At 71.1% G+C, this 113885-nt stretch carries 112 protein-coding genes and 1 tRNA gene (1 of these 113 running past the window's edge); 66 read left to right on the top strand and 47 right to left on the bottom strand.

Annotated features, from left to right (window positions below; genetic code table 11):
- Positions 1-90, top strand: partial view of a chymotrypsin family serine protease gene (locus A5643_RS09000; protein WP_066854062.1) — the 3' portion only. It extends 621 nt beyond the left edge of the window; the window shows 90 of its 711 coding nt (coding positions 622-711); the start codon falls outside the window, past its left edge; its stop codon occupies positions 88-90.
- A gap of 14 nt (positions 91-104) precedes the next feature.
- Here A5643_RS09000 and acs read toward each other — a convergent pair whose 3' ends face one another.
- Positions 105-2039 carry an acetate--CoA ligase gene (acs, locus tag A5643_RS08995; protein ID WP_066854061.1) on the bottom strand — a complete coding sequence of 645 codons (1935 nt, stop codon included), beginning with the start codon at positions 2037-2039 and terminating at the stop codon, positions 105-107.
- Positions 2040-2135: 96 nt separating this feature from the next.
- Between acs and A5643_RS08990 the strand changes: the two genes are divergently transcribed.
- On the top strand, positions 2136-2939 hold the full coding sequence (locus A5643_RS08990; RefSeq protein ID WP_197497689.1) for an oxidoreductase: 804 nt from the start codon (positions 2136-2138) through the stop codon (positions 2937-2939).
- Positions 2940-3324: 385 nt separating this feature from the next.
- Here the strand turns inward: A5643_RS08990 and A5643_RS08985 are convergent, their stop codons facing one another.
- Entirely contained in the window at positions 3325-4155 is an 831-nt protein-coding gene (locus A5643_RS08985) for an HAD-IB family hydrolase (RefSeq protein ID WP_066854059.1), read from the bottom strand.
- Between the two features lie 351 nt (positions 4156-4506).
- Here A5643_RS08985 and ssd point away from each other — a divergent pair, with 351 nt between their 5' ends.
- Genes ssd through A5643_RS08950 form a run of 7 tightly spaced genes read left to right on the top strand, consistent with a single transcriptional unit; the run spans position 4507 to position 8973 of the window.
- The gene (gene ssd / locus A5643_RS08980; RefSeq protein WP_066854057.1) at positions 4507-5580 is read left to right on the top strand and encodes a septum site-determining protein Ssd; all 1074 of its coding nucleotides are present in this window, start codon (positions 4507-4509) and stop codon (positions 5578-5580) included.
- Positions 5577-6731, top strand: a complete 1155-nt coding sequence (locus tag A5643_RS08975; protein WP_066854055.1) for a TadA family conjugal transfer-associated ATPase — start codon at positions 5577-5579, stop codon at positions 6729-6731. The genes ssd and A5643_RS08975 overlap by 4 nt, the downstream gene beginning before the upstream one ends.
- Complete coding sequence (locus A5643_RS08970; RefSeq protein WP_066854053.1) at positions 6728-7513, top strand: type II secretion system F family protein; 786 nt, start codon at positions 6728-6730, stop codon at positions 7511-7513. The genes A5643_RS08975 and A5643_RS08970 overlap by 4 nt, the downstream gene beginning before the upstream one ends.
- Positions 7510-8085, top strand: coding sequence for a type II secretion system F family protein (locus A5643_RS08965; RefSeq protein WP_066854051.1), 576 nt, complete (start codon positions 7510-7512; stop codon positions 8083-8085). Before A5643_RS08970 ends, A5643_RS08965 begins: the two co-directional genes overlap by 4 nt.
- A gap of 30 nt (positions 8086-8115) precedes the next feature.
- On the top strand, positions 8116-8313 hold the full coding sequence (locus tag A5643_RS18150; protein WP_066854049.1) for a DUF4244 domain-containing protein: 198 nt from the start codon (positions 8116-8118) through the stop codon (positions 8311-8313).
- Between the two features lie 35 nt (positions 8314-8348).
- Positions 8349-8639 (top strand): TadE family type IV pilus minor pilin, encoded by a 291-nt coding sequence (locus A5643_RS08955; protein ID WP_082948858.1) that lies wholly within the window; start codon positions 8349-8351, stop codon positions 8637-8639.
- Complete coding sequence (locus A5643_RS08950) at positions 8611-8973, top strand: Rv3654c family TadE-like protein (RefSeq protein WP_353612565.1); 363 nt, start codon at positions 8611-8613, stop codon at positions 8971-8973. The genes A5643_RS08955 and A5643_RS08950 overlap by 29 nt, the downstream gene beginning before the upstream one ends.
- Here the strand turns inward: A5643_RS08950 and A5643_RS08945 are convergent.
- Together A5643_RS08945 and A5643_RS08940 are read right to left on the bottom strand one after the other, a co-directional pair.
- Positions 8970-9986 carry a PAS domain-containing protein gene (locus tag A5643_RS08945; protein ID WP_066854047.1) on the bottom strand — a complete coding sequence of 339 codons (1017 nt, stop codon included), beginning with the start codon at positions 9984-9986 and terminating at the stop codon, positions 8970-8972. The genes A5643_RS08950 and A5643_RS08945 overlap by 4 nt on opposite strands.
- Before the next feature lie 56 nt (positions 9987-10042).
- On the bottom strand, positions 10043-12400 hold the full coding sequence (locus A5643_RS08940) for a DEAD/DEAH box helicase (RefSeq protein ID WP_066854045.1): 2358 nt from the start codon (positions 12398-12400) through the stop codon (positions 10043-10045).
- A 305-nt stretch (positions 12401-12705) separates the two neighbouring features.
- On the opposite strand from A5643_RS08940, the gene A5643_RS08935 reads away from it, so the two are divergent.
- From A5643_RS08935 to A5643_RS08920, 4 genes are all read left to right on the top strand, one after another.
- The gene (locus tag A5643_RS08935; RefSeq protein ID WP_003925183.1) at positions 12706-12909 is read left to right on the top strand and encodes a cold-shock protein; all 204 of its coding nucleotides are present in this window, start codon (positions 12706-12708) and stop codon (positions 12907-12909) included.
- A gap of 91 nt (positions 12910-13000) precedes the next feature.
- Complete coding sequence (locus A5643_RS08930; RefSeq protein ID WP_066854043.1) at positions 13001-13579, top strand: hypothetical protein; 579 nt, start codon at positions 13001-13003, stop codon at positions 13577-13579.
- Positions 13580-13719: 140 nt separating this feature from the next.
- The gene (topA, locus tag A5643_RS08925; RefSeq protein WP_066854041.1) at positions 13720-16572 is read left to right on the top strand and encodes a type I DNA topoisomerase; all 2853 of its coding nucleotides are present in this window, start codon (positions 13720-13722) and stop codon (positions 16570-16572) included.
- A 151-nt stretch (positions 16573-16723) separates the two neighbouring features.
- On the top strand, positions 16724-17056 hold the full coding sequence (locus A5643_RS08920; RefSeq protein WP_156628690.1) for a hypothetical protein: 333 nt from the start codon (positions 16724-16726) through the stop codon (positions 17054-17056).
- A 19-nt stretch (positions 17057-17075) separates the two neighbouring features.
- Here the strand turns inward: A5643_RS08920 and A5643_RS08915 are convergent, their stop codons facing one another.
- On the bottom strand, positions 17076-18713 hold the full coding sequence (locus tag A5643_RS08915) for an adenylate/guanylate cyclase domain-containing protein (RefSeq protein ID WP_231995513.1): 1638 nt from the start codon (positions 18711-18713) through the stop codon (positions 17076-17078).
- Positions 18714-18780: 67 nt separating this feature from the next.
- Here A5643_RS08915 and A5643_RS08910 point away from each other — a divergent pair, with 67 nt between their 5' ends.
- Both A5643_RS08910 and A5643_RS08905 read left to right on the top strand, forming a co-directional pair.
- The gene (locus A5643_RS08910) at positions 18781-19986 is read left to right on the top strand and encodes a DNA polymerase III subunit delta' (protein WP_066854035.1); all 1206 of its coding nucleotides are present in this window, start codon (positions 18781-18783) and stop codon (positions 19984-19986) included.
- A gap of 23 nt (positions 19987-20009) precedes the next feature.
- Positions 20010-20085, top strand: a tRNA-Thr gene (locus A5643_RS08905).
- Between the two features lie 163 nt (positions 20086-20248).
- On the opposite strand, the gene A5643_RS08900 is transcribed toward A5643_RS08905, so the two are convergent.
- A complete protein-coding gene (locus A5643_RS08900; RefSeq protein WP_197497688.1) occupies positions 20249-22099 on the bottom strand; it encodes a hypothetical protein in 1851 nt (616 codons plus the stop codon).
- On the opposite strand from A5643_RS08900, the gene A5643_RS08895 reads away from it, so the two are divergent.
- Positions 22065-23006 (top strand): NAD-dependent epimerase/dehydratase family protein, encoded by a 942-nt coding sequence (locus A5643_RS08895; protein ID WP_066854033.1) that lies wholly within the window; start codon positions 22065-22067, stop codon positions 23004-23006. The two genes, A5643_RS08900 and A5643_RS08895, sit on opposite strands and share 35 nt — an antisense overlap.
- 9 nt (positions 23007-23015) lie before the next feature.
- On the opposite strand, the gene A5643_RS08890 is transcribed toward A5643_RS08895, so the two are convergent.
- Positions 23016-24266, bottom strand: a complete 1251-nt coding sequence (locus A5643_RS08890; RefSeq protein ID WP_066854032.1) for a hypothetical protein — start codon at positions 24264-24266, stop codon at positions 23016-23018.
- A 210-nt stretch (positions 24267-24476) separates the two neighbouring features.
- On the opposite strand from A5643_RS08890, the gene A5643_RS08885 reads away from it, so the two are divergent.
- Positions 24477-25454, top strand: a complete 978-nt coding sequence (locus A5643_RS08885; protein ID WP_066854031.1) for a TerC/Alx family metal homeostasis membrane protein — start codon at positions 24477-24479, stop codon at positions 25452-25454.
- Positions 25455-25555: 101 nt separating this feature from the next.
- Here A5643_RS08885 and A5643_RS08880 read toward each other — a convergent pair whose 3' ends face one another.
- A complete protein-coding gene (locus tag A5643_RS08880) occupies positions 25556-26044 on the bottom strand; it encodes an inorganic diphosphatase (RefSeq protein ID WP_066854029.1) in 489 nt (162 codons plus the stop codon).
- Positions 26045-26178: 134 nt separating this feature from the next.
- Between A5643_RS08880 and dacB the strand changes: the two genes are divergently transcribed.
- The 4 genes from dacB to hpt are packed head-to-tail and all read left to right on the top strand — an operon-like array spanning position 26179 to position 30167.
- Positions 26179-27558: a D-alanyl-D-alanine carboxypeptidase/D-alanyl-D-alanine endopeptidase gene (gene dacB / locus A5643_RS08875; protein ID WP_066854027.1), complete on the top strand. Its 1380-nt coding sequence runs from the start codon at positions 26179-26181 to the stop codon at positions 27556-27558.
- Entirely contained in the window at positions 27555-28598 is a 1044-nt protein-coding gene (locus A5643_RS08870) for an Rv3626c family coenzyme F420 biosynthesis-associated protein (RefSeq protein WP_066854276.1), read from the top strand. Before dacB ends, A5643_RS08870 begins: the two co-directional genes overlap by 4 nt.
- Positions 28577-29566: a tRNA lysidine(34) synthetase TilS gene (gene tilS, locus A5643_RS08865; RefSeq protein ID WP_066854025.1), complete on the top strand. Its 990-nt coding sequence runs from the start codon at positions 28577-28579 to the stop codon at positions 29564-29566. Before A5643_RS08870 ends, tilS begins: the two co-directional genes overlap by 22 nt.
- On the top strand, positions 29556-30167 hold the full coding sequence (gene hpt / locus A5643_RS08860) for a hypoxanthine phosphoribosyltransferase (protein WP_066854023.1): 612 nt from the start codon (positions 29556-29558) through the stop codon (positions 30165-30167). The genes tilS and hpt overlap by 11 nt, the downstream gene beginning before the upstream one ends.
- 4 nt (positions 30168-30171) lie before the next feature.
- Here the strand turns inward: hpt and A5643_RS08855 are convergent, their stop codons facing one another.
- Both A5643_RS08855 and A5643_RS08850 read right to left on the bottom strand, forming a co-directional pair.
- On the bottom strand, positions 30172-30906 hold the full coding sequence (locus tag A5643_RS08855; protein WP_066854021.1) for an SIMPL domain-containing protein: 735 nt from the start codon (positions 30904-30906) through the stop codon (positions 30172-30174).
- Positions 30907-30968: 62 nt separating this feature from the next.
- Positions 30969-31931 carry an alpha/beta fold hydrolase gene (locus A5643_RS08850; RefSeq protein ID WP_156628721.1) on the bottom strand — a complete coding sequence of 321 codons (963 nt, stop codon included), beginning with the start codon at positions 31929-31931 and terminating at the stop codon, positions 30969-30971.
- A 133-nt stretch (positions 31932-32064) separates the two neighbouring features.
- Between A5643_RS08850 and ftsH the strand changes: the two genes are divergently transcribed.
- From ftsH to clpC1, 14 genes are all read left to right on the top strand, one after another.
- Complete coding sequence (ftsH, locus tag A5643_RS08845) at positions 32065-34392, top strand: ATP-dependent zinc metalloprotease FtsH (protein ID WP_066854018.1); 2328 nt, start codon at positions 32065-32067, stop codon at positions 34390-34392.
- 14 nt (positions 34393-34406) lie between these two features.
- Entirely contained in the window at positions 34407-35039 is a 633-nt protein-coding gene (folE, locus tag A5643_RS08840) for a GTP cyclohydrolase I FolE (protein ID WP_066854017.1), read from the top strand.
- On the top strand, positions 35036-35872 hold the full coding sequence (folP, locus tag A5643_RS08835; protein WP_082948845.1) for a dihydropteroate synthase: 837 nt from the start codon (positions 35036-35038) through the stop codon (positions 35870-35872). Before folE ends, folP begins: the two co-directional genes overlap by 4 nt.
- Positions 35865-36266, top strand: coding sequence for a dihydroneopterin aldolase (gene folB / locus A5643_RS08830; RefSeq protein ID WP_066854016.1), 402 nt, complete (start codon positions 35865-35867; stop codon positions 36264-36266). The genes folP and folB overlap by 8 nt, the downstream gene beginning before the upstream one ends.
- Positions 36263-36808 (top strand): 2-amino-4-hydroxy-6-hydroxymethyldihydropteridine diphosphokinase, encoded by a 546-nt coding sequence (gene folK, locus A5643_RS08825; RefSeq protein WP_066854014.1) that lies wholly within the window; start codon positions 36263-36265, stop codon positions 36806-36808. The genes folB and folK overlap by 4 nt, the downstream gene beginning before the upstream one ends.
- Entirely contained in the window at positions 36808-37293 is a 486-nt protein-coding gene (locus A5643_RS08820; protein ID WP_066854012.1) for a DUF3180 domain-containing protein, read from the top strand. Before folK ends, A5643_RS08820 begins: the two co-directional genes overlap by 1 nt.
- Before the next feature lie 55 nt (positions 37294-37348).
- Positions 37349-38794, top strand: coding sequence for a DUF6779 domain-containing protein (locus A5643_RS08815; RefSeq protein ID WP_066854010.1), 1446 nt, complete (start codon positions 37349-37351; stop codon positions 38792-38794).
- A gap of 114 nt (positions 38795-38908) precedes the next feature.
- A complete protein-coding gene (locus tag A5643_RS08810) occupies positions 38909-39820 on the top strand; it encodes a Rossmann-like and DUF2520 domain-containing protein (RefSeq protein ID WP_066854008.1) in 912 nt (303 codons plus the stop codon).
- Entirely contained in the window at positions 39817-40707 is an 891-nt protein-coding gene (gene panC / locus A5643_RS08805; protein ID WP_066854007.1) for a pantoate--beta-alanine ligase, read from the top strand. The genes A5643_RS08810 and panC overlap by 4 nt, the downstream gene beginning before the upstream one ends.
- A gap of 33 nt (positions 40708-40740) precedes the next feature.
- A complete protein-coding gene (panD, locus tag A5643_RS08800; RefSeq protein ID WP_066854005.1) occupies positions 40741-41172 on the top strand; it encodes an aspartate 1-decarboxylase in 432 nt (143 codons plus the stop codon).
- Between the two features lie 2 nt (positions 41173-41174).
- The gene (locus A5643_RS08795) at positions 41175-41990 is read left to right on the top strand and encodes a type III pantothenate kinase (RefSeq protein WP_066854003.1); all 816 of its coding nucleotides are present in this window, start codon (positions 41175-41177) and stop codon (positions 41988-41990) included.
- 70 nt (positions 41991-42060) lie between these two features.
- Complete coding sequence (gene lysS / locus A5643_RS08790; protein ID WP_066854001.1) at positions 42061-43560, top strand: lysine--tRNA ligase; 1500 nt, start codon at positions 42061-42063, stop codon at positions 43558-43560.
- A 121-nt stretch (positions 43561-43681) separates the two neighbouring features.
- Positions 43682-44017, top strand: a complete 336-nt coding sequence (gene lsr2 / locus A5643_RS08785) for a histone-like nucleoid-structuring protein Lsr2 (protein WP_066853999.1) — start codon at positions 43682-43684, stop codon at positions 44015-44017.
- A gap of 232 nt (positions 44018-44249) precedes the next feature.
- Positions 44250-46781: an ATP-dependent protease ATP-binding subunit ClpC gene (gene clpC1, locus A5643_RS08780; RefSeq protein WP_066853997.1), complete on the top strand. Its 2532-nt coding sequence runs from the start codon at positions 44250-44252 to the stop codon at positions 46779-46781.
- A 45-nt stretch (positions 46782-46826) separates the two neighbouring features.
- Here the strand turns inward: clpC1 and A5643_RS08775 are convergent, their stop codons facing one another.
- Positions 46827-48194: a serine hydrolase gene (locus A5643_RS08775; protein WP_066853995.1), complete on the bottom strand. Its 1368-nt coding sequence runs from the start codon at positions 48192-48194 to the stop codon at positions 46827-46829.
- A complete protein-coding gene (mhuD, locus tag A5643_RS08770; protein WP_066853993.1) occupies positions 48160-48471 on the bottom strand; it encodes a mycobilin-forming heme oxygenase MhuD in 312 nt (103 codons plus the stop codon). Before mhuD ends, A5643_RS08775 begins: the two co-directional genes overlap by 35 nt.
- A gap of 67 nt (positions 48472-48538) precedes the next feature.
- On the opposite strand from mhuD, the gene A5643_RS08765 reads away from it, so the two are divergent.
- A complete protein-coding gene (locus tag A5643_RS08765; protein WP_066854272.1) occupies positions 48539-49315 on the top strand; it encodes an alpha/beta fold hydrolase in 777 nt (258 codons plus the stop codon).
- A 2-nt stretch (positions 49316-49317) separates the two neighbouring features.
- Here A5643_RS08765 and A5643_RS08760 read toward each other — a convergent pair whose 3' ends face one another.
- Entirely contained in the window at positions 49318-50190 is an 873-nt protein-coding gene (locus tag A5643_RS08760) for an iron-sulfur binding domain-containing protein (protein WP_156628689.1), read from the bottom strand.
- A gap of 37 nt (positions 50191-50227) precedes the next feature.
- Here A5643_RS08760 and A5643_RS08755 point away from each other — a divergent pair, with 37 nt between their 5' ends.
- Positions 50228-50845 (top strand): carbonic anhydrase, encoded by a 618-nt coding sequence (locus A5643_RS08755; RefSeq protein WP_066853989.1) that lies wholly within the window; start codon positions 50228-50230, stop codon positions 50843-50845.
- 105 nt (positions 50846-50950) lie between these two features.
- Positions 50951-51766, top strand: a complete 816-nt coding sequence (locus A5643_RS08750) for a hypothetical protein (RefSeq protein ID WP_231995505.1) — start codon at positions 50951-50953, stop codon at positions 51764-51766.
- 9 nt (positions 51767-51775) lie between these two features.
- On the opposite strand, the gene disA is transcribed toward A5643_RS08750, so the two are convergent.
- The 3 genes from disA to A5643_RS08735 are packed head-to-tail and all read right to left on the bottom strand — an operon-like array spanning position 51776 to position 54824.
- Positions 51776-52858, bottom strand: coding sequence for a DNA integrity scanning diadenylate cyclase DisA (gene disA / locus A5643_RS08745; protein ID WP_066853987.1), 1083 nt, complete (start codon positions 52856-52858; stop codon positions 51776-51778).
- Between the two features lie 2 nt (positions 52859-52860).
- On the bottom strand, positions 52861-54294 hold the full coding sequence (gene radA, locus A5643_RS08740; protein WP_066853985.1) for a DNA repair protein RadA: 1434 nt from the start codon (positions 54292-54294) through the stop codon (positions 52861-52863).
- A gap of 35 nt (positions 54295-54329) precedes the next feature.
- The gene (locus A5643_RS08735; protein ID WP_066854268.1) at positions 54330-54824 is read right to left on the bottom strand and encodes a copper chaperone PCu(A)C domain-containing protein; all 495 of its coding nucleotides are present in this window, start codon (positions 54822-54824) and stop codon (positions 54330-54332) included.
- A gap of 410 nt (positions 54825-55234) precedes the next feature.
- Here A5643_RS08735 and carD point away from each other — a divergent pair, with 410 nt between their 5' ends.
- The 6 genes from carD to A5643_RS08705 are packed head-to-tail and all read left to right on the top strand — an operon-like array spanning position 55235 to position 60257.
- A complete protein-coding gene (gene carD, locus A5643_RS08730; RefSeq protein WP_066853983.1) occupies positions 55235-55723 on the top strand; it encodes an RNA polymerase-binding transcription factor CarD in 489 nt (162 codons plus the stop codon).
- Positions 55724-55730: 7 nt separating this feature from the next.
- Positions 55731-56390, top strand: a complete 660-nt coding sequence (gene ispD / locus A5643_RS08725; protein WP_066853982.1) for a 2-C-methyl-D-erythritol 4-phosphate cytidylyltransferase — start codon at positions 55731-55733, stop codon at positions 56388-56390.
- Positions 56387-56866: a 2-C-methyl-D-erythritol 2,4-cyclodiphosphate synthase gene (ispF, locus tag A5643_RS08720; protein WP_066853980.1), complete on the top strand. Its 480-nt coding sequence runs from the start codon at positions 56387-56389 to the stop codon at positions 56864-56866. Before ispD ends, ispF begins: the two co-directional genes overlap by 4 nt.
- Positions 56867-56896: 30 nt before the next feature.
- Positions 56897-58318, top strand: a complete 1422-nt coding sequence (gene cysS / locus A5643_RS08715) for a cysteine--tRNA ligase (RefSeq protein ID WP_066853978.1) — start codon at positions 56897-56899, stop codon at positions 58316-58318.
- Entirely contained in the window at positions 58318-59253 is a 936-nt protein-coding gene (gene rlmB / locus A5643_RS08710) for a 23S rRNA (guanosine(2251)-2'-O)-methyltransferase RlmB (protein WP_066853976.1), read from the top strand. The genes cysS and rlmB overlap by 1 nt, the downstream gene beginning before the upstream one ends.
- Entirely contained in the window at positions 59253-60257 is a 1005-nt protein-coding gene (locus tag A5643_RS08705) for a glycerophosphodiester phosphodiesterase (RefSeq protein WP_066853974.1), read from the top strand. Before rlmB ends, A5643_RS08705 begins: the two co-directional genes overlap by 1 nt.
- Positions 60258-60278: 21 nt before the next feature.
- Here A5643_RS08705 and A5643_RS08700 read toward each other — a convergent pair whose 3' ends face one another.
- A complete protein-coding gene (locus A5643_RS08700; protein ID WP_066854266.1) occupies positions 60279-61199 on the bottom strand; it encodes an MBL fold metallo-hydrolase in 921 nt (306 codons plus the stop codon).
- Between the two features lie 13 nt (positions 61200-61212).
- Positions 61213-61818, bottom strand: a complete 606-nt coding sequence (gene kstR / locus A5643_RS08695; protein WP_197497687.1) for a cholesterol catabolism transcriptional regulator KstR — start codon at positions 61816-61818, stop codon at positions 61213-61215.
- Between the two features lie 252 nt (positions 61819-62070).
- Between kstR and A5643_RS08690 the strand changes: the two genes are divergently transcribed.
- The gene (locus tag A5643_RS08690; protein WP_066853972.1) at positions 62071-64179 is read left to right on the top strand and encodes an acyl-CoA dehydrogenase family protein; all 2109 of its coding nucleotides are present in this window, start codon (positions 62071-62073) and stop codon (positions 64177-64179) included.
- 38 nt (positions 64180-64217) lie between these two features.
- Here the strand turns inward: A5643_RS08690 and A5643_RS08685 are convergent, their stop codons facing one another.
- Positions 64218-64781 carry a hypothetical protein gene (locus A5643_RS08685; protein ID WP_066853970.1) on the bottom strand — a complete coding sequence of 188 codons (564 nt, stop codon included), beginning with the start codon at positions 64779-64781 and terminating at the stop codon, positions 64218-64220.
- Between the two features lie 59 nt (positions 64782-64840).
- The gene (locus A5643_RS08680; protein WP_156628719.1) at positions 64841-65914 is read right to left on the bottom strand and encodes a ferredoxin--NADP reductase; all 1074 of its coding nucleotides are present in this window, start codon (positions 65912-65914) and stop codon (positions 64841-64843) included.
- Positions 65915-66079: 165 nt separating this feature from the next.
- Here A5643_RS08680 and hsaA point away from each other — a divergent pair, with 165 nt between their 5' ends.
- The 4 genes from hsaA to A5643_RS08660 all read left to right on the top strand — a co-directional run bounded on the left by hsaA (position 66080) and on the right by A5643_RS08660 (position 70063).
- Entirely contained in the window at positions 66080-67270 is a 1191-nt protein-coding gene (hsaA, locus tag A5643_RS08675) for a 3-hydroxy-9,10-secoandrosta-1,3,5(10)-triene-9,17-dione monooxygenase oxygenase subunit (RefSeq protein WP_066853962.1), read from the top strand.
- Between the two features lie 127 nt (positions 67271-67397).
- Positions 67398-68303, top strand: coding sequence for an iron-dependent extradiol dioxygenase HsaC (gene hsaC, locus A5643_RS08670; protein ID WP_066853960.1), 906 nt, complete (start codon positions 67398-67400; stop codon positions 68301-68303).
- Entirely contained in the window at positions 68264-68866 is a 603-nt protein-coding gene (gene hsaB / locus A5643_RS08665; protein ID WP_082948842.1) for a 3-hydroxy-9,10-secoandrosta-1,3,5(10)-triene-9,17-dione monooxygenase reductase subunit, read from the top strand. Before hsaC ends, hsaB begins: the two co-directional genes overlap by 40 nt.
- Positions 68867-68869: 3 nt before the next feature.
- Positions 68870-70063 carry a CynX/NimT family MFS transporter gene (locus A5643_RS08660; RefSeq protein WP_066853956.1) on the top strand — a complete coding sequence of 398 codons (1194 nt, stop codon included), beginning with the start codon at positions 68870-68872 and terminating at the stop codon, positions 70061-70063.
- A gap of 9 nt (positions 70064-70072) precedes the next feature.
- Here A5643_RS08660 and A5643_RS08655 read toward each other — a convergent pair whose 3' ends face one another.
- The 3 genes from A5643_RS08655 to A5643_RS08645 are packed head-to-tail and all read right to left on the bottom strand — an operon-like array spanning position 70073 to position 74779.
- The gene (locus tag A5643_RS08655; protein ID WP_066853954.1) at positions 70073-71503 is read right to left on the bottom strand and encodes a phytoene desaturase family protein; all 1431 of its coding nucleotides are present in this window, start codon (positions 71501-71503) and stop codon (positions 70073-70075) included.
- Positions 71500-73293 (bottom strand): DUF3556 domain-containing protein, encoded by a 1794-nt coding sequence (locus A5643_RS08650; protein WP_066853951.1) that lies wholly within the window; start codon positions 73291-73293, stop codon positions 71500-71502. The genes A5643_RS08655 and A5643_RS08650 overlap by 4 nt, the downstream gene beginning before the upstream one ends.
- Before the next feature lies 1 nt (position 73294).
- Positions 73295-74779 carry a class I adenylate-forming enzyme family protein gene (locus A5643_RS08645; protein WP_066853950.1) on the bottom strand — a complete coding sequence of 495 codons (1485 nt, stop codon included), beginning with the start codon at positions 74777-74779 and terminating at the stop codon, positions 73295-73297.
- A gap of 236 nt (positions 74780-75015) precedes the next feature.
- On the opposite strand from A5643_RS08645, the gene A5643_RS08640 reads away from it, so the two are divergent.
- A complete protein-coding gene (locus A5643_RS08640; RefSeq protein ID WP_082948841.1) occupies positions 75016-76299 on the top strand; it encodes a PucR family transcriptional regulator in 1284 nt (427 codons plus the stop codon).
- A gap of 3 nt (positions 76300-76302) precedes the next feature.
- Here the strand turns inward: A5643_RS08640 and A5643_RS08635 are convergent, their stop codons facing one another.
- Genes A5643_RS08635 through fadD3 form a run of 9 tightly spaced genes read right to left on the bottom strand, consistent with a single transcriptional unit; the run spans position 76303 to position 86035 of the window.
- A complete protein-coding gene (locus A5643_RS08635) occupies positions 76303-77571 on the bottom strand; it encodes a hypothetical protein (protein ID WP_066853949.1) in 1269 nt (422 codons plus the stop codon).
- A 28-nt stretch (positions 77572-77599) separates the two neighbouring features.
- On the bottom strand, positions 77600-77995 hold the full coding sequence (locus A5643_RS08630) for a heme-binding protein (RefSeq protein ID WP_066853948.1): 396 nt from the start codon (positions 77993-77995) through the stop codon (positions 77600-77602).
- 54 nt (positions 77996-78049) lie between these two features.
- A complete protein-coding gene (locus tag A5643_RS08625) occupies positions 78050-79165 on the bottom strand; it encodes a pyridoxal phosphate-dependent aminotransferase (RefSeq protein WP_066854260.1) in 1116 nt (371 codons plus the stop codon).
- Between the two features lie 56 nt (positions 79166-79221).
- Positions 79222-80388, bottom strand: coding sequence for an alpha/beta hydrolase family protein (locus A5643_RS08620; protein ID WP_231995511.1), 1167 nt, complete (start codon positions 80386-80388; stop codon positions 79222-79224).
- Between the two features lie 5 nt (positions 80389-80393).
- A complete protein-coding gene (locus tag A5643_RS08615) occupies positions 80394-81380 on the bottom strand; it encodes a linear amide C-N hydrolase (RefSeq protein WP_066853947.1) in 987 nt (328 codons plus the stop codon).
- Between the two features lie 29 nt (positions 81381-81409).
- Entirely contained in the window at positions 81410-82375 is a 966-nt protein-coding gene (gene ipdE2 / locus A5643_RS08610) for an acyl-CoA dehydrogenase IpdE2 (protein ID WP_066853946.1), read from the bottom strand.
- Positions 82376-82386: 11 nt separating this feature from the next.
- The gene (locus A5643_RS08605) at positions 82387-83352 is read right to left on the bottom strand and encodes an acyl-CoA dehydrogenase family protein (protein WP_066853945.1); all 966 of its coding nucleotides are present in this window, start codon (positions 83350-83352) and stop codon (positions 82387-82389) included.
- Complete coding sequence (locus A5643_RS08600; RefSeq protein WP_066854255.1) at positions 83349-84479, bottom strand: acyl-CoA dehydrogenase family protein; 1131 nt, start codon at positions 84477-84479, stop codon at positions 83349-83351. Before A5643_RS08600 ends, A5643_RS08605 begins: the two co-directional genes overlap by 4 nt.
- On the bottom strand, positions 84479-86035 hold the full coding sequence (gene fadD3 / locus A5643_RS08595) for a 3-((3aS,4S,7aS)-7a-methyl-1,5-dioxo-octahydro-1H-inden-4-yl)propanoate--CoA ligase FadD3 (protein ID WP_066853944.1): 1557 nt from the start codon (positions 86033-86035) through the stop codon (positions 84479-84481). Before fadD3 ends, A5643_RS08600 begins: the two co-directional genes overlap by 1 nt.
- Positions 86036-86151: 116 nt before the next feature.
- Between fadD3 and ipdE1 the strand changes: the two genes are divergently transcribed.
- The 4 genes from ipdE1 to fadA6 are packed head-to-tail and all read left to right on the top strand — an operon-like array spanning position 86152 to position 89871.
- On the top strand, positions 86152-87312 hold the full coding sequence (ipdE1, locus tag A5643_RS08590; RefSeq protein ID WP_066853942.1) for an acyl-CoA dehydrogenase IpdE1: 1161 nt from the start codon (positions 86152-86154) through the stop codon (positions 87310-87312).
- Complete coding sequence (ipdF, locus tag A5643_RS08585) at positions 87309-88109, top strand: (5R,7aS)-5-hydroxy-7a-methyl-1-oxo-2,3,5,6,7,7a-hexahydro-1H-indene-carboxyl-CoA reductase (RefSeq protein WP_066853940.1); 801 nt, start codon at positions 87309-87311, stop codon at positions 88107-88109. Before ipdE1 ends, ipdF begins: the two co-directional genes overlap by 4 nt.
- A 5-nt stretch (positions 88110-88114) precedes the next feature.
- Positions 88115-88696 (top strand): TetR family transcriptional regulator KstR2, encoded by a 582-nt coding sequence (gene kstR2, locus A5643_RS08580; RefSeq protein ID WP_066854253.1) that lies wholly within the window; start codon positions 88115-88117, stop codon positions 88694-88696.
- 2 nt (positions 88697-88698) lie between these two features.
- On the top strand, positions 88699-89871 hold the full coding sequence (gene fadA6, locus A5643_RS08575; RefSeq protein ID WP_066853938.1) for a steroid 3-ketoacyl-CoA thiolase FadA6: 1173 nt from the start codon (positions 88699-88701) through the stop codon (positions 89869-89871).
- A gap of 13 nt (positions 89872-89884) precedes the next feature.
- Here fadA6 and A5643_RS08570 read toward each other — a convergent pair whose 3' ends face one another.
- The 4 genes from A5643_RS08570 to A5643_RS18145 form a co-directional block, all read right to left on the bottom strand.
- Positions 89885-91036, bottom strand: a complete 1152-nt coding sequence (locus tag A5643_RS08570; RefSeq protein ID WP_066853936.1) for an NAD-dependent formate dehydrogenase — start codon at positions 91034-91036, stop codon at positions 89885-89887.
- A gap of 71 nt (positions 91037-91107) precedes the next feature.
- Complete coding sequence (locus tag A5643_RS08565; protein ID WP_066853934.1) at positions 91108-92013, bottom strand: LysR family transcriptional regulator; 906 nt, start codon at positions 92011-92013, stop codon at positions 91108-91110.
- Between the two features lie 44 nt (positions 92014-92057).
- A complete protein-coding gene (locus A5643_RS08560) occupies positions 92058-93758 on the bottom strand; it encodes a GMC oxidoreductase (protein ID WP_066853932.1) in 1701 nt (566 codons plus the stop codon).
- Complete coding sequence (locus tag A5643_RS18145; RefSeq protein WP_156628687.1) at positions 93758-93898, bottom strand: hypothetical protein; 141 nt, start codon at positions 93896-93898, stop codon at positions 93758-93760. Before A5643_RS18145 ends, A5643_RS08560 begins: the two co-directional genes overlap by 1 nt.
- A gap of 241 nt (positions 93899-94139) precedes the next feature.
- On the opposite strand from A5643_RS18145, the gene A5643_RS08555 reads away from it, so the two are divergent.
- Positions 94140-95408 (top strand): PucR family transcriptional regulator, encoded by a 1269-nt coding sequence (locus tag A5643_RS08555; protein ID WP_066853930.1) that lies wholly within the window; start codon positions 94140-94142, stop codon positions 95406-95408.
- A 24-nt stretch (positions 95409-95432) separates the two neighbouring features.
- On the opposite strand, the gene A5643_RS08550 is transcribed toward A5643_RS08555, so the two are convergent.
- From A5643_RS08550 to echA20, 5 genes are all read right to left on the bottom strand, one after another.
- Complete coding sequence (locus A5643_RS08550; protein ID WP_082948840.1) at positions 95433-96032, bottom strand: PepSY domain-containing protein; 600 nt, start codon at positions 96030-96032, stop codon at positions 95433-95435.
- Between the two features lie 62 nt (positions 96033-96094).
- Entirely contained in the window at positions 96095-97162 is a 1068-nt protein-coding gene (gene ipdC / locus A5643_RS08545; RefSeq protein WP_066853928.1) for a (3aS,4S,5R,7aS)-5-hydroxy-7a-methyl-1-oxo-octahydro-1H-indene-4-carboxyl-CoA dehydrogenase, read from the bottom strand.
- Positions 97159-97902: a cholesterol ring-cleaving hydrolase subunit IpdB gene (gene ipdB / locus A5643_RS08540; protein ID WP_197497695.1), complete on the bottom strand. Its 744-nt coding sequence runs from the start codon at positions 97900-97902 to the stop codon at positions 97159-97161. Before ipdB ends, ipdC begins: the two co-directional genes overlap by 4 nt.
- Positions 97903-97904: 2 nt before the next feature.
- On the bottom strand, positions 97905-98777 hold the full coding sequence (gene ipdA / locus A5643_RS08535) for a cholesterol ring-cleaving hydrolase subunit IpdA (RefSeq protein ID WP_066853924.1): 873 nt from the start codon (positions 98775-98777) through the stop codon (positions 97905-97907).
- Entirely contained in the window at positions 98774-99529 is a 756-nt protein-coding gene (gene echA20, locus A5643_RS08530; protein ID WP_066853922.1) for a (7aS)-7a-methyl-1,5-dioxo-2,3,5,6,7,7a-hexahydro-1H-indene-carboxyl-CoA hydrolase, read from the bottom strand. Before echA20 ends, ipdA begins: the two co-directional genes overlap by 4 nt.
- A 67-nt stretch (positions 99530-99596) precedes the next feature.
- Between echA20 and A5643_RS08525 the strand changes: the two genes are divergently transcribed.
- Complete coding sequence (locus A5643_RS08525) at positions 99597-100361, top strand: SDR family oxidoreductase (RefSeq protein WP_066853920.1); 765 nt, start codon at positions 99597-99599, stop codon at positions 100359-100361.
- Positions 100362-100396: 35 nt separating this feature from the next.
- Positions 100397-101305, top strand: coding sequence for an SDR family oxidoreductase (locus A5643_RS08520; RefSeq protein ID WP_066853918.1), 909 nt, complete (start codon positions 100397-100399; stop codon positions 101303-101305).
- Between the two features lie 214 nt (positions 101306-101519).
- Here the strand turns inward: A5643_RS08520 and A5643_RS17720 are convergent, their stop codons facing one another.
- From A5643_RS17720 to A5643_RS08515, 3 genes are read right to left on the bottom strand one after another with little or no spacing between them, the layout of a single operon-like run.
- The gene (locus A5643_RS17720) at positions 101520-102587 is read right to left on the bottom strand and encodes a lactonase family protein (RefSeq protein WP_082948838.1); all 1068 of its coding nucleotides are present in this window, start codon (positions 102585-102587) and stop codon (positions 101520-101522) included.
- The gene (locus A5643_RS18140) at positions 102584-103228 is read right to left on the bottom strand and encodes a hypothetical protein (RefSeq protein WP_156628686.1); all 645 of its coding nucleotides are present in this window, start codon (positions 103226-103228) and stop codon (positions 102584-102586) included. Before A5643_RS18140 ends, A5643_RS17720 begins: the two co-directional genes overlap by 4 nt.
- Before the next feature lie 39 nt (positions 103229-103267).
- Positions 103268-103957 (bottom strand): TetR/AcrR family transcriptional regulator, encoded by a 690-nt coding sequence (locus A5643_RS08515; RefSeq protein WP_066853916.1) that lies wholly within the window; start codon positions 103955-103957, stop codon positions 103268-103270.
- Between the two features lie 141 nt (positions 103958-104098).
- Between A5643_RS08515 and A5643_RS08510 the strand changes: the two genes are divergently transcribed.
- The 3 genes from A5643_RS08510 to A5643_RS08505 all read left to right on the top strand — a co-directional run bounded on the left by A5643_RS08510 (position 104099) and on the right by A5643_RS08505 (position 106800).
- Positions 104099-105433, top strand: coding sequence for a cytochrome P450 (locus tag A5643_RS08510; RefSeq protein ID WP_066853914.1), 1335 nt, complete (start codon positions 104099-104101; stop codon positions 105431-105433).
- A 16-nt stretch (positions 105434-105449) separates the two neighbouring features.
- A complete protein-coding gene (locus tag A5643_RS18135; RefSeq protein ID WP_156628684.1) occupies positions 105450-106019 on the top strand; it encodes a hypothetical protein in 570 nt (189 codons plus the stop codon).
- A 115-nt stretch (positions 106020-106134) separates the two neighbouring features.
- Positions 106135-106800 carry a TetR/AcrR family transcriptional regulator gene (locus A5643_RS08505; protein ID WP_082948837.1) on the top strand — a complete coding sequence of 222 codons (666 nt, stop codon included), beginning with the start codon at positions 106135-106137 and terminating at the stop codon, positions 106798-106800.
- Between the two features lie 29 nt (positions 106801-106829).
- Here A5643_RS08505 and A5643_RS08500 read toward each other — a convergent pair whose 3' ends face one another.
- The 3 genes from A5643_RS08500 to A5643_RS08490 all read right to left on the bottom strand — a co-directional run bounded on the left by A5643_RS08500 (position 106830) and on the right by A5643_RS08490 (position 108491).
- The gene (locus A5643_RS08500; protein ID WP_082948836.1) at positions 106830-107105 is read right to left on the bottom strand and encodes a cytochrome C oxidase subunit IV family protein; all 276 of its coding nucleotides are present in this window, start codon (positions 107103-107105) and stop codon (positions 106830-106832) included.
- Positions 107106-107112: 7 nt separating this feature from the next.
- Positions 107113-107634 (bottom strand): cytochrome c oxidase subunit 3, encoded by a 522-nt coding sequence (locus A5643_RS08495; RefSeq protein WP_197497686.1) that lies wholly within the window; start codon positions 107632-107634, stop codon positions 107113-107115.
- A 92-nt stretch (positions 107635-107726) separates the two neighbouring features.
- On the bottom strand, positions 107727-108491 hold the full coding sequence (locus A5643_RS08490; RefSeq protein ID WP_156628681.1) for a hypothetical protein: 765 nt from the start codon (positions 108489-108491) through the stop codon (positions 107727-107729).
- A gap of 400 nt (positions 108492-108891) precedes the next feature.
- On the opposite strand from A5643_RS08490, the gene A5643_RS08485 reads away from it, so the two are divergent.
- From A5643_RS08485 to A5643_RS18995, 6 genes are all read left to right on the top strand, one after another.
- Positions 108892-109731, top strand: coding sequence for an ABC transporter permease (locus A5643_RS08485; protein ID WP_082948856.1), 840 nt, complete (start codon positions 108892-108894; stop codon positions 109729-109731).
- Between the two features lie 101 nt (positions 109732-109832).
- Complete coding sequence (locus A5643_RS08480; RefSeq protein ID WP_066853903.1) at positions 109833-110594, top strand: ABC transporter permease; 762 nt, start codon at positions 109833-109835, stop codon at positions 110592-110594.
- Positions 110595-110602: 8 nt separating this feature from the next.
- Complete coding sequence (locus tag A5643_RS08475) at positions 110603-111646, top strand: MlaD family protein (protein ID WP_066853901.1); 1044 nt, start codon at positions 110603-110605, stop codon at positions 111644-111646.
- Positions 111643-112707: an MlaD family protein gene (locus A5643_RS08470; RefSeq protein WP_066853899.1), complete on the top strand. Its 1065-nt coding sequence runs from the start codon at positions 111643-111645 to the stop codon at positions 112705-112707. Before A5643_RS08475 ends, A5643_RS08470 begins: the two co-directional genes overlap by 4 nt.
- Positions 112704-113663, top strand: coding sequence for an MlaD family protein (locus A5643_RS08465; protein ID WP_066853897.1), 960 nt, complete (start codon positions 112704-112706; stop codon positions 113661-113663). Before A5643_RS08470 ends, A5643_RS08465 begins: the two co-directional genes overlap by 4 nt.
- Positions 113633-113885: MlaD family protein (locus A5643_RS18995; protein ID WP_502686228.1), on the top strand; the 253-nt coding region annotated here is incomplete at its 3' end. The genes A5643_RS08465 and A5643_RS18995, both read left to right, overlap by 31 nt.

The following is a 113885-nucleotide window of genomic DNA, read 5'->3' as shown; positions in this document are numbered from 1 at the left end:
CCGGCGGTGGTGGTGTCGATCAACGCCGTCATCGACGACGTCACCGCCAAGAACCGGGCCGGCGCGGGCTACGTGCCGATCCCGGCCTGACCGGTCCGGGCCGGTCAGCGGGCGGCGCGGATCGCCTCGAACACGCCGGGATCGACCAGGGTGGAGGTGTCGCCGAGTTCGCGGCCGTCGGCGACGTCGCGCAGCAGCCGGCGCATGATCTTGCCGCTGCGGGTCTTCGGCAACTCCGGCACCACGTGGATGTCGCGCGGCCGGGCGATCGGGGAGATCTCCTCGGCGACCCGCGACCGCAGCTCGGCGATCGCAGCCTCGTCCAGGTCGATGTCGCCGGCGGAGACCACGAACGCGCAGATCGACTGCCCGGTCGCCTCATCGGTGGCGCCGACGACGGCGGCCTCCGCCACCCCCGAGTGGCCCACCAGCACCGATTCCACCTCCGCGGTGGAGATCCGGTGCCCGGAGACGTTCATGTCATCGTCGACGCGGCCGAGCACCCAGATGTCGCCGTCGGCGTCGTAGCGGGCGCCGTCGCCGGCGAAGTACCAGCCCTGTTCGGCGAAGCGAGACCAGTAGGCCTCGCGGTAGCGCTCCGGATTGCCCCAGATGCCGCGCAACATGCCCGGCCACGGCTGGTCGATCACCAGATAGCCGCTGGGCTGTTCGCCCTCACCGGTGCCCGGTTCCAGCCGGTCGCCGTGGTCGTCGACGATGCGCGCGGAGATGCCGGGCAGCGCCGCCATCGCCGAGCCGGGTTTGGCGGCCGCCACGCCGGGCAGCGGTGAGATCATCGTCGCGCCGGTCTCGGTCTGCCACCAGGTGTCGACCACCGGGAGGGTGTCGGCGCCGACCACCTTGCGGTACCAGCGCCACGCCTCCGGGTTGATCGGTTCTCCGACCGAGCCCAGCAGCCGCAGGCTGGACAGGTCGTGCGCGTCGGGGATCTCCCGCCCCCACTTCATGAAGCTGCGGATCAGGGTGGGCGCGGTGTAATAGATGGTGACGCCGTATTTTTCGATGATCGCGAAGTGCCGGTGCCGGTCGGGGGTGTCCGGGGTCCCCTCGTAGAGCACCTCGGTGACCCCGTTGGCCAGGGGGCCGTAGACCCCGTAGGTGTGCCCGGTGACCCAGCCGATGTCCGCGGTGCACCAGAACACGTCGGTCTCCGGTTTGATGTCGAAGACGTAGTAGTGGGTGTAGGCGCTCTGGACCAGATAGCCGCCGCTGGTGTGCACGATGCCCTTGGGGGTGCCGGTGGTGCCGGAGGTGTAGAGCAAAAACAGCGGGTGTTCGGCGTCGAAGGCCTCCGGGCTGTGCTCGGGCGAAGCGGCGCCCACCGTCTCGTGCCACCACAGGTCGCGGCCCGCGGTCCAGGCCACCTCCGCACCGGTGCGGCGCACCACCAGCACATGCTCGACGCTGGGACAGTCGCCGACCGCCTCGTCGGCGGCCTTCTTCAGCGGCGCCGGCGCGCCCCGGCGGAACTGCCCGTCGGCGGTGATCACCACCTTGGCCTCGGCGTCCTGGATGCGCGCCCGCAGCGCGTGCGCGGAGAAGCCGCCGAACACCACGGTGTGCAGCACGCCGAGGCGCGCACACGCCAGCATCGCCACCACGGCTTCGGGGATCATCGGCAGGTAGATGGCGACCCGGTCGCCGGCGCCCAGGCCCAACTCGGTCAGCGCGTTGGCGGCGCGGCACACCTCGGCGAGCAGTTCGGCGTAGGTCAGGCTGCGGCTGTCGCCGACCGGCTCGCCCTCCCAGTGGATCGCGACCCGGTCGCCGTGCCCGGCCGCGACGTGGCGGTCCAGGCAGTTGTGCGCGACGTTGAGTTTCCCGTCCCCGAACCAGGTGGCGAACGGGGCGTTCGACCAGTCGAGCACCTCGGTGAACGGGGTGGCCCAGTCCAGCCGGCGGGCCTGCTCGGCCCAGAACGCCAGCCGGTCGGCCTCGGCCTGCTGGTAGAGCTCGGGGCCGGCGTTGGCCTGCGCGGTGAACTGCCCCGACGGCGGATACGACGAAGGTTCGGTCACGACTTCCCAGCGTAGTCACCGCGCGGCGGCGCGCTGCGCCGGATCGCCGGGCTCGTCGCGGCGGTGCGCGCAGCCGTGGCGGTATCGTCGGAGAACGTGACCGCCGACCCGCTCGCCCCGTTGCTCGACCTGCCCGGTGTGGCCGAGGCGTCCGCCTTGGCGCGGCAGGCCCTGGCCAAGGCGCACCAGCACAAGACCAACCGGCGGGGCTGGCCGGTCAGCGCCGCCGAGGCGTCGCTGCGTTCGGCGCGCGCTTCCTCGGTGCTCGACGGGGGCCCGGTCCAGGTCGACGAGTCCGCCCCCGCCAACCCGGTCTTCGCCGGCGCGCTGCGGGTCGCCCAGGCGCTCGAAGGCGGCGAGACGTCCCTGGTGGAGGTGTGGCGGCGGGCCCCGCTGCAGGCGATCGCCAAACTGCACATGCTGGCGGCGGCCGACCTGGTCGAGGACGACGACCGGTTGGGTCGCCCGCGGGTCGACGAACAGATCGGCCGGCGACTGGCGATGCTGGCCGATCTGGTGACCGGCGGGACCGCGGCGCCGGCGCCGGTGCTGGCCGCGGTGGCCCACGGCGAACTGTTGGCGCTGGCGCCGTTCGGCACCGCCGACGGGGTGGTGGCCCGCGCGGTGTCGCGGCTGATCACCATCTCCAGTGGACTCGACCCGCGCGGTCTGGGCGTTCCGGAGCTGAGTTGGATGCGTGCGGTCGGCAAGTACCGCGACGGCGCGCAGGGTTTCGCGGCCGGCACCCCCGACGGTCTGGCCGGCTGGCTGGTGCTGTGTTGCAAGGGGCTGCAGTCCGGCGCCGGGGAAGCGGTGTCGATTGCTGAGGCGGCCGGGAAGGTTGCCGACGGCTCGGCGCACGCGGTGGTGGACCAAATGAAGCGGGCGGCTCCTCGCTGATCGCGACTCGCCGCCCGCTAGCACGGAACCCGGTTACCAGGCGTGCGACACGTGGGCTGCGTGGGTGGCCTCGGCGGTCTCGCGATGCGCTTCGGCTGCGACCCCACCCAAAGGGTCTCGACACCGGCCGCTCTTCGCAATAACGCAGGCCCGCAACACTTCTGCCATTATCGCGGCTGTGGCTCCCCGTGGGTACCGGGGTCCGTGCTGGGTCGCCCGGTTTGGGAGATCGAGCCTTCTCTTCCGGCTGGACCTTGGCCGCTCCGGGCTTCCGTGACTCCTTTGTACTACGTGGCGCGCGTCACAGCAAGGGCTAACCGCCGGTAACTTGGCGCCGTTACCGGAACGCCATCCAGATGTGTTTGCTGGAATTGCAGATGCGCGTTCAGAACACGAACCGGCGCAGCAGCGCGTAGCTCAGCGCGCCGGCAGCCAGCGCGGTAACCGCCACCGCGGTCGTGGTGGCCAGCGCGGCCCCCGACGGTGCCGGGATCCGGTCGCGCAGCGAGACCGGGCGCGAGAAGGTCAGCACCGGCCACTCGTGGGCCACCGCCTCCTTGCGCAACGCGCGGTCGGGGTTGACCACGCTGGGGTGGCCGACGGCTTCCAACATCGGCAGGTCGGTGATCGAGTCGGAGTAGGCGTAGCAGTGTTCCAGCGCGTAGCCCTCCCGCCGGGCCAGTTCGCGGATCGCCTCGGCCTTCCCCTCGGCGAAGCAGTAGAACGCCACCTCGCCGGTGTACTTGCCGTCTTCGACGACCATCTGGGTCGCCATCGCGTGGGTCGCACCGAGTGCGCGGGCGATGGGCCCGACGATCTCGGCGCCCGACGCCGAGACCACGACCACGTCCCGGCCGCACAGTTTGTGGCTGGCGATCAGATCGGCGGCCTCGGCGAACACCAGCGGCGTGACGATGTCGTGCAAGGTCTCGGCGACGATGGACTTGACCTGCTCGACGTCCCAGCCGGCGCACATGTCGGTCAGATGCGCACGCATGCGGTCCATCTGGTCGTGGTCGGCGCCGGAGAGCTGAAACAGGAACTGCGCGTAGGTGCCCTTGAGCACCGCGCGCCGATTCAACAGACCCTGGGCGAAGAACGGCTTATTGAACGCCAGCGCACTGGATTTGGCGATGACCGTCTTGTCCAGGTCGAAGAACGCCGCCGAACGCACCCCGGGCTCGACGGGGCCGGCGGTCGGATCGGGAACGGGCACCGGCCCAGCATAGGGGCCCCTGCGACGGTGGTGACGGGTGCGGACACGGCCGGTTGCAATTCCACAACTATTGCGGACAGTTCCGCAGTCGTGTGTATAGTGAGCATCACTCGGCTTATGTCCGAGGCTGTATCAGCCCGACCCCCCGGGGCTGATACACGACGACCCTCGCCTCCTCCCCCCCTGGCGGGGGTCGTCCCCTTTCCAAACCCGGGATAGCGGCCCGCGCAGCCATTTTGGGCCGGGGTCGGACGCGTGCCCGGTACCCGCGGTTATGCACAGTTGCCCAGCGGTACCCAATCGCCCGCCGCGGGCTGGTGCCCTCCGACCCGCCGCGCGCACCGTGGACCCATGACCGGCACCGGCGGGGCGCTGAGCCTGCTGTCGAATCCGACACTGGCCGACGAGATCGATCGCATCGCGGCGGCGGTCGGGCTGCGGGTGATCCACGCCGATCCGCGCGCCCGACTGCACCGCAAGGCCTGGCTGGCGGCCACCGCGGTGTTGCTCGACGACACCGGCGCCCGGTACTGCGCGCAGCACCCGCATCCGCGGCGCGACCACGTCAGCGTCATCACCGCGGCCGAGCCGGCCCCGGCGACCTGGGCCGCGGCCGTCGCGGTCGGTGCCCAACGCGTTCTGTCCCTACCCGAGCAGGAAGCCGAGGTGATCGCCGCGCTCGCCGAGGCCGAGGAGGCCGCCCGCGGCGCCGACCGGGGCGGCCGGATCGTCGCCGTCGTCGGCGGGTGCGGGGGCGCCGGCGCCTCGGTGTTGGCGGCCGCGCTGGCGCAGAGCGCCGAGGAGGCGCTGCTGGTCGACCTCGACGGGTGGGGCGGTGGCATCGACCTGCTGATGAGCGGCGGCCCGGCCCCGGGGCTGCGCTGGACGGATCTGACCCTGCGGGGCGGCCGGCTGACCTGGCCGGCGGTGCGGGACGCGCTGCCGGCCATGCGCGGTGCGGTGGTGCTCGCGGCGCCACGGCACTGTCACGAACTGGAGCCCGGAGCGGTGGAAGCGGTGCTCGACGCCGGCCGGCGCGGCGGGGCGACGGTCGTCTGCGACGTGCCGCGCCGCAGCACCGACGCCGCCGAGGCCGCGTTGGCAGCGGCCGACCTGGTGGTCGTGGTGAGCCGCTGTGACGTGCGTGCCGCGGCCGCGACCGCCGCTACCGCCCCGGTGCTGGCGGCGATCAATCCGCACATCGGTCTGGTGGTGCGCGGCCCGGCGCCCGGCGGGTTGCGGGCCGGTGAGATCGCCGATCTGGTGGCGGTGCCGTTGCTCGCCGCGATGCGCGCCGAGCCGCGCATCGGCGACCAGGTCGATGGCGCCGGCCTGCGGCTGCGGCACCGCTCGGCGCTCGCCGCGGCGGCGCGACGGGTGCTCGGCGCGCTCGCGGCGGGGCGGGTCGAGGAGCCGGCAGCGTGAGCGACGAACTGGTCGACCGGGTCCGTGAGCGATTGTCCGAACAGCGGGTCCCGTTGCGCCCGGCGAGCATGGCCGCGGCGATCCGCGCCGAATCGCACGGGATGCTCAGCCACGGCGAGGTATTGACCAGCTTGCGGACCGTCGAGACCGAGCTGACCGGCGCGGGCCTGCTCGAACCGCTGCTCGGCGCGGACGGGGTCACCGATGTGCTTGTCACCGCACCCGACGCAGTCTGGGTCGACGACGGGAACGGGTTGCGCCGCAACGCAATCCGATTCACCGACGAGGAGGCGGTGCGCCGGCTTGCGCAGGCAGCGGGCCGGCGTCTCGATGACGCCCAGCCGTGGGTGGACGGCCAACTCGACGCGGTCGGCCCCCGTGGCGTCACCGTCCGGCTGCACGCGGTGCTACCGCCGGTCGTGCTCGGCTGCACCTGCCTGTCCCTGCGGGTGCTGCGGCCGGCGACCCAGGGGCTCGCGGCGCTGATCGGCTCCGGCGCCATCGACGTCGACGCTGCGGCGATGCTGCGGGCGATCCTCACCGCCCGGGCCGCGTTCCTGGTCTCCGGCGGCACCGGTGCCGGTAAGACGACACTGCTGGCGGCGCTGCTCGGGGAGGTCCCGGCCGACGAGCGCATCGTCTGCGTCGAGGACGCCGCGGAGTTGGCGCCACCGCACCCGCACCTGGTCAAGCTCGTCGCCCGCCGCCCGAACGTCGAAGGGGTCGGCGAGGTCACCGTGCGCCAACTCGTCCGGCAGGCGCTGCGGATGCGGCCGGACCGCATCGTGGTCGGCGAGGTCCGCGGTGCCGAGGTGGTGGATCTGCTCGCGGCACTCAACACCGGCCACGACGGCGGTGCCGGCACGGTCCACGCGAACAGCCCCGCGGAGGTGCCGGCCCGTCTCGAAGCCCTCGGCGCGCTGGGCGGATTGAAGCGGGCCGCCCTGCACAGCCAGCTGGCCGCGGCGGTGCAGCTGGTGGTGCATGTGCAGCGGCGGGCCGACGGCCGACGCCGGTTGGCCGAGATCGCCCTGTTGCGGCGTGCCGGCCGCGGCCTGGTCACCGCGCAGACCTGCTGGCGCGCCGACCGCGGGCCCGCGCCCGCCGCAGCGGATCTGCGCCTCCTGCTGCAGAACCGGACACGGCCGTGACCGGGGCGCTGGCGGCCATCGCCGCGGCCGCGCTGCTGTGGCCCGCGACCGCCCGCCACCGGCTGGGCCGGTCACCCCGGCGGATCCGGTTCGGCGCGCCGGTCGTCGCGGTGATCGCGGCAGCGGTGGTGGTGGGCGCCACCCTGGTGCTGGCAATCCCGACGGTCGCGGCTATCGCGGTCGCCGCCGGAACCGCGGTGTTGCGGTGGCAACGCCGTCGCCGGCGGGCTGCCGACCGCGCCGCCGGGCAGGCGCTGGCCGCGGCGCTGGACGTCGTCGTCGGTGAATTGCGGATCGGCGCAACCCCGGTCGCGGCGTTCTCGGCGGCGGCCGGGGCCGCGGCAGCGCCTGCCGTCGCGAGCGGGCTGGGCGCCGTGGCCGCGCGCGCCTCGGTGGGCGCCGACGTCGCCGCGGGCCTGCGGGCAGCCACCGGATCGCCGGCGCTCGCCGCGTACTGGGAGCGCCTGGCGGTGTGCTGGCAGCTGGCCGCCCGGCACGGACTGCCGGTGGCGGCGTTGATGCGCGCCGCGCAACGCGACATCGTCGAGCGTCAGCAGTTCACGGCGCGGGTGTCGGCGGCACTGGCCGGAACCCGCGCCACGGCGATGATCCTGGCCGGATTGCCGGTGCTGGGTCTGGCGCTGGGGCAGTTGATCGGCGCCGCGCCGCTTCGCGTGCTGACCGACGGCCCGGCCGGTGCCGTGCTGACGCTCATCGGCGTCACGCTGGCCTGTGTCGGGCTGCTGTGGTCGGATCGCATCGTCTCGGGAGTCACCGGATGACCCCGCTGCTGCTGTTGGCGGCCGCGCTGCTGAGCGGAGGGCGCCGCGCGCCCACCCGACTCCGGCCGAACACCGCTGCGGCGCAGCCACTCCCGAAACGACGAGGCCGGCCGAGCGTGGAGTCGCTCGCGGTCGCAGCGAGCCTGGAGGTGCTGGCCGCCTGTCTGTCCGCCGGGATGACGGTGGCCGGCGCCGCGGCGGCGACCGCACCCAGCGCGCCCGCCGCGCTGGCACAGGTGCTGCAGCGCGCCGCGGACCTGCTCGCCTTGGGCGCCGCGCCCGATACCGCCTGGTCGACGCCGCCGTCGGCGTCGGACCCCCAGATCGACGCGCTGGTGCGCTGGGCCCGACGGTCGACCACCTCGGGAACCGCGCTGGCCGACGGGATCGTCGAGCTGGCGGGGCAATTTCGCCGGGAGGCCGCCGACACCGCCCACGCCGCCGCCGAGCGCGCCGGGGTGCTCATCGCCGGGCCGCTGGGACTGTGTTTTCTGCCTGCCTTCGTCTGCCTGGGCATCATCCCGATGGTGATCGGCCTGGCCGGCGAGGTCGTGTCCTCGGGATTGCTGTGAACCGCAGTGCCCGTCGAGAAGGGAAGAACCGTGACCAAACTGCACAGCCTGAAAACCCGCCTGATCCTGCTGTGGGCCGACGAATCCGGCATGTCGACCGTCGAGTACGCGATCGGGACCATCGCCGCGGCCGCCTTCGGCGCCATCCTCTACACGGTCGTGACCGGCGACTCGGTGGTCTCGGCGCTGACCCGCGTCATCGCCCGCGCCCTGGACACCAAGGTCTAGCCGGTGCCGCCGGGTCGAGCACCGTCGAGGCGGCGCTGGCGCTGCTCACCCTGGTCGCCGTACTGGTGGTGTGCTTGGCGGGCCTCGCCGCGATGGTGGTCCAGATCCGCTGTGTGGACGCCGCGCGTGAAGCGGCCCGCCTCGCCGCACGCGGCGACGAGGCGGCCGCGGTGGCGACAGCGCGGGCACTCGCCCCGGCCGGGGCCACGATCCGCCTGCGCCGCGACGGCTCGACGGTCGTCGCCACCGTCACGGCACGCGCCGAACACTTACCGGGGCTGGCGATTTCGGCGACCGGTGTCGCGGCGCCCGAACCGGGACGATGAGCGTGGTTCGGCCACCGTCGTCGCGGCCGCGATGGTGGTGGTGTTGCTGACGGTGACCGGCGGCATCGCTTGCCTCGGGTCGGTGATCGTCGCGCGCCACCGCGCCCAGGCCGCCGCGGACCTGGCGGCGCTGGCCGCGGCGGGCGCGCTTCCGGCCGGGCCGGCGGCGGCCTGCTCGAGCGCGGCAATGGTCGTCGACCGGATGCGCGCCACCCTGGCCGGCTGCCGCGTCGAGAACCTCGAAGTCGTTGTCGCGGTGCGGGTGCCGGTGCCGCTGGTCACCGGCGGCGTTGTCAGCGCGGCGACGGCCCGGGCCGGTCCGGCCGGGCGCTAGCGCAGACCGGCGTCGGCGAGTTCCTCGTCGGTGGGCAGTCGCATCGCAACCAGCGCGGCGAAGACCCCGTCTTCGATCTCGACCCGGTTGACGGTGATGTGCACCGGCACCCAGCCGGCGTCGACGTCCTGCATGCGCAGCACGCGGGCGGTGGGACCGGCGGCGAACTCCGCGCGCATCCCGTCGAAGAGTGCTTTGTCCTGCGGGTGTACCCGTCCCTCGCCGATCTCGGGGGAGCGCCAGTTGTAGAACGGGCAGGGCTCGTCCAGCCAGCGCAACAGCGCCCAGGTGTCGAGGTCGATCAGGGCGCGGTACACGCCGGGCTGGGCGAGCGCGTCGAGCACCTGCTCGGCGAGTTGGCGGGGCGGCAGCGCGACATCGGTGTTCTCCACGCGCCAGTTCATGCCGCGCGAGATGACGTGGTCGCGACCGTCCGGCCCGGGTTCCAGTCCGGTGCGCGCCACGAACCCCACCCGAATCGGCTCGCCGTGCGAGTCGTTGAGATCCCAACTGCTGCACAACAATTGACCCGGCTCAGCCTTGATCGCCAACGCCAAGACCTGGGCTTCCGCGGGGCGCAGTTCACGGGTGGGCTGCTCGTCGCCGAACGCGCGGCTGTAGCCGGCTTCCGGCTCGGCGTCCCCGCCGAGGTTGGCGAAGGACTCCGGGGTGTCGGTGGCGACCTTCAACGTCAGATCCCACATCGCCGCGCCGGGCATCATGCGCTCGGGCGGCTCGGCGTCGGCGGGCCCGCTCCAGACCTGCACGCCGTGGATCCGCCCGTCGGACATCCGGATCGGCTCGGTACGGATCACCCGCGCGTGCTTGGGGGTGATGCTCGCCAACGACTCGCCGGTCCGGACCGACTCGGCGATCGCGGTCTTGATGGCCGACCGCCGCGGGTTGCGCCGCAGGAAGGCATCCAGCGGGACCAGGTTCTGCGGCTGGGAGCCCTGAGCGACCACCAACGGTTCGGCGCCCAGTGTCTCCACGAGCAGCCAGGGGTGGGGCATGGCGCAGATTTTACCGGCTCGATCCGCCCGTCGCCGGTCGGCGGTGGGCGGTGTACTCAGCCGGACGGGGGACCGGCCAGCGCCTCGAGCACCAGCCGCAACACCCGCACCGCGCCGGCCTTGTCCAGCGGGTCGTTGCCGTTGCCGCACTTGGGGGACTGCACACAGGACGGGCAGCCCTGCGGACATTCGCAGGCGCCGATCGCGGCCGCGGTCGCGCCCAGCCAGGTGGCGGCCTGCCGGAACCCGCGTTCGGCGAAACCCGCCCCGCCGGGATGGCCGTCGTAGACGAACACCGTGGGCAGTCCGGTGTCGGACCCGAGCGCGGTGGACAGGCCGCCGATGTCGCCGCGATCGCAGCTGGCCACCAGCGGCAGCAGCCCGATCGCCGCGTGTTCGGCGGCGTGCAGCGCCCCCGGCACCTGAAGGGGGTCGATACCGGCGGCGGCCAGCGCCGTCTCGGTCACCGTGTACATCACCGCGACGGTGTCGAGGGTCTGGGCCGGCATGTCCAGGTCGACGAAGTCGATCACCTCGCCGGTGAGCCGGCGCCGCAGAAAGCCGATCACCTGGTTGGTGACCCGCACCGGCACCAACCCGAGGGTCACCGCCCCGAACTCGACGCGCTCGCCGGGGCCGGTCACCGCGATGTCGGTCAGGGTGCGCGGGTGCGTCGCGTAGCCGGGATCCTCGGCGTGCACGAACGCGATCGTCTGTTCGGCGCCGCGGTCGAGGGTGTCGACCAGGTAGCTCTCCCCCTGGTGCAGGTAGACCGCGCCGGGATGCACCGCGAGTGCGGCCTGACCGGCACCCACATTGCCCAGCAGCCGGCCGGTGCCGGCCTCGACGATCACGGTCTGGCGTCCGCTGCCGCCACGGATGTTCACCGCCGGGTGCGGGTCGACGCCGGGCGCGGGGTAGTAGCGGCCGCCGCGGTGCCGCAGCGCCCCGTCGGCGACCAGGTCGTCGACCACCCGCTGCGCGCGCAGGGCGGTGACCTCCGCCGCGGTCAGTGGGTACTCGGTGGCCGCGCAGAGCAGCTGCGGGCCCAACACGTAGGGGTTGGTGTGGTCGATGACGACGCGCTCGATCGGCTTGTCCAGCAGCGCCGCGGGGTGATGCACCAGGTAGGTGTCCAGCGGGTCGTCGCGGGCGACCAGCACGATCAGCGCGCCCTGCCCGCGCCGGCCGGACCGGCCGGCCTGCTGCCAGAACGAGGCGATGGTCCCGGGGAACCCGGCCAGCACCACCGCGTCCAGCCCGGCGATATCGATCCCCAACTCCAGGGCGTTGGTCGCCGCCAGCCCGCGCAGTTCCCCGTCGGCCAGGGCGCGCTCCAGGGCGCGGCGGTCCTCGGCCAGATAGCCGGCCCGGTAGGAGGCCACCCGCGCCGCCAACTCCGGCGCCACCTCGGAAAGCCGGGCCCGGGCGCCCAGCGCGGTCAGTTCGGCGCCGCGGCGGGACCGCACGAAGGTCAGCACCGAGGCACCCTCGGCGACCAGGTCGGCCATCACCCGGGCGGCCTCGGCCCCCGCCGAACGGCGCACCGGGGCACCGTTCTCCCCGGCAGGTGCCTGCCCCAGCGCCGGCTCCCACAGAGCGACGGTGCGCGCCCCGTGCGGGGAGCCGTCGTCGGTGACCTCGGCCACCGGCGCGCCGATCAGGTCGGCGGCGGTCTCCCCGGGCCGGTCGGTGGTGGCGCTGGCCAGGATGACCGTCGGCGCCGGCCGGTGCGGTCCGCCGTAGCGGGCGCACAGCCGCAGCAGCCGCCGCAGCACCATCGCCACGTTCGACCCGAAAATGCCGCGGTAGTAATGGCATTCGTCGACCACGACGAACCGCAGCCGGCGCAGGAACACCGCCCAGCGGGCATGGTTGCGCAGCAGCGACACGTGGAGCATGTCGGGGTTGGTGAACAACCAGCGGCTGTGCTCCCGCGCGAAGCGGCGCACGTCGGTGGGACTGTCGCCGTCGTAGGCCAGCGGCGTGATCTCGCAGAAGCCCGGGACGGCGCGCACCGGGGAGTCCGCAGCGGTCAGCGCCCGCGCGGTCTGCAGCTGGTCATGGCCGAGCGCCTTGGTCGGTGACAGGTACAGCGCCCGGGCCTGCGGATCGCGCGCCAGCAGGTCGAGGACGGGCAGTTGATAGGCCAGTGACTTACCCGACGCGGTGCCGGTGCTGACCACCACGTGGTGGCCGCGGTGGGCCAAATCGGCGGCGTGGCGCTGGTGGGACCAGGGGGCGCCGATGCCGCGCTCGGTGAAGGCGCGCACCACTTCCGGGTGCGCCCAGTCCGGCCAGGCGACCGGCTCGCCGCGGCGGGCGGGCAGGTCGGCGACGTGGCGCACCGGGTGCTCGCCGGGGGCGGTGCCGGCGAGCGCGGCGGCGAGCAGCGCGCTGCCGAAGTTGGCCATCGGGTGCCTCTCTGCGATGTCCGGGTGCGGGTGGGCAGCCACAATTGTCCCCAACCGATCCGACCGACTCTGTCGCTGCGGCCCCGAACGTGGTTGACTGATGAGCGGTCGTAGCTTCTGTGTTCGTGTCAAAACTTCGCAGGACTTTCGCTGCGGCTGCGTTCCTGCGAGGTCGGAGGCCGGGTGAAGGTTCCGGCGACACCCCCCAGGCAACGTGGTCACGGCGGACCCAGGGCACCGAAAAACGGTGCGCTGAGCAACGGTGCCCGGCACCGGAGAAAAAGTAGAGAAGGAAAGATCGAGAAATGCCACAGGGAACTGTGAAGTGGTTCAACGCGGAGAAGGGGTTCGGTTTCATCGCCCCCGAAGATGGCTCCGCCGATGTGTTCGTCCACTACACGGAGATCCAGGGATCAGGCTTCCGTACCCTCGAGGAGAACCAGCGGGTCGAGTTCGAGGTCGGTCAGAGCCCCAAAGGGCCGCAGGCCACCGGCGTGCGCTCCATCTGAGCAACCGGCTGACGACGACCCCCCGGGCCCGGCCCGGGGGGTTTCGTTTTGCGCAGGCCCGGCGATCGTCCGGTGCCCTACTGTCGGTGACGTGAGCCAGCTGTCGTTCTTCTCGGCGGAGTCGGTGCCCCCCGCGGTCACCGACCTCGCCGGGCTGCTGGCGGCCAACGGCCAGATCGTCGTCGTCGGCGACGGGGCTCGCATCTCGGTGGTGGTGGAGCGGCCCTGGCGCGCTGTCGCCCTGGCCGAGATGGCCACGGCGGCCGGGCTGCAAGCCGAGATCGGCCGCACCGACGAGGACACCCCGCTGGTGCGGACCGCCGCCGACCCGAGGCTGCGGGCCACCGCGGCGGCCTGGACGCGCGGCGCGGTCAAGACGGTGCCGGCGTCCTGGCAGCCCAGCCCCCGCGAGCTGCGCGCCTGGACGCTGGCCGCGGGCAGCCCGGAGGCCGACCGCTACCTGCTGGGGCTGGATCCGCACGCTCCCGACACCCACGCGCCGCTGGCGTCGGCGTTGATGCGGGTCGGGATCGCGCCCACCCTGATCGGCACCCGCGGGTGGCGTCCGGCGCTGCGGATCAGCGGCCGCAGGCGGCTGTCACGGCTGGTAGAGAACGTCGGGGAACCCCCCGACGGCGAGGAGGCGTTGACGCAGTGGCCCACGGTGTGACCGGGCCCCGCCGGCGCGATGTGCCGGTCGGCCCCACGGGTGCCGGTTTGCGTCGGCATACTCGGGGGTGCGAAATTGTCACTGGTTTGCAGGCGGGGTTCGACCTGCACTGACCTGGACGGAAGTGGAGTGTAGGGGCGTTGGCTGACGCAGGCGGCGGCGGAAAGACGGGGGTGCGGCGACTAGTCATCGTCGAATCCCCCACCAAGGCGCGCAAAATTGCCGGCTACCTCGGTAGCGACTATGTCGTCGAATCCTCGCGCGGCCATATCCGGGATCTGCCCCGTACCGCCGCCGACATCCCGGCGAAGTACAAGACCGAGCCGTGGGCCCGGCTGGGGGTCAACGTCGACCACGGATTCGAGCCGCTCTACATCGTCAGCCCGGACAAAAAGAGCACGGTCCGCGAGCTGAAAGACCTCCTCAAAGGCGTCGACGAGCTCTACCTGGCCACCGACGGTGACCGGGAGGGCGAGGCCATCGCCTGGCACCTGCTCGAGACCCTCAAACCGCGCATCCCGGTCAAGCGGATGGTGTTCCACGAGATCACCGAACCGGCGATTCGGGCGGCCGCGGAAAGCCCGCGCGACCTCGACAGCGACCTCGTCGACGCCCAGGAGACCCGCCGCATCCTGGACCGGCTCTACGGCTACGAAGTCAGCCCGGTGCTGTGGAAGAAGGTGGCGCCGAAACTGTCGGCGGGCCGCGTGCAGTCGGTGGCGACGCGCATCATCGTGGCCCGCGAACGCGACCGGATGGCTTTCCGCAGCGCCGCCTACTGGGACGTCGTCGCCGACCTCGACGCCAGCGTCTCCGACCCCGGCGCCACCCCGCCCACGTTCACCGCCCGGCTGGTCAACGTCGACGGGCTGCGGGTGGCCACCGGCCGCGACTTCGACTCGCTGGGGGCGGTCCGCAAACCCGGTGAGGTCGTCGTCCTCGACGAGGCGGCCGCCGGGGCGCTCGCCGACGGGCTGCGCAACGCGACGCTGTCGGTGTCCTCGGTGGAGGAGAAGCCCTACACCCGCCGGCCCTACGCGCCGTTCATGACCTCCACACTGCAGCAGGAGGCCGGCCGCAAGCTGCGGTTCTCCTCGGAGCGCACGATGGGCATCGCCCAGCGGCTCTACGAGAACGGCTACATCACCTACATGCGTACCGACTCGACGACGCTGTCGGCGTCGGCGATCGAGGCGGCCCGCACCCAGGCGCGGCAACTCTACGGCGACGAATACGTCTCGCCGTCGCCGCGGCAGTACACCCGCAAGGTGAAAAACGCCCAGGAGGCGCACGAGGCGATCCGGCCGGCCGGGGACACCTTCGCCACCCCCGACGCGGTGCGCGGCGAACTCGACGGCGACGAATTCCGCCTCTACGAGCTGATCTGGCAGCGCACCGTCGCCTCCCAGATGGCCGACGCCCGCGGCACCACGCTGAGCCTGCGCATCGGCGGCACCTCCGGGCAGCGCGAGGTGGTGTTCGCCGCCAGCGGCCGCACCATCACCTTCGCCGGCTTCCTGAAGGCCTACGTCGAGACCGTCGACGAACTCGCCGGCGGTGAGGCCGACGACGCCGAGCGGCGACTGCCCAACCTCACCCAGGGCCAGCAGGTCGCCGCGGTGGAGGCCACCCCCGACGGCCACGCCACCAACCCGCCGGCCCGCTACACCGAGGCCTCGCTGGTCAAGGCGCTGGAAGAGCTCGGGATCGGCCGGCCCTCCACCTACTCCTCGATCATCAAGACCATCCAGGACCGCGGCTACGTGCACAAGAAGGGCAGCGCCCTGGTGCCGTCCTGGGTGGCCTTCGCGGTGATCGGCCTGCTCGAGCAGCACTTCGCGCGTCTGGTCGACTACGACTTCACCGCGGCGATGGAGGACGACCTCGATGAGATCGCCGCCGGTCATGAGCGGCGCACCGACTGGCTGACCAACTTCTACTTCGGCGGGGACCGCGGCGGGGACGGCTCGGTGGCCCGCGCCGGCGGGCTGAAGACCCTGGTCGGGGTGAACCTGGAGGAGATCGACGCCCGCCGGATCAACTCCATCGAGCTCTTCGACGACGAGCAGGGCCGCACGATCTACGTGCGGGTCGGCAAGAACGGGCCGTATCTGGAGCGCATGGTCGCCGGCGACGACGGAGAGCCCACCCCGCAGCGGGCGAACCTGCACGTCGCGCTGACCCCCGACGAACTGACCCTGGAGCTCGCGGAGAAGCTCTTCGCCACCCCGCAGGAGGGCCGCGTGCTGGGCACCGACCCGGCCACCGGCCACGAGATCGTCGCCAAGGACGGTCGCTACGGGCCCTACGTCTCCGAGGTCCTGCCCAAACCCGACGACGAGGACGGCGCGCCGGCCAAGAAGGGCAAGAAGCCCACCGGCCCCAAGCCGCGCACCGGCTCGCTGCTGCGCAGCATGTCGCTGGAGACCGTGACGCTCGAGGATGCGCTCAAGCTGCTGTCGCTGCCGCGGGTGGTGGGCGTGGACCCCGAGTCGGGGGAGGAGATCACCGCGCAGAACGGCCGCTACGGCCCCTACCTGAAGCGGGGCACCGACTCGCGGTCGCTGGCGACCGAGGAGCAGCTGTTCACCGTCACCCTGGACGAGGCGCTGAAGCTCTACGCCGAACCCAAGCGCCGGGGCCGGCAGGCCGCCGCGGCCCCGCCGCTGCGAGAGCTGGGCGCCGACCCGGCGTCGGGCAAGCCGATGGTGGTCAAAGACGGCCGGTTCGGGCCGTATGTCACCGACGGGGAGACCAACGCCAGCCTGCGCAAGGGCGATGACGTGGCGACGCTGACCGACGAGCGGGCCGCCGAACTGCTGGCCGACCGGCGCGCGCGCGGCCCGGCCAAGAAGACCCGCAAGGCCCCGGCCAAGAAGGCCGCCGCGAAGAAGGCCGCCGCGAAGAACACCGCAGCCAAGAAAACGGCGGCCAAGAAGGCTCCGGCGAAGAAAACCGCCAAGAAAACCGCCGCGAAGAAGAGCGCCGACTAACCTCGGCTCAGGCCTGTCTCAGCACGGTCCTGGCTGTTACCGCAGTGTGACGCAGTTGACGCCTGCAATAAGCGTTGTTATTCAGTTGGCTCTCAGGTATGCTTAGCTCGACGTTGCGGAATTGTTCCTGACGCTGGCCGAAGGAGGCACCATGAGACGTGGTGTGTACTTCGGCGTATCCGCGGCCGTGGCGATCGCGGGAGCCGGTCTGGTCGTCGCCGCTCCGGTGACCCGCCCGCTGCCCAACACGCAGGCACCGGCGATCGAGTTGTCCTCGGATTCCAGCCCGAAGATCGACCAGCAGTACCTGCAGTGGTGGCAGATCGTCACCGGGGAGACCGGGCCCGCGCCCAGCCTCAACGAGCTGAACGAACTCGACCTGTCGCACACCTTCCTGCAGCCGGGCGCGCACGACCCGGCGCCGCTGACCCTCGATGTCGACGGGTTCGCCGCGTTCCTCACCGACGACGACGCGCCGGCCTAGCCCCGCTGCGGGCCCCCGATCAGCCGTCGACCCCGGCGGGGTCTTCGACGTCTTCGATGTCGGTGTCGTCCGCGCGGGTCGCGATCGTCATCGGCCGCGCCAACTGGGTCGAGGTGGTGCGCCCGCGTAGCTGCACCACCTCCCCGACATCCCAGCTCAACGCCTCGGCGTCGGGTGCGTCGCGCACCGCGGTGGCCGCGGCCAGCACATGGCCCTCCTCGAGTTTGGCCAGCTCGGTGAGCCGGGCCGCCTCGTTCACCGGGTCACCGATCACGGTGTACTCGAAGCGGGCCTGCGCGCCGATATGGCCGGCCAGCGCCACCCCGGCCGACACCCCGATGCCGAACTCGGTGTCGCCGAGCACCGCCAGGAGGCGGTCGTGCAGTTCGCGGGCGGCCGCCAGCGCCGCACCGGCCGCGTCGGGGTGCTCGATCGGGGCGCCGAAGACCGCCAGGGCGGCGTCGCCCTGGAACTTGTTGACGAACCCGCCGTGCCGGTCCACGGTGTAGACCACCACCCGGAAGAACTCGTTGAGCAGGCTGACCACCTCGGCCGGCGGGCGGGTGGCGGCCAGCTGCGTCGAGCCGACCATGTCGACGAACAGCACCGCCACCTCGCGTTCCTGCCCGCCCAACTCGGTGCCGCGCTCCAACGCGCGGCGCGCGACGTCCTCACCCACGTAGCGGCCGAACAGGTCCCGCAGCCGCTGGCGTTCGGCGAGATCACGCACCATGTCGTTGAACCCGGCCTGCAGCAGGCCCAGCTCACTGGCGTCGTAGATCTGCATGTGCGCGTTGTAGTTGCCGCGCTGCACCTCACCGAGCGCCCAGCGCAGCTGACGCAGCGGGTCGGCGATCGACATCGCCACCAGCACGGTGCCGACGAAACCGATCACCAGCGCCGACACCGCCATCAACAGGATCGGCGCGGACAGCTGCTCCGGCGGGGCGTGCAGCAGCGCGAACTGGCTGGCCACCACCGACAGCACGATCGCCAGCAGCGGCACCCCGGTCGACAGCGTCCAGGTCAGAATCTGGCGCAGCAGCACGCCGGGGGCGCGCAGGTTCTCCGGGACCCCGGCGCGCAGCGCGGCGACGGCCACCGGGCGCAGCACCCGCTCGGACTGCAGATAGCCGATGATCGAGGTAGCGGCCGCGCCCAGCCCGATGGCGATCGCCACGACCGGCGCGGCCCCGCTGGCCACCGGCCAACTGGTGACGATGAACACCACCCCGCCGACCGCCCAGTTCGCCCAGCTGAGCAGGGAGCGGTAGAACGGCATCCGCAGGGCGCGGGCCCGGGCCAGTTCGGTGATGGCCGGGTCCACGTCGGTGAGCAGGGCGTCGCGGCGCTGCCACCGGAACACCGGCATCAGCATCCGCATGCTGGCGGCCAATTCCAGGACGAACAGGGTGGCCAGCACCACCGCGAGCAGCACCAGGTTGGACCGCGGCATGTCCTGCAGCTGCACCCGGTCCTCGGCGGGCAGGCCGAACCGCAGGAACCCGAGCACGAACAACCCGCCGATGATGTCGGCCTGCAGCATGCTCAACGCGAACAGCGGCCACGGCGTGCGCACCAGCCACCGCAGGAAGGCGTCGGCCCGCCCGAGCAGCGTCGGTCTGCTGTTCACCAGCCCACCGTATCGGCAGGGCAGCGGCGGTAGAACACTTGTGCACCGCGGCGCCGCGGTCGTGTCGGCTCCGGCCAGTACTGTTGCGGTGATGTCCGGGGTGTTTTCGCGGCTGGTCGGCCAGGATGCGGTGGAAACCGAGCTGGTCGCCGCGGCGCAGGCCGCCCGCGGCGAAGTGGCGTATGCGGGATCGGCGATGACCCATGCGTGGCTGGTGACCGGCCCGCCGGGATCGGGTCGCTCGGTGGCCGCGCTGTGCTTCGCCGCGGCGCTGCAGTGCACCGATCCCGACGTCGTCGGCTGCGGGGGCTGCCGCGCCTGCACCACCACACTGGCCGGCACCCACGCCGACGTGCGCCGGGTCGTCCCGGAGGGGCTGTCCATCGGGGTGGACGACATGCGCGCGATCGTGCAGGTGGCCTCGCGGCGGCCCAGCACCGGACGGTGGCAGGTCGTGCTGATCGAGGACGCCGACCGGCTCACCGAGGGCGCGGCCAACGTGCTGCTGAAGGTGGTTGAGGAGCCGCCACCGTCGACGGTGTTTCTGCTGTGCGCCCCCTCGACCGACCCCGAGGACATCACGATCACCCTGCGTTCCCGCTGCCGGCACGTCGCGCTGGTGACGCCGTCGACGGCCGCCATCGCCCAGGTGCTCGTCGACACCGACGGCCTGTCCGCCGACGAGGCGAGCTGGGCCGCCTCGATCAGCGGCGGCCATGTGGGGCGGGCCCGGCGGCTGGCCACCGATCCCGAGGCGCGCAGCCGGCGCCAGCGGGCGCTCGGCCTGGCGCGCGCCGCCGCCACCCCCGCCCGTGCCTACGCCGCGGCCGAGGACCTGGTGGCCGCCGCGGAAGCCGAAGCGGTGGCGCTCACCGCCGACCGCGCCGAGACCGAGACCGAGGAACTGCGCACCGCCCTCGGCGCCGGCGGCACCGGCCGCGGCACCGCAGGGGCCCTGCGCGGGTCCGCCGGGGCGCTCAAGGACCTCGAACGGCGTCAGAAGTCCCGCCAGACCCGCGCCTCCCGCGACGCCCTGGACCGCGCGCTGATCGACCTGGCCGGCTACTTCCGGGATGCGCTGCTGGTGGCCTCCGGCGCCACGCAGGCCCGGCCCAACCACCCCGACATGGCGGAGAAGGTCGCCGCACTGGCCGCCCACGCCGCCCCCGACCGGCTGCTGCGCTGTATCGAGGCGGTGCTGGACTGCCGGGAGGCGCTGGCCACCAACGTCAAGCCCAAGTTCGCCGTCGACGCCATGGTGGCCACCATCGGGCAGGCGCTGCGGTCCGGCCTGTAAACTCGTCCCCGCCCAGCGGGCACGCCGCCTTAGCTCAGTCGGCAGAGCGATTCACTCGTAATGAATAGGTCAGGAGTTCGATTCTCCTAGGCGGCTCCATTTGCGCGATTCCGGCGGCACCGCCCGCCAGCGCAGCGCTTGCGTGCAGTGCTTGCGTGCAGTGCTCGAGTGCAGCGCTATGGCGGGAAAACCGCGGTTTTTCCGCCACTGAGCTTCACTCGAGGCGCGGCCAGGCCGTGAGTTGCGGTGCAGGGCGGCGAGGTCAGTCCGGCGCCAGATAGCCCACCGGACCGGAAGCGATACACAGTGACAGCGCGGCGGTGTCGGCGCGCACCGTGATAGCCGTGCCCGCGCCGGGCAGTCGCACGTACACCCGGTTGAGGCCGGGGCGCACCGGCACCTTGACCGCTCGACCCTCGGACAACGTCAGCGTCATCGTCCCATCGGCGTTGGCCAGATAGTTGATCTCCGCGGTCCAGTCCGCGGGCAGCAGCGGGCCGTCGAGGTCGAGTCGGGCCGGCAGATCCGGCTGCACGAAGTAGCCGCAGCCGGCCACCGGCCCCGGCGTGATGGTGCGCACCCAGGTAACCCGAGCGTCGACCAACCGGCCCGCGCTGTCCAGCATCCGCAGATCGGTTGTCGCCGAGGCGAACTCGGGCCGCTCACGCACCAGCGCGAAGATGTTGCTGGCCAGGTTGCTGGGCGCCATGATCCGCTGCAGCACCAGCGGGTCGACCTCCTGGTCCAACAGCGGCGCATCCGATGCGGCGGCCGCGTCGGCGAGCCCGCGCAGCGCGTTGTGCAGATACGGCTGCGCCGGATTGTCCCGCCACACCGTCAGGAACGTCGCGGTCGAATACAGGCTGCTGGCCACGAACGCCGCCGCCAACGACACGCTCACCGCGGTCCGGGCGGGCGAGGCGTCCAGCCAGCGCGCGCCCGCCCGGTTCGAGGCGCAGAATCCGACCGCGGCCAGCAGCGCCAGCACCACCACCAGATCGGGCAGATACCGCAGCGCCTGGGCCAGCTCGAGGGCGGTGAACGCCGAGGACCGCATCAGATAGATCGGGACCTGGCAGGCGACCGCGTAGCCCACCGCGGCCGCCCACACCGCGCCGATGCGCCGCTTGCGCAGCAGCGACACGACCACCGCCGCCCCCAGCGCCACCCAGCCGGCCACCATCACCGGCACGCCGGGGGTCGCCCACGGCGACGCCGGCGCCCAGCGCTGCCAGTCCCACGGGCCGCCCACCAGCCCGGGCACGATCCCGTGGGTGATCGACCGGCGCAGCAGGTCCCACGTCATGGCCAGATCGAGGCTCCACCGCTGCTGGTTGACCACCGCCAGATACAGCCCCACCCAGCCGGCGGTCACCGCCGCCGCGGCCAGCCACAGCGGCCGGCCGCGCCGCCACACCGCGGCCAGCGGCTCGCCCCGCACATGGGCCAGCAGCCCCACCAGCACCGCCGCCACCACCGGGATCACCCCGGCCTTCTCGAAGAACAGCAACCCGCCCAGGTAGGCCAGCGCGCCGGTGACCGCGTACCGCCGGTTGCCGGTGCGCACCAGCAGGATCGCGTCGCCGCACACCCAGGCCAGCGCCGCCAGCATCGGCAACGAGTTCAGCGCCGCCGCCCACCAGGCGAAGCCGGGTACCGCCAGCGGAGTGAACAGCGCGAACGTCAGCGGCGCCAGCAGCACCGGCCGCCAGCCCACGACGATGTGCAGGGTGCGCAGCAGCGACAGCGCCGCCACCGCCGCCAACACCACCAGGCTCAGCGCCGGCCCGGCCCAGTTCAGCGGCGCCAGCCGGGTGATCGCCCCGGAGAGCAGGAACGCCGCGGGCATCACATGCCCGTCGTGGTCGGTGAACAGGAACGACGGCGACAGCAGCGGATGGGTGCCCGCCCGGGCGACGAGGATCAGGTCATCCCAGTAGAAATAGCCGCCGAAGGCCAGCACCGCCCGCACCACCAGATGCACCACGATCAACGCCGCGGCGATGACCGCGACGGTGGGCGGTCGGCGGCTGCGGGTGATCATGGGTCTCTTTCTTACCGGTCGGTATGGTGACCCGGTGCGTGCACTGGTCACCGGCGCGGCCGGGTTCATCGGGTCGACGTTGGTCGACCGGCTGCTCGAAGACGGCCACCGGGTGGTGGGCCTGGACAACTTCGCCACCGGGCGGGCCACCAACCTCGAGCATCTCACCGATGCCGCGGAGTTCTTCTTCGTCGAAGCCGACCTCGTCACCGCCGACCTGGCCGCCATCCTCGACGAGCACCGCCCCGAAGTGGTGTTCCACCTGGCCGCCCAGATCGACGTGCGGCACTCGGTCGCCGACCCGCAGCACGACGCCGCGGTCAACGTCGTGGGCACCGTCCGCCTGGCTGAGGCGGCGCGCCGCGCCGGGGTCCGCAAGATCGTCCACACCTCCTCGGGCGGGTCCATCTACGGCACCCCGCCGCACTACCCGACCGGCGAGGACGTGCCCACCGACCCGGCCTCGCCGTACGCGGCGGGCAAGGTGGCCGGCGAGATCTACCTGAACACCTTCCGGCACCTCTACGGCATGGAGTGCTCCCACATCGCCCCGGCCAACGTCTACGGACCGCGTCAGGACCCGCACGGCGAGGCCGGCGTGGTGGCGATCTTCGCCCAGGCGCTGCTGTCGGGTCGGCCCACCAAGGTCTTCGGCGACGGCACCAACACCCGCGACTACGTCTTCGTCGACGACGTCGTCGACGCCTTCGTCAAGGCGGCCGGACCGGCCGGCGGGGGACAGCGGTTCAACATCGGCACCGGCGTGGAGACCTCCGACCGGGCGCTGCACACCGCGGTGGCCGCCGCCGTCGGCGCCCCCGACGACCCGGAGTTCCACCCGCCGCGCCTCGGCGACCTCAAGCGGTCCTGCCTGGACATCTCGCGGGCCGCGGCGGTGCTCGACTGGCACCCGCAGGTCTCCCTCGAGCAGGGCCTGGCGCGCACCGTGGACTTTTTCCGCCACACCACCCGCTAGCCCGCCGGGCTAGCCGCGGCGCAGCGCCGCCAGGTGCACGCCGATGCCCAGCAGCGGCCCGCACAGCAACGCCAGCACGGTGCGGGTCTGCAACTCCCACGGCAGCAGCAGCACCACGGTGGCCACCGCGGTCGCCGCCACCCAACCCAGCGCGTAAGCGCGGTGCGCCGCGGCGGCCACCGTCGCGGCCCCGGTCAGGGTCAACATCGCGATCGCCACCGCCGCCACGGTCAGCCAGGCCAACAGCGACCCCTCGACGTGATAGTCGGCTCCGAACAAGGCGGTCAGCAGCCACGGCCCCGCCACCCCGGCCGCCACCGCCCCCAGCGCGCCCGCGGCCGCCACCACCAGCACCGGCGCCACCAGCGCCGCCAGTCGCCGCGTCCGCTGGTCGACGAAGTGGGCGACCAGATTGCCCTGCAGCGCGGTCAGCGGCACCAGCAGCGGCGCGCGGGTGGCGGTCACCGCCAGGATCAGCACCCCGCCGGCCGCCCCGAGGTCACCGGCGGTCGCCTTCAGCAGCACCGGAAACCCCATCACCAGGACCGCGCTGGCACCGGCCGCGGTGATCGAATGCGCCGCGCCGCGCAAAAACGATCTCGCGGTGCCCGGTGTGCGCAGCCGCGCGGCGGCCCGCGCCCCCGGCGAGGCCAGCAGCACCAGCGCCCAGGCCGCCGACCCGGCCACGGTGGCCCACAGATACCCGGCCAATCCCCACCCGATGACGAACCCGACGGTGGCCACCGCCACCCGCATCGCCGCGTCGGTGACCATCAGCGACCCGTAGGCGCTCCAGCGGTCCACCCCGGCGAGCATCCCCAACACCGTCGCGTGCACACAGAACCCGGCCACCCCCGCCGCCAGCAGCAGGATGCTCAACGGGCGCTCGTCGGCGAACACCCGGCCCGACCACAGCGGCGGGGTCGCGACCAGCGCCAGCGCCGCGGCGCCGCCGAGGCCGGCCGCGACCGGGAGCGGACGGGTTCGCGGTGCGGTCGGACCAGGGTCGCGGCGGGCGGTGCGCACCTCGCGGGTGGATTCCTGCAGCAGACCGTTGGCGGCACCGTTGACCAGCCCGAACGCCCCCCAGAACACCGCGAAGACCGCGAAGCCGGCCGGGTCGAGGTCGCGGGCGGCCAGATACAGCACCAGGTAGCCGCAGAGCGCCGACAGCGCGGTCGCCGATCCCACCCGGGCTACGCTGCCGCGGGTGACCGGCCCGCCCGCCCGGGCGGCGGGGGCGCGCTGGGGTGTCGGCACGCCTAAAAACTACCCAGCGGGCCGCCGCCGGTGCACAGCCCGGCGTGCGCCGACCGGCGCCGCGGCGGCGGTCATGGCAGACTGCTCAGCAGAGGGGAGTATTCCTTCGCCGCGGTGTCGTCATCACGTCGTCCGAATCCGGTCGACCGGCGCCGCGGGCCGCGCCGGGCGGGAGAGACCTCTGGTGTTCCAGCGACCCCGGAGGTTTTCATGAACGTGTCCACCCTGGAGTGGGCGGTCACCCTGACGGTGACGATCACCGTCTTGCTGATCGACATCGCGTTCACTGCCCGCAACCCCCACGAGCCCGCCGGCCGCCGGCTGGTGGCGGCGCTGTCGGCCTACATCGGGCTGGCGGTGCTGTTCGGGGCGTGGGTGTGGGCCTATCACGGCAGCCGCTACGGCCTGCAGTTCTACGCCGGCTGGCTCACCGAGTACAGCCTCTCGGTGGACAACCTGTTCGTGTTCATCATCATCATGGCCAGCTTCAAGGTGCCCAAGATCTACCAGCAGCAGGCACTGCTGGTCGGGATCACGCTGGCGCTGCTGCTCCGCGGCATCTTCATCGGGCTGGGCGCGCTGGCCATCGAGCAGTTCTCCTGGATCTTCTACATCTTCGGCGCGTTCCTGCTCTACACCGGGCTGAAGGTGTGGCGGGAGTTCAGCCACGACGCCCCGGACAACCGGGTGGTCCGGGCCGCGCGACGCTACTTCAACACCACCGACAGCTGGCACGGCCTGCGGCTGTTCGTCCGCAACGGCGCCGGCCGGGCGATGACGCCGATGTTCCTGGTCATCGTCGCCCTCGGCACCACCGACCTGGTCTTCGCGCTGGACTCGATCCCGGCGGTCTACGGGCTGACCCGCGAGCCCTACCTGGTGTTCACCGCCAACGTGTTCGCCCTGATGGGCTTGCGCCAGCTGTACTTCCTGCTGGGCAAGCTGCTGCAGCGGCTGGTCTACCTGTCCAAGGGGCTGGCGCTGATCCTGTGCTTCATCGCGGTCAAGATGTTGCTGCAGGCGCTGCGCGGTAACGATCTGCCGTTCCTCAACGGCGGGCAGCCGATCCCGGTGCCGGAGATCCGCACCTGGGTCAGCCTGGTGGTCATCGTGGCGACGGTGGCCGTCACCACCGCCGCCAGCCTCTACCGCACCCGCCGTCTCGCGCCGAGCGACGACACCGAGTGAAGACTCAGGGCGATCTGCGCGACGGCAGATTTCCGCCCTGAGACTGCACTCGCGCGCCGAAACCGCGCGCGGTGGGCTGACGCGAAACCGCGCCCGCCGAATCAGTGCCCGGCGGTTTTGAACCGCTCGAAGGAGCGCTGCACCTCGGCCTCGGCCTCGGCGCGGCCCACCCAGTCGGCGCCCTTGACGAACTTGCCCGGCTCCAGGTCCTTGTAGTGCACGAAGAAGTGCTTGATCGCGTCGAGCTCGGCGGCGGGCACGTCGGCGAGGTCGTTGATGTGGTCCCAGCGGTGGTCTCCGGCCGGCACGCACAGCACCTTGTCGTCGCCGCCGGCCTCGTCGGTCATCTGGAACATCGCCACCGGGCGCACCTCGATGAGCACCCCGGGGAACACCGACTGCGGCAGCAGCACCAGCACGTCGAGCGGATCGCCGTCCTCGCCGAGGGAGTTTTCGATGAACCCGTAGTCGGCCGGGTAGGCCATCGGGGTGTACAGGTAGCGGTCCAGCCGCACCCGCCCCGTCTCGTGGTCGACCTCGTACTTGTTGCGCTGCCCCTTCGGGATCTCGATCGTCACGTCGAATTGCACGGTGCTGGCTCCTTGCCTGCGCTGAGTACGGGTTGAGTCGGGCTGAGTTTAAGGCTCGCCGCCCGCGGTTGGCGACCGCACCCGGGCCCACGCGGGCCGCTCGGGCAGAATTGCACCAGACAGGCAGGAGAGTTATGCGTCCCACGCAGTGGCGCCGGTCGACCCACGTCGCGATCGGGGTGACCGTGCTGTTGGTCGTCGTCGCGCTGCTCACATGGCTGGTCGTGCTCACCGAGAGCGGCCACGGGCCCGGCGCGCAGGCCGCACCGCCGCCCGCGCCGGCCACCGCCGCCCCCGGCGTGGTCCCGGTCTCCGACAGCGCCCCCGCCCCCACCGTCAGCGGCCTGGCGGCGGCCCTGGCCGCCGCGCTGGCCGACCCGGACCTGGGTTTCCTGGGCGGGCGGGTCACCGACGCGGCCACCGCCACCGAACTGTGGGCGCAGCACGACGACATCCCGATGCTGCCCGCCTCCACCAACAAGGTCCTCACCGCGGCGGCGGCGCTGCTCAGCCTGGACCGCGACGCCCGGCTGACCACCCGGGTGGTCAGCGACGAACAGGAGCCGGGCGTGGTGGTGCTGGTCGGCGGCGGGGACCCGGTGCTGTCGGCGGCCGGGCCCGACCAGGACACCTGGTATGCCGGCGCGGCCCGCATCAGCGACCTCGCCGACCAGGTCCGCGCCAGCGGGGCCACCCCGACCCGGGTGCGGGTCGACGTCGGCGCCTTCAGCGGGCCCACGATGGCCCCCGGCTGGGACCCGCTGGACATCGACGGCGGCGACATCGCCCCGATCGAAGCGGTGATGATCGACGCCGGCCGCATCCAGCCGACCACCGTGGAGTCCAAACGCTCCACCACCCCCGCCCTCGACGCCGGGCGGGCCCTGGCGGTCGCGCTCGGGCTGGACCCGGCCACCGTCGCCGTCGGCGCCGCCCCCGGCGGGGCCCGCGAACTCGGCGCGGTCGAGTCGGCGCCGCTGATCCTGCGGCTGCGGCAGATGATGTACGCCTCGGACAACGTGATGGCCGAGTGCATCGCCCGCGAGGTCGCCGCGGCCACCAACCGGCCGCAGTCCTTCGCCGGCGGGGTCGACGCGGTGCTCGCCGTGCTGCACGCCGCCGACATCGACACCACCGACTCGACCCTCGTCGACTCCAGCGGACTCTCCCTCGACGACCGGTTGACCACCCGCACCCTCGACGGGGTGGTGCAGCGCGCCGCCGGCCCCGGCGAGCCGCGGCTGCGGCCCCTGCTGGACCTGCTGCCGGTCGCCGGCGGCAGCGGCACCCTCTCCGACCGGTTCCTCGACCCCGACGCCGACCGCAACGCGGCCGGCTGGCTGCGCGCCAAAACCGGATCGCTGACCGCGACCAACGCCCTGGCCGGGGTGGTCACCGACCGTCGGGGCCGGGTACTGACCTTCGCGCTGATCTCCAACGACGCCGGCCCCACCGGGCGCACGGCGATCGACGCGGTCGCGGCCACGCTGCGGTCCTGCGGGTGCGGTTCGTGACCGAGGCGCCGCAGGTCACCGTCGGTCGCGCCGTCGACTGGCGGTTCGCCACCACGGTCGGCGCCCGGCTCGCCCGTCCGGCACCGCCGTCGACCGAGTACACCCGCCGCCAGGCGGTCGAGGAACTGCACGCCGCCGCGGACACCGCGCTGCCGCTGGTCGCCGAGGTGACCGGGCTGACCCCCCGCGCCGCGGCCGCCCAGCCCACCCGGGTGGTGGACCGGCCCGGCTGGATCGCCGCGGCCGCTGAGTCGATGCGGGACATGACCGGCGGCACCGACAAACCGCGCGGCTTCTTCACCGGCCGGCTCGCCGGGGCGCAGACCGGCGCGGTGCTGGCGTTCATCTCCTCGAGCATCCTGGGCCAGTACGACCCGTTCGCCGACGACGGTGCGGGCGCGCTGCTGCTGGTCTGCCCCAACGTCATCGCGGTCGAACGCCAGCTGCGGGTCGAGCCCGCCGACTTCCGGCTCTGGGTGTGCCTGCACGAGGTCACCCACCGGGTGCAGTTCACCGCCAACCCGTGGCTGCCCGACTACATGGCCCGCGCCCTGGCGGTGCTGACCACCGACGCCGGCGACGACCTCACCGACGTGGTGGGCCGGCTCGCCGAGTTCGCGCGCAGCCGCCGCGACCCGGACCCGGCCAGCACCGGCATCTTGGGCATGGTCCGCGCCCTGCAGTCCGGGCCGCAGCGGGAGGCCCTCGACCAGCTGCTGGTGCTGGGCACCCTGCTCGAGGGCCACGCCGATCACGTGATGGACGGGGTCGGCCCGCAGGCGGTGGCCTCGGTGGCCACCATCCGGCGCCGCTTCGACGAACGCCGCCAGCGCCGCCAGCCGCCGCTGCAACGGCTGCTGCGCGCCCTGCTGGGCATCGACGCCAAACTCAGCCAGTACACCCGCGGCAAGGCGTTCGTCGACCACGTCGTGGACCGGGTGGGCATGGACCGGTTCAACACCGTGTGGTCGGGACCGCAGACCCTGCCGCTGCCCGCCGAGATCGAGAACCCGCAGCAGTGGATCGACCGGGTGCTCTAGACCGGCTGCGCGCCGCGGTGGCCGGCTTCCACGCCGCCCACCTGCCCGCCGCCGACCGCTGGTGTGTGGCGCTGTCCGGCGGGCCCGACTCGCTGGCGCTGACCGCCGCGGCCGCGGGGCTGCGGCCCACGACCGCGCTCATCGTCGACCACGGCCTGCAGGACGGCTCGGCGCAGGTGGCCGAGACGGCCCGCAGTCAAGCGCTGGAACTCGGCTGCGCCGACGCCCGCGTCCTGCGGGTGCGGGTGGGCGGGCCGGGCGGGCCGGAGGCCGCGGCCCGCACCGCCCGCTACGCGGCGCTGCGCGACGCGCGGGCCGGGGCCCCGGTGCTGCTCGGCCACACCCTCGACGACCAGGCCGAAACCGTCCTGTTGGGGCTGGGCCGCGGCTCGGGGCCTCGCTCGATCGCCGGGATGCGCCGGTATACCCCGCCGTGGTGTCGCCCGCTGCTCGGCCTGCGCCGCGAGCTGACCGCGGCGGCCTGCATCGAACTGGGCCTGGCCCCCTGGCACGACCCGCACAACAGCGACCGGCGCTTCACCCGGGTGCGGGTGCGCCGGGAGGTGCTGCCGCTGCTCGAGGAGGTGCTCGGCGGCGGCGTCGCGCAGGCGCTGGCCCGCACCGCCGCCGCGGTCGGCGAGGACACCGACTACCTCGACGAACTCGCCGCCACCCATCTGCCGGACGCCGGTGCGGCGCAGCCTTTGGACCCGACGGTGCTGGGGGCGCTGCCCGCACCGCTGCGGCGCCGGGTGCTGCGGGCCTGGCTGCTGGCCGGCGGCGCCACCGGCCTGACCGACGAGCAGATCCGCCGCGTCGACGCCCTGGTCACGGCCTGGCGCGGCCAGGGCGGGGTGGCGGTGCCGGCCGCGCTGGCCCGGCAGCGGCTGGTGGCCGCCCGCGCCGACGGGCAACTGGTTCTGCGCACCGAACCGGTCGCCGCGCCGCCACCCGACCTTGGTCGTTGACCCCGCGTCATGGCACGCTGTGGGCGTGACAGGGCCGCTGTACCCCGGCGACATCAAATCGGTGCTGCTGAGCGAGGAACAAATCCAGGACCGCACCGCCGAGCTGGGGGCGCAGATCGGCCGCGACTATGCCGAGCTCGCCGCCGGCGACGCCCAGGACCTGCTGCTGGTGACGGTGCTCAAAGGCGCGGTCATGTTCGTCACCGATCTGGCCCGCGCCATCCCGCTGCCCACCCAGTTCGAGTTCATGGCGGTCTCCTCCTACGGCTCGTCCACCTCCTCCTCGGGGGTGGTGCGCATCCTCAAAGACCTCGACCGCGACATCAGCGACCGCGACGTGCTGATCGTGGAGGACGTCGTGGACTCCGGGCTGACCCTGTCGTGGCTGCTGCGCAACCTGGCCGCCCGCCAGCCGCGCTCCCTGCGCGTCTGCACCCTGCTGCGCAAGCTCGACGCGATGCGCACCGGGGTGCAGATCGGCTACGTCGGATTCGACATCCCCAACGAGTTCGTCGTCGGCTACGGCCTGGACTACCTGGAGCGCTACCGCGACCTGCCCTACATCGGCACCCTGGACCCGCGGGTCTACCAGGGCCAGTAGCCGGCTATTTCAGCTCCCAGACCGCGGTCACCGCGAAACTGACGGTCTGCTCGCCCGGCTCCAGCGGCACGTCGGCCATGGCCCGCTGGGCCGGCGCGGGGGAGGGACGCTGGGAATCCTCGCCGCCGGTCTCGGAGATCGACAGCACCTTGCCCAGCTTCAGACCGGCCAGCTCGGCGTACTGCTCGGCGCGGTCCTTCGCGTCGGTGAAGGCCCGCTCGCGGGCGTCGCGCACCAAATCGGAATCGTTGTCGATGGAGTAGCTCACCGAGTCGATGCGGGTGGCGTCCCCGCCGGTGCTCACGATCAGCGCCAGCGCCTCGGAGGCGGAGTCCAGCTCGCGGATCGTGACCCGGATCGAGTTGGTGGCGCGGTAGCCGGTGATCACCGACGCCCCGGCCGGGTCGTTGCCGTACTGCGGCTGCAGGCTGACCCGGGTGGTCGCGATGTCGCGCTCCTCGACCCCGGCGTCGGTGAGCGCGGTGATCAGCTCGCGCTGGCGGTCGCTGGTCTGGGTCATCACCGTCGAGGCGTCCGCGGCGGTGAACTCGATGCCCACCTCGGCGGTCAGGGTGTCCGGGCTGCCTTGCACCTCGCCGTTGCCGACGACGGTGACCTCCCGGGGGGAGCCGTCGGCGGGACTGGCGGCGTCGCACCCGGCGAGCCCGCCGATGGCCACCGCGGCCACCGCCGGGGCGATCAGCCAGCGAAGCGACCTCATGTGTGCTGCGATCGGCATGCCTGGCACCTTACGTGGCCGCCACCCGCGTCGCGGTGCCGCCACACCCGCGGTGGCGGCGCTCAGCGCAGCTCGGTGAGGAACTCCAGCAGCGCGGCGTTGACCTGCTCGGGACACTCCTGCTGCAGCCAGTGCCCGGCGTCCTCGATGAGCAGTTCCCGGTACGGCCCGGCCGCGACTTCCCGCGCCCGGTCGCGGCGGGTGAAGCCGAGCACCGGGTCGGCGGCACCGGCGATGAACAGCGCGGGCACGTCGGTGCTGGCGTCGGCCAGCTGCGGGGTGGTCGACCAGTTGCGGTCGAAATTGCGGTACCAGTTCAGCCCGCCGGTGAACCCGGTGCGACTGAACTCGGCGACGTAGTAGTCGAATTCGTCGGCGCTGATCCACTCCGGCAGCGCGCTCGGCTCGGGCAGCCGGTCGACGAACCCGGCCGGGCCGGGGTCGAGCATGGTCGCGGCCGCGGCGGCGTCACCGGGGGTGGTCAGCCCGCCGAACATCCGCCGCATGGTGCGGGCCGGGTCGGCGCCGAGTTCGGCGTCGGCGACCCCGGGCTGCTGGAAGTAGAGGATGTAGAAGAAGCGGTCCCCGAAGATGCGCCGCCACGTCGCGGTCGGCGCCTCCTGCGAGCGCGGGGTGGGCGGAACGCTGAGCCCCACCACCGCGGCCACCCGATCGGGGTGCAGCAGCGCGGCGTTCCACACCACCGGCGCCCCCCAGTCGTGGCCCACCCAGACCGCCCGGTCGGCGCCGACGGCGTCGAGCAGGCCGGTCAGGTCGGCGGTGAGCGCGTGGATGTCGTAGGCCTCGACCGGATCCGGCGCCGAGGAGCCGCCGTAGCCGCGCTGATCGGGGGCGAGCACGTGGTAGCCGGCGGCGGCCAGCGCCGGGATCTGGTGCCGCCAGGAATAGGCCAGCTCGGGGAAGCCGTGGGCGAGCAGCACCACCGGCCCGTCCGGCGGACCGGCCTCCAGCACCCGCAACCGCACCCCGTTGGTGTCGATGAACCGTTCCGTCGCCGCCGCCACGCTGCCGCCCATGTTCCCACCCAAGCACAGTCGGGCCGCCGCCTTCGCCGCGATCGGCGAACACCGTCGCGGTAGCCTTGAGGATTGCAGTTGCCTGTACTGGAAGGATCGGGCCGACCACGGTCGGAAATTGATGAACCGCAAAAACGTGATCCGCACCGTCACCGTGATCGCCGTGGTGGTGCTGGTGGGCTGGTCGTTCTTCTACCTCAGCGACGACACCCGCAAGTTCAAGCCCGTCGACACCTCGGTGGCGGTGGCCCAGATCGCCGAGGACAACGTCGAAAGCGCCCAGATCGACGACCGCGAGCAACAGCTGCGGTTGACCCTCAAAACGGGCAACGACGCCACCGAGGGCGCCGACCAGGTCATCACCAAATACCCCACCGGTTACGCGGTCACCCTCTATGACGCGCTGAGCGCCAAGAACGCGAAGGTCAACACCACCGTCAACCAGGGCAGCGTGTTCGGCACCCTGCTGATCTACATGCTGCCGCTGCTGCTGCTGGTGGCGCTGTTCGTGATGTTCTCCCGCATGCAGGGCGGCGCCAGGATGGGCTTCGGCTTCGGCAAATCACGCGCCAAGCAGCTCTCCAAGGACATGCCGAAGACCACCTTCGCCGACGTCGCCGGGGTCGACGAAGCGGTCGAGGAGCTCTACGAGATCAAGGACTTCCTGCAGAACCCGAGCCGCTATCAGGCCCTGGGCGCCAAGATCCCCAAGGGCGTGCTGCTGTTCGGTCCGCCCGGCACCGGCAAGACGCTGCTGGCCCGCGCGGTGGCCGGTGAGGCCGAGGTGCCGTTCTTCACTATCTCCGGCTCGGACTTCGTCGAGATGTTCGTCGGGGTGGGCGCCTCGCGGGTGCGCGACCTGTTCGAGCAGGCCAAGCAGAACAGCCCGTGCATCATCTTCGTCGACGAGATCGACGCGGTCGGCCGCCAGCGCGGCGCCGGCCTCGGCGGCGGCCACGACGAGCGGGAACAGACCCTCAACCAGCTGCTGGTGGAGATGGACGGCTTCGGCGACCGGGCCGGGGTCATCCTGATCGCGGCGACCAACCGCCCCGACATCCTCGACCCGGCGCTGCTGCGCCCGGGCCGCTTCGACCGCCAGATCCCGGTCTCCAACCCCGACATCGCCGGGCGGCGCGCGGTGCTGCGGGTGCACGCCAAGGGCAAGCCGATGGCCCCCGACGTCGACCTGGAAAGCCTGGCCAAACGCACCGTCGGGATGTCCGGGGCCGATCTGGAGAACGTCATCAACGAGGCGGCGCTGCTGACCGCGCGGGAGAACGGCACCGTGATCACCGGCCCGGCGCTGGAGGAGGCGGTGGACCGGGTCATCGGCGGGCCGCGGCGCAAGAGCCGCATCATCAGCGAGCACGAGAAGAAGATCACCGCCTACCACGAGGGCGGCCACACCCTCGCCGCGTGGGCCATGCCCGACATCGACCCGATCTACAAGGTGACGATCCTCGCGCGCGGGCGCACCGGCGGGCACGCGGTCGCGGTGCCCGAGGAGGACAAGAGCCTGCGCACCCGCTCGGAGATGATCTCGCAGCTGGTGTTCGCGATGGGCGGACGCGCCGCCGAGGAGCTGGTCTTCCACGAACCGACCACCGGCGCGGTCTCCGACATCGAGCAGGCCACCAAGATCGCGCGGGCGATGGTCACCGAGTACGGCATGAGCGCCAAGCTGGGCGCGGTGCGCTACGGCACCGAGCACGGCGACCCGTTCCTGGGCCGCACCATGGGCAGCGCCCCGGACTACTCCCACGAGGTGGCCCGGGAGATCGACGAGGAGGTGCGCAAGCTCATCGAGGCCGCCCACACCGAGGCGTGGGCGATCCTCACCGAGCACCGCGATGTCCTCGACACCCTCGCCGGTGAGCTGCTGGAGAAGGAGACGCTGCACCGCGCCGAGCTGGAGGAGCTGTTCGCCCAGGTCGAGAAGCGGCCGCGGATGACCATCTTCGACGATTTCGGCGGACGCACCCCGTCGGACAAGCCGCCGATCAAGACGCCCGGCGAGCTGGCGATCGAACGCGGCGAGGAATGGCCCCAGCCGGTGGCCGAGCCGGCCTTCAAGGCCGCCATCGCCCAGGCGAACGCCGAGGCCGAACGGGCCCGCCGCGCCGCCAACGGCACCCCCGAGCACCCGCCGCAGAACGGCGGGTCCCAGCCGCCCCAACCACCCCAGTCGCCGCAGCCGACCCAGCCCGATTACGGCGCCCCGGCGGGCTGGTACGCCCCGGGCTGGCCGCCGCCGCAACAGCAGCCGAGCTATCCGCAGCACCCCGGCCCGTGGTATCCGCCGTCCCCCGGGCAGCGGCACGGGCAGCCCGCCGGCCAGGGCTACCCGCCCCGCCAGCCGTACCCGGTGCCCGGCCAGGGCGACCCGGGACAGGCCCCGGGCCAACACGGTGAGGAGAGCCGGCAGACCCCGCCGGCCCGCGGCTAATCCATGGAGGTTCGATGACTCGGTTCGATACCGGGATCGATTCGGAGTTCGACGCGCAACCGGCGTCGTCGAACGGACCGGTGTTCGACCAGGCGCGCGCCGAGGCCGCCATCCGGGAACTGCTCTACGCCATCGGCGAGGACCCGGAACGCTGCGGGCTGCGCGACACCCCGGCGCGGGTCGCGCGGGCCTACCGGGAGATGTTCGCCGGGCTCTACACCGACCCCGACGACGTGCTCAACACCACCTTCGACGAGCAGCACGACGAGTTGGTGATGGTCAAGGACATCCCGATGTACTCGATGTGCGAACACCACCTGGTGTCCTTCCGCGGTTCGGCGCACGTGGGCTACATCCCCGGCGAGGACGGCCGGGTCACCGGTCTGTCGAAGATCGCCCGGGTCGTCGACCTCTACGCCCGCCGCCCGCAGGTGCAGGAGCGGCTGACCGCGCAGATCGCCGACGCGATGATGGGCCGGCTCAAGCCGCGGGGCGTGATCGTGGTCCTCGAAGCCGAGCACATGTGCATGTCGATGCGGGGGGTCCGCAAACCCGGTGCGGTCACCACCACGTCGGCGGTGCGCGGCCAGTTCAAGACCGACACGGCGCTGCGCGCGGAAGCGTTGAATCTCATCCTGCACAAGTGAGGTCCACCGGTGTGCAGGTCATGGGGGTGGTCAATGTCACCACCGACTCGTTCTCCGATGGTGGCCGCTACCTGGAGACCGGCCGCGCCGTCGAGCACGGGCTGGCGCTGGCCGCCGCCGGGGCGGCGATCATCGACGTCGGCGGGGAATCCACCCGGCCGGGCGCCCAGGGCGTCGACACCGCGGTGGAGATCGCCCGGGTCGTCCCGGTGGTCTCCGCGCTGGCCGCGCACGGCCTCACGGTCAGCATCGACACCATGCACGCCGCCGTCGCCGCCGCCGCACTCGAGGCCGGGGCAACCCTGGTCAACGACGTCTCGGGCGGGCGGGCCGACCCGGACATGGCCCCGCTGCTCGCCGAGAGCGGGGTCCGGTGCGTGCTGATGCACTGGCGGCCGGTGGCGGCGCAGCACCCGCACCGGGTGCCGCGGTACCGCGACGTGGTCGCCGAGGTGCGCGCGGAGCTGCTCGCCGCGGTGGACGCGGTGGTGACCGCCGGTGTCGATCCGGGCCGCATCGTCATCGATCCCGGGCTGGGTTTCGCCAAGACCGGCCTCCACAACTGGACGTTGCTGCACGCCCTGCCGGAGCTGGTCGCCACCGGGGTGCCGGTGCTGGTCGGGGCGTCTCGCAAACGGTTCCTCGGGGCGCTGCTGGCCGGGCCCGACGGGGCGGTGCGCCCGCCGGACGGACGGGAGACCGCGACCGCGGTGATCTCGGCGCTGGCGGCGCTACACGGCGCCTGGGGGGTGCGGGTCCACGACGTGCGGGCCTCGGTGGACGCCCTGAAGGTCGTCGACGCCTGGGCGCTGGGCGGGGAGCGCGATGACTGACCGGATCGAACTGCGCGGCTTGACCGTTCGCGGCTACCACGGCGTGTTCGACCACGAGCGCGCCGACGGCCAGGACTTCGTCGTCGACATCACGCTGTGGCTGGACCTGACCGCGGCGGCGGCCGGCGACGACCTCGCCGACACCTACGACTACGGGGTGCTGGCCGATCGGGCCGCCGCCATCGTCGCCGGCCCGCCACGCAACCTGATCGAGACCGTCGCCGCCGAGATCGCCGACGAGGTGATCACCGATCCGCGGGTGGAGGCGGTCGAAGTCACCGTGCACAAGCCGCAGGCGCCGATACCGCACGTCTTCGCCGACGTGGCGGTGGTCGCCCGCCGCTCCCGCCGCGGCGGTCGCGGGCGGGTGGTCCCGGCGGGGGCGGCCACATGACCCGGGTGGTGCTCTCGATCGGCAGCAACCTCGGTGACCGGCTGGCCCGGCTGCAGTCGGTGCTCGACGGGCTGGGCCCGGCGGTGCGCGCCGTCTCCGGGGTCTTCGAGACCGACCCGTGGGGCGGGCTGGACCAGGGCCAGTTCCTCAACGCGGTGCTCATCGCCGAGCACCCCGACTACGACGGCCAGCGCTGGCTGCGGCGGGCCCACGAGTTGGAGAACGCCGCACATCGGGTGCGCGGGGAGCGGTGGGGGCCGCGCACCCTCGACGTGGACCTGGTGACCTGCCATGAGACCTCCCCGGCCGGCGACACCCTGGTGGTCTCCCGCGACGACGGGCTGACGCTGCCGCACCCGCTGGCGCATCTGCGCGCCTTCGTGCTGATCCCGTGGCTGCAGATCGAGCCCGACGCCGAACTTCCGGTGGCGGGCCAACTGCGGCCGGTCAGCGCCCTGGTGACCGAGCTGGACCCCGCCGATCGGGCCGCGGTGCGCGAGACCGGGCTGACGTTGAGCCCAGCGGCCGGAGCGGACGCCTGATGGGCCCGACCCGCAAGCGTGATCTGCTCGCCGCCGTGCTCGGCACCGGCCTGCTGGGCTACCTGCTGGTGGGGCAGCTGTACCGGTTGTTCCCCCCGATCACGGTGTGGACCGGGCTGTCGCTGCTGGTCGTCGCCGCAGTGGAGGCCGGCTGGGGCTTTCAACTGCGCGCCAAGATCAACGCCGCCGAGATCGGGGTGGGCCCGGGCCGGCTGCACCCGCTGACCGCCGCGCGCAGCCTGGTCGTCGCCAAGGCCTCCGCCTGGGTGGGGGCGGTGGTGCTCGGCTGGTGGCTGGCGGTGCTGGCCTACCTGCTGCCGCGACGCTCGTGGCTGCACGCCGCCGAGCAGGACACCGCGGGCACCGTGGTGGCGGCGGTCAGCGCGCTGGCTCTGGTGGTTGCCGCGCTGTGGCTGCAGCATTGCTGTCGCTCGCCCGGGATCGGCCCGGAGAGCGGTGAGGACACCGAGAAACAGGCCTGCTGAGAATCGCCGAAGCGCGCCGACACGCGGACTGACCTCGGGCCGGTACAGTCAGGCCATGACCGTTCTGTCCGGCGGCGCTCGGGTCCGGCGCGGCGTCCGCAGGCCGGGCTGGACACTGCTGACCACGTTGCTGGTGCTCGCTCTCGTCGCGAGTTCCGCACTGGTGTTCACCGATCGCATCGAACTGCTGAAGCTGGCGGTCATCCTGGCGTTATGGGCGGCGGTGGTCGGCGCTTTCGTCTCGGTGATCTACCGACGGCAAAGCGATGTCGCCGAGGCGCGCGCCCGCGACATGCGGTTGGTCTACGACCTGCAACTCGACCGGGAGATCGCCGCCCGCCGCGAATACGAGTTGAACGTCGAGTCGCAGCTGCGCCGCGAACTGGCCTCCGAGCTGCGGGCCGAGGCCGCCGACGAAATCGCCATGCTGCGCAGCGAACTGGCGGCGCTGCGCACCAACCTCGAGATCCTCTTCGACGCCGAGTTCGAGCACCGCCCGGCGCTGGAGACCGAACGCAGCACCGTGCGCGCCTACAGCGACCGCGCCCAGGACGACCAGGGTAGGTCGGATTGGGCTGCGGCAGCACGGATTTCGACGACGATGCCCGACGAGACGGCCAGCACGACCACCGAGAACCCGATCATCGACGTGCCCGAGGTTCCGGTGCCCCCGGCGGCCGAGGCGCCCCCCGAACCGCCGGTCGAACAGCCGCGCCGCGACGCCCGCGATCCGCAGAGCCCCGGTGCCCAGCACTACGAGCGCTACGAGACCCCGCGCTACGACACCCCGCAGTACGACACCCGGGACTACGGGGCGCGGCCACCCGTCGAAGACGAGCCCCGCAGATCCCGCCGTCGCCGTGCGGCCGAACCGCAGCCCGAACCGCAGCCCGCGCCACCGCGCCCGGAGCCGCCGGCCTGGCCGCCGCGCCCCGAGCCGGCGCCGGCCGCGCAGAGCTGGCAGACCGGCCCGGTGCAGCCGGTCCCGCCCGCGCCGCCGCCCAGCCCGCCGCCGCCCAGCCCGCCGGCGGCTGAGACCGGCTGGCAGCCGCTCGGCGGGGAAGGGCAGTGGCTACCGCCCGGGGCGCCGGGCAGTCACTGGGCGCCCGCCGACGAGCCACCCCAGCCGCGCCGCGGCCGGCACTACCGGGGCCCGGACGAACCGGCCGCCCCCGAACCGGCCGCACCCGAACCGGTCGCCCCGGCGCCGGCCTGGCCGGAGACCGGCCGCCACCAGCCGCGCCACGCCCCGCCCGGCGGCGGCTACACCCCACCGATGCCGACCCGGCCCGAGCCCGCGGCCCGGCACCGGCGCCGCGCCGAGGAGCCCGACGACACGCCGCCGCGCTTCGAGCCGCCACCGCCTGCCGAGCCGGCCGAAACCCCGGAGCCCGAGGAATCCGGCGGCCGGCGCAGCAGCGGTCAGTCGGTGGCCGACCTGCTGGCTCGCTTCGAGGTCAGCCCCACCAGCGGGGGGCGCCGGCGCCGCCGGGAGGACTGACCCGGCGGGGGCGCGCTGCACCGGAGGGCCGCCGCGGGCTAAAATCTTCCCCGACCGTCCGGTACCCGCCACGCGGGACTGGAACGAACCAACAGGACTTGTGAGGTCGTCTGCATGGCGCAGTTCGACGGATTGCGTCCCGCTCGACTCAAAGTGGGCGTCATCTCGGCCGGCCGGGTGGGAACCGCCCTGGGGGTCGCGCTGGAGCGCGCCGACCACGTCGTGGTGGCCTGCAGCGCGATCTCCGGCGCCTCGCGCCGGCGTGCCGGGCGGCGGCTGCCCGACACCCCGATCGTGGCGGTGCCGCAGGTGGCCGGGGCCGCCGAGCTGCTGATCCTGGCGGTCCCCGACACCGAACTGCCCGACCTGGCCACCGGGTTGGCCGCCACCGCGGCGGTGCGGCCGGGCACCATCGTGGCCCACACCTCCGGGGCGCACGGGGTGGCGGTGCTGGACCCGCTGGCGGCGCTGGACTGCATACCGCTGGCCATCCACCCGGCGATGACGTTCACCGGCTCCGACGAGGACATCGCCCGCCTGCCCGACGCCTGCTTCGGGATCACCGCCGCCGACGAGGTCGGCTACGCGATCGCGCAGTCGCTGGTGCTGGAGATCGGCGGCGAACCGGTCCGGGTCCGCGAGGAAGCCCGCACCCTCTACCACGCGGCGCTCGCCCACGCCGCCAACCACCTGGTCACCGTGGTCGCCGACGCGGTGGAGATGCTCCGCGCGGCGCTGCGCGGGCAGGAACTGCTCGGCCAGCAGTGGATCGACGACGAGCCCGGCGGCCTCGCCGAGCGGGTCGTCGGGCCGTTGGCCCGCGCCGCGCTGGAGAACACCCTGCACCGCGGGCGCGCCGCGCTGACCGGCCCGGTCGCCCGCGGGGACGCCGCGGCGATCGCCGGGCACCTCGACGCGATCGCGGCGCTGGACACCGGGCTGGCCGAGGCCTACCGCACCAACTCGCTGCGCACCGCCCAGCGGGCCCACGCCCCCGCCGAGGTGCTCGAGGTGCTGACCCGATGAGGGCCGCGGCTGCGCCGAAGTTCACCGCCGGTGAGCTCAACGTCTACCCCGCCGACCGGGACGTCGCGGCGGTCTGCCGGGCCCTGCGCGGCACCGGGCGGCGGGTGGTGCTGGTCCCCACCATGGGCGCGCTGCACGACGGGCACCTGGCGCTGGTGCGGGCCGCCCGGCGGGTCCCCGGCGCGGTGGTGGTGGTCTCGATCTTCGTCAACCCGCTGCAGTTCGGCGCAGGGGAGGACCTGGCCACCTATCCGCGCACCCTCGAGGACGACCTGGCGCTGCTGCGCGAGGAGCGGGTCGACGTCGTGTTCACCCCGACCGAGGCGGTGATGTACCCGCACGGCAGGCGCACCGTCGTCCGGCCCGGACCGCTGGGTGCCGAACTGGAGGGCGCCGCGCGCCCGGAGCACTTCGCGGGCATGCTCACCGTGGTGCTCAAGCTGCTGCAGATCGTCGGGCCGGACCGGGTGTTCTTCGGCGAGAAGGACTACCAGCAGCTGATCCTGGTACGCCAGATGGTCGAGGACCTCAACATCGACACCGAGGTCGTCGGGGTGCCGATCGTGCGGGACGCCGACGGTCTGGCGCTGTCCTCCCGCAACCGCTACCTCGACGGCGAGCAGCGTGAGCTGGCGACCGCGCTGTCGGCGGCGCTGCTGGCCGGGGCGCGGGCCGCGGCCGGCGGCGTCGAGGAGGCGCTGGCCGCCGCGCGCGGTGTGCTGGACCAGGTTCCGGCGATCGAGCTGGACTACCTGGAGGTGCGCGACCCCGTGCTGGGGCCGGCACCCCCGTACGGGCCGGGCCGAATCCTGGTGGCGGCCAAGATCGGTGACACCCGACTGCTGGATAACGCCGCCGTTGATATCGCCGCCGGACCCTACACCTGACCGAACCTGCCGCCGAACACGTTGGAGGAACCCATGCTGCGGACCATGATGAAGTCGAAGATCCACCGGGCCACCGTCACCCAGGCGGACCTGCACTACGTCGGCTCGGTGACCATCGATGCCGACCTGATGGAGGCCGCCGATCTGCTCGAAGGCGAGCAGGTCACCATCGTCGACATCGACAACGGGGCCCGGCTGGTCACCTACGCCATCACCGGCGAGCGCGGCAGCGGGGTGATCGGGATCAACGGCGCCGCAGCGCATCTGGTGCACCCCGGTGACCTGGTGATCCTGATCGCCTACGGCACCATGAGCGACGAGGAGGCCCGCCGGTTCCGTCCCCGGGTGGTGTTCGTCGACGCCGCCAACAAGCAGGTCGACCTCGGCGACGATCCGGCGTTCGTGCCCGACTTCGACATCCCCGAAACCGCTGAACTGCTCTCCCCGCGGGCGAGCGCGCGATAACCGTGCTCCTCGCCATCGACGTCCGCAACACCCACACCGTGGTGGGTCTGCTCGCCGGGGCCGGTGAGCACGCCAACGTGGTGCAGCGGTGGCGGATCCGCACCGAGCCGGAGATCACCGCCGACGAGTTGGCGTTGACCATCGACGGGCTGATCGGCGACGACGGGGAGCGGCTCACCGGTGCCGCGGCGCTGTCCACCGTCCCGTCGGTGCTGCACGAGGTGCGCATCATGCTCGACCAGTACTGGCCGACGGTGCCGCAGGTGCTCATCGAACCGGGCGTGCGCACCGGGATCCCACTGCTGGTGGACAACCCCAAAGAAGTCGGCGCCGACCGGATCGTCAACTGCCTGGCCGCCTACCGCAAGTTCGGCACCGCCGCCATCGTCGTCGACTTCAGCTCCGCCATCTGCGTCGACGCCGTCTCGGCCAAGGGCGAGTTCCTCGGTGGCGCGATCGCGCCGGGCGTGCAGGTGTCCTCCGACGCCTCGGCGGCACGCTCGGCCGGGCTGCGCCGCATCGAACTGGCCCGGCCGCGCTCGATCATCGGCAAGAACACCGTCGAATGCATGCAGGCCGGGGCCGTCTTCGGGTTCGCCGGGCTGGTCGACGGGCTGGTGCAACGCATCCGCACCGAGGTCGACGGGTTCGCCGGCGAGGCGGTGGCGGTGGTGGCCACCGGGCACACCGCCCCGCTGCTGCTGCCCGAACTGCACACCGTCGACCACTGCGACCCGCACCTGACCCTGCACGGCCTGCACCTGGTCTTCGAACGCAACCGGGACAGCTCGCGCGGCCGGCTCAAGACCGCCCGCTGACGGCGCACCGCCGGGCCCGCGGTCCGGGGGCGGCGCCGGTCGCCGGTGCGCCCCAGTAAGCTCGCGGGTCGTGACCTCCGACGAATCCGCCCTCCCCGAACAGTTCCGGATCCGCCGGGCCAAGCGGGAACGCCTGCTGGCCGAGGGACGTGAGCCCTACCCGGTCAACGTCGAGCGCACCCACACCCTGGCCGAGATCCGCGCCGCCCACCCCGACCTGCCCGCCGACACCGCCACCGGCGAGATCGTCGGCGTCTCCGGGCGGGTGGTGTTCGCCCGCAACTCCGGCAAGCTGTGCTTCGCCACCCTGCAGGAGGGCGACGGCACCCAGCTGCAGGTGATGATCAGCCTCGCCGGGGTCGGCGAGCAGCTGCTGGACCAGTGGAAGAGCGACGTCGACCTCGGGGACATCGTCTACGTCCACGGTGAGGTGATCAGTTCCCGGCGCGGTGAGCTGTCGGTGCTCGGCGACACCTGGCAGATGGCGGCGAAGGCGCTGCGGCCGCTGCCGGTCGCGCACAAGGAGATGAGCGACGAGTCCCGGGTCCGGCAACGCTACGTCGATCTGATCGTCCGGCCGGAGGCGCGCACCGTGGCCCGGCAGCGCATCGCGGTGGTGCGGGCGCTGCGCAACGCGCTGGAGCGCCGCGGCTTCCTCGAGGTCGAGACCCCGATGCTGCAGGTTCTGGCCGGCGGGGCGGCGGCCCGCCCGTTCGTCACCCACTCGAACGCGCTGGACACCGACTTGTTTCTGCGCATCGCCCCGGAGTTGTTCTTGAAACGCTGCGTGGTCGGCGGATTCGACCGGGTATTCGAGTTGAACCGGGTATTCCGAAATGAAGGAATTGACTCCACTCATTCACCGGAATTTTCGATGCTGGAAACCTATCAGGCGTATGGAACCTACGACGACTCCGAGATCGTCACCCGGCAGCTAATTCAGGAGGTCGCCGACGAGGCGATCGGCACCCGGCAGGTCCCGCTGCCCGACGGCAGCACCTACGACATCGACGGTGAGTGGGCGTCGATACAAATGTATCCGTCCCTCTCCGAAGCCCTCGGTGAGGAGATCACCCCGGAAACACCGGTGCCGGTCCTGCGCGGTATCGCCGACCGGTTGGGAGTGGAAGTGCCCGAGGACCGCGGCTATGGGCACGGCAAACTCGTCGAGGAACTGTGGGAGCACACCGTGGGCGACAACCTGTTCGCGCCCACCTTCGTTCGCGATTTCCCGGTCGAGACCACCCCGCTGACCCGCCAGCACCGCAGCATCGCCGGGGTCACCGAGAAATGGGATCTCTATCTGCGCGGCTTCGAGCTCGCGACCGGCTACTCGGAGCTGATCGACCCGGTGGTGCAGCGGGAGCGGTTCGTCGCCCAGGCCCGCGCCGCCGCGGCCGGCGACGACGAGGCGATGGCGCTGGACGAGGATTTCCTGGCCGCCATCGAATACGCGATGCCGCCGTGCACCGGCACCGGAATGGGGGTGGACCGCCTGCTGATGGCATTGACGGGATTGTCAATTAGGGAGACGGTTCTGTTCCCCATTGTTCGACGACACGACGGCTGATCTTGCGCGTATAGCGGCGGCGTTAATGGCCGTGTTTGAATGGTTCATCCGGTTATGGCACGGTGGTCAATCGAGCGGTCTTCATCGCACCGCAGCGCAAACGAAAGGTGAGTGGCCTGTAATGGCGAAAAAAGTGACGGTTACGCTGGTAGACGATTTGGATGGCGCTGCGAAAGCGGATGAAACCGTCGAATTCGGTCTCGACGGGGTGACGTACGAGATCGACCTGTCGACCAAGAACGCCGAGAAATTGCGCGGCGACTTCAAGCGGTGGGTCGAGTCCGGCCGCCGCGTCGGCGGCCGCAAGCGCGGGCGTAGCAGCACCGGCCGCCGCGGCGCGATCGACCGCGAGCAGAGCGCCGCGATCCGCGAGTGGGCCCGCCGCAACGGCCACAACGTGTCGACCCGCGGCCGGATCCCGGCCGACGTGATCGAGGCGTTCCACGCCGCCACCTGACGACGCGGCGCCGCCGCCGGGGGACCTCGAGCGGTGTTCGCTGGCGGCGAACCGATCTTCGAAACGTTTCCGCTGATCTCGGCGTTGCCCACGTATGGCCGTAGAACGGCCGGGTGAATCGGCATCACGGTAGCCACCGTGCGGTAGGAAGCCCGGCCTGCCGCCACTACAGTGGACGGCAGGCGCGAACTGCCGATCATCGTGCCGATGTGTAGGGAGAAGGTAACCACCGATGTTCGAGAGATTTACCGACCGGGCACGTCGGGTTGTGGTCTTGGCGCAAGAAGAGGCCAGGATGCTCAACCACAACTACATCGGCACCGAGCACATTCTGTTGGGCCTCATTCACGAGGGTGAAGGGGTCGCCGCCAAGTCGCTGGAGTCGCTGGGGATTTCCCTGGAAGGGGTGCGCAGCCAGGTCGAGGAGATCATCGGCCAGGGCCAGCAGGCACCCTCCGGGCACATCCCGTTCACGCCGCGGGCCAAGAAGGTCCTGGAACTGTCGCTGCGTGAGGCGCTGCAGCTCGGCCACAACTACATCGGCACCGAGCACATCCTGCTCGGCCTGATCCGGGAGGGCGAGGGTGTCGCCGCTCAGGTGCTGGTCAAGCTCGGTGCGGAACTGACCCGGGTACGTCAACAGGTCATCCAGCTGCTCTCCGGATACCAGGGCAAGGAGACCGCCGAGGCCGGCACCGGAGGCCGCGGCGGCGAGTCCGGCAGTCCGTCGACCTCGCTGGTGCTCGACCAGTTCGGGCGCAACCTGACCGCCGCGGCGGCTGAGGGCAAGCTCGATCCGGTCATCGGCCGGGAGAAAGAGATCGAGCGGGTGATGCAGGTGCTCTCCCGGCGCACCAAGAACAACCCGGTGCTCATCGGCGAACCCGGGGTCGGAAAGACCGCGGTCGTCGAGGGACTGGCGCAGGCCATCGTCAACGGCGAGGTGCCCGAGACGCTGAAGGACAAGCAGCTCTACACCCTCGACCTGGGTTCGCTGGTCGCGGGCAGCCGCTACCGCGGTGACTTCGAGGAACGGCTGAAGAAGGTCCTCAAGGAGATCAACACCCGCGGCGACATCATCCTGTTCATCGACGAGCTGCACACGCTGGTCGGTGCCGGTGCCGCCGAGGGCGCCATCGACGCCGCGTCGATCCTCAAGCCCAAGCTGGCCCGCGGCGAGCTGCAGACGATCGGCGCCACCACCCTCGACGAGTACCGCAAGTACATCGAGAAGGACGCCGCCCTGGAGCGCCGCTTCCAGCCGGTGCAGGTCGGTGAGCCGTCGGTGGAGCACACCATCGAAATCCTCAAGGGGCTGCGCGACCGCTACGAGGCGCACCACCGGGTGTCGATCACCGACCCGGCGTTGGTGGCCGCGGCCCCCCTGGCCGACCGCTACATCAACGACCGGTTCCTGCCGGACAAGGCCATCGACCTCATCGACGAGGCCGGCGCCCGGATGCGGATCCGGCGGATGACCGCGCCGCCGGACCTGCGCGAGTTCGACGAGAAGATCGCCGACGCGCGCCGGGAGAAGGAGTCCGCGATCGACGCGCAGGACTTCGAGAAGGCCGCCAGCCTGCGCGACCAGGAGAAGCAGCTGGTCGCCCAGCGCACCGAGCGGGAGAAGCAGTGGCGCTCCGGTGACCTCGACGTGGTCGCCGAGGTCGACGACGAGCAGATCGCCGAAGTGCTGGGCAACTGGACCGGCATCCCGGTGTTCAAGCTCACCGAGGCCGAGACCACCCGGCTGCTGCGCATGGAGGATGAGCTGCACAAGCGGATCATCGGCCAGGACGACGCGGTCAACGCCGTCTCCAAGGCGATCCGGCGCACCCGCGCCGGGTTGAAGGACCCGAAACGGCCGTCCGGGTCGTTCATCTTCGCCGGGCCGTCCGGGGTCGGCAAGACCGAGTTGTCCAAGGCGCTGGCGGAGTTCCTGTTCGGCGACGACGACGCGCTGATCCAGATCGACATGGGCGAGTTCCACGACCGGTTCACCGCCTCGCGGCTGTTCGGCGCCCCGCCGGGCTACGTCGGCTACGAGGAGGGCGGCCAGCTCACCGAGAAGGTGCGGCGCAAGCCGTTCTCGGTGGTGCTGTTCGACGAGATCGAGAAGGCCCACCAGGAGATCTACAACTCGCTGTTGCAGGTGCTCGAGGACGGCCGGCTCACCGACGGGCAGGGCCGCACGGTCGACTTCAAGAACACCGTGTTGATCTTCACCTCCAACCTGGGGACCTCCGACATCTCCAAGGCGGTCGGTCTGGGCTTCACCCAGGGCGGCGGGGAGAACAACTACGAGCGGATGAAGCTCAAGGTCAACGACGAGCTCAAGAAGCACTTCCGGCCGGAGTTCCTCAACCGCATCGACGACATCATCGTCTTCCACCAGCTCAGCCGCGAGGAGATCCTCCAGATGGTCGATCTGCTGATCGGCCGGGTGGGCGAGCAGCTGCACGCCAAGGACATGGCGATGGTGCTCACCGACAAGGCCCGCTCGCTGCTGGCCAAGCGGGGCTTCGACCCGGTGCTGGGGGCGCGTCCGCTGCGGCGCACCATTCAGCGCGAGATCGAGGACCAGCTGAGCGAGAAGATCCTGTTCGAGGAGCTGCGCCCGGGCCAGCTGGTCACCGTCGACGTGGACAACTGGGACGGGGAGGGTGCCGGCGAAGAGGCGGTGTTCACCTTCACCGGCGGTCCCAAGCCGGTCGAGTCGGCCGAGCTGGCCGACGCCGCCGCCGGCTCGACGCCCGCGGAGTAGCACCGCTCGACTGACGCTGGGGCGGCCGGCTGGTGCCGGGTCGCCTCAGCGCTCGCCGGGCAACATCGCGAAGACCTGCTTGGCGATCTGCAGCACCCAGCCGGCGACCCGCGGGCCGTGGTCATGGGTCCAGTTCAGCTGGAAACTGACCACCCAGGGCTGCCCGGCCCGGTCGACCGCGTACCAGCTGAAGGTCAGGTCGCCGGGCAGACCGCCGGCCTTGGCCCCGATGTAGGGCCACTGGTTGCGGTTCAGGTCGATGCCGGCCACCGCAGCCAGGATGTCGGTGACCGGGGCGGCCGGCCCCACCGCCTGCCGCTGCAACGCGACGTGCACCCGGCAGATGTCCTCGGCGCTGCCGTACCACTCGGCGCCGTAACTGGAGGCCGGGGTGTGGGCGCGGACCGGGTCGGGTCGATACGGGCGGGTGTTGGCCTCCGCCAGCAGCTGCGCGCGGTCGGCCGGGCTGCCGTGCTGCCACTGTTCCCGCAGATCCGGAGTGCCCCAGCCCACCGAGAACAGCTCGTACATGGTCGGGAACGGCGTCATGCTGGCCGGATCGTGGTGACCCGTCGCCACCAGCGCCTGCTCCACCGCGGCGGTGCCGACCTTGTCGATCAGCAAATCGGTGGCCATGTTGTCGCTGGTGGCGATCATCTTCTCGGCCGCGGTGCGCACCGAGACCTGCGCGCCGGGCGGCAACTCCTCCAACCCGGAGGACCCGACGGCCTTGGCCCGCGCCGTCACCGTCAGCGGGTCGTCCCACGCCAGCGTCCCGGCCTTCACCGCGTCGGCCACCGCGTAGAGCACATACAGCTTGAAGATCGACGCCAGCGGCAGCGAGTCGGCGGTGTTGGCGCCGGCCACCGGCTCGCAGCGGCCGTCGACCACCCGGGCCGCCTGGTAGGAGTAGCGGGCCCCGGTACGGCGCAGCGTGTCCTCGACGTCGCGCCACGAGGCGACGACCGGCTTGTGGGTGGTGACCTCGAACCGGTTCACCCGCCCGGCGTCGTCGAGGCGGATGTCGACGTCCTGATGGGCGCCGTAGGAGGCGGTCAGCCGCAGCGTGGCCGAGTTGGCGTGCACGTCGACCCCGTCGAGGGTGTAGGGCCGGTCCCACCACAGCGAGTCCATCTTCTCGACGACCTCGTCGACCTTGGCGGGGGCGGCCAGCGTGCTCACCGACACCGGCCCGATCGGCCACTCCGAGTTGAGCATGTCCAGGGTCTGCTGGGCGCGCAGCCCCGGCGGGGTCTGGGTGTTGATGCGCACCCCGGGCTCGCCGGTGTCGGCCGCCGGGGACGCCGGGCTGCAGCCGCCGACCAGGGCCACGCTCAGCCCGGCCGCGGTCACCGCCGCCAGCCGGCGGCGGACCCGCTCAGTCGGCCGGTTGCGGGGCAACGTCCAGGACAACCTCGAACTCCAACAACGACGCACCGCTGGCCACCGGGGCGCGGGAACCGGCGTGGGCATCGGCGCCGCGGCCGTCGACCCAGGCCTGGAACGCCTCGTCGGATTCCCACTGGGTCACCACGAAGTAGCGGTCCTCGCCCTTGGTCGGGCGCAGCAGCTGAAAACCGAGAAAGCCGGGCGACTTCTCCACCGTGTGCGCCCGGTTGGCGAACCGCTTCTCCAGTTCGGGGCCGGCGCCCGCCGGGACGTCGATAGCGTTGATCTTCACCACTGGCATGCGGCAAGGCTACCGTGCCTGCCAGGCCGGTCGAACCGGCACGCAACTCGGCCGGAAGGGTGAGGAGATGGCTGTCGAGCCGACCGCCGGCGGCGACCTGCTGCGCCACCGCGGCGGCCGCGGCGCGCCGCTGGTGCTGGTACACGGGCTGATGGGCCGCGGCAGCACCTGGAGCCGGCAGCTGCCCTGGCTGGCCGGGCTGGGGGCGGTCTACACCCACGACGCGCCCTGGCACCGGGGCCGCGACGTGGCCGACCCCCACCCGATCAGCACCGAACGCTTCGTGACCGATCTGGCCGACGCGGTCGCCGCGCTGGGCGAACCGGCCGCCCTGATCGGCCACTCGATGGGGGCGCTGCACTCCTGGTGCCTGGCGGCGCGGCACCCCGAGCTGGTCACCGCGGTGGTCGTCGAGGACATGGCGCCGGATTTCCGCGGCCGCACCACCGGCCCGTGGGAGCCGTGGCTGCACGCCCTGCCGGTGGAGTTCGCCACCGCCGAGCAGGTCCACGCCGAATTCGGTCCGGTGGCCGGCCGCTACTTCCTGGAGGCCTTCGACCGGACCCCGACCGGCTGGCGGCTGCACGGCCACACCGCCCGCTGGATCGAGATCGCCGCCGAGTGGGGCACCCGCGACTACTGGGCGCAGTGGCAGGCGGTGCGCGCCCCCACCCTGCTGCTCGAGGCCGGCAACTCGGTCACCCCGCCCGGGCAGATGCGACGCATGGCCGAGACCGGCCGGGCCGGCAGCTATCTGCTGGCCCCCGGGGCCGGGCACCTCATCCACGACGAGGCGCCGGAGCTCTACCGGCGCGCCGTCGAGGAGTTCCTGCGCCGGCGCTGAACTCAGCCCTCCCCGGGCAGTGCGTAGCGCCCGCCCCGGGTGCGCTCCACCAGGCCGTCGGCGAGCAGGGAGGCCAGCGCCCGCTCGCGTTGGACCGGATCGGCGGTCCAGGCCCCGTCCAGCGCCGCCCGGCTCACCGGGGAGTCGGCGCCGCGCAGCACATCGAGCAGCCGCCCGCGGGCCTGCCGGTCGGTTCCGGCGTAGCGCTGGGCGCGGCGCGGCGGCGCCGTCGACGCCGGGTAGCCGGCCGCCCGCCAGGCGCAGCCGCTCAGCGGGCACTGCCCGCACCGCGGGGCCCGCGCCGTGCACACGATCGCCCCCAGCTCCATCAGCGCCGCCGAGAACCGCGGTGCCGCAGCGTCATCGGGCAGCAGCGCGCTCACGTCGGCGTGGTCGCGGGTGGCCGCCGGGGCGGCGGCCTCGGCGCGCCCGTGTACCGCGCGGGCCACCACCCGCCGCACGTTGGTGTCGACCACCGGGACCGGCTGCCGGTAGGCGAAGCAGGCCACCGCCCGAGCGGTGTAGGCGCCCACCCCGGGCAGGTGCAGCAGGGCCTCCACGTCCGCGGGGACCACGTCGCCGTGGTCGCGGGCCACGACGACGGCGCATTCGTGCAGCCGGATGGCCCGGCGCGGGTAGCCCAGCTTGCCCCAGGCGCGCAGCACCTCGCCCGGCCCGGCAGCCGCGGTCGCCGAGGCGGTCGGCCAGCGGGCCACCCAGGCGGTCCACACCGGCAGCACCCGCGCCACCGGGGTCTGCTGCAGCATGAACTCGCTGACCAGGATCTGCCAGGCGCTGACCTGCGGGTCGCGCCACGGCAGGTCGCGTTCGGCGCGGGCGTACCAGCCCAGCAGCTCATCGGAACGGATGCTCATGACGAGCGGCCCGGCGCGGCGGTGCAGAATATCCACCATGCCGAATACGAATCCGATATCCGCGTGGAGGTCACTGAGGGAGGGTAACCAGCGCTTCGTCGCCGGCAACCCGGCCCATCCCAGCCAGAGCATCGAACGGCGCACCAGCCTGGCGGACGGGCAGGCCCCCACCGCGGTGGTCTTCGGCTGCGGGGACAGCCGGGTGGCCGCGGAGATCATCTTCGACCAGGGCCTCGGCGACATGTTCGTGGTGCGCACCGCCGGGCATGTCATCGACACCTCGGTGCTCGGGTCGATCGAGTTCGCGGTGCTGGTCCTCGACGTGCCGCTGATCGTGGTGCTCGGCCACGACAGCTGCGGCGCGGTCAAAGCGGGCAAGGCGGCCCTGGACGACGGGGCCATCCCCGGCGGCTACCTGCGCGACGTGGTGGAGCCGGTGACCACCTCGATCCTGCTGGGCCGGCGGGAGGGCCTGACCACCATCGACGAGTTCGAGACCCGCCACGTCAACGAGACCGTCGTGCAGCTGCGGGAGCGCTCCTCGGTGATCGCCGATCGGGTCGCCGACGGCACCCTGGCGATCGTGGGCGCCACCTACCATCTGGCCGACGGCGAGGTGGAACTGCGCGACCACCTCGGCGACATCGGCGAGTGACGCCGGCGGCCGCGCCGCGCGAATAGTCGCGGAAGGTCACAACGCGGTCGCGACACGCCGAGATCGATCGGACGCGTTGTGCTGACCTGGGCTTACCGTGATGATGTGTTGGATTTGGAACCGCAGGGCCCGCTCCCACCCAAAATCTATTGGCGACGCCGGGGGCTGGCGCTCGGGGTAGCCGCGGTGGTGATCGCGATCGTGATCGCGATCATCGTGGCGGTCACCCGCGACGGTTCCGCCGAGGAGAACACCGACACCACCGCGACCGAGCAGCAGGCCGGCCCGGAGCAGCCCGAGGGTAAGACCCCGGTGGTGCCGCCCGCCGCGGAGAGCCCGCCGCCCACCCCGACCCCCACCGAGGCGGTGACGCCGCCGCCGGTGCTCAACGAGGGCGACGACTGCCCCGACTCGGTGCTGGCGGTCAAGGGCCTGACTAACCAGCCCCGCTACACGGTGGGCGAGCAGCCCAAGTTCACCATGGTGGTGACCAACATCGGGCTGGTCACCTGCAAGCGCGACGTCGGTGCGGCGGTGCTGGCGGCCTACGTCTACTCGCTGGACAACCAGCGGTTGTGGTCCAACCTGGATTGCGCGCCGTCCAACGAGACCCTGGTCAAGGACTTCAAGCCGGGCGAGCAGGTGGTCACCACCGTCACCTGGACCGGCACCGGTTCGGCGCCGCAGTGCCCGCTGCCGCGCAAACCGATCGGCCCGGGCACCTACAACCTGGTGGTGCAGCTGGGCAATCTGCGCTCGGCGGCGGTGCCGTTCATCCTGGCCGACGCGGCGCAGCCCGGCGAGGCGCCGCCACCCGAGCAGCAGCCCGGGGAGCAGCAGGCCGGCGAGCAGCAGCCGCAGGCGCCCACCGGTCCGCCGCCGGGCCCGGTCGAAGAGGTGCCGCACGGGCCGGGCAACTGACGCCCGGTTTCAGGTCAGCCGGTCGGTGATCGTCGACTCGGCCAGCTGCGAAAGCCCTTCGCGCACATGGCGGGACCACATCGTGCCGATGCCCTCCACCGACTGCAGATCCCCGGCGCTGGCCGCCAGCAGCCCCTGCAGCGACCCGAACGCCCGGACCAGCAGGTCGGCGTGGGCGAACTGCAGCCGCGGGATCCCGGCCAGCGCCCGGTAGCCGCGCGGGCTGACCGCCGAATCCTGCGCCTCATCGGTCGAGGGGTAGCCGAACACCTTGGCCAGCATGGTGAAATCGAGCAACTCGCTGTCCGACAGCGCGTCGAGGTCGTCGAGCACCGCCGCGACCTGAACCTTCGTCAGCGGCTCCGGGTTGGCGTGGTAGTCGCGCACGAACAGCTCCCGGGCCGAGTCGTTGCCGCCCAGCAGCTCCTCGAGCTGCAGCCGCAGCTGGCGGCCGTCGGTGCCCAACTCGACCACGTCGCCGTCGATCTCCAGGCCGATGCGCCGCACCAGCTCGAGGCGCTGCACCACGGTCATGGCGTCGCGCAGGGTCGCGAAGTCCTCGATCTCGGCGCGGGAGAGCTGCCTGCTGACCTCGTTGAGCCGGGCCCGGAACCGCTCCAGGGTGGCGATGGCCTGGTTGGCCCGGGACAGGATGGTCGCCGAGTCGGCCAGCACGTGCCGCTCGCCGTTGACGTAGACGGTGACGATGTTCATCGAGTGGCTGACCGACACCACCGGGAAACCGGTCTGGATCGCGGTCCGCTCCGCCGAGCGGTGCCGGGTGCCGGACTCGTCGGTGGGGATCGACGGGTCGGGCACCAACTGCACGTTGGCGCGCAGGATGCGGGCGCCGTCGGTGGAGAGCACCACCGCGCCGTCCATCTTCGACAGCTCCCGCAGCCGGGTCGGGGCGTAGCGGACATCCAGGGCGAAGCCGCCGTCGCAGACGGCCTCCACCCCCTCGTCGTGGCCGAGCACGATGATCGCGCCGGTGCGGCCGCGCAGGATGCGCTCCAACCCGTCGCGCAGCGCGGTGCCGGGGGCCAGCCGGGCGACGACCTCACGCAGGGTCGGCGGGGTATCGGTCCTCACGCTCACCCATTCTGCTCCGCGCCGGCATCCGGCGGTGGCGCATCCAGCAGACGCAGCACCGGGCGGCGGGGCGGCGGGCGCACCGCGATGTCGGCCAGGTGCTGCAACGCGGCCAGGATCGTGGCCGACTCGAGCACCCGCAGGCCGCGCGGGGCGGCCCCGGTGCCGAGCGGCACCAGCGCGGTGGTGAAGCCCAGCCGCGCCGCCTCGGCCAACCGTCGTTCCATGCCCACCACCGGCCGCAGATCCCCGGCCAGGCCGACCTCGCCGATGCTCACACAGCCGCCCGGCAGCGGGACCTCGACCAGCGCCGAGGTCAGCGCCATCGCCACCGCCAGATCGGCCGAGGCGTCGGTCAGCCGCATGCCGCCGACCGTGGACAGGTAGATGTCCTGCTTGCTGATCGGCAGCCCGGCGTGTTTTTCGAGCACCGCGGTGATCATCGCGGTGCGGGCGTGGTCGATGCCGCTGACCGCGCGGCGCGGCGGGCCGCCGGCCGGGGTGGTCAACAACGCCTGCACCTCGCCGACCAGCGGGCGTTTGCCGTCCAGCGTCACGGTGATCGCGGTGCCGGCAACAGGCTCGCCCCGCCGGTCCAGAAACAGCCCGGACGGGTCGGCGACACCCTCGATGCCGTTGCCGTGCAACAGGAAGCAGCCCACCTCGTCGGCGCCGCCGAAGCGGTTCTTGATGCCGCGCACCATCCGCAGCGCGGAGTCGCGGTCCCCCTCGAAATGCAGCACCACGTCCACCAGGTGCTCCAGCGACCGGGGGCCGGCGATCGCGCCGTCCTTGGTGACGTGCCCGACCAGGATCAGCGCCACCCCGGCGGCTTTGGCGGCGGCGGTCAGCGCCGCGGTGACCGCCCGCACCTGGGTGACCCCGCCGCTGACCCCGTCGGTGTCGGCGGCGGTGACCGTCTGCACCGAGTCGACGATCATCAAGGTGGGCGCCACCGTGTCGAGGTGGCCCAGCACGGTGTGCAGATCATTCTCGGCGGCGAGGTAGACCTCCGGGTGGGCGCAGCCGGTCCGTTCCGCGCGCATCCGCACCTGCCCGGCGGTCTCCTCGCCGGAGATGTACAGCGCCCGCCGCCCACCCGCCGCCCAGCGGTGCGCGACCTGCAGCAGCAGCGTGGATTTGCCGACGCCGGGATCGCCGGCCAGCAGCGTCACCGACCCGGGAACGACCCCGCCGCCGAGCACCCGGTCCAATTCGTCGACGCCGGTGCGGTGATGGCGGGTGTGGGCCGGCTCGATGCTGCTGATCGACACCGCCGGCCGCGCCGGGGCGACCGGCTGCGGCCCGCGCACCGCGCTGAGCGACGCCACCTCGTCCACGGCGCCCCAGGTGCCGCACTCGGCGCAGCGTCCCACCCATTTGGCGGTGGTGTGCCCGCACTCCGAGCAGCGGTACTGCGAACGTGCCTTGGCCACCCGGTGACCGTATCGGCCGGGTCCGACAGCGGCGGTCAGGCCGCCGGGACCGGCTGGGGGGCCAGCCCGGCCGAGATCGGCACCGCCACCGTGGTGGTGCCGGCCTTCTCGAACTTGAAGGTGAAGTCGTAGTCGATGCCGTTGGTGATCGGCTGGCTCAGCTCCACGGTCGCCTCGGCGGTGTTGACGTTCTCCTGCTTGGGGCTGGAGGTCTGACCCACCGGGGTGCCGACGAGCAGCCGCCCGCCGACCGGGATCTCCGGCTTGGTCGGGCTGAGCGTGACGTCGCCGATGTCGCTGGTGATCGACACCAGGTGCTCGTTGGTCTCCAGCGACTCGTTGGCGATCGCGAGCACCAGCTTCACGGTGCGGCCCGGCTGCAGGTAGTCGGAGCTCTGCACGGCCTGGATGTGGATGTCGCGCAGGGCGACCTGCTGCAGCGTCGCCTCGGCGCCGTTGACGGCGGGCAGCTGGTCGGCGGATTGGGAGTGCTGCCCGGTGCCGCACCCGGTCAGCATGGTGGCGATCATCAGTGCGCCGGCGGCCAGCCCGGCGGAAACGACCGACCGGCGGTTGTTGATCGGGTTCACGGAAAGCCTCCTGCTACGGCCGTCGGGGTTCGAACGATGCTCAACCGGTGCGCATCCCGCTGTGCACCTTGGCTATGCACAGTAGTAGGTCCGGGGTTGCCGGCGATAGCCGGAGGGGCTCTCGGGGCGGCCGCGGCGGGCCGACGGCCGGGTGCGGCGGGCCGGCGTTCGGGCACCCGTTCGGTGACCCACGCCACCTCGGCAACTGGCCCCGAACCGCCGCTCCGTTGCACGTATTCGCCGGTCTGTCAACCCCTCGTCCGGCCCGACGGTGCCCCTGACCTGCACCGTTGGGGAACCCGCGTCGGGGCCCCGTGCTAGCATGGAGGAGCGAAAGGGGCTCAATTCAGATGATGTTTAAGGTCGGAGACACGGTTGTCTATCCCCACCACGGTGCTGCGCTGATCGAAGCGATTGAAACCCGGACCATCAAAGGCGAGCAGAAGGAATACCTCGTCTTGAAGGTGGCGCAGGGGGATCTCACCGTTCGGGTGCCCGCCGAGAACGCCGAGTACGTGGGCGTGCGGGACGTTGTGGGGCAGGAAGGCCTCGACAAGGTCTTCCAGGTGCTGCGGGCACCGCACACCGAGGAGCCGACGAACTGGTCGCGCCGCTACAAGGCGAACCTGGAGAAGCTCGCGTCCGGCGACGTCAACAAGGTCGCCGAGGTGGTTCGGGACCTGTGGCGCCGGGACCAGGAGCGCGGACTGTCCGCCGGTGAGAAGCGGATGCTGGCCAAGGCCCGCCAGATCCTGGTCGGTGAGCTCGCGCTCGCCGAGAACACCGACGACGACAAGGCCAACACCATCCTCGACGAGGTGCTCGCTGCCGCCTCGTGACAACCCGGTGACCGTTGCGGTGGTGCCCGCCGCCGGCGCCGGAAAACGTCTCAAAGCCGGGGTGCCCAAGGCCTTCTTCCAGCTGGCGGGCCGCACCCTGGTGGAACGGGCCGTCGCCGGCATGCAGGAATCCGGGGTGATCGACCGGGTGGTCATCGCCGTCCCGGCGGACCGCACCGATCAGGCCAAACTGATCCTGGGCGGCGAGGACGTCGAAGTGGTGGCCGGCGGCGCGAGCCGCACCGAATCGGTGCGGCTGGCCCTGGCCGCCGTCGGCGACCCGCGATTCGTGCTGGTCCACGACGCCGCCCGCCCGCTGACCCCGCCGGCGCTGATCGTGCGGGTCGTGGAGGCCCTGCACGCCGGGAACTCCGCGGTGGTCCCGGCCCTGCCGGTCACCGACACCATCAAGGCCGTCGACGCCAACGGCGCCGTGCTGGGCACCCCCGAACGCGCCGGGCTGCGCGCGGTGCAGACCCCGCAGGGCTTCGCCACCGACGTGTTGCTGCGCGCCTACGAGCGCGCCGGGGACGCCGCGTTCACCGACGACTCCGCGATGGTGGAGAACATCGGCGGGCAGGTCCAGGTGGTCGAGGGCGACCCGCTGGCCTTCAAGATCACCAACCCGCTGGATCTGACGCTGGCGCAGGCGCTGGTGGACCGGTGACCCGCCCGCCCCGGGTGGGGCTGGGCACCGACGTGCACCCGATCGAGCCGGGCCGGCCGTGCTGGCTGCTCGGGTTGCACTTCGACGGCGCCGACGGCTGCGCCGGGCACTCCGACGGCGACGTGGCCGCCCACGCGATCTGCGACGCGCTGCTGTCGGCGGCCGGCCGCGGCGACATCGGCGAGGTCTTCGGCGTCGGCGACCCCCGCTGGGCGGGGGTGACCGGCGCGCAGATGCTCGACCACGTACGAGACCTGCTCGCTGCGGGCGGCTTCCAGATCGGCAACGTCGCGGTCCAGGTGATCGCCAACCGGCCGAAGATCGGCCCGCGCCGCGAAGAGGCGCAGCGGCTGCTCACCGGCCTGCTGGGCGCGCCGGTGTCGGTCTCGGGCACCACCACCGACGGGTTGGGGCTGACCGGTCGCGGCGAGGGGATGGCCGCGATCGCCACCGCCCTGGTGGTAGGGCCCGCATAGCCGGCGGAACGCCCGGTAAGCTGGCACGTCGTGACCGATCCCGCCCACCTGCGGCTCCATGACACGGCGACCGGCGCCGTGCGCGACTTCGTCCCGCTGCGGCCCGGCCACGCCTCGATCTACCTGTGCGGCGCCACCGTGCAGGGCATGCCGCACATCGGCCACGTGCGCAGCGGGGTCGCCTTCGACATCCTGCGCCGCTGGCTCACCGCCCGCGGCTACGACGTCGCCTTCATCCGCAACGTCACCGACATCGACGACAAGATCCTCACCAAGGCCGCCGCGGCCGGTCGGCCCTGGTGGGAGTGGGCGGCCACCCACGAACGCGCCTTCAGCGCCGCCTACGACGCGCTCGGGGTGCTGCCGCCGTCGGCCGAACCGCGGGCCACCGGGCACATCACCGAGATGATCGAGTTGATCACCCGGCTCATCGACACCGGGCACGCCTACCGCGACCTGCGCGAAGGCGGCGGCGACGTCTACTTCGACGTGCTCAGCTTCGCCGAGTACGGGCGGCTGTCCGGCCACAAGATCGACGACGTCCACCAGGGCGAGGGCGTGGCCACCGGCAAACGCGACCAGCGCGACTTCACGCTGTGGAAATCGGCCAAGCCCGGCGAACCGTCCTGGCCCACCCCGTGGGGCCGCGGCCGGCCGGGCTGGCACCTGGAGTGCTCGGCGATGGCGCGGGCCTACCTCGGCCCGGAGTTCGACATCCACTGCGGCGGCATGGATCTGGTGTTCCCGCACCACGAGAACGAGATCGCCCAGAGCCGCGCCGCCGGCGACGGCTTCGCCCGCTACTGGCTGCACAACGGCTGGGTGACCATGGGCGGGGAGAAGATGAGCAAATCGCTGGGCAACGTGCTGTCGATGCCCGCGGTGCTGGCCCGGGTCCGCCCCGCCGAACTGCGCTACTACCTGGGCAGCGCCCACTACCGCTCGATGCTGGAGTTCTCCGAGACCGCCCTGCAGGACGCCGTGCGCGCCTACTGCGGCGTCGAGGACTTCCTGCACCGGGTGCGCCAGCGCGCCGGTGCGGTCGAGATCGGAACGTGGACACCGCGGTTCGCCGCCGCCCTGGACGACGACCTGTCGGTGCCGATCGCGCTGGCGGAGGTGCACCACGCCCGCACCGAGGGCAACCGCGCCCTCGACGCCGGTGACGACGCCGCCGCGCTCACCCACGCGGGCAGCATCCGCGCGATGATGGGCATCCTCGGCTGCGACCCGCTCGACCAACGCTGGGAGTCCCGCGACGAGACCTCCGCGGCCCTGGCCGCCGTCGACGTGCTGGCCCGCGCGGAACTGGCCCGCCGCGAGGAGGCCCGCGGCGCCCGCGACTGGGCGCTGGCCGACGAGATCCGCGACCGGCTCAAGGAGGCGGGCATCGAGGTCACCGACACCGGCGACGGCCCGCAGTGGTCGCTGACCGAACGGGGCACCCCCTGATGGCGGGCAACTCCCGGCGCCGCGGCGCGGTCCGCAAACCCGGCACCAAGAAGGGCCCCACGGTCGGCTCCGGCGGGGTGCGCCGCCGCGGCCTGGAGGGCCGCGGGCCCACCCCGCCGGCCCACAAGCGCCCCTATCACCCGGCCGCCAAACGCGCGAAGACCAAATCCGCCCGCCAGGCCCACCGCCGCGGCGACGACACCGAGACGGTGCTCGGCCGCAACCCGGTGGTGGAGTGCCTACGGGCCGGGATACCGGCCAGCGCCCTGTATGTGGCGCTGGGCGCCGAGGCCGACGAACGGCTCACCGAGAGCGTGCGCCGCGCCGCCGACACCGGCATCCCGATCCTGGAGGTGCCGCGCAGCGACCTGGACAAGATCGCCGCCAACGGCCTGCACCAGGGCATCGCGCTGCAGGTGCCGCCGTATGACTACGCCCACCCCGACGACCTGCTGGAAGCCGCCGACTCCGACGCCCAACCCGCCCTGATGGTTGCGCTGGACAACATCTCCGACCCGCGCAACCTGGGCGCGATCGTGCGCTCGGTGGCCGCGTTCGGCGGCCACGGGGTGCTGATCCCGCAGCGGCGCTCCGCGGCGGTCACCGCGGTGGCCTGGCGCACCAGCGCCGGTGCCGCCGCCCGGCTGCCGGTGGCCCGCGCCGCCAACCTCACCCGCGCGCTCGTCGACTGGGCCGGCCGCGGCCTGCAGGTGATCGGCCTCGACGCCGAGGGCGACACCACCGTCGACGAACTCGACGGCAGCGGGCCGCTGGTCCTGGTCGTCGGATCGGAGGGCAAGGGCCTGTCCCGGCTGGTCCGGGAGAAATGCGACCAGGTCGTGTCCATCCCGATGGCCGGGGCCACCGAGTCGCTCAACGCCTCGGTGGCCGCCGGGGTGGTGCTGGCCGAGATCGCCCGCCAGCGTCGCCGCTGATGACCGCGCCGCGCCGCGGCGGGCCGCCGGTCCTGCTGACCGTGGCGCTGCTGACCGCGGTGCTGCTCACGCTGGGGCTGCTGGCCCCGCCGGTGCGCGCCGAGACCGGACCCGCGGCCTTCGACCTGCAGGCCCACCGCGGCGGGCGCGGCGAGACCACCGAGTCGTCGCTGGCCGCCTTCGCCCACGCCCTGCGGGTCGGGGTGGACACCCTCGAGCTGGACGTGGTGCTCACCGCCGACGGCCACCCGCTGGTCTGGCACGACCCGACGATCGAGGCGGCCAAATGCCGCGACACCGCGCCCGCGGTCCCCGCCGACCCGGCCTACCCGTACGTCGGCAAACGGGTCCACGACCTGACCCTGGCGCAGCTGCGCACGCTGGACTGCGGGATCGGGCTGGCCGAGTTCCCCGGCGCCGCGGTGGTGACCGGCAACACGATCGCGACCCTGCCGGAGGTGTTCGCCCTGGTCGGGGAGTTCGGCGCCGACGTCGGCTACAACATCGAGACCAAGCGGGAGGCCGACGACCCGGCCGCCTCGGCGAGTCCGCAAGAATACGTCGAGGTGATCTTGGCCGCGGTGCGCGCCGCCGGGCTGACCGAGCGGGTGATGATCCAAAGCTTCGACTGGCGCACCCTGCCGCTGGTGCGCCGCGCCGAACCGTCGATCCGGCTGGTCGCGCTGTGGGAGGAGCACACCTGGCGGCCCGGCTCGCCGTGGCTGGCCGGCCACGACCCGGCCACCGGGACCGACCCGCTCACCGCGGCGCGCGAGCTGGGCGCCGACATCGCCGCCCCGCCGTACGGGCAGGTCGACGCCGCGTTCGTGCAGCGCGCCCACGCGGTGGGGCTGGCGGTGATCCCGTGGACGGTCAACGACGCCGACGCGCTGCGCACCCAACTCGATGCCGGGGTGGACGGGGTGATCACCGACTATCCGAGCATGGCCCGCGCCGTGCTGGCCGAGCGGGGGATGCCGCTGCCGCGCGCCTACCGGCGGTGAGCGGATCGGTTCAGCGCCGGGTCAGGCCCACGGGTCCTCGGGGCGCCACAGCCGCGGCATGCACAGCGTGACCCCGTCGCGCTGCGCGAGCTCACCGAGCACCCGCAGCGAGAAGTCCACATCGTCGACCGCATACGGCAAGGCCCGCAACGGTTTCGACAGCGGATAGAAGAAGTCGTCCCAGTGCACCAGCACCACCGTCGCCGCGCCGACGGCGCGCACCGTCTCGGCCCAGTAGTCGGCCAGGTAGGAGCGCGGCTGCAAACCCAGCTGCCCGATCCCCAGATACACCACCTCGGCGCGCTCGCCGGCCAGCGCGCCGGGGACGAAGCCCGCGCTGCCCTGCACCAGCAGGCGCTGCCCGGACGGGCGGTGGGTGATCAGCGCCGACCAGGTCTCCCCGCAGCGGTACGCCGAGGCGCGCGCCGGCGCCACCACCGGGGCGGTGATCGCGCCGGGAAACCGGTCCGGCGGGCAGTGCCGCGATTCGACCAGGGTCAGCTCGAAGGCCCCGAAGGTCAGCGGCTCGCCGGGGTCGGCCACCACCACGTCCTCGGCCGGCAGGCCGTGCCCGACGCCGATGTGGGCGGCCGACTCGCCGCCGACCAGTGCGGCGCCGGTCTTCTCGGCCACCACCGCGCTGTCCAGGGCATGGTCGAGGTGGGTGTGCACCGGGATGACCGCGGCCAGCCGCTGCACCCCCAGCCGTACCAGGCACCCGTCGATGCGCGCCGGGTTGGGCGCGACCCGGCCCAGCGCCACCCGCGCCAGACCCGGCCGGGAGAAGTAGCCGTCGGTGAGCACCGCGGTGCTGCCGTCGTTGATCAGCAGGGTGCTCACCCCGGCCCAGGTCACCGTCACCCGGGACAGCGGCCCGGCCGCCGGGACATCGAACCGCCTCGCATACCGGGTCAGGTCGGGACGACCGGGTTTGAGGCGCATCGGCACGGCCCGCCTAGACCTTGGGGTGTTCGCCGTCGCCGACCAGCAGGCGCACCGCCAGGTCCAGGCGCTTGCTCACGTCGGCGGCCGAGGCGCGGCGGGTCAGCCAGGCCAGCAGGTTCGACAGCCACACATCGGAGATCACCCGGGCGATGTGGTACTGGTCCTCGGTGGGTTCGCCGGTGCTCATCGCCCGGGCGAACATCGAGTCGATGATCTTCTCCACGTGGTCGACCTCGGTGGCCGCCGAGGCGTCGGCGAACACGTACGCCCGGGTCATCGCCTCGGTGAGCAGCGGGTTGCGCTGGTTGGCCCGGTTGAGCCGGTTGATCAGGGAACTCAGCCGCTGGTAGGGGGTGTCTCCGGCCAGGGACGCCCGGTCGGTCTTGGCGTCGATGCGCTCGAACTCCCGCCCGAGCGCCGACACCAGCAGGTGCACCTTGGACGGGAAGTAACGGTAGAGGGTGCCGACGGCCACGTCGGCCCGGTCGGCCACCGCGCGCATCTGCACCGCCTCGTAGCCGCCCTTGGAGGCGATCGCCAGCGTCGCATCCAGGATCCGTTTGCGGCGTTCCCGCTGCGCGTCGGAGCCCAGCGTGGATTCGGCCATGGTCGCCACAATCAACCCCCCACCCGTCCGGGCGCCCGCCGGGGCGCCCCGCCACACTCGGCGACACCCCGGCGCGGACGACGATGCCTACGATGAGTCTCGATCGCTCGCCTCCCTGTCTCCGGGCCGCCGCCCGGCCCGTCACCGGGGCCGCGGTCGACTTGACGGTCACCTACTGGCACTATTAGAACACGTTCTAGTCTGGTCACAAGGTAGGTTCCGCGCAACCCGCCACGCCCCTGAGCACCCGAGGAGTCCAGCGTGACAGCAACGATCACCGACGAGCAGTCCGCCGCGCGGGAGCTGGTGCGGGATTGGGCCGCCAGCGTCGCCGCCGGCGAGGTGATCCGGGCCGTCGAGCGCGGCGAGGCCGACGCCTGGCGCCCCGTCTTCGCCGCGCTGGGCGAACTGGGCCTGTTCGGCGTCGCCGTCGCCGAGGAGCACGGCGGGGCCGACGGCAGCGTCGCCGACCTGTGCGCGATGGTCGACGAGGCCGCCGCCGCGATCGTGCCCGGCCCGGTCGCCACCACCGCGCTGGCCACCCTCTGCGTCGAGGACCCGGCGCTGGCCGAGGCGCTGGCCACCGGGCAGCGCTCCGCCGGCGCCGCCCTGGCCGCCGACCTGCGCCTCGACGGCGATCGGGTCGCCGGCACCGCCGACTACGTGCTGGGCGCCGAACCGGACCAGCTGCTGCTGCTTCCCGGCCCGCAGGGCTGGCTGCTGATCGACGCCGCCGGCGACGGCGTGCGCGTCGAACCGCTGACCGCCACCGACTTCTCCCGGCCGCTGGCCCGGGTGACCCTCGACGGCGCGGCGGCGACCGCGCTGGACGTCCCCGCCCAGCGGATCGCCGATCTGGCCGCCACGGTGGCCGCCGCCGAAGCCGCCGGGCTGGCTCGCTGGGCGCTGCGCACCGCCACCGACTACGCGAAGGTGCGCGAGCAGTTCGGCCGCCCGATCGGCAGCTTCCAGGCCGTCAAACACCTGTGCGCCGAGATGCTGCTGCGCTCCGAGCAGGCCTCGATCGCCGCGGCGGCGACGGCCGCCGCCGCCGCCGAGGACGACGACCGGCAGCTGTCGATCGCCGCGGCGGTGGCCGCCGCGGTCGGCGTGGAAGCCGCCAAGGCCAACGTGCGCGACTGCATCCAGGTGCTCGGCGGCATCGGCATCACCTGGGAGCACGACGCGCACCTGTACCTGCGCCGCGCCTACGGCATCGAGCGGTTCCTCGGCGGGCAGCCGGCCTGGCTGCGCCGGGTCGCCGCCCTGACCCAGCAGGGGGTGCGCCGCGAACTGCGCATCGACCTGGCTTCGGTGGAGGAGCTGCGCCCGCAGATCAGCGCCGCGGTCGCCGAGGTGGCCGCCCAGCCGGCCGAACAGCGCCAGCGCGCCCTGGCCGAGGCCGGCCTGCAGGCCCCGCACTGGCCCACGCCCTACGGGCGCAACGCGTCGGCGGCCGAGCAGCTGCTGATCGACCAGGAGCTGGCCGCCGCCGGGGTGGAGCGCCCGGACCTGGTCATCGGCTGGTGGGCGGCGCCGACCATCCTCGAACACGGCACCCCCGAACAGATCGAGCGGTTCATCCCGGCCACCCTCAGCGGTGAGATCTTCTGGTGCCAGATGTTCTCCGAGCCCGGCGCCGGCTCCGACCTGGCCGCGCTGCGCACCAAGGCGGTGCGCGCCGACGGCGGCTGGCGGCTTACCGGGCAGAAGGTGTGGACCTCCGCGGCGCACCGCGCCCAGTGGGGGGTGTGTCTGGCGCGCACCGACCCCGAGGCGCCCAAGCACAAGGGCATCACCTACTTCCTCATCGACATGGCCGCCCCGGGCATCGAGATCCGCCCGCTGCGCGAGATCACCGGCGACGACCTGTTCAACGAGGTCTTCCTCGACGACGTGTTCGTGCCCGACGAGATGGTGGTCGGCGCGGTCAACGACGGCTGGCGGCTGGCCCGCACCACGCTCTCCAACGAGCGGGTCGCGATGGCGGCCGGCACCGCGCTGGACAACCCGATGGAGGAGCTGCTGGACACCGTCGCCGCCCGGGAGCTCGACGTGGCCCAGCAGGACCGGCTGGGCCGGCTGATCCTGTCCGCGCAGGTGGGTGCGCTGCTCGACCAGCGCATCGCGCAGCTGGCGGTCGGCGGGGCCGACCCGGGCGCGGAATCCAGTGCCCGCAAGCTGATCGGGGTGCGCTACCGGCAGGCGCTCTCGGAGTTCCGCATGGAGCTCTCCGACGGCGCCGGGATGGTGGTCAACAACACCGTCTTCGACTTCCTCAACACCCGCTGCCTGACGATCGCCGGCGGCACCGAGCAGATCCTGCTCACCGTGGCCGCGGAGCGGCTGCTGGGCCTGCCCCGCGGCTAGGCGGTCAGTCGAAGAGGGTCGTCAGTCGAAGAGGGTCGTCAGTCGAAGACAGTCTGCGCGCAGGTGGGCGGGCCGGTGATGTTCACCCCGGTGTAGACCACCTGGATGTGGGTGCACAGGATGACGGTGGCGCCCACCTTGGGCTGACCGGTGGTCAGCTCGGTGACGTTGATGCTGCCGTGGGTCTGGTACTTCTCCGGCGGCCCCGCCCCGCTGTACAGCGAGGTGATCTCCGACGGCCCGCCCTCCTTGAACACCTTGGTGCCCGGTCCGCCGCGGTCACCCCACGGGCCCTCGCCGCCGTCGGTGTGCACGTCGAAGTAGGTGGTGCGCTGGGTTGAGCGGATCACCGTGCTCTGCCGCGACCACAGGTCGGCCGGGAACCCGGTCACTCCGGCGGGGGTGTGCAGGCTGGCCCCGACGGTGAACCGGCACTGCCCGGCCGCGGCCGGGCAGTCCAGCGAGGCGTGGGTCTCCAGCTGGTCGGCGCCGCCGAGCGGGAACAGCGTGCTGGCGCTGTTGGCGCCCGCGGCGGCCACCGCAGGCGGCAGGCACGCCACGACGATCCCGGTACCGCCCAGCACCGCCGCCAGCCGTCTCATCGCTCTCCCTCGTCCACACCGGTCGTCGCGCACACCTCACGGCGAACCTAACCGCTCGGCTAGTCGTCGTAGGTCACTTCCACCGAATCGGTGGTCGGGCGCGACTGGCAGGCCAGGATCAGGCCTTCGTCGAGATCCTGCTGGTCGAGCACGTCGTTGACCTCCATGGCCACCTTGCCGTTCTTGAGGGTGCAGGCGCAGGCCGCGCAGTGCCCCTCCCGGCAGGAGAACGGGGCGTCCAGGCCGGCGTCGAGCAGCAGGTCGAGCAGTTTGACGTGCCGCGGCCACGGCAGGGTCTGGGTCTCGCCGTCCAGCTCGACGGTGACGCTGGCCGGCGGTTCGGCACCCTCGGGGGCCTCCTCGATCGTCACCGCGGCGAACGGGTCGCTCTCCAGGGACTTGAACACTTCGATGTGGATCTGCTGCGCCGGCACCGCGAGCTGCTCGAGGGCGTCGCTGGCGGCCTGCATGAACGGCCCCGGCCCGCAGATGAACACCTGCCGGTCGGTGTAGCCGGCGGCCAGCCGCGCCAGCGCCGCCGGGTTGGGCCGGCCCTGCACCGACTCCAGCCAGTGCACGACGCTGAACCGGTCCGGGTGAGCGGCGACCAGCTCGCGCAGCGCCTCGGCGAAGATCACCGAGTTCTCGTTGCGGTTGGCGTAGAGCAGCGTCACCTGCCCGCTGCCCTCCGACAGCGCCGACTTGCAGATCGCCATCATCGGGGTGATGCCGCTGCCCGCCGCGATCAGCAGGAAGTCGTCGTCGAGGGTTTTGGGCACGAACGTGCCGGACGGGGCCAGCACATGCACCCGCATGCCCGGGTGGGCGTTGTCACACAGCCAGTTCGAGGCGTAGCCGTCGCCGTCGCGTTTGACCGTGACGGTCAGCCGGTCGTCGGTGAACGGTGAGCTGCACAGCGAGTAGCAGCGGGCCACCGAGCCGGTCCGCTCGCTGGGCACCCGCAGGGTCAGGAACTGCCCCGGGGAGTAGCGCAGCCGGTCGGCGGGGACGTCGGCGCCGTCGGGCACGGTGAACACCAGCGACCGCGCATCGTCGGTCTCGTCGACGACCGCGTCGATCTCCAGTTCCAGGACGTGGCTGCCCAACGGCTCGTCCGGGGTGGACTCGGTCACGGATTCCGCCACGATCAGCCCCTTTTCTCCCTCATAACTAGAACAGGTTACAGAAACCCACCCGCCCGCCGCCACCTGCTACAGCGGCACCCTGCTCGACACAAATCGGAACGTGTTCTAGTCTCTTTCTGTATCCGAGTGCCCGACTCCCGGGAGGCAATAGCAGTGACGTCCATTCAACAGCGCGACGCGCAGGCGGTTCTAGCCGGTATCGATGACCTGCTGCCGCAGCTTCGTGAGCGCGCCCAGGCCACCGAGGACCTGCGCCGCCTGCCGGCCGAGAACGTCCAGGCGCTCGAGGACATCGGCTTCTTCACCCTGCTGCAGCCCGAACAGTGGGGCGGGCTGCAGTGCGACCCGGCGGTCTTCTTCGAGGCGGTGCGCCGGCTGGCCAGCGCCTGCGGCTCCACCGGCTGGGTCGGCTCGATCATCGGCGTGCACAACTGGCACCTGGCCCTGTTCGACCAGAAGGCGCAGGAAGAGGTCTGGGGCGAGAACACCAACGTGCGGGTGTCGTCCTCCTACGCCCCGATGGGCGCCGGTGTGGTCACCGAGAACGCCGACGGCTACATCGTCAACGGCTCCTGGAACTGGTCGTCGGGCTGCGACCACGCCACCTGGGCCTTCCTGGGCGGCCCGGTCATCAAGGACGGCAAGCCGGTCGACTTCGGCAGCTTCCTGATCCCGATCAGCGACTACCGCATCGACGACGTGTGGCACGTGGTCGGGCTGCGCGGCACCGGCAGCAACACGATCGTGGTCAAGGACGTCTTCGTGCCGCGGCACCGCTTCCTGTCCTACAAGGCGATGAACGACCACACCGCCGGCGGCTATGCGACCAACACCGCCGCGGTGTACAAGATGCCGTGGGGCACCATGCACCCCACCACGATCTCGGCGCCGATCGTCGGGATGGCCTACGGCGCCTACGACGCCCACGTCGAGCACCAGGGCAAGCGGGTGCGGGCCGCCTTCGCCGGGGAGAAGGCCAAGGACGACCCGTTCGCCAAGGTCCGCATCGCCGAGGCGGCCAGCGACATCGACGCCGCCTGGCGGCAGCTGATCGGCAACGTCTCCGACGAGTTCGCGCTGCTGCAGGCCGGCCAGGAGATCCCGTTCGACCTGCGCGCCCGCGCCCGCCGCGACCAGGTGCGCGCCACCGGACGGGCGATCGCCTCGATCGACCGGCTCTTCGAGGCCTCCGGCGCCACCGCGCTGGCCAACGACGCGCCGGTGCAGCGGTTCTGGCGCGACGCCCACGCCGGCCGGGTGCACGCCGCCAACGACCCCGAACGCGCCTACGTGATCTTCGGCAACCACGAGTTCGGCCTGCCCCCCGGCGACACCATGGTGTGATCGCCACCGGCAGGGGAGCGTTCCCCCGGCACGACGCCGAGTTTTCCGGCAGGGTGGACAGTGCAACTGCGGTGGCAGGCCCGGTGCGTTCACCGGGCCGACCACCGAATTTCTGAGGAGGTGCGGGATGAGCATCCGGTCCCTGGGTTACCTGCGCATCGAGGCGACCGACATCGCCAAGTGGCGCGAGTACGGCCTGAAGGTGCTCGGCATGATCGAGGGCAGGGGCAGCACCGAGGGCGCCCTGTACCTGCGGATGGACGAGTTCCCGGCCCGCCTGGTGATCGTGCCCGGCGACCACGACCGGCTCGCGGTGGCCGGCTGGGAGTGCGCCGACGCCGCCGGGCTGCAGGAGATCCGCAACCGGCTGGAGGCCGCCGGCGTGCCCTACAAGGAGGCCACCGCCGAGCAGCTGGCCGAGCGCCGCGTCGACGAGATGATCCAGTTCGAGGACCCGTCGGGCAACCATCTGGAGGTCTTCCACGGGGTGGCCCTGGAGCACCGGCGGGTGGTCAGCCCCTACGGGCACCGGTTCGTCACCGAGGAGCAGGGCCTGGGCCATGTGGTGCTGTCCACCAAGGACGACGCCGAGGCGCTGCACTTCTACCGCGACGTGCTGGGCTTCCGGCTGCGCGACTCCATGCGGCTGCCCCCGCAGATGGTCGGCCGGCCCGCCGACGGCGAGCCCGCCTGGCTGCGCTTCTTCGGCTGCAACCCGCGCCACCACAGCCTGGCGTTCCTGCCGATGCCCACCCCCAGCGGCATCGTCCACCTGATGATCGAGGTCGAGGAGGCCGACGACGTCGGCCTGTGCCTGGACCGCGCGCTGCGCCGCAAGGTGCCGATGTCGGCGACGCTGGGCCGCCACGTCAACGACAAGATGCTGTCGTTCTACATGAAGACCCCGAGTGGCTTCGACGTCGAGTTCGGTTGCGAGGGACTCGAGGTCGACGACGACGACTGGATCGCGCGGGAGTCCACCGCGGTCAGCCTATGGGGCCACGACTTCACCGTGGGCATGCAGAACCAGTGACCGCCGCATCGATCGACCCCCGGGCGTTCCGCAACGTCCTGGGCCAGTTCTGCACCGGGGTCACCATCATCACCACGGTCCACGACGACGTCCCGGTCGGGTTCGCCTGCCAGTCGTTCGCCGCGCTGTCGCTGGACCCGCCGCTGGTGCTGTTCTGTCCGACCAAGGTCTCGCGGTCCTGGCAGGCCATCGAGGCGTCCGGGAAGTTCTGCGTCAACGTGCTGACCGAATCCCAGAAGCACGTCTCGGCGCGGTTCGGCTCCCGCGAACCGGACAAGTTCGCCGGGATCGACTGGACGCCGTCACCGCTCGGGTCGCCGGTCATCGACGGCTCGCTGGCCTACATCGACTGCACGGTCGACTCGGTGCACGACGGCGGAGACCACTACGTGGTGTTCGGCGCGGTCTCCTCGCTCTCCGAGGTGCCCGCGATCAAGCCGCGGCCGCTGCTGTTCTACCGCGGCGACTACACCGGCATCGAACCGGACAAGACCACCCCGGCGCAGTGGCGGGACGACCTCGAGGCGTTCCTGACCGCCACCACCGACGACACCTGGCTGTAACCCCTGCGCTCGCCGGTCGACAGGCTCCGCGCGTACCGCGGCGGCGGTGCGCTGCTGGTCGCGGCGGTGGTGCTGGTCGCGTTGAACCTGCGCCCGGCGATCACCAGCGTCGGCCCCGTGCTCGGCGAGATCCGCCGCACCTTCGGCCAGTCGGCGGCCTGGGCCGGTGTGCTGACCACCCTGCCGGTGCTGTGCTTCGCGGCGGCCGGGCTGGCCGCGCCGTGGCTGTCCCGGCGGATCGGGCTGGCCCGGGCGATCTCGTGGGCGCTGAGCATCCTCGCCGCCGGCCTGCTGCTGCGGGTGCTGGCCGGATCGGCCACCATGCTCGGCGGCACCCTGATCGCCACCGCCGGCATCGCGCTGGTCAACGTGCTGATCCCGGTGGTGGTCAAGGGCGCGTTCCCAACCCGGATCGGGCTGATGACCGGTCTGTACACCGCCGCGCTGCAGGGCGGCGGCGCGCTCGGCTTCGCGCTGACCCCGCCGCTGACCGTGGCGCTGGGCGGCTGGCGGCCCGCCCTGGCGAGCTGGGCGGTGCTGGCCGGCGGCGCCCTGCTGGTGTGGCTGGTCGCCGCGCGCGGACACAACCGGCTGTGGTCGCCGGCCGGGACGCCGGCGCTGCAGCGCGGCGCGAGCCTGCTGCGCAACCGGCTGGCGTGGACGGTCACGGTGTTCTTCGGCACCCAGGCGTTCCTGGCCTACGTGGTGATGGGCTGGCTGCCGGAGGTGTTCATCGAGCGCGGGGTGAGCAAGAGCCAGGCCGGGCTGCTGCTCGGGCTGGTCTCACTGATCGCGGTGCCGATCAGCCTGTTTCTGTCCCCGCTGGCCGCCCGCCGCGACAGCCAGGCCGGCTGGATCCTGGCCCTCGGGCTGCCCGGCCTGGCCGGGGTGCTGGGCCTGCTGCTCGCGCCCGGCGCCGCGCCGCTGCTGTGGAGCGTGCTGATCGGGTTGGGCATGAGCGTGTTCTCGCTGGCGCTCACCGTGATCGCGCTGCGCACCCGCACCGCCGAGCAGACCGCGCGGCTCTCCGGCATGGCCCAGGGGCTGGGCTACCTGCTGGCCGCGGCCGGTCCGCTGCTGTTCGGGCTGCTGCGCGAGTACACCGGCGGCTGGACGGCGCCGTGGCTGGTGGTCACCGTGGTCTACGTCGTGCAGCTGGTGGCCGGGACGCTGGCCGGCCGGCACCGCTACGTGTGAGCGGCGCGCTCAACGCCGGCGCAGATCGGCCAGCGCGGTCTCGGCGGCGTGGAAACCGTTCATGCCGTGCACCCCGGCGCCCGGCGGGGTGGCCGAGGAGCACAGGTACAGCCCGCCGGCCAGCCGGTAGGGGTTGACCGCGAACCGGGGCCGGAACAGCAACTGGGTGACCGTGTTGGCGCCGGCGCAGATGTCCCCGCCGACGTAGTTGGCGTTGTGCCGCTCCAACTCGGCCGGACCGCGGCTGACGGTGGCCAGGATGCGGTCGGTGAAGCCGGGCGCGAACCGTTCGATCTGGGCGATCACCGCACCGGTCGCGTCACCGGAATAGCCGTGCGGCACATGGGCGTAGGCGTAGATCGGGTTGACTGTGTCCCGTGACCGGGACGGGTCGCACAGGTACTGCTGGCCGAGCAGCACGAACGGCCGCTCGGGCATCACCCCGCGGGCGGTCTGCGCCTCGGCGGCGGCGATCTGCGCGGCGGTGCCGCCGAGGTGCACGGTGCCGGCCCGGCGGCACTGCGGGTTGGTCCACGGGATGTCCCCGTCGATGGCGAAGTCGACCTTGAATGCGGCCGGCCCGTAGGAGAACCGGCCCAGCGCGCGGCGCAGCCGCGGCGGCAGCCGGTCCCCGGCGATACGCAGTGCCGCGTGCGCCGCGGTGTCGAACATGACCACCGCCGGTGTCGCACCGGCGATCTCGGTGAGCTCACCGAGATCGTGCACCGTCGTTGCGGTGACGACCCGGCCGCCGTGGTCGGTCAACTCGGCGATCAGCGCGTCGGTGATCGCGCCGCTGCCACCGGCCGCGACCGGCCACCCGACCGTGTGCGCCGTGCCGACGAACATCGCGCCCACCGCCGTGCTCAGCGGGGTGTCCAGCCGGCCGAACTTGTGCGCCGCCAGGCCGATGAACAGCGCGCGGGCCGGCTCGTCGGCGAACACCCGCGCCGCCCAGGTGGCAGGCACCGCGGCGCTCAGCCCGAACCGGGCCAGCGCCAGCGGGTGCCGCGGCAGGTGCAGCGGCGGGCCCAGCGCCTCGCCGATCACCCGCTCGAAATCGTCGAGCACCGGCGCGAACAGCCGCCGCCAGCGCCGGTGGTCGGCGCCCAGCGACTCTGCCGTCGCCTCCGGGTCGCGGGCGGCGACCCCGGCCCGGCCGTCGTCGAGCGGGTGCGCGAGATCGACGTCGGGCCAGCACCACCGCAGACCGTGCCGACCCAGGTCCAGCGCCGCGAAGTACGGGGAGGCCACCGCGGTCGGGTGAACCGCCGAGCACTCGTCGTGGCGCAGCCCGGGCAGGGTCAGCTCGGCGGTGCGGGCGCCCCCGCCGGGCCGGTCGGCGGCTTCCACCACGGTCACCCGCAGCCCGGCGTGGGCCAACCGGATCGCGGCGGCCAGCCCGTTGGGGCCGCTGCCGACGACGACCGCTGCGCTCATGCAGCCGGTTCCGGCGCGCGGGTCAGGGTGTGCTTGCGGGTGTAGCCGGCCGCGGTCCAGGTGACGGTCAGCGGCACCGGGCCCTCGGGCAGCCACGGCTGGCGGGCCACGCAGTCCGCGGTGCGCCAGGTGCCGCGTTCGACCACCCCGAGCGCGGCGTCGATCACCTGGTAGTCCTGGGTCTTGCGGAACAGCGGCTGCCCCTCGGCGTAGATCACCACGAAGTCGCCGGGCGCGAAGTTCAGCCGTTTCTGCAGCGCGGCGATGAGCGCTTCGCCGTGCAGATGCCCGTCACCGAAGTTCCAGCCGGTGATGGTGTTGCACGCCACCTCGCCTTCGCGCACCGTGCGGGCGTCGATGTCGTCGAGGTGCTCGCAGGCCACCGACAGCAGTCCGCGGCCCTGACCGTGCAGGCTGCGCCAGCCGACCACCCGCTGCACCATCATCTCGGCCTGATCCGGCTCGTAGCCCATCGCGACCAGTTGGTCGACCTGCCGCACGGTGCCGGGCAGGGCGTTGAGCCGCTCCTCGACTCCGGGCCGCATCGCCCAGATCCCGGTGGCCCAGTTGCCCGAGTACTGGCGCATGCCGGGCAGGAACGACACCAGATCCGGGCGCAGTTCACCGAGCACGGGGAAGAAGAACGCCAGGACGAACATCGGGATCAGCAGCCACGCCGGCTCGAACCGGAAGATCGAGAACACCGCCGGGTCGTGGCCGATCCACAGGTTGATCGCCGCGTACCCGAAGAAGATGTTCCACTCCAGCGGCACCGCCAGCGGGAACGTCGAGGTGATGAACACGTGGAAGGCGACCATGACCGCCGCGCCGATCAGCGCCACGGTGGCGTTGGTGGTCAGCAGCAACACGATGGGCACCGCGATCTCCACCGTCGTGCCCAACAGGTGCGCGGCCATCCAGGCCACCCGGGAGGGCCGCAGGTCGTGCGGCGCGTCCCGGTACTGCAGCCGCTTGAGGAACTTGACCGGGATGGCCGGGCTGTTGGAGATCATCGGCGGTACCACCATCGCGAAGTGCTCGGTGAACTTCGACACCCCGGCGGCCACCCAGACGCAGACGATGACGATCTTGAACGCCACCACCATCGACACGAAGTCACCGGCGATGCCGAACACCGCCGCCCACAACATGATCGGCAGATACTGCTCGGAGCGTCCGGCCAAGAAGATCACCTTGTCGCGCAGACCCATCAGCGGCATGACCACCAGCACCGGCAGGAACGCCCAGCCCGGCACGATCTGCTGCCCGGCGAACCCGGCGACGTCGACGGCCGGGGTGGCCAGCGGCAGCACCAGGGCGGCCAGCACCGCGAGGTAGCCGGCGACGTCGCCGACGGTGCGGGTGTCCCCGCCGGTGCCCGGGACCACGCCGGGCCACGGCGCCAGCCGGATGGTGCCCGGCCGCAGCCAGAACCGCCAGCCGCCGGTCATCGGTTTGAAGTGCCCGCACAGCGGCCCCCAGGCGCCGCCGAGGCCGAGCACCTCCAGCAGCATCAGCCAGACGGCCAGCTTCTGGTAGGTGACGATGTTGGCCCACCACGAGCCGACGTCGGTGACGCTGACCGAGCTGCTGGTCAGCGCGGTGATCACGATGCCGAGGGCCAGGTACAGGCCGAGCATCTTGGCGATGTAGACCAGGTTGAGCACCTTGGGTGTGCCGAACCCCTCATACAGCCAGTCCTGGGCGGCGATCCGCACCCGCTCGCGCAGCGGCAGCGTCAGGTAGTGCGCCGGTTCGACCGGTGGTTCGGACGGGGTCAGAAAGCCCATCTCAGGCCCTTTCGTCGGCGGTGGCGGGGGTGGACAGGGTGCGCAGCGCCGGCTTGTCGATCTTGCCGACGGGGTTTTTGGGCAGCGCGTCGAGGACGGTGATCGCCGCCGGGACCTTGAACCGGGTGAGCCGGCGGGCGCAGGCCTGCCGCAGCGCCTCGACGTCGACGGCGTGCCGCGGGCGGGGCGCGACGTAGCCGACCGGCACCTCGCCGTAGACCGGGTCGGGCCGGCCCACCACGGCGGCCTCCAGCACCGCCGGGTCGGCCAGCAGCACGTTCTCGATCTCCTTGGGGGAGATGTTCTCCCCGCCGCGGATGATCATGTCCTTGATCCGGTCGACCAGCCGCAGGTAACCGTCCTCGTCGAGGACGCCGACGTCGCCGGTGTGCAGCCAGCCGTCGCGCAGCGCCGCCGCGGTCGCCTCGGGTAGGTTGTGGTAGCCGGCCATCACCTCGGGGCCGCGGATGACGACCTCACCGGCCTCGCCCGGCGGGAGCAGCCGCCCGTCGGGGGCCATGACGGCCACCGTCTGGCCTGGCAGCGCGGGCCCGACGGTGCCCGGCTTGCGCAGGCCGTCGGGCGGGTTGCAGGTACTGCCGCAGGTGGCTTCGGTCAGTCCGTAGCCCTCGACGACCGGGAACCCGAACCGCTGCTCGACGGCGTCGAGCAGGGCCGCGGTCGCCGGGGCGGCGCCGCAGACCGCGAACCGCACCGAGGAGGTGTCGGCGGTGACGGCGTCGGGCAGCGACACCAGATGCGAGTAGATGGTGGGCACCGCGGAGAAGTAGGTGGGCCGCAGCCGGTCCACGGCCGCCAGGAACTCCACCGGGTGGAACCGGCGCAGCACCGACAGTTGGCCGCCGGCGCGGATGGTGGACAGGAAGCTGACGCACAGCGCGTTGGCGTGGAACAGCGGCAGCACCAGCAGGCAGTGGTCGGCGGCGGTGAGGCTCATCGCCTCGACCATCGCGGCGGTCATCGCGTCGAGGTGGGAGTGGTGCAGCCGCACCCCCTTGGGCCGGCCGGTGGAGCCGCTGGTGTAGATCAGGAACGCCAGATCGTCGGGGCGGGTCGCCGGCTCGGGCAGCGCGGGGCCGGCCGGTGCCGGGGTGTGCCGCAGTTGCTCGGCGGTGAGGGTGGGCCGGTCGGCGGCCGGGCCGGGCGCGTCCTCGGCGATGACCAGCGCGGCGCCGGCGTCGGCGATCTGGTAGTCGGCCTCCTCGGCGGTCAGCGCCGGGTTGATCGGGGTGGCCGCGGCGCGCAGCCGCCACGCCGCGACGATCGCGATCAGCAGTTCGACCCGGTTGGGCAGCAGCACCGCCACCACCGAACCGGCGCGCACCCCGGCCTCGGCGAACCGGCCGGCCGCCGCCTCGACCCGTTCGGCGAACTCGGCGGCGGTCAACTCGGTGGCCTCGTCACGCACGCACGGCCGGTCGCCGGCGCCGGCCGGGCGGGCCCACGGCAGGTAGTCCAATGCCACGGTCGGGTCGCTCCTCGGGGTCGTCTGATGCCGGTGTCGTCGTCGGATCCGTGTCTCGCTAGCAATGTAATGTGCCTCACAGGAACGGTCATTGGTCTTGACGCACAAACATCTGCCGATCCTTGTTCGCCAAGGCCAGAACGGCTCCGGCCCTGACCTCGTCTTACGGCTCACGCGCCCAAAAGCTGGCCGATCGCGGTTGGGTTCCGGACCCAAGCCCGGGAGGGGGCGCGCCGGTGAACGCACCCGATGCCGCCGCGCTCGAGGCGCGGGCGGCGACGCTGGCCGCCGAGGCCGCCGCCACCCTCGGCGCCGAGCTGCCCACGGTCGGGCCGATCCTGCACGCCCGGCTGGTCGAGCTCATCCCCGAGCTGCGCGGCGATCAGCCGATCATCGACCTGCTGCAGGCCAGCCTGGAGAGCAACATCGCCCTATTCGTCGACTCCGCCGTGCAGGGCCGTCCCGTCGAAGAGCTGGTGCTGCCGGCGCCGGCGGTGGAATACGCCCGCCGGCTCGCGCAGCGCGGTATCTCCTCCACGGCGCTGGCCCGCGCCTACCGGCTGGGGCAGCGCTGGCTACTGGACTGGTTCACCGCCGAGCTGGACCGGACCGAGCCCGACGCCCGGGTGGCCTACCGGGCGGCCGCCCGGCTGCAGATCTGGTCGTTCGCCTACATCGACTGGGCCTCCGAACACGTCATCGTCGAATACGAACGCGAGCGCGAACAGTGGCTGGCCAATCAGAACAGGCTGCGCACGACGATGCTGACCGATCTGCTCGCCGGCACCGTCGCGGACACCGCCGCCGCGGAACGCGCGCTGGGCTACCGGCTGCGCGGACGCCACCTGGCCGTGGTCGTCTGGACCGCCGACACCGGCTCGTCGGCTCAGCGGCTGCACCGGCTCGAGCGGCTCGTCACCCGGGTGGCCGAGACGGTGGGGGCCACCGGGTCGCCGTTCTTCCTGGCCCAGGACCGGGCCCGCGGCTGGGGCTGGCTGCCGCTGGGGCCCGGCCGGACCGGCCCCGACACCGCCGGGCTGACCCGCCTCGTGGAGGTCGAAGAGCCGGCGGCGCGGCTGGCCCTGGGCGCCCCCGGCGCCGGGACCGCCGGGTTCGTCGCCAGCCACCGCGGCGCGCTGCGCGCCTACACCGTCGCGGTCACCGCGGGCGCCCGGGCCGGCCGGGTGACCTCCTACGCCGACCCGGGGGTGCGGGCGGCGGCGCTGCTCACCGCCGACCTGGCCGCGACCCGCGAGCTGGTGGCCGCGGCGCTGGGGTCGCTGGGCGCCGACGACCCGGCCGCGGCGGTGTTGCGCGAGACGCTGCTGGAATTCCTGACCGCGCAGTGCAGCTACGTCGGTGCCGCGGGGCGGCTGCACGTGCACAAGAACACCGTCAAATACCGGCTGGAGAAGGCGACGGGCATCCTGGGGCGCCCGGTCGAGGACGACCCGCTCGGGCTGGAGTTGGCGCTGACCGCCTGCCGCTGGCTGGGGCCCGCCGTCCTGTCCCGGGGGTGACGGTCACCGGCCGTGCCAGCGCGCCTGGTGCTCGGCGTGGCTGGCCAGGTAGGCGCCGGGGGCGAAGAACTCGTCGTAGAAGTCGGTGTCGAGGTGCTGGGCCTGCAGGTACATCAACACGTGCACGGTGGGCACGGTGCCGGGTAGTTTGCCGAAGGTGTCGTGGATGTAGGTGGCCTGCAGCGTGACCAGTTCGGCGATGCCGTCGGCGGGCAGCGCCGAGGAGCGCACCGCGACGCTGTCCGACCACGGCCCGGCGGTGTCGGGATGAAACGGGCCGCCGGGCCCGAACTTGCGGGCCACCAGCTTGTCCACCCCGGCCGCCACCGTCGGCACGTGCGGCGGGCTCAGCGTCTCGAACACCCCGGGCAGGCCGGTGGCGTTGGGAAACGGCCACCGCGGATCGTGGTCGGCGCGGAACCCCAGCCCGGGTGTGCGCGGATCCCCGGAGCCGCCCAGCACCGACAACCGGTCCAGGCCGTCGAAGGTCCACCCGCCCAGCCCCATCGCCTGCAGCGCCAGCACCCCGTTGTGGGCGGCGATGGACAGCTCCGCGCTCGCCTCGGTCAGGGTGTACTGCTCGACGAACGACAGCGGGATCGGGTCGTCGGCATGCGGCAGCGCGCCGAACCGCTCGACGCCGGGGATGGCGCGGCCGTGGATGTCGTCGGTCACCGGGTAGCCGTTGGCGGCGAAGAACCACAGGTTCTCCATCAGATGCTCGGCCAGATCGGCGACCGGGAACGCCAGCAGGCTGCCCGGGTGGTTGGCGATCCAGGTGTTGTGGCCCTCCATGTAGGGCTCTTCGCGGGGCAGCTGCAGCCGCCGCGGCGAGATGCGCCGGTAGCCGGCGGCGGTGGCCGCCAGCCAGTCCTCGATCGCCCCGGCATCGCCGGGCGCGACGTCGCGGGTGTCCAGCAGGTAGGTGCCGGAGTCGTCGGTGAAGAACAGCCGGCTGGTGTGGAACCCGGCCGCGCTGGGGAAGGTGCGTCCGGTGGCGCTGCCCGGGTAGTTGGGCAGTGCCGGGGCGTAGCGCGGGTGGTGGGTGATGCCGTCGTGCCAGCCGGTGACCCCGGCCAGGAACGCCAGCACCACCGCGCGCTCCACCTCCGAGAGCGGCTGCACCGGGCGCCGGCTGGTGAAAGCCAGTGCGCCGGAGGGGATCCGGCCGCCGACCGGGAACCGCCGCGAGCGCCGGCCGGTGATCGCGGTCAGCAGCGGGAAGCGGGCCAGCTCGGCCAGCGCGGCCCGCTCGTGCTCGGCGATCCGCAGGTGCCCGGCGGTGTGCGCGCTCAGCGGGTCACTCGGTGATCGTGTCGATCAGGGTGGCCAGGTGCCCGGGGGACAGCTCCACCCCGCACTCGTTGCGCATGTCGGTCAGCGGCCGGGCGATGTCCTGCAGCTCCAGCAGCTCGCCGGGGTGGGCGGTGAAGTAGCCGCGCACCGAGTCCCGGGCCTCCTGCGGTGATTGCTTGGCCGCGGCGGTGATCACGTCGTTGGCCTCCGGGTGGGCGTCGAAGAACCCGCTGGCCTTGGCCAGCACGCCGCTGGCCGTGCTCGACAGCGCCCCGGCGGTGCACGGCGGTGCCGCGGCGGCGGTGCCCGCCGGGCCGGCGACGGCCAGCGCACCGGCCAGGCCGATCACCGCCGTCCCGGCGGCGAGGCGGTGGGTGCGGGTCCGGCGTGAGCGCGCCATCGAGAGGTCCTTCCGACGAGAGGCGGGAACCCTCGCCAACCTACCGCAGCGCTGTCAGCGGTGCAGCCAGCCGCCGATGCGCTGCAGGCCCGCTTCGATCTCGGCGGTGGGGCCGGCGAACGACAGCCGCACGTAGCGCGGGCCGTGCACCGTGTCGAAGTCGATGCCGGGCGCGATCGCCACCCCGGTGTCGGCCAGCAGGTCTGCGCACCACCGCTGGGAGTCGTCGGTGTGATCGGCGACGTCGGCATAGACGTAGAACGCCCCGTCGGTGGGGGCCAGCCGGGTCAGGCCCAGCGCGCGCAGCCCGTCGAGCAGCAGCGCCCGGTTGGCGGTGTAGTGGCGCAGGTGCCCGTCGGCCTCGGCGAGCGCTTCGGCGCTGAACGCCGCCACCGCGGCGTGTTGGGACAGCGCCGGCGGGCAGATGGTGAGGTTGCCGGTGAGCCGGTCGACGGCGCGGCGCAGCGCGGCGGGCACCAGCAGCCAGCCCAGCCGCCAGCCGGTCATCGCGAAGTATTTGGAGAAGCTGTTGGCCACCACCGCGGTGCGCGAGCTCTGCCACGCGCAGCTGGTCGCCGGCGCGCCGGGGTAGACCAGCCCGTGGTAGACCTCGTCGCTGATCAGCCGGGCGCCGGTGTCGTCGCACCAGGCGGCGATCGCGGCCAGCTCGGCCGGCTCGATGACGGTGCCGGTGGGGTTGGCCGGGCTGGCCACGATCACCCCGGCCACCGGCGGGTCCAGCGCGGCCAGCATCGCCGCGGTCGGCTGGAAACGGGTCTCGGGTCCGCAGTCCAGTTCGACGACCTCGCAGCCCAGCGCGGTCAGGATGTTGCGGTAACACGGGTAACCCGGGCTGGCGATCGCCACCCGGTCGCCGGGGTCGAAGCAGGCCAGAAACGCCAGCAGGAATCCGCCGGAGGAGCCGGTGGTGATGACCACGTCGTCGGCGTCGACGGCCAAACCGTAGTTGTGCCGGTAGGACTCGGCGATGGCCGCCCGCAACTCCGGAATGCCCAGCGCCACGGTGTAACCCAGCCGGTTGTGGGCCAGCGCATCGGCGGCGGCGGCGAGCACCGGCGCCGGGGCACCCGCGCTGGGCTGGCCGGCCGAGAGGTTGACCAGATCGCCGTGGCTGCGCTGGCGTTCCGCGGCGGCCAGCCACACGTCCATGACGTGGAACGGGGGGATGCCGGCACGCAGCGCGACCCGGTCGCCGCCGGCGGCGGTCACCGCCCCATCACCCGCGCCAGAAACGCCGTGGAGTCGGGCATCGACGCCAGCACGGTCCCGGAGTGGTCCTGGTCGGGGTAGATGTGCAGCTCCACCTGCTGGCCGTGTTCGACCAGTTGCTCGTTGAGCCAGAGCGTCGACTCCGGGGGCACGTCGGTGTCGCGCAGGCCCGCGCCCAGGAAGATCGGGCGGTCGTAGCCGTCGACCGGGGTGCCCATGAACTCGTCGAGCACCGCGTCGATGCCGGGCAGCGAACTGACCGGCGCGCTGAACAATTCGTTGAGCGTGGTCCCGCCGACCCGGGTGTCCAGGTCGGGTTTGCACACCGTCTCGGCGGCGTCGGTCAGTTCCCGGCCGCGCGGGGTCAGCACGCTGTCGACCGGCAGCTCGGGGTACGCCTCGCGCAGGGCGGCCAGGATGTACGCGGTGTAGCTGATGGCCGCGGGCGGCAGGTGCTGGGCGGGCAGGTCGGGGCCGGCCTGCAACACGGTCTGTTCGATGTTGGCCGGGGTGCCGGTCGCCACCACGCCGCGGTAGTCCAGCCCGCTGCCCGCGGTGAACTCGCTGGCGCGGCGGGCGCTGTTGATCGCCGCGCCGCCGCCCTGGGACTGGCCCACGATCGCCCACTTCGGCGAGAGCGGCAGGTCCATCCCGTGCACCGCGCGCACCGAGTCGATCACCGAGTGCGCCTCGGTGACGCTGTTGAGGTAGCTCATCAGCCCGGGGGTGCCCAGCCCGACGTAGTCGGTGCCGACCACCGCGTAGCCCTGGTCGAGCCAGTGCGACAGGTATTCGTTGTCGCGGGGGCTGCGCGGGTGCGCCGACGGGGTGCAGTCGTCGCCGAGGCCGACGGTGCCGTGCGCCCAGGCGATCACCGGCCAGCCGCCGGGCGGCGGTGCGCCGTGCGGCACGAACACCACCGCGGTGCTCACCGCCGGCCGGTCGTGCTGGTCGGGGGTGGAGTACAGGATCCGCCAGGCCTGCCCGGCGCCGGCCACCGACAGCGCCGGGTCCAGCGGCACGGTGGTGATCAGTTCCCCGGCCGGCGGGATGGGCCCGGTGTAGTCGCGGGCATCCAGCCCCGACCAGGTCGGCGCCGCGGCCGCCGCGACGGCCGGGGCCGCCACCGCCGCCACCAGCACGGCCAGCAGCGCGACGAGCAGTCGCCTCACGCGCTCACCCCCAGGAACGTGAACGGCTCGGCGGCGACGAAGTCCGCCGAACTCTCCCCGGCGAAGGTGTTGGATTCGTTGGCGCCCAGATCCAGCTTCAGCACCGGCGAGCCGTCCGCCAGGTCGAGTTTGTTCAGATCCACCCAGAACACGTTGGGGGTCAGCGCCGACTCGAAGAAGTACAGCTTGCGGGTGTGATGGGCCACGGTGCGCCACCGGGTCGAGGAGATGTTCGGCTCGTCGGGGGTGGAGATGCCGAAGGGCACCGACACGTTGCGCACCACGCTGAACACCGACGCCAGCGCGGTCCGGGGGTCCTCGGGTTTGGGCACCGCGTTGACGTAGAACGACGCGCGGGCGAACCGGTCGGCGGCCCGGTTGGTGCCGGGCAGCATCACGGTGCCGCCCAGCTGCTCCCAGTAGGCGTTGACCGCCAGCTGTTCGGAGAAGATCGGCGAGTTCGTCATGACCTGGTAGGCCCGGTCGTGGTGAATGGTCTGCACGCCGTCGATGTATTCCACGATGGCGCTGTCGCCGGTGGCGTCCGACAGCGACAGGTGCAGCGTCGCCAGCCGGTCCTGGCCGGGCACCCCGTCGGTGACCACGTCGAACGGTGTCGAGGAGAGGGCTTCGACGGCCTCGGCGACGGTGGCGAAGTTGTCGAGCATGTACTGCGCCCAGGCGGCGATGGTCAGACCGGGCCGGCTGCCGTCATAGGCCGGGTAGGTCGACTCGGCCAGCCACAGCAGGTTGGCCGACAGCCCGGCTTCGTTGAGCCCGTCGGTGGTGCACACGTCGTAGGCGGTGGCGACCACGCTGCCGTACTTGGCGGTCCAGGACACCGAGTTGGGGCCGACCTTGCCGGTGCGGGTGATCCCGCGCGGCAGCGCCCACAGGTTGGTGGCCAGGTCCAGCTTCCAGTCCATCGACCGGCCGGTGATGATGTTGTCCGCCGTGCCCAGATACACCAGTCGGGTGCACATGTGTCCGTCCTCCAGGGTTTTTCCGGAGGCTACCCGACGGACTGGGTGAACACCTCGGATTGCAGCCCGCGCAGCGCGTCGGCGGGCGGCTGAAGAAGATGCGAACTTCCGTGTGCCCGTTTGAAATACAGCTGGATGTCGCTCTCCCAGGTGATGGCGATCCCGCCGTGCAGCTGGATGGCCTCGGCGGCTACGGTGTTGAACGCCTCGCTGGCGTTGACCCGGGCCAGGGCGGCCGCGGTGGGCGACGGGTCGGCGATCGCCTCGGCGACCACCGCCCGCGCGGTCTGCACGGCCACGTACAGGTCGGCCATCCGGTGCTTGAGCGCCTGGAAGCTGCCGAGCGGCCTGCCGAACTGCACCCGGCTCTTGGTGTACTCCACGGTCAGGTCCAGGCAGCGGGTCGCCGCCCCCACCTGCTCGGCGGCCAGCAGCAGCGCCGCGTAGTCGCCGATGCCCGGGTCGGCGCCGAGCGGCGCGGTGGACCCGGGGGTGATCCGCCCCAGCCGGCGGGTGGGGTCCATCGTCGGCACCGCGGTCGCCTCGAAGGTCTCCCAGCGCACCAACCGGTCACCGTCGAGGCCGACGACGACGTCGCCGGGGCCGACCAGGTCGCCGTTGAGCGCGTAGTCGGGGTCCAGCGCCACCGTGCCGACGGCCTCCCCGGCGGCGAGGCGCTCGAGTGCGTCGGCGTCGGGGGACTCGGCGGACAGCAGCGCCAGCTCGGCCAGGGTGGTGCCCAGCAGCGGGGTGGGGACCAGGGCCTTGCCCAACTCCTCGAGCACCACCGCGGCGTCGGCCAGCTCGCCGCCGGCGCCGCCGAACTCCTCGGGCACCACCAGCGCGGCAGCGCCGACCTGTTCGCACAGCAGCCGCCACAGCGCCTCGTCGTAGCCGCGGGGCGACTCCATCGCCGCGCGCACCGCCTCGCCGGAGGCGTGCTTGTCGACCAGCGCGGCCACGGTCTGCCGCAAAAGATTCCGTTCGTCGCTCATCTGCGGCTCCTCTACAGCGCTTCCAGGACGCGGCGGCGGTGGCTGGTCGGGTCGCCCCAGGCCGAGCGCAGCGCCTGCACCCGCAGCAGCCACAGCGACAGGTCGTGTTCGGCGGTGAACCCGATCGCGCCGTGGGTCTGCAGCGCGGACTGGGCGGCCAGCAGCGCGGCGTCGGAGGCGGCGGCCTTGGCGGCGCTGACGTCGCGGGCGGTGTCGGCGGAGTCCTCCGCCAGCGAAAGCGCCGCGCCGTAGAGCAGCGGCCGGGCCAGCTCCAACGCGATGTGGATGTCGGCCAGCTTGTGTTTGATCGCCTGGTAGGAGCCGATCACCCGGCCGAACTGGGTGCGCTGCTTGGCGTAGTCGACCGAGGCGTCGAGCATCGCCTGCCCGGCGCCGACGAGGTGGGCGGCGGTGGCCAGCGCACCGAACTCGTAGGCGCGGGCCACGTCGGCGTCCCAGGCGGGGGTGCCTGCGGTGGTGTCGAACAGTCGCCGGCCGGGGTCGACCGAATCGTGCCGGTCGCCGACGTCGGCCACGCTCACCTGCCCGTCGGCGGCGTGCAGCACCAGCCCGGCGGTGTCGGCGTCCACGGCGCGCGGCGCCGCGGGCGGCAGCGCCGCGGTGACGATCAGCTCGCCGCCGGCCAGCCCGGCCAGCTGGGTCGCGGCGTCGGGGGAGCCGGCCAGCAGGATCGGGGCGACCGCAACGGATTCCACCACCGGGCCGGGCACACACCAGCGGCCCAGCCGTTCCATCGCCACCACCAGGTCGACGGGGTGGGCGTCCATCCCGTCGTGCTCCTCGGGGATCATCAGGGCGGTCACGCCCAGCTCCGCGAGCCGCGCCCACACCGCGCGGCCGGGTGCGGTGTCGCCCTCGCCCCAGGCGCGGACCGCGGTGGGGACGTCGGCGGCGCCGAGGGCGGCGTCGATGCTGGCGGCGAAGTCGCGCTGATGCGCGTCAAGATCGAATTTCACTTCTTCTCCCGGGGCAGGCCCAGCAGGCGCTCGGCGATGATGTTGCGTTGGATCTCGTTGGTGCCGGCGTAGATCGGCCCGCCCAGGGCGAACAGGTAGCCGTGCATCCAGGAATCGGCGAGTTCGCCGTCGGCGCCGCGCAAATCCAGCGCGGTCTGGTGCAGCGCCACATCCAGGTCCGACCAGAACACTTTGGTCACCGAGGACTCCGCGCCCAACTCGCCGCCGGCGGCCAGCCGGGTGACGGTGCCGAAGGTGTGCAGCCGGTAGGCCTGCGCCTTGATCCAGGCGTCGGCCACCCGGTCGCCGAAGGCGGCGTCCGGGTTAGCTTTCCACAGCGCGGCGAGTTTCTCCGCACCGACCAGGAAGCGGGCCGGGCTGCGTAGCGACATGCCGCGCTCGTTGCTGGAGGTGCTCATCGCCGCCCGCCAGCCCTCGCCCGGCGTGCCGATCACGTCGTTGTCGGCGACGAACACGTCGTCGAGGAAGATCTCCCCGAACCCGGTGTCCCCGCCCAGCTGGGAGATCGGCCGCACGGTGATGCCGTCGGTCTTGAGGTCGAACATGAAGTAGGTCAGGCCGCGGTGGCGCTGCTCGGCCGGGTCGGAGCGGAACAACCCGAAGGCCTTCTCCCCGAACGGCGCCCGGGAGCTCCAGATCTTCTGGCCGTTGAGTTTCCAGCCGCCGTCGACCTTGGTCGCCGTCGAGCGCAGCGACGCCAGGTCGCTGCCGGACTCCGGCTCGCTCCAGGCCTGCGCCCAGATCTCCTCGCCGCTGGCCATCTTGGGCAGGATGCGTTCGAGCTGCTCTTCGGTGCCGTGCGCGAACAGGGTGGGGGCGAGCATCGAGGTGCCGTTGGCGCTGGCCCGGGCCGGGGCGCCGGCGGCGAAGTACTCCTCCTCGAACGCCACCCACTGCAGCAGGGTGGCGTCGCGTCCGCCGTAGCGCTTCGGCCAGGCGATCACCGACAGCCCGGCGTCGAACAGGATCCTGTCCCACCGGCGGTGCTGCTCGAATCCCTCGGCGGTGTCGTAGGACTTCGTCGGGAACGACGCGGTGTTGGCGGCCAGGAATTCGCGCACCTCGGCGCGGAACGCCAGCGTCTCCTCATCGAATGTCAGGTCCATCAGGCCCACTCTCTCAACTCATGTTTGACCACCTTGCCGCCCGGGTTGCGCGGCAGGGCGTCCACAAAGGCCACCGATCGTGGCGTTTTGAAGTTCGCGAGATGCTCTCGGGCGTAGCCGATCACCTGCGCCTCGTCGAGATCGGCGTCGGGGCGGGCGACCACGAACGCCTTGCCGACCTCGCCCAGCCGCTCGTCGGGCACGCCGATCACCGCGACGTCGGCCACCCCGGCCAGCCGGCTGAGCACCTGCTCGATCTCGGCGGGGTAGACGTTGAAGCCGCCGCAGATGTACATGTCCTTGAGCCGGTCGGTGATCCGCAGGTTGCCCGCCGCGTCAAGGGTGCCGACGTCGCCGGTGTGCAGCCAGCCGTCGGCGTCGATCGCGTCGGCGGTCGCGTTCGGGTCGTCGAGGTAGCCCAGCATCACGTTGGGGCCGCGTAGCAGCACCTCACCGGCCTCGCCGGGCGCGGCTTCGGCGCCGTCGGAGCCGGCGATGCGCAGCTCGAAGTCGGCGATCGGGCGCCCGCAGGTGGTGGCCACCGTGACCGCGTCGTCCTCGGCGCGGCACATGGTGCCGAACCCGCTGGCCTCGGTGAGCCCGTAGGCGGTCAGCACGATGTCGATGTCGAGTTCGGCTTGCATCCGCTCGATGAGCACCACCGGCACGGTCGCCGCGCCGGTCACCGCGAACCGCAGTGAGCTCAGGTCGAATTCGTCGCGGCGGGGCTGATCGAGCAGGGTCTGGTAGATCGTCGGCGGGCCGGGCAGCACGGTGATCCGGTGCGCCTGCACCGCGGCCATCGCGGCGGCCGGGTCGAAGGTGAGCTGCGGGACCAGGGTCGCGCCGGTCTGCAGGCAGGCCAGGATGCCGGCCTTGTAGCCGAAGTTGTGGAAGAACGGGTTGATGCACAGGTAGCGGTCGTCGGCGCTGAGTTGCCCGCACGCCGCCCAGGCCGCCGAGCCGGCCAGCGACTGCCGGTGCGCGCAGCGCACGCCTTTGCTGCGGCCGGTGGTGCCGGAGGTGAACAGGATGTCGGCGACGTCGTCGGGGCCCAGGGCCGCGGCCCGCGCGTCGACCTCGGTCAGCGGCACGTCGGCGCCCGCGGCGACGAACTCGTCCCAGCTGCCGTCGTCGGCCTCGACGGGCACCCGCACCACCTCGCGCAGCGCGGGCAGGGCGGCGCGGTCCAGCTCGGCGGCCCGGTCGTGGCCGAGGAACTCGCCCATCGCGATCAGCAGCGGCGCCTGGGTGCGGGCCAGGATGTCGCCGGCCTCGGCGGCGGTGTAGCGGGTGTTCAGCGGCACCAGCACCGCCCCGGCGTAGTGGGTGGCCAGGCACGCCACCACCCAGTGCCAGGTGTTCGGCGACCAGATCGCCACCCGGTCGCCGGCGCCCACCCCGCGGGCCAGCATCGCCGCGGCGGTGCGGCGCACCTGCTCGCGCAGTTCGGCGTAGGAGAACTGCCGCTGCTCGTCGAGCAGGGCCGGGTGGTCGGGCAGGTCACGGGCAATCCGGTCCAACACCGCAGGTGTGGTCCGCGGATCGCTCGTCATGGACGCTCCTCTGGGCTGCTCGACCGGGCGGGTACGGCCGCGACCTCGGTCGGGTGCCAAAGCCGGGTGACAAAGTCGAGTAACAAAGCAAGTGCTTGGTAGGTTAGCCTACAGGGGTGCAAGAGGTCGAGGAGTTCCGGGCCGAGGTCCGCGCATGGCTGGCCGACAACCTCGTCGGCGAATTCGCCGAGCTCAAAGGGCTGGGCGGGCCGGGCCGCGAACACGAGGCGTTCGAGGAGCGGCTGGCATGGAACCGCCACCTGGCCGCGGCGGGCCTGACCTGCCTGGGCTGGCCGGTCGAGCACGGCGGCCGCGGCCTGTCGGTGGCCCACCGGGTGGCGTTCTACGAGGAGTACGCCCGCGCCGACGCCCCGGACAAGGTCAACCACCTGGGTGAGGAACTGCTCGGGCCGACCCTGATCGCGTTCGGCACCCCCGAACAGCAGCAGCGGTTCCTGCCCGGCATCCGCGACGTCACCGAACTGTGGTGCCAGGGCTACTCCGAGCCCGGCGCGGGCAGCGACCTGGCCAACGTGGCCACCACCGCGGTGCTGCACGGCGAACGCTGGGTGATCAACGGACAGAAGGTGTGGACCTCGCTGGCCCACCTGTCGCAGTGGTGTTTCGTGGTGGCCCGCACCGAGAAGGGCTCCAAGCGCCACCACGGCCTGTCCTACCTGCTGGTGCCGCTGGACCAGCCCGGTGTCCAGATCCGCCCGATCAACCAGCTCACCGGCACCTCGGAGTTCAACGAGGTGTTCTTCGACGACGCGGTCACCGACGCCGACCTGGTGGTCGGCGAGCCCGGCGACGGCTGGCGGGTGGCGATGGGCACCCTGACCTTCGAGCGCGGCGTCTCCACCCTGGGCCAGCAGATCCGCTACGCCCGCGAACTCGCCGCGCTGGCCGAGCTGGCGCAGCGCACCGGCGCGGCCGACGACCCGCTGATCGCCGAGCGGCTCACCCGGGCCTGGGTCGGGCTGCGCGCGATGCGCTCCTACGCGCTGGCCACCATGGATGTCGAGCAGCCGGGGCAAGACAACGTGTCGAAGCTGCTGTGGGCCAACTGGCACCGCGACCTGGGCGACCTGGCGATGGACGTCATCGGCAAACCCGGGCTGGTGCTCGACGGCGCCGACGGTGCCGCCGACTTCGACGAGTGGCAGCGGCTGTACCTGTTCACCCGCAGCGACACCATCTACGGCGGCTCGAACGAGATCCAGCGCAACATCATCGCCGAGCGTGTCCTCGGCCTACCGCGGGAGGCAAAGGGATGACCCGGTCTTCGGACCTGACGACAGCGCCTGAGGAGATCGGCGGCCACGGCCTGCTGACCGGCAAGGTGGTGGTCGTCACCGCCGCCGCGGGCACCGGGATCGGCTCGGCGGTGGCCCGCCGGGCGCTCGCCGAGGGCGCCGACGTGATGATCTCCGACCACCACGAGCGGCGCCTCGGCGAAACCCGCGACCAACTGGTCGCGCTCGGACAGGGCCGGGTGGAATCGGTGGTCTGCGACGTGACCTCCACCGCGCAGGTCGACGCGCTGATCGCCTCGACCACCGCCCGGATGGGCCGGCTGGACGTGCTGGTCAACAACGCCGGGCTGGGCGGGCAGACCCCGGTCATCGACATGACCGACGAGGAGTGGGACCGGGTGCTCAACGTCAGCCTCACCTCGGTGATGCGGGCGACCCGGGCGGCGCTGCGCTACTTCCGGGAGGCCGGGCACGGCGGGGCCATCGTCAACAACGCCAGCGTGCTGGGCTGGCGCGCGCAGCACTCCCAGTCGCACTACGCCGCCGCCAAGGCCGGAGTGATGGCGCTGACTCGCTGCAGCGCCATCGAAGCCGTCGAACAGGGGGTGCGGATCAACGCGGTCTCCCCGTCGATCGCCCGGCACAAGTTCCTGGAGAAGACCAGTTCGGCCGACCTGCTCGACCGGCTCGCCGGCGGGGAGGCGTTCGGCCGGGCCGCCGAACCGTGGGAGGTGGCCGCCACCATCGCCTTCCTGGCCAGCGACTACGCGAGTTACCTTACCGGCGAAGTGATCTCGGTATCGTCGCAGCATCCGTGATCCCGATGACCCGCCGTGACGAACTGCTGCACCTGGCCGCCGCCATGTTCGCCGAGCGGGGGCTGCGCGCCACCACCGTGCGCGACATCGCCGACGGCGCCGGCATCCTCTCCGGCAGCCTGTATCACCATTTCTCCTCCAAGGAGCAGATGGTCGACGAGGTGCTGCGCGACTTCCTGGACTGGCTGTTCGACCGCTATCAGCAGATCGTCGCCGCCGAGGCCAACCCGCTGGAGCGGCTGCGCGGGCTGTTCATGACCTCGTTCGAGGCGATCGAGCACCGCCACGCCCAGGTGGTTATCTACCAGGACGAAGCCAAGCGGCTCTCCAGCCAGCCGCGCTTCGCCTACCTCGACGAGCGCAACAAAGAGCAGCGCAAGATGTGGGTCGACGTGCTGCAGCAGGGCATCCGGGAGGCCTACTTCCGCCCGGACCTCGACGTCGACCTGGTTTACCGTTTCATCCGTGACACCACCTGGGGGTCGGTGCGCTGGTATCAACCCGGCGGACCGTTCACCGCCGAACAGGTGGGTCGGCAATACCTCGCCATCGTGCTGGGCGGAATCACCGCAGGAGAAGGAGTCTGAGCATGTCCACCACCGTTTCTGAGGCCTATGTGATCGACGCGGCGCGCACCGCGGTCGGCAAGCGCAACGGCTCGCTGGCCGGTGTGCACCCGATCGACCTGGGCGCCACGGCGTTTCGCGGGCTGCTCGACCGGGTCGGTGTCGACCCGGCCGCGGTCGACGACGTCATCGCCGGCTGCGTCGACGCGGTCGGCGGCCAGGCCGGCAACATCGGCCGGCTGGCCTGGCTGGCCGCCGGCTACCCCGAGGGCGTTCCCGGCGTCACCGTCGACCGGCAGTGCGGGTCCAGCCAGCAGGCGATCTCGTTCGGCGCCCAGGCCATCATGAGCCGCACCGCGGACCTGATCCTGGCCGGCGGCATGCAGAACATGAGCTGGATCCCGATCTCCTCGGCGATGATCGTCGGGGAGCAGTTCGGCTTCACCTCCCCGACCGGTGAATCCAAGCAGTGGCTGAAACGCTACGGCGACCAGGAGATCTCGCAGTTCCGCGGCGCCGAGCTGATCGCCGAGCGCTGGGACCTCTCCCGCGAGGAGATGGAGCGTTTCGCCCTGCAGAGCCACGAGCGGGCGTTCACCGCGATCCGCGAGGGCCGCTTCGACAATGAGATCATCCCGGTCGACGTCGACGGCACCGAGTTCCGCACCGACGAGGGGCCGCGCGAGTCCACCCTGGAGAAGATGGCCGGGCTGAAGACCCTGGTCGAGGGCGGCCGGCTGACCGCGGCGCTGGCCAGCCAGATCTCCGACGGCGCGTCGGCGGTGCTGCTGGCCTCCGAGCAGGCCGTGGCCGACCACAACCTGAAACCGCGGGCCCGCATCCACCACATCAGCGCCCGCGGCGACGACCCGGTGCTGATGCTGACCGGGCCCATCCCGGCGACCCGCTACGCGCTGGACAAAGCCGGTTTGAGCATCGACGACATCGACGTCGTGGAGATCAACGAAGCGTTCGCGCCGGTGGTGCTGGCCTGGCTCAAGGAGTTCCCGATCGACCCGGCCAAGGTCAACCCCAACGGCGGCGCGATCGCGCTCGGCCACCCGCTGGGGGCGACCGGGGCGAAGCTGTTCACCACCATGCTCAACGAGCTGGAACGCACCGGCGGGCGCTACGGGCTGCAGACGATGTGTGAGGGCGGCGGCACCGCCAACGTCACCATCATCGAACGGCTCTGAGCCCGCGGCGCGCTCACCGGTAGGAGTGCGCGCCGGTGCCGGCCAGCTCACCGCCCGCCACGATGAGGTACTCGGGGCGGATGGGCCGGCCGGCCAGCCAGTCCTCGAGGATCTCGCGGGTGCCCGCGGCGTAACGGGCCTGCGCCGACAGCGTGCTGCCCGACACGTGCGGCGTCATGGCGTGATTGGGCATGGTCCGCCACGGATGGTCGGCGGCCGGCGGTTGCGGATGCCACACGTCCCCGGCGTATCCGGCGAGGTGGCCGCTCTCCAGCGCCGCCACCACCGCCTCGGGCACGGTCTCCTCGGCACGGGCGGTATTGACCAGGTACGAGCCGCGGCGCATCGAGCCGATCAGCTGCTCGTCGAACATGCCGCGGGTGTCGGCGTACAGCGGCGAGTGGATCGAGACGATGTCGACCGCCCGCGCCAGCGACGCCACATCGGGGTGGAACGTCACGCCCAGTTCCCGCTCCACCGGCTCGGGCAGCCGGTGAATGTCGGTGTAGTGCAACCGGACCCCGAACGGTTTCATCCGCTCGAGCACCGCCCGGCCGATCCGGCCCGCGGCGATCACCCCGAAGTCCATGCCCTCCACGTCGTAGGCGCGGGCGACACAGTCGGCGATGTTCCAGCCGCCGTCGACGGCGAACCGGTGCGACGGCACGAAGTTGCGCACCAGCGCCAGCGTCTGCAGCACGGTGTGCTCGGCGACGCTGATGGAGTTGCTGTAGGTCTCCTCCGCCACGGTGATGCCGTGCGCCCGGGCGGCGTCGAGATCGACGTGATCCGAACCGATCCCGGCGGTCAAGGCCAGTTTGAGCTTGGGGGCTCGCGCGATTCGTTCCGCGGTCAGGTAGGCCGGCCAGAACGGCTGGGAGATCACGATGTCGGCGTCGGGGAGTTCCCGGTCGAACACCGAGTCGGGGCCGTCCTTGTCGGAGGTCACCACCAGCTCGTGGCCGTTGTCGGCGAAGAACTTCCGCAAGCCCAACGCGCCGGAGACACAGCCCACCAGCTCGCCGGGGGTGAAGTCGATGCCCGACGGGGTGGGCAGGGTCGAGCCGTCGGGGTAGCGGCCGATGCTCGGAATGGTGTCGCGGGCGTACCGCGGCGGGTAGCCGTCGACCGGGTCGGGATAGAGCACCATCACACATTTCGCCATGGCCCCAGTCTGGGCGGTGCCCGGTCGCGCCGTCCAAGACGAGTTTCCGACCGGGTGATAGGCGCGGCCGATCAGCCCGGCGGCGCCCCGCCGAACTCGACGCCCCGCGCGGTCTGCACCAGCGCGCGGGTGAGCACCGAACCGGGCTCGTCGGCCGCGGTGACCAGCACCACCGGCGCGCTGATCGGCGGGTCGTCCAGCAGCACCGCACGCACCCCGGCGGGCGGGCGCAGCGCGCGCAGCCACGACTGCGGCACGATGCTGGCCCACCGGCCGGTGCCCACCTGGGCGATCAGCGCGGCGATCGAGTCGGTCTCCAGGCGCGGGGTGGCGGTCAGGCCCAGCCCGGCCAGCGCATCGTCGACCAGGTGGCGGCCGCGCATCCCCGGCGCCAGCAGACACAGCGGCAGCTGCACGGCGTCGGCCCACGACAGCGGGGCGGGCTGACCGGTCAGCAGCTCGGCCCCGGCGATCAGCACGTGGTTCTCCCGGTAGAGCGGGACCACGAGCAGATCGGCGGTGTCCTGGCGGTCGGGGTAGATGATCCCGGCGTCCAGCTCGAAGCGGCGCAGCCGGTCGACGATCTCCGCGGAGCGCAGGCTGGTCTCCAGCTGCACCCGCACCAGCGGGTGGGCGGTGCAGAACGGGTCGGTGATCGCGGCGACCGTGCTCGCCGCGGCCGGGATCACCCCCAGCCGCAGCCGGCCGGTGAGCCCGCTCTGCAGCGCGACGACCTCCTGTTTGAGCGCCTCGTGGTCGGCGAGGATCCGCCGCGCCCACAACACCAGCCGCTCGCCTTCGGGGGTCAGGCCCTCGAACTTCTGCCCGCGCCGCACCAGCGGCACCTTCAGCTCGTTCTCCAGCTTGCGGATGGCCTCGGACAGTGCGGGCTGGGAGACGTGGCAGGCCTGCGCGGCCCGGGCGAAATGGCGTTCCCGGGCCAGCGCCACGAAGTACTCGAGCTGGCGGAACAGCATGACCTATTCGACCACGGCGGTGGACCCGTTCGCGGCGGCCGGGTTCAGCCCAGCCGCAGCGCCGCGGGCGCCCTCGCCGGCACCGCCGGGCGCTGCGGCGGCACCGGCGTCAGCCGGCGGTACGGCGCGCCCAGCGGCGGGCGGGGGTCGCTCTCGCCGTTGTTCGGCCACAGCGACGTGGCCCGCTCGGCCTGCGCGGTGATCGTCAGGGACGGGTTGACCCCGATGTTCGCCGAGATCGCCGCCCCGTCGAGCACATGCAGCCCGGGGTGGCCGAACACCCGGTGGTAGGGGTCGATGACGCCGCGTTGCGCGGATTCGCCGATCGCGCAGCCGCCGAGGAAGTGCGCGGTCATCGGGATGTCGAGGATCTCGCCGACGCTGCTGTAGGGCATGCCGTCGATGTCGTCGGAGAGCCGGCGCACCGCCTCGTTGGCCGCCGGGATCCAGGTCGGGTTGGGGACGCCGTGCCCCTGCCGCGAGGACAGCCGGAAGCGGCCCAGCCGGGTACGGCGTGGGAACAGGGTCAGCGAGTTGTCCTCGGTCTGCATCACTAGCGCGATCACCGTGCGCTGCGACCAGTCCCGCAGCCCCGCGTAGAGCGAGACGGCCTGGACCGGATGGCGGATCAGCTGGCCCAGCCACCGCAGCCAGCGCGGTGCCCGGCCGCCGCCGTCGGTCATCACGGTGGTCAGCAACGCCATGGAGTTGGAGCCCTTGCCGTAGCGGACCGGTTCGATGTGGGTGACCTCGTCGGGGTGGATCGAGGAGGTGATGGCCACACCGGTGTGGAACTCGGCGCCCTTGCGGCGCCGCAGTTTGACGCTGGAGGTGCACAACGCCTCGGAGTTGGTGCGGGTCAGCTCACCGAGGCGCGGGGAGAGGTCCGGCAGCACGGCGTCGGCCTTCATCCGGTGCAGCAACTGCTGGGTGCCCCAGGTGCCCGCGGCGAACACCACCTGTGTTGCGGTGATGCTGCGGGCGGTCTTCCTGGCCCGCCACGCGCCGGTACGCACGGTGTCGACGGCGTAGCCGCCGTCGATGGGGCGCACCGCGGTCACGGTGGTCAGGTCGTGGATGCGGGCGCCGGCCCGCTCGGCCAGGTACAGGTAGTTCTTCACCAGCGTGTTCTTGGCGTTATGGCGGCAGCCGCTCATGCACTCACCACACTCCAGGCAGCCGCGCCTGCGCGGGCCGGCGCCGCCGAAGAACGGGTCGTCGACCTCGAGGCCGGGGGCTTTGGTGCCGTCGGGGCCGAAGAACACCCCGACCGGCGCCATCCCGAAAGTCTCTTTGACGCCCATCTTCTCGGCGACGTTGAACATCGCCCGGTCCGACGGGGTCATGGTGGGGTTCGGCACCACCCCGAGCATGCGTTTGGCTTGGCGGTAATACGGGGCCAACTCGGCTTTCCAGTCGGTGATGCCGGCCCAGTGCGGATCGTTGTAGAAGGCATCGCTTTTCGGCTCGTAGAGGGTGTTGGCGTAGACCAACGAGCCACCGCCGACGCCGGCCCCGGCCAAGACCAGCACGTCGGGCAGCATGTGGATGCGTTGAATTCCGGTGCAGCCCAACTTCGGTGCCCAAAAGAATTTTCGCACCTGCCAATTCGTCTTGGGCAGTTCGTCGTCTTCGAACCGGCGGCCGGCTTCGAAGACCCCGACCCGATAGCCCTTCTCGGTCAACCGCAGGGCGGCCACCGATCCGCCGAAGCCGGACCCGATCACCGCGACGTCGTAGTCCATCAGGCGGTGGTGCGGCGCAGTGTCGGGCGGGAAGCGGCCTGTTTGGCTTCGGTTTTGGCCACCGCGTGGTAGCCGCTGATGGCCACCGGAACGAACAGCGGGAACAGGACGAGCAGGAAGACCAGGATCGCGCCCAGCATGGTTTTCTCCTTCTCCGCGGGTGCGGAACGGGGGTATTCGGTTCGCCCGTCCGGGTGAGGCACGTCACTCGCAGCCGGGTATATGAGGCACGTTACGAACGGGCCCGCGGTGGCGGCGACGTCGTCAGCCGACCAACTCCGCCGCCGGTGTTGTCGCCGGAAGACAACCCGGCGGCAACGGTGCGCCCCGCTCGGTCGAATCGGTCCCGGGAAGTCCGGGCGGGCATTACCGTCGGGTCTCATGCCCGACCCCAGCAGTGATGAGCGGACCGTCGCGGCGGCCGCGGCGACGATCGTCGGCCGGCTCGCCGACCGGCTCGACGAGGTGACCCGGGCGACCCAGGAGCGGGTGATCAGCGAGATCTCCGAGCTGCGCGGCGACGCCCAACTGCTGCAGCTGCTGCGCGACACCGTGGCGACCAACATCGACACCTACTTCTCCTCGATCCGCCACAACATCGCCATCGACCAGGTCGAACCGCCCACCCCGGCGCTGGAGTACGCCCGCCGGCTCGCACAGCGCGACGTGTCGGCCAACGCGCTGGTGCGCGCCTACCGGCTCGGCCACCAGCTGGTGCTCGGCGTGGTGCTCGACGAGGTGCGCGACTCCGACGTCGACCCGAGGCTCAGCCTGGACGTCTACGAGCTGTTGGCGGCGACCTCGTTCGACTACATCGACTGGATCTCGCGGCGGGTGGTCGCCACCTACCAGGACGAGCGGGAACGCTGGGTGGAGAACCGCAACAGCATCCGGGCGCTGCGGGTGCGGGAACTGCTCGCCGGCGACGACACCGACACCGACGCACTGACGATCGCGATCCGCTACCCGCTCCGGCGCCACCAGCTGGCCGTGGTGGTGTGGTGCGCCGAATCCGATCGCGGCGACGACATCACCGCGATGGAGCGGTTCGCCGCGGAGCTGGCCGAGGCGACCGGCGCGCACGAGGCGCCGTTGTTCATTCCGGTCGACGACGTGACCGGCTGGGCGTGGATCCCGCTGTCCGCCGAGGCGGCGGGCGATGCGCTGGCGCGGCTACGGGAGTTCGCCGCCACCGCACCCGGGGCGCCGTGGCTGGCCGCGGGCAGCCCGCTGCCGGGTATCGAGGGCTTTCGGCGCTCGCATCAGCAGGCCAAGGACGCCCGCGCCGTGGCCACCGCGACCGGCGCCGAACCCCGCCGGGTCATCGCGGCCGGCGATCCGGGCCTGGCGGTGGCCGCGCTGTTCGGGGCCAACCTGGACGCGGCGACCGCGCTGGTCGCCGAAGCCCTGGGGCCGTTGGCCGCGGCCACCGAGTCCGACGAGCGGCTGCGCGACACCTTGCGGGTGTTCCTGCGCCACGGCGCCAGCTACACCGCCGCGGCCGACGAGCTGCACCTGCATCACAACTCGGTGAAATACCGGGTCGGTCGCGCGATCGAACGGCGGGGCCGACCCATCGACGACGACCGGCTCGACGTCGAGGTCGCCCTGCTGCTGTGCGAATGGTTCGGTACGGCGGTGCTCAGCTGAGCACCGCCGTACCGCCGGTCGCCGTTACGGGGTGAGCACCTCGCCGGTGTGCGCGTCGATGGTGTACTCGGTCTCCACGCCGTCGGCGTCGACGAGCTCGACCTCCCAGACGACGACGTCGGCGTCGTTGGTGTCGATCTCGAGTTCCTTGAACTGCGCCTCGGGCTGTTTGCCGCTGGCGGTGTCCAGCGCCTGCGCGGCGGTGACGGTCGTGCCCTCCAGCTTGGCGACGTCGTCGTCGGGTTTGTCCGACTTGGTCTGCGAGACCACCTTCTCCCCGGCGGCGTCGATGACCAGCTTGTGTTCGTCGCCGTCGGAGGCCACCTTGGCCTCGAACTGCACCTGGCCGTCGGTGACCTCGACCTCGAGGTCGAACGGCTGCCCGCCGGGCACCGCGCCGGCCGCGGTCTGCAGCGCGTTCTGGGCCGCGGCGACCGTGGCCAGCTCCGCGGGCGCCTCGGCGCTGGTCGTGGCGCTGGTCGTCTCGGTCGTCTCGGCCGACGAGCTGGTCGACGACGCGTCGGTCAGGCTCGGCTGCTCGGGTTTGTTGTCGCCGCAGGCGACCAGCGTGAACGCGGTCAGCCCGGTCGCTGCGACCGCCGCGGTGGTACGGGTCAATCTCATCGGAACTCCTTGCGTCGTGGGTTCCTACCGGTTCTACCCGTTCCCGCCGGTTCGTATACCCGTTATTGCACCAGGGCGGCGGCGGCACGCAGGTGTTCGGCCGCCTCGACCACGATCTGGTCGATCAGTTCCGCGCACGACGGCAGGTCGGCCACGATGCCGGCGACCTGCCCGGATGCCAGCACCCCGGCCTCGGTGTTGCCCTCGACCAGGCCGGCCTTGAGCAGCATCGGGGTGTTGGCCGCCATCACCAGCTGCGACCAGGTCAGGTCCTTGCCTGCGCGCATCGCCAGGCCGTCTTTGGCCATCGAGCCCCAGGTCATGCCGGACATCTTCTTGAATTTGGCGGCATTGCGGATCGCGGCGGTGAAGCCACGCACCCGCGAGCCGCTTTCGAGTTTCTCCACCAGCCCGGTGCGCAGCACCCGGTGCGGCATGCCGTCGACGCGGGTGGAGACCACGGTGCCGTCCAGCCCGGCGTCGAGGTACCGCTGTTTGACCGCGTCGGGCACCGTCGAGTCGGAGGTGAGCAGGAACCGGGTGCCCATCGCCACCCCGGAGGCGCCGTAGGACAGCGCGGCGGCCAGCCCGCGGCCGTCGAAGAAGCCGCCGGCGGCGATGACCTGCATCCCGGTGTCGGCGACGGCGTCGAGCACCGACGGCAGCAGCAGGGTGGTGGCCACCGGGCCGGTGTGCCCGCCGCCTTCACCGCCCTGCACGATCACCGCGTCCGCACCCCAGGACGCCACCTTCTTGGCGTGCTTGGCCGCCCCCACCGACGGGATCACCACCGAGCCGGCCTCTTTGAGCCGGGCGATCAGCTCCGGTTTGGGGGCCAGCGCGAACGAGGCAACCTTGACGCCCTCGGCGATCATCAGCTCCACCCGGTCGGGCGCGTCGGCGGCGTCGGCGCGGATGTTGACTCCGAAGGGTTTGTCGGTGCCGGCTTTGACCTTGGCGATCGCGGTGGCCAGCTCGTCGAGGGTCATCGTCGCCGAGGCCAGGATGCCCAGGCCGCCGGCGTTGGCGGTGGCGGTCACCAGCCGGGCGCCGGCCACCCAGCCCATCCCGGTCTGCACCACCGGGTGCTCGATGCCGACCAGCTCGGTCAGCGGCGTGCGCAGCCTCACGACCGCACTTCCTTGTCCCGCAGCGACTTCGGGTCGATGACCTCGCGGATCAGCCGCAGCTCGTCGTCGGTGGGTGGGCGGGTCTCCTCGGCGCTGTCCAGCCCGGCCACCTCGAAGGAGGTGTTCTCGGCGACGTCGGCCGGGGTGACGCCGGGGTGCAGGCTCAGCGCGCGCATGGTGCCGCCGGGCCCGCCGAAGTCGAACACCCCCAGGTTGGACACCACCCGGTAGACGTCGACGAACCGGTAGGCCGGGTTGTCGGTGTCGATCTTGTCGGTGCCGATGCCGGAGACCACGTCGACGGACTCGGCGAACACCCGGGTGGAGTGGTTGCCGACGAAGTAGCTGGTGGCGTGGTTGATGGTGTTGCCGGGCGCGCCGCGCACCCCGAACATCTGCCGGGTCGGGTGCTGCAGCGGGCCGAACGCGGAGATGTTCTGGTTGCCGTACTTGTCGATCTGGTTGGCGCCCATCACCACGTGGCGCCGGCCCCAGGCCAGCGTCTCGAACACCCGACCGAACGGCATCCAGCCCTCGATGGCGCCGCTGGCGCCGAGCGCGGGGGTGTCGGCCAGCAGCCGGGCCTCCCCGTCGGTGAGCAGGATGTCGGGGGCGAAGGTCAGCCGGGCCAGCCGGGCGCCGACGCTCACCACGGTGGTCATCGGCGAGACCATGATCTCCCCGGCGTCGCGGAACATCTCCGCGCAGGCGGTCACACAGATTTCGGCTCGGCTGGCCATGCTCATGATTCCTCCTGGAAGCGGCGGACCGCGGCCTGGTAGTCGGCTTCGCTGCCGGACAGATAGGTGGCGCCGAACTGCTGCCAGCCCTCCTGCGAGCCGGCGGCCTCGGCGTAGTGCCGCTGGAACTTCTCGTCGCGGCGGTAGTCGGGTTCGGCGGTGGTGAAGTGCGCCCCGCCCGGCGCCTCGACGACGGCGTCGACCATCATCCGGTTGGCGATCAGCGCCTGCGGCGGCACCGCGGCGACCAGCTCGGCGGTGTCGACCACCTTCTCCACCGACAGGAAGCGCCGCTGCGCCGCCATGAGATACAGGTCGTCGAAGTACGGGTCGATGCCGGTGTAGGCGGCGTTGCCGCGGGCGTCACCGAGGTTGAGGTGCACGAACGCCGCGTCGAGGTTCAGCGCGGGCATCGCGACCAGGGTCTCGGGCTTGCCGTCGGTGGGGTAGGGGGAGGTGACGGTCTTGAGCTCGTCGCCCCAGAAGTCCCGCACCGAGCTGCCCAGCCCGGCGCGGATCGGCAGGAACGGCAGCCGCTGCGCGGCGGCCTGCAGACCGCAGCGCAGCATGCCCTCGTCCATCTCGCGGGCCTCGATCGAACCCGACGTGCGGGCCTTGGCGAACCACGGGTCGTAGAACGGCGGGGAGTCCAGCGAGACGAAGCCGTAGTAGACCTTGGCCACCTTGCCCGCCGAGCACAGCAGGCCCAGGTCCGGGCCGCCGTAGGTGACCACGGTCAGGTCTTTGACGTCGGTGCGCAGCAGCGCGCGCACCCAGGCCATCGGCTTGCGCCGCGAACCCCAGCCGCCCAGGCCGATCGTCATGCCGCTCTCGATGCCGGCGACGGCCTCGTCGAGGGTGGTCAGCTTGGTCATTTCTTCCCCTTCTCGGTCCCGGCGAACTCGTCGCGGTGCTCGTCGGCCACGCCGGACAGGTTGAGCTCGAAGGTGAAGCCCTGCTCCATCCGGTAGCTGGAGTTGACCTTCTGCACGTCGATGAGGTTCAGCGCTTCCTTGGCGGCCCGGATCACCCGGGTGTCCTTGGCGGCGATGTCGCGGGCCACCCGCAGCGCCGCCTCGTCGAGTTCGGCGCGCGGCACCACCTCGTGCACCGAGCCGAAGTCGGCCAGCGTGTGCGCGTCGACGGTGGCCGCGGTGTAGAACAGCCGGCGCATCATGTGCTGCGGCACCAGCCGGGACAGGTGGGTGGCCGCGCCGAGGGCGCCGCGCTCCACTTCCGGCAGCCCGAATTTGGCGTCGTCGGAGGCGACGATGACGTCGGCGTTGCCGACCAGCCCGATGCCGCCGCCGACGCAGAAGCCGTTGACCGCGGCGATCACCGGGACCGCGCACTCGTAGACGGCCTTGAACGCGGCGAAGCAGCCGCGGTTGGCGTCGATCAGGGCGGTGAAGCCCTCGGTGTTCTGCATCTCCTTGATGTCCACACCGGCGTTGAAGCCGCGGCCCTCGGCGCGCAGGATCACCGCGTGGGTGGCCATGTCGGCGCCGGCCGCGGTGATGGTGTCGGCCAGCTCGAACCAGGCCCGTGAGGGCAGTGCGTTGACCGGCGGGTAGTCGACGGTGACCGAAACGATGCCCGGTTCGGTGGTGGTGGATGTGATCGGCATCAGGGCCTTTCCTGTCGCTTCCGGGGCACGATTACCTGAGCAAGCACTTGCTTGGTACGCTAGCACAGTGACCGACGCGATCAACCTCGGATTGGCCGACCGGGTCGTCCTGGTGACCGGCGGGGTGCGCGGGGTCGGCGCCGGCATCAGCGCCGTCTTCGCCGACCAGGGCGCCACCGTGATCACCTGCGCCCGCCGCCCGGTCGAGGACCTGCCCTATGAGTTCCACGCCTGCGACGTGCGTGACGACGCCGCGGTCGCCGCGATGATCGAGGCGATCGTCGCCGCCCACGGCCGCCTCGACGTGGTGGTCAACAACGCCGGCGGTTCGCCCTACGCGCTGGCCGCCGACGCCTCGGCCAACTTCTCCCGCAAGATCGTCGAGCTGAACCTGCTCGGCCCGCTCTACGTCTCCCAGCACGCCAACGCGGTGATGCAGACTCAGCAGCGCGGCGGGGCGATCGTGAACATCTCCAGCGTCTCGGCGCACCGGCCCTCCCCGGGCACCGCGGCCTACGGCGCCGCCAAGGCCGGGATGGACAACCTCACCACCTCCCTGGCGGTGGAGTGGGCGCCCAAGGTGCGGGTCAACTCCGTCGTGGTCGGCATGGTCGAGACCGAGCAGTCCGAGCTGTTCTACGGCGACGCCGACTCGGTGGCCGCGGTCGCCGCGACCGTGCCGCTGGGCCGGCTGGCCACACCCGCCGACATCGGCTGGGCCGCGGCCTATCTCAGTTCCGACTTGGCGTCGTATGTCAGCGGCGCCGAGCTGCAGGTGCACGGCGGCGGGGAGCCCCCGAGCTACCTGGCGGCATCCAGCGCCAACAAATAACCACCTTTCATCCGAGCGGTTCAGGAGGCAGTTACATGGGAGTTCTCGACGGCCGGGTGGCCATCGTCACCGGTGCGGGCGGCGGGATCGGCCGCGCGCACGCCCTGGCGTTCGCCGCCGAAGGCGCACGCGTCGTGGTCAACGACATCGGGGTGGGCCTGGACGGCTCACCGGCCGGCGGCGGCAGCGCCGCGCAGAACGTGGTCGACGAGATCGTCGCCGCGGGCGGCGAGGCGATCGCCAACGGCTCCAACGTCGCCGACTGGGGCCAGGCCGAGCAGCTGATCCAGGCCGCCGTCGACGGCTTCGGCGGGCTGGACGTGCTGGTCAACAACGCCGGCATCGTGCGGGACCGGATGCTGGCCAACACCAGCGAGGAGGAGTACGACGCCGTCGTCGCCGTGCACCTCAAGGGCCACTTCGCGACCATGCGCCACGCCGCCGCCTACTGGCGGGGCAAGGCCAAGGCCGGCGAGACCGTCGACGCCCGGATCATCAACACCACCTCCGGCGCCGGGCTGCAGGGCAGTGTCGGGCAGGCCAACTACTCGGCGGCTAAGGCCGGCATCGCCGCGCTCACCCTGGTGGCGTCGGCGGAGCTGGGCCGCTACGGGGTGACGGTGAACGCGATCGCCCCGGCGGCGCGCACCCGGATGACCGAGACCGTGTTCGCCGAGATGATGGCCACTCAGGACGCCGAGTTCGACGCGATGGCCCCGGAGAACGTCTCCCCGCTGGTGGCCTGGTTGGCCAGCGTAGAGGCCCGCGACGTGACCGGGAAGGTCTTCGAGGTCGAGGGCGGGCTGATCCGGGTCGCCGAGGGCTGGGCGCACGGCCCCCAGGCGGACAAGGGTGCCCGCTGGGACGCCGCCGAGCTCGGCCCGATCGTCACCGACCTGCTTTCCAAGGCCCGCCCCAGCGTCCCGGTCTACGGCTCGGCGTAAAAGCCTAGGCCCGGCCCGGCGCTTTCGCGGCCTGCCCGCCCCCACGCGCGCGGCCCCCACTCGCCGAGCGTGCACCCGCCCTCGCTCGCCGAGCGTGCACACACTGCGAAAAAATCGCGAAATCCTCGCAGCCACTGCACGTTCGGCGCGGGCGGGCCAGACGACGCGGGTTAGGGCGGCGGGTACGCCTCACCTCCCGGGCGGTAAGGACTGTTCAAGCGATGACCGAGCCTGGGCCGTCTGCGAAAAGTATCTGTGTTTGCAGACCGCTGTCCGGAACGGGTGTCAGCGCACCGTCCCGTGCGATGGTGTACCGGTGGACGACGGCCCGGGGTCGACGTGTCGCCGACCCCAACTCCACGACGTAGAGCGTACGACCGTCCGGTGAGCAGAGAGCGCGCCCGGGTAGCGATCGGCGCGAGTTCGTTGGGAACGGTGATGCGGCCAGTTCCTCCAGTGCCCCGTTCGCCGCGACGGCGTAGCCGCTGATCGAACCACTGAACAAGTTGGGCACGTAGGCGAAGCGCGAATCCGATGTAACGGTGACGCCGTGGGGGAATCGGCCCGTCGGAAACGGTGAGCCAGGAACGTGAGCGAGCTCCCCGTCCGACGCGATGCGGTAGCCCGAGACGGTGCAACTGAGTTCGTTGGCGACGTAGATACTGCGGCCATCGGGGCTGACTGTCGGTGAGACCGGACAACGGCCCGTCGGTATCTGCTGGCGTAGCGAAGAGATCTCGCCGTCGCGACTGACCCGGAAACGCAGGAGGCAATGACCGAAATAGCTGGCGACATAGAGGTTGCGCCCGTCGGGGCTGAGAGCCGGCAGTGCAACGCAATGGCGCAGGCGTCCGCCGGCCGGCACCGGCGGACCGATGGGAGACAGGTCATCGCCCGCGATGCGGAAAGATCGGACGGCCGACCATCCTGACTTACGGGAGATGGCGGTGGTGACCAAGAAATCGCCGCGGGGACTGAGTGCTGCCCCGCCGCTCGGTGTCCCTGTCACGTACGGCGATCCGGGAACCGGCTGGGGTACGCCGCCGGGTGACAATTCGAGGATATCGATCTGGCCGGAGGTCAAGTGGGTCGCGTAGAGGCGTGGCGGCGCAGAGCCGGCAACGATACTGAAGGATCCGCGTCGGCCAATCGAGTAGGGAGATCCCGTTAGCGCCGCCATCGTGCCGTCAGAACGGACGCGGATCGCGGCGATGCGCGAGTCGAGTGCGCCGACTATGTAGAGCGTGTGCTGGTCAGTGCCGTTCGCTTCGGCGTCGATCACTGCGCGTTGCGTTCTCGGCAGGCGAAGTACAGGACGCCGCGAGTCTGGCGGTCGCGTCGACCGAAGAGCCCGATTCCCAGGTGGACGCCCGGACCGACCTGTACGAGTTCGTCATGGCTGAGTCGCGACAGGAGTAAGCCATTTCTCCGATCGTGACTGTAATCAATGTGCAGGACGTCGTGATTCGCGTCAAGTGCGCTTGGACCTAGATAGGTGCGGAATGGCAGCATGTCAAGGATTTCGTCGGAGCGGACGATCGGAGCTCGTGGAAAACAGGCTCGTACAAGTCGTCGGCGTTCGGCGGTGAACCAGTTCGTTCCGGTGGCTGTGGCGCGGTCAAATGTTTTTGTGGCCCACGGATGCGCCCGGTCATACCAGGCGCTGGCCGCTTGATTGAGGCGCCCCGGGGCGAATGTCGTAAGCAATTCGATATCGGCGGGTCCGTCGATCGTCGAGGAGGCAGACGATCCGCGGAAGAGTTCGGCGAGCCGGACCAACGCCGATTCGTGATCGATGCGGGCGAAGCGGGACCGAGAACCCAGATCAGCCCAGGCGTGGTCGGTTTCGGTGACCGGGCGTGCCGTGCCACGCCAGAGTGCGGTGATGTGCGGTGCTGTGTTGCGGGTGAGAACCGTGGCCATAGGGAAAGGGTAACGTTTCTCTACACGATTGGCCAGAGATCAGTTCTCCGGTTGCCTCAGTAGGCGGGCAGCGATCGCGGTCATCGCACTCTCGAGTTCCTCGAGCGTATCGGCGCCTAAGAGGAGGTGGCGATACATCAGATCGTTGGCTGTGATCACAAGCGCCGTCACGAAGTGCGTCTCGATGATCCGGCCGCCAGACGAGCGCCGGTATGCCGCGGCGATCACCGACGAAAACTCGTGCAGTGCCTGGATTCGCCTGCGCGCCGTTCCCGGCGTCGCGCCTTGGGCGTCCATGACCAAGACGCGGGCGATTCGCGGCGCGATGGTGAGGACTTCCAAGTAGGAGTGCACGATTGCTTGCGGCAAGGCCGCGGTATCGGTCACCGTAGCCAGGCGTTCGGCGAATCGCACCAGGGCGGCTTCTTCGATCAGATAGAGGTCGAGGAACGCCTGTTCCTTTCCGTCGTAATAAGCGTAAAAGGTCTTACTGGACACGTTGGCGCGCCGACCGATCGAGGTCACCGAAGTGGCTGCGTAGCCGCGCTCGACCACCTCGTCCGCCGTCGCTACGAGGATGCGGGCCCGCTGGATCCGCTCGATGGTGTCCCGCCCGAGTGAATGGCGCCGTCGCGGCAGTGACTGTGCGGCGCCGACGGATACTCGTTGGATCGCTTCGACGAGCGGCCAGTCGACTGCCGGCAGCGCGATCTCCGGAATCTCGGACACCGCATGACGTTACCAGCGTGATCGCACGCAGACAGGAATGCCAGTGCGGCAGTTTAGGGCGGATGGTTGACGTCCCCCAAGCCCGAGGGCTAGCCTGATTCCTAAGTTTATGAAACGTAATCGTACCGTAGAGGGGTCCGGATGACAACGACCGTCAGCGACATACGCCCGCTGCAGTGCCTGCCCCGGGTCGGATTCCGGTCAGGAGCAGGCGACATCGGAGCTCTGCTTCGTCCCGGTGCGGCGAACTCCCCGTTGAGCCGATTGGGCGAGCGCCTCTTTGTTGACATGCCGATGTTTCCCCCGGTGCTGGTGACGCGATCCGCCGCCGACGTCCGTGCGGTGCTCACCGATCGCGACGACGAGTATTCATTCGGACAATTGTTGCGCCGCATGACCGCCCACGACGTGTTGTTCGGCGCCGATGAGTTCATCTTTCTCGAGGGAGAAGAACACCTCGCTGAGCGCAAACGGCTCTTCCCGCCGTTCAACGGTCGCGCATTGCGGTCATATGAGGACGACATTGTCGGCGTGGCAGCTAGTCAGATCGAGGATTGGCCGGTCGAGTCCCCGGTAAGCTTCCTCCAGATCGGGTCAGATCTGGCGCTGGGCGTCATGATCTCGATCATCTTCGGGGTCACTGAGCCGTCACGTACCGCACGACTGCGCCACGCTTTGCACGGTTGGTTCGGGGCGATGGAGAGTACGGCTTTCATCGGGCTGAGCGCACTGGGTTTGCTGACCGGTGGCCACGCACTGCCGTATCCGCCATTGCGGCGGTGGGAGAAGGCCATCGATCGCGTCCTTCTGGAGGAGATCGCGGCTCGCCGCGCCGGCGACAACTCCTCGGATGGCGGCATGATCATGCATTTCATCCACGTCGACGACACCGCCGAAAAGCCGAAGGGCGACCTCGGGATCTCGCGCCGGTTGCGAAACATGGTGCTTGCCGGCTACGAGACGACCGCGGTCACCTTGGCGTGGATAGCAGAGTTCGTCAGCCACTCGCCGGCCGTACTAGATGAATTGCACAGAACAGTCGATGCCGGTGATGACGCCTACCTGGACGCCGTGATCACCGAGGCCCTACGTCTTCGGCCTGCAGTACCGGTTGTGGGGCGAAGGGCGCGCCGCGCCACAGTATTCAACGGGCTACAACTGCCCAAGGGCGCCTTGGTCATGGTTCCCATTCTCGCTGTACACGAAGACCCCACGTTTTATGAGGACCCGGAATCCTTCCGGCCAGAGCGATTCTTGGCCGCGCGGCCGAGTACCTACCTATGGCTACCATTCGGTGGCGGCGCGCACCGGTGTCTGGGCGCGAACCTGTCGCTGTTCGAGGCGCGGATCTTGCTGAAGACGATCTTGAAGGAACGGACTTTCGCCGCCTTGCCCGGCCCTGTCTCACCACCGCGCCGGCGGCACCCGATGCTGGTACCGGAAAACGGGGCGAGCGTTGTCCTGCAGCGGCGGTAGGGACACCGTACGGGCGTTGGCGGCGGTGAAGCTGCGAAAGACCGTCCGTTTGTCGGCCGCATGGGGTGTTGCGGTGATGATGAGTCTCAGCAGTGCTGCGCCCGGCGGCGCGGTGCCGCGAGACGATCCCCAGGATCTGTTTCCGGAGCTGGCTTCTATCACAGCCTGGTACACGCGCGTGGATGCTGCTCAGTTCGCTTTGGCCGACCAACCTGGGGTGTGGTTCCTGACGCCTTCCGGGCTCAACTGCGGGATCTGGTTCTGGGGCGGGTTCGGATGCTCGGGACAATTACCCGGCGCTCCGCCCGACGATCACCACATCGCCTGGTTCAACGGCAACCGTTCGGTTCACCATGGTTGGACCGCCGCGATCCAATTCCCGCCCGGCCAAGCGCAGCGGCCATTGCTTCCAGGTAGTTATATCGCCGACAACTCCACAACCTGCGCAGTAACACACAGTGGCGACACTTACTGTGCTCACGGAGAATTCAAACTACTGATCACCGAAGTCGGGACATGGTTCAAGGGGTGGGACGACCGACGGTCGTACGTTTGCAATGCCTACCATTCGTGTCCGCCGGGGTAATCCGAGTAACCCCTTGCAACCTGAGCCGAGCCGAGACGGCTTGGTGAAGGGAATGGCCGTGTCGCAAACCAACTGGATGCCAATGCCGTGTCCGCCCTGCGGTAAGGTGCCTTAGGTGGAAGCGCAGAGTCGTTCAACCCTTGCGGGTGCGCATCCGCCGGATAGTCCAGGTCTGCCGCGCGGCCGCAGTAAACGGCCTCGCGAAGAGGCCCGTAATGCGCAGATCCGACGGTTGTTCCGCGCCGCGATCGCCGCCGTAGCCGAAAAGACTTACGCGGCGACCAGTGTGACCGATATCGTCCAACGTGCACGCGTGTCACGTCGTGAGTTCTACGATTATTTCAACGGCAAGGAGGACTGTTTCCTCGCTGCGGCGCTCGATGGCGGATTCTTGCTCCACAACACCCTGACGGAGGCGGAGCGCACCGCGGAGCCCGGTGGTGAGTTACGCGCGGTGATCCGATCCTATCTTGAGTTGTGCAAAAACGAACCCGAATTCGCGCGTTGCTTGCTGTTTGAAGTTCTCGCTACGGGGGAGCGTGGGTGGGCGCTGCACGCAGCGGCCTATGAAGAGGTGGGCGCCTTGTTGTACCGCGTCGCGGCGAAGCCCGGCCGGGCGGTGGGCACCCGGAGCCGCCGGGTCCGCCAGCGCGCTTCGCTTGCCGCTGTCGGGGCCGTCGCTGAGGTCACCGCGTCCTATGTCGGCGCTGGAAAGTACAACCAACTCGGTGAGTTGGAGGACGACATCGTCCAGGTCGTGGAGCGAATTTTCAACAAGTGACCCGCAACGACATGGGTCGGTCGCTCTGGTCAGTCCAACATGACCAGCCCTGCGAGCAGAACGAACAGCCCGGCGACGATCGACTCGAAAATCCAGCGAAAACGCGTCGGTGCCGAACGGAGTTCCATGAAATGCAGTCCGATCAGCCGGAGTTTGACCGCCCCGACCGCGATAATCGTGACGTTGATGAACTCCGGCGCAAGCGATTCGGGGCCGTGTCCACGGCCGAGCCACCAAGTCACGCTGGTCGCCGCAACCAAGAAGAGCCAGATAAGCCCGATGCGGTCACGCAGAAGCAAGGTCATCAGCAGGTCACCTCAAGAGGTAGAGCAACGGGAAAATCATGATCCAGAGCAGATCGACCATGTGCCAAAAGCAGGCCGCCCCCTCGATGTAAGGGAGGTGGCGGGGAACCTTGGCTGGATCTCGGACGACTAGCGACATGTAGGTGAGGAACACCAACCCCACAAGGATGTGAACCAAATGCACGCCGGTGAGCACATAATAAAAATTCCAGAAGTGATTCGTGACCAAGGTCTGTCCAGCCCGAAGGTGGCTGCCCCATTCGACCGCCTTCAGCGCCACGAAGGCGATGCCGCAGGCGATCGCCATAACAAACGGCGCTGTCGTCCGATTGGATAAACGCTGCGCCTGCACGCCGCGGACGACGAACAATGAACTGGCCAGAAGAAGCAGCGTCATCACGGCGCCGTAGGCGATGTCGAGGTGATGTTCGGCTTCCACAAACATGGCGTGGTGCCGGCCGCGCATCACCAAGAAAGCCACGAACATGATGCTGAAGACGCACAGGTCGCCAAAAATGAAGAGCCACATACCAGGCTCTCCAGGAAGGTGCGACAGACGAGTGCCTCGTCCGATTGCGGGAGATCGTCTTGAGCGCTGCGGCGCACGGCTTAACGAAGGATTCATGGCTGTCTCTCGGGTCGATGCGGGAATCGGCCGGTCGCCAACGAAGGCGTGAACACGGCGTCTTCTCGGATGTGATCCCGGTCGTCACGACGGATGCTCCCAATAAGCACCCGCACGGTCACCTCGAACCAGACGACGATCCAGACAACGACAAACCAGAACCCCAGCGCACCATCGAAGGCGAAGACGCTGTCGTGCATGAAGAAAGTCACCGTCAGCGGCAACGTCATGGACACGATCCAAACCGAGAACCACGCGTACCAACGCGGAAAGACCCGCTCTTCGCTATCACGGAACGCGCATACGCCGATCGCCAAGACCTGAATGTCGTTGAAGAAGAAAACGCCCATGATGAGCAGCCATGCGGTGTCGTTGAATAGCAGATAGAGCTCGGGGTCGCGATCGATACGGAAGGCCGCGATCGCAGCGAACGCCAGAGGCAGAGCCCCGAGCATATTGCCGACCAGACCGCACATCAGCTGCAAGTAGGCCAACGGTGAATCGCGTCCCTCGACTCGCTTCATTTGTACGCACAACACGGCTCCCAGTGCCCCGGTCATCGCGCACCCCACCATCCCCAGCAACATCCCTAAACGGATGGTGACGCCGCGGTCACGGTAGATTTCCGCGACGTTCTCGGCGTCCAGCATCGGACCTGGCGGAGGAACGAAGCCGGCTATAAGCAGGCCAACCGCGAACAGCGCGGCGCCGGCGGCGCCCACCGCAAGCATTCCGAGTTGGATTCGATGGCCGGTCGTCATGGGGGTGTTCCCTCCGATGTTCGGCGATAGCACCGGCGCGGACCGCGGGCAGTGCGCCCGGTGGATGTCGGAACCGCCGACCCCTCTGGTACGGTCTAGTTTCATAGTAACGTACGGGGCGACGGCGGGTCCGGTCAAGGGGCGGTGTCCGGCGCGGCCACTTCAACGCCGTGTGCGGATCGGTCCAGGCGTGGCGATGTCGCTGACGCAAAGCGAATTCTGCGATCCCTTGACGCAAAAGGGATGTCCACGTATCGTCCAGCGGAACGTCAACGTACCTATGGAGGGGGCGGATGCCAATCGACGTCGGCGCAGAGTGCGATTCGATCCGCTTTTCAGCCGGTTTGGTCGATGGTCACCGATGCACCGACCGCCGATGATGGCAACGATTAACGGCCGAATGGCCACCACCGTCACAACAGCGCGGCGCACTGTAAGGGGCGGCGTGGCCAAAGCCGGCACCATCCCGGGACGCAGCGCTGCGACGTCGGGACGCGGCGTGATGTTGCTGGCGGCGGTCTTGTGGCACACCGTCGCCGACTCAATCGCTAGGCGCCTCCCGGTGGCTGAGACGCTCACTCAGGCATGGGCGTTGCTCAAGGTGACCGCGATCCCCGGCCTGCTGATGGCTATCCCCTTCGGTGCCATGGTGACCGTGGTGACGTCGGGACTGGTCAACCAAGTGGGGGCCACCTCGTTGCTAGGCGCGGCGAGTGGGGTCGGCGTCGTGCGTCAGGGGGCGCCGATCACCGCGGGTCTGCTTATGGGGGGTGCTGCCGCCTCAGCGATTGCCTCGGACTTCGGTGCCCGGGCGATCCGCGAGGAACTCGATGCGATGCGTGTAGTCGGGGTCGACCCTGTTCGACGGCTCGTTGTCCCACGTTTCCTGGGGTTGCTGTTGATCGCGCCCATACTGTGCGTGTTCATCATCGTCGCCGGCACTGCCGCTGCGTTCATGTTGGCTGTCTCGGCCAGCGATATGTCGGCCGGAAGTTTTTGGCAGTCGTTCGGAACGTTCGCCAAGGTAGGGGACATCTGGTTCGCTATCGCCAAAACCGTTGTATTCGCGGTTATCGTGGCGATCGTCTCGTCTTTGCGTGGCATGGAGGCGACCGGCGGCGCTCGTGGCGTGGCCGATGCGGTGAACTCCTCGGTGGTGCTCAACGTCGTCGGCATCGTCATCGCAAATCTTGCCATCACCCAATTGCAAACCATGTTCTTTCCATTGGAAATCGCGTGACAGCGGCGCCCGCCCGTGCGGTTCCGGCGGTTGGTGTCGCGCAGCGTTTGCTCCAACTGCGTCCGATTGGCGACTTCTTCTACGCAATCGGACACTGGGCGATGTTTATCGCCCAAACGTTATGGCTGTTACCCCTGACCGTTGGGAAATACCGCAAGCAGACCTTGCAGCAGATGAACAGTCTTGCCTGGGGACGGGGTTCGATCCTTGTGGACGGCGGCGTGATCAACGTCCTCCTCATCTTGGGAATCGTGGTCGGCGCCTCGACAGCGATCGAAGCCTTCAGCGTCTTGAACATCATCGGTTTCGGTGCGCTCTCGGGCATCGTGTCGGGAGTCGGCGCAGTCCGGGTGGTCGGTCCGCTCGTCGGTGGTATCGCATTCGCGGCGCAGACCGGGTGCCGCATGACGGCCGAGATCGGTTCAATGCGTATCTCCGAAGAAGTTGATGCCGTCGAGGCAATGGGTATCCGCCCGATACCCTTCGTCGTCGGCACCCGCCTCATCGGTGGACTGATCTGTGTGGTGCCCGGCTACCTGGTGACACTGGTGTCCACGTTTTATGTGATGGACATCGTGATCAGAGTGTTTCATAACCAGCCGGGCGGCACATACCAGCACTACTTCGTTGAATTCCTCACCGCACAAGACCTGGCCTACTCGGTACTCAAAGTAGCCATATACTGCGCAGCGGCAACCATAATCCACTGCTACTACGGCTATTTCGCATCCGGCGGACCTGTTGGAGTGGGGCAAGCATCGGGCCGCGCGGTTCGTAGCAGCCTGGTCGCGATCATGATCCTTGATTTCGTAACGACTGTCATGTTGTGGGGCATTCAGCCCGAGTTCGTATTCAAAGGTTAGGCAGACGGATGTTGATACACGGTTCGGCGGAAGCTCAGCGCCGACTGCTGGTCGCCATCGGCATCGTCGTTGCGCTCTGTGCCGCCATCGCGATGACGTTGGTGGTGATCAATCCGTTCAATAGCCGCCCACCCGGGACGATCTCGGTCACGATCGACTCGCCCTACGTCGGCCAGGGTGTCGCGGCTGGTACCGCGGTCGTCCTCCATGGTGTCCGGGTTGGCGAAGTCACGACCGTATCGAATTCGGGGCCGGCCAACGTACGAATCGAGATCGACCTCGATGAGGCCGCGGCCGCTGGTTTAACCGATGCATTGACCGTCGACTTCCGACCGGTCAACTATTTCGGCGTAACCGGGGTCAACCTAGTGGAGGGTCACAGCACGCAGCCGTTGAGCGATGGAGCAGTGATCGGTGTGGCCCCTCGCGGAAACTTCACGCTGCAGGCGTTGCTATCGCAACTCGGCGAGGTCTCAACTGGCGCATTGACGCCGCAGTTGATCGCGGTGATCGAGAAGACCACCCGCTACGCCGATGCTCTGGATCCGTTCATCGAAACCGTGATGATGGTGGCACACGCTGTCGCCCGGATCCAGACGGTCAGCACGGCACGGCTGCTTGCGAATACGGCCGGCCTGAGTGTCGCGTTCCCGTCAGCCGCTGACGCGCTCATCGGCGCGGTGGACAACATGCTGCACAACGACGAAAACTTCAACCGGGTGTGGAGCGCAGACCGTACCGAGGATGAATGGCAGAACGTTGACATCCCGACCCTGGAGATCGCGTCGGAGGGGGTACTGAATGACATCGGGAAACTGGAATCGAAGCACCTCGGTGACCTGGTACCGGTGACCGATACGGTCAAGGCCTTGACCGACGTGATGCCGCCGTTGCTTCGGCCGGAAGGGTTTGCCGAGTCATTGGTGGAGCTGCGAACGCGTTTCGAAAGGTTGTACGCCGGTACACCTGAGCAGCGCGCGTTACAGGTGCGGATCGTGCTCGACGCCGTGCCGGGGGTAGCTGCCCCGCTGGCGTTGATGGGCGGGCCCTGATGGCCGCGCGCGGAGCCCTGTGGCGTCTGGCGCTCAGCAGCGTCGTGGCGGTGATCCTGTTCATTCTGGTGGCCAACGCGATTCGACAACCAATAGCCGCGGAAACCAGCTCCTACACCGCGAGCTTCACTGATGCGTCGGGACTGCACGCAGATGCTGATGTCCGAGTTCGAGGCGTTCGGGTCGGCAAGGTCAAATCCGTAGAACTGGACCGCCGTGACGGGCAGAGCGTCGCTCTCGTCGAGTTCACGCTTGATAAACGTTACGGGGTGCTCGCCAGTACGACGTTGGCAATCAAATACCAGTCGCTTACCGGCTTGCGTTACATCGATGTCGTTGACCCAGCCGAGACATATTCCGCAGCCCAACTAGTGCGGCAGATCCCCACCACCATGACGAAACCGTCGTTCGATATCACCCCGCTCTTCAACGGCCTGCAACCGGTAATCGCAACACTGAGCCCCGATGAGATCAACACCTTTACCGAGAACGCGGTGGCGTACCTCTCGGGCGACGGTTCGGGCCTCGGTCCGCTGCTCGACAGTATCCGTACCCTCACGCGGTTCGTCGCCGACCGCCAGCAGGTGGTCGCGACGTTGCTGACCAACATGAACGAAGCAGCAAAGATCATGGGCGGCAACTCACCCCAGTTGGTGCAGATATTGGATTGGCTGAATAGGCCTTTAGATAACGCGCTGAAGGCGATCGATGAATTCAGGAAGTCGGAACTGTACGGGCCAGACTATACGGAAACAGTCGTGCGCCTCCTGTCGAACATTGGATTTCCGGCGATCTTCGGCAGTGCGAGCCGGTTTCGTCTCCAGGCGCCACCGGTGACCACGCCCGACCTACCCAACGATATCGACGCCGCATTGGACCGGGCATTCACCAACGTCGATGACTACCTGGATGCCTTCAAACTGATTCCCGTGGCATGGGACAGTCTGCCGCCGCCTGCCGCCGACGGCGAACCGCTGGAGTGTTCCCAAGGACGTTTCGAAATGCCGGCTCCCATGGATATTTTCGTCAACGGTCAGAAGGTCGTCCTGTGCAATCGATGAAGTTGTTGCGAAACCCGAAGACATGGGGTGTCGCGGCGTTGAGTGTGCTCGCGGCGATCATCGTGGTAGCTGCGGCACTGTATGTGAATCCGCCGGGGCGCACGCTGGTCACCTTCTACACCGACGACGCTGCGTCGGTACGCCCGGGTGACCAGGTCCGCATCGCGGGCATCACCGTCGGCAAGGTTCAGGACCTGATCCTCGAACCGGATCAGGTGCGCGTCCGCGCCAGTGTTTCAAACGACGCCTTCGTCGGGGAGCACTCGCAGGTCGAGGTCCGGATGCTCACCGTCGTAGGGGGTTACTACGTGAACATCGTCTCGTTGGGTGATCAGCGATTGGGCTCACTTCCGATCCCTCGTGAGCGGGTCACCATGCCGTATAACTTGATGCGAACGCTCGCTGATGCGACGAAGATCACCGACAACGTCGACCCGGACCCGATCAGACAGACGCTTGATCACATGCAGGACGGCTTAGCAGGAGAGAACAGCGACAGCATCAGGGCGGTGATCGATGCAGGCAACGCTCTCGCGTCAACGATCGAGGCGCAGCGGGGTCAGGTCTCGGCGATCATCAATCTTTCCGACGAGTACATCGAATCGTTGAAGGACTTCAAAGAGGGCTTGCGAATGCTGGTACGCAAGGCCGCCATCCTCGAGCAGACGCTGGTTCTCTACGGCGGTGGCTTCAGTAGCGCGCTGAAGGGGCTAGGAGATGTTTTCGACGCGTTGGCGCCGGTCGGCTATTTTTACGAGAACCACCGTGATGATTTTCTCGAGCGAGTTCACAACTGGCAGGAGAAGGCCCGTTACTGGGCAGAACGCGATGGGGTGATCGTTCGTGGAATACGGCTAGTCCGCAACAAGATCGAACGGGTCCTCGACGCGCAGAATGCACCCCCGGAGTTCTTGGCCACCGATATATGCATCCCAGTTGCAGGGAGAGCATGCTGATGGCGCCATCGTTTTCGCGCTCGCTCGCTGTGGTGCTGGCCGTGATCGCGGCGGGGGTGACCGGGGGATGTTCACTTCCGAGTAGAGACCAGGGGCGCGTCCACTGTGCCACTATGTCCGATGCCACCGGGCTCTACGTCGGAAACCCGGTCACCCAGATGGGCTACGAGATCGGCTCTGTCGAGGCCGTGACGCCGAGCGCCATGCACGTTCGGGTCGATT

The sequence above is a fragment of the Mycobacterium sp. 1274756.6 genome (genome assembly GCF_001668625.1).
Classification (GTDB): domain Bacteria; phylum Actinomycetota; class Actinomycetes; order Mycobacteriales; family Mycobacteriaceae; genus Mycobacterium.
This window is presented reverse-complemented; position numbering and strand designations above follow the sequence as displayed.

What these genes read in the sequence shown, in the direction of transcription:
- ssd (WP_066854057.1), top strand. Translation starts at nt 4,507, where the DNA reads ATGACCGGCACCGGCGGGGCGCTGAGCCTGCTGTCGAATCCGACACTG.
- A5643_RS08965 (WP_066854051.1), top strand. Translation starts at nt 7,510, where the DNA reads ATGACCCCGCTGCTGCTGTTGGCGGCCGCGCTGCTGAGCGGAGGGCGC.
- A5643_RS08945 (WP_066854047.1), bottom strand. Translation starts at nt 9,986, where the DNA reads ATGCCCCACCCCTGGCTGCTCGTGGAGACACTGGGCGCCGAACCGTTG.
- A5643_RS08940 (WP_066854045.1), bottom strand. Translation starts at nt 12,400, where the DNA reads ATGGCCAACTTCGGCAGCGCGCTGCTCGCCGCCGCGCTCGCCGGCACC.
- A5643_RS08935 (WP_003925183.1), top strand. Translation starts at nt 12,706, where the DNA reads ATGCCACAGGGAACTGTGAAGTGGTTCAACGCGGAGAAGGGGTTCGGT.
- A5643_RS08920 (WP_156628690.1), top strand. Translation starts at nt 16,724, where the DNA reads ATGAGACGTGGTGTGTACTTCGGCGTATCCGCGGCCGTGGCGATCGCG.
- A5643_RS08910 (WP_066854035.1), top strand. Translation starts at nt 18,781, where the DNA reads ATGTCCGGGGTGTTTTCGCGGCTGGTCGGCCAGGATGCGGTGGAAACC.
- A5643_RS08900 (WP_197497688.1), bottom strand. Translation starts at nt 22,099, where the DNA reads ATGAACCCGGCCGCGCCGGTGACCAGTGCACGCACCGGGTCACCATAC.
- A5643_RS08885 (WP_066854031.1), top strand. Translation starts at nt 24,477, where the DNA reads ATGAACGTGTCCACCCTGGAGTGGGCGGTCACCCTGACGGTGACGATC.
- dacB (WP_066854027.1), top strand. Translation starts at nt 26,179, where the DNA reads ATGCGTCCCACGCAGTGGCGCCGGTCGACCCACGTCGCGATCGGGGTG.
- A5643_RS08855 (WP_066854021.1), bottom strand. Translation starts at nt 30,906, where the DNA reads ATGCCGATCGCAGCACACATGAGGTCGCTTCGCTGGCTGATCGCCCCG.
- ftsH (WP_066854018.1), top strand. Translation starts at nt 32,065, where the DNA reads ATGAACCGCAAAAACGTGATCCGCACCGTCACCGTGATCGCCGTGGTG.
- folE (WP_066854017.1), top strand. Translation starts at nt 34,407, where the DNA reads ATGACTCGGTTCGATACCGGGATCGATTCGGAGTTCGACGCGCAACCG.
- folB (WP_066854016.1), top strand. Translation starts at nt 35,865, where the DNA reads ATGACTGACCGGATCGAACTGCGCGGCTTGACCGTTCGCGGCTACCAC.
- folK (WP_066854014.1), top strand. Translation starts at nt 36,263, where the DNA reads ATGACCCGGGTGGTGCTCTCGATCGGCAGCAACCTCGGTGACCGGCTG.
- A5643_RS08820 (WP_066854012.1), top strand. Translation starts at nt 36,808, where the DNA reads ATGGGCCCGACCCGCAAGCGTGATCTGCTCGCCGCCGTGCTCGGCACC.
- A5643_RS08815 (WP_066854010.1), top strand. Translation starts at nt 37,349, where the DNA reads ATGACCGTTCTGTCCGGCGGCGCTCGGGTCCGGCGCGGCGTCCGCAGG.
- A5643_RS08810 (WP_066854008.1), top strand. Translation starts at nt 38,909, where the DNA reads ATGGCGCAGTTCGACGGATTGCGTCCCGCTCGACTCAAAGTGGGCGTC.
- panC (WP_066854007.1), top strand. Translation starts at nt 39,817, where the DNA reads ATGAGGGCCGCGGCTGCGCCGAAGTTCACCGCCGGTGAGCTCAACGTC.
- panD (WP_066854005.1), top strand. Translation starts at nt 40,741, where the DNA reads ATGCTGCGGACCATGATGAAGTCGAAGATCCACCGGGCCACCGTCACC.
- lsr2 (WP_066853999.1), top strand. Translation starts at nt 43,682, where the DNA reads ATGGCGAAAAAAGTGACGGTTACGCTGGTAGACGATTTGGATGGCGCT.
- clpC1 (WP_066853997.1), top strand. Translation starts at nt 44,250, where the DNA reads ATGTTCGAGAGATTTACCGACCGGGCACGTCGGGTTGTGGTCTTGGCG.
- mhuD (WP_066853993.1), bottom strand. Translation starts at nt 48,471, where the DNA reads ATGCCAGTGGTGAAGATCAACGCTATCGACGTCCCGGCGGGCGCCGGC.
- A5643_RS08765 (WP_066854272.1), top strand. Translation starts at nt 48,539, where the DNA reads ATGGCTGTCGAGCCGACCGCCGGCGGCGACCTGCTGCGCCACCGCGGC.
- A5643_RS08760 (WP_156628689.1), bottom strand. Translation starts at nt 50,190, where the DNA reads ATGAGCATCCGTTCCGATGAGCTGCTGGGCTGGTACGCCCGCGCCGAA.
- A5643_RS08755 (WP_066853989.1), top strand. Translation starts at nt 50,228, where the DNA reads ATGCCGAATACGAATCCGATATCCGCGTGGAGGTCACTGAGGGAGGGT.
- A5643_RS08735 (WP_066854268.1), bottom strand. Translation starts at nt 54,824, where the DNA reads ATGATCGCCACCATGCTGACCGGGTGCGGCACCGGGCAGCACTCCCAA.
- carD (WP_066853983.1), top strand. Translation starts at nt 55,235, where the DNA reads ATGATGTTTAAGGTCGGAGACACGGTTGTCTATCCCCACCACGGTGCT.
- rlmB (WP_066853976.1), top strand. Translation starts at nt 58,318, where the DNA reads ATGGCGGGCAACTCCCGGCGCCGCGGCGCGGTCCGCAAACCCGGCACC.
- A5643_RS08705 (WP_066853974.1), top strand. Translation starts at nt 59,253, where the DNA reads ATGACCGCGCCGCGCCGCGGCGGGCCGCCGGTCCTGCTGACCGTGGCG.
- A5643_RS08700 (WP_066854266.1), bottom strand. Translation starts at nt 61,199, where the DNA reads ATGCGCCTCAAACCCGGTCGTCCCGACCTGACCCGGTATGCGAGGCGG.
- A5643_RS08685 (WP_066853970.1), bottom strand. Translation starts at nt 64,781, where the DNA reads ATGAGACGGCTGGCGGCGGTGCTGGGCGGTACCGGGATCGTCGTGGCG.
- hsaC (WP_066853960.1), top strand. Translation starts at nt 67,398, where the DNA reads ATGAGCATCCGGTCCCTGGGTTACCTGCGCATCGAGGCGACCGACATC.
- hsaB (WP_082948842.1), top strand. Translation starts at nt 68,264, where the DNA reads ATGGGGCCACGACTTCACCGTGGGCATGCAGAACCAGTGACCGCCGCA.
- A5643_RS08655 (WP_066853954.1), bottom strand. Translation starts at nt 71,503, where the DNA reads ATGAGCGCAGCGGTCGTCGTCGGCAGCGGCCCCAACGGGCTGGCCGCC.
- A5643_RS08650 (WP_066853951.1), bottom strand. Translation starts at nt 73,293, where the DNA reads ATGGGCTTTCTGACCCCGTCCGAACCACCGGTCGAACCGGCGCACTAC.
- A5643_RS08630 (WP_066853948.1), bottom strand. Translation starts at nt 77,995, where the DNA reads ATGGCGCGCTCACGCCGGACCCGCACCCACCGCCTCGCCGCCGGGACG.
- A5643_RS08625 (WP_066854260.1), bottom strand. Translation starts at nt 79,165, where the DNA reads ATGGACGTGTGGCTGGCCGCCGCGGAACGCCAGCGCAGCCACGGCGAT.
- A5643_RS08615 (WP_066853947.1), bottom strand. Translation starts at nt 81,380, where the DNA reads ATGTGCACCCGACTGGTGTATCTGGGCACGGCGGACAACATCATCACC.
- ipdE2 (WP_066853946.1), bottom strand. Translation starts at nt 82,375, where the DNA reads ATGAGCGACGAACGGAATCTTTTGCGGCAGACCGTGGCCGCGCTGGTC.
- A5643_RS08600 (WP_066854255.1), bottom strand. Translation starts at nt 84,479, where the DNA reads ATGGACCTGACATTCGATGAGGAGACGCTGGCGTTCCGCGCCGAGGTG.
- fadD3 (WP_066853944.1), bottom strand. Translation starts at nt 86,035, where the DNA reads ATGACGAGCGATCCGCGGACCACACCTGCGGTGTTGGACCGGATTGCC.
- ipdF (WP_066853940.1), top strand. Translation starts at nt 87,309, where the DNA reads ATGACCCGGTCTTCGGACCTGACGACAGCGCCTGAGGAGATCGGCGGC.
- kstR2 (WP_066854253.1), top strand. Translation starts at nt 88,115, where the DNA reads ATGACCCGCCGTGACGAACTGCTGCACCTGGCCGCCGCCATGTTCGCC.
- fadA6 (WP_066853938.1), top strand. Translation starts at nt 88,699, where the DNA reads ATGTCCACCACCGTTTCTGAGGCCTATGTGATCGACGCGGCGCGCACC.
- A5643_RS08570 (WP_066853936.1), bottom strand. Translation starts at nt 91,036, where the DNA reads ATGGCGAAATGTGTGATGGTGCTCTATCCCGACCCGGTCGACGGCTAC.
- A5643_RS08565 (WP_066853934.1), bottom strand. Translation starts at nt 92,013, where the DNA reads ATGCTGTTCCGCCAGCTCGAGTACTTCGTGGCGCTGGCCCGGGAACGC.
- A5643_RS08560 (WP_066853932.1), bottom strand. Translation starts at nt 93,758, where the DNA reads ATGGACTACGACGTCGCGGTGATCGGGTCCGGCTTCGGCGGATCGGTG.
- A5643_RS18145 (WP_156628687.1), bottom strand. Translation starts at nt 93,898, where the DNA reads ATGCTGGGCGCGATCCTGGTCTTCCTGCTCGTCCTGTTCCCGCTGTTC.
- A5643_RS08555 (WP_066853930.1), top strand. Translation starts at nt 94,140, where the DNA reads ATGCCCGACCCCAGCAGTGATGAGCGGACCGTCGCGGCGGCCGCGGCG.
- A5643_RS08550 (WP_082948840.1), bottom strand. Translation starts at nt 96,032, where the DNA reads ATGAGATTGACCCGTACCACCGCGGCGGTCGCAGCGACCGGGCTGACC.
- ipdB (WP_197497695.1), bottom strand. Translation starts at nt 97,902, where the DNA reads ATGGCCAGCCGAGCCGAAATCTGTGTGACCGCCTGCGCGGAGATGTTC.
- ipdA (WP_066853924.1), bottom strand. Translation starts at nt 98,777, where the DNA reads ATGACCAAGCTGACCACCCTCGACGAGGCCGTCGCCGGCATCGAGAGC.
- echA20 (WP_066853922.1), bottom strand. Translation starts at nt 99,529, where the DNA reads ATGCCGATCACATCCACCACCACCGAACCGGGCATCGTTTCGGTCACC.
- A5643_RS08520 (WP_066853918.1), top strand. Translation starts at nt 100,397, where the DNA reads ATGGGAGTTCTCGACGGCCGGGTGGCCATCGTCACCGGTGCGGGCGGC.
- A5643_RS18140 (WP_156628686.1), bottom strand. Translation starts at nt 103,228, where the DNA reads ATGGCCACGGTTCTCACCCGCAACACAGCACCGCACATCACCGCACTC.
- A5643_RS08510 (WP_066853914.1), top strand. Translation starts at nt 104,099, where the DNA reads ATGACAACGACCGTCAGCGACATACGCCCGCTGCAGTGCCTGCCCCGG.
- A5643_RS08500 (WP_082948836.1), bottom strand. Translation starts at nt 107,105, where the DNA reads ATGACCTTGCTTCTGCGTGACCGCATCGGGCTTATCTGGCTCTTCTTG.
- A5643_RS08495 (WP_197497686.1), bottom strand. Translation starts at nt 107,634, where the DNA reads ATGTGGCTCTTCATTTTTGGCGACCTGTGCGTCTTCAGCATCATGTTC.
- A5643_RS08490 (WP_156628681.1), bottom strand. Translation starts at nt 108,491, where the DNA reads ATGACGACCGGCCATCGAATCCAACTCGGAATGCTTGCGGTGGGCGCC.
- A5643_RS08485 (WP_082948856.1), top strand. Translation starts at nt 108,892, where the DNA reads ATGGCCACCACCGTCACAACAGCGCGGCGCACTGTAAGGGGCGGCGTG.
- A5643_RS08480 (WP_066853903.1), top strand. Translation starts at nt 109,833, where the DNA reads ATGTTTATCGCCCAAACGTTATGGCTGTTACCCCTGACCGTTGGGAAA.
- A5643_RS08475 (WP_066853901.1), top strand. Translation starts at nt 110,603, where the DNA reads ATGTTGATACACGGTTCGGCGGAAGCTCAGCGCCGACTGCTGGTCGCC.
- A5643_RS08465 (WP_066853897.1), top strand. Translation starts at nt 112,704, where the DNA reads ATGAAGTTGTTGCGAAACCCGAAGACATGGGGTGTCGCGGCGTTGAGT.